This window comes from Martinezella sp. CNPSo 3732 (assembly GCF_057784515.1).
The window spans coordinates 1-114,106 of record NZ_JBXSOO010000006.1; the positions used below are offsets into that span (position 1 = coordinate 1).

Below are 114,106 nucleotides of genomic sequence, written 5' to 3' on the forward strand. Positions count from 1 at the left end.
TAGCGGCGACAAAGAATATATCTCGTTTTTTGCGAAACGCTACAGGACTTGCTCACGCTGCCAATTGCCAGGCGGTAATCAGGAGGAGACAGCTCGCGATACCCTCTGCGTAACGCCGATGGCGATCGCTGAAATCGGCCTATGAAAAACCCGCCGGCTGCGGTGCAGCGGCGGGTCTTGTTCATTCAATCGATCCGTATCAGTGCAGGATTTGGCTGAGGAACAGCTTCGTGCGCTCATGCTGGGGATTGTCGAAGAATTCCTTCGGCGAATTCTGTTCGACGATCTGGCCCTGGTCCATGAAGATGACACGGTTGGCGACCTGGCGGGCGAAGCCCATTTCGTGGGTCACGCACAGCATGGTCATGCCTTCTTCGGCAAGGCCGACCATGGTGTCGAGCACTTCCTTGATCATTTCCGGATCGAGTGCAGACGTCGGCTCGTCGAACAGCATGATCTTCGGGTTCATGCAGAGTGAGCGGGCGATCGCCACGCGCTGCTGCTGCCCGCCGGAAAGCTGGCCCGGATATTTCTTTGCCTGTTCGGGGATCTTGACGCGCTTGAGGAAGTGCATGGCGATCTCTTCTGCCTGCTTCTTCGGCATCTTGCGCACCCAGATCGGCGCCAGCGTGCAGTTTTCCAGAATGGTCAGGTGCGGGAAGAGATTGAAGTGCTGGAACACCATGCCGACCTCGCGGCGCACTTCGTCGATCTTCTTCAGGTCGTTCGTCAGCTCGACGCCGTCGACGATGATCTGGCCCTTCTGGTGCTCTTCCAGGCGGTTGATGCAGCGGATCATCGTCGATTTGCCCGAGCCGGACGGGCCGGCAATGACGATGCGCTCGCCGCGCATGACCTTCAGATTGATATCGCGCAGTACGTGGAAGTCGCCATACCACTTGTTCAAATTGATCATATCGACCGCGACCTCTGTCTCGGAGACGGTCATTTTCTTCGATTGGGCTTCAGCCATTTTCTATTTCCCTCAATTTTATCGCTTGTGGCCGGTGTCGAGATGGCGTTCCACAAAGCCTGAATAGCGCGACATGCCGAAGCAGAACAGCCAAAAAACGAATCCGGCGAATACAAGACCCGTCACCGGCGTCACCGCGCTTGCCCAAGCGGCATCCGCGAAGTTCTGACGAACGATGCCGAGCAGGTCGAACATGCCAATGATCGCCACGAGCGACGTGTCCTTGAACATGCCGATATAGGTGTTGACGATGCCAGGAATGACCAGCTTGATCGCCTGCGGCAGAATGATCAGCCGCATTTTCTGCCAGTAGCCAAGGCCGAGTGAGTCGGCTCCTTCGAATTGACCCTTCGGTATCGCCTGCAGACCGCCGCGGATGACTTCGGCCATATAGGCCGAGGTGAAGATCGAAACGCCGACCACGGCACGCAAAAGCTTATCGACAGTCCAGCCCTGCGGCATGAACAGCGGCAGCATATAGCTGGCCATAAACAGCACGGTGATCAATGGTACGCCGCGGATGATTTCAATGAAGCCCACGCACAGCATGCGGACGACCGGCATCCTGGAGCGGCGGCCGAGCGCAAGCAGGATACCGAACGGGAAGGAGACCGCGATCGCAACGAAGGCAATCACCAGCGTTACGAGCAGGCCGCCCCACCTTTCCGTTTCGACTATTTCAAGGCCAAAACCGCCATGAAGCAGGAAGAACGAAATAACCGGCAGCACGAAGAATGCCAGAATTGCGTTCAATCCCTTTCTGGGAACGGACGGCATCAGCAGCGGTGCGAAGCTGGCGACCATCAAGATGCAGACCAGTATCGGCCGCCAGCGCTCGTCCGGTGGATAGAGGCCGAACATAAAGACGACGAATTTCGCGCGGACGAAGGCCCAGCAGGCGGCGTTCCAGCCATCCGGCTGGGTTCCGCCTTGAACCGTAGTGGCGCAGAAAGTGCGGTCTGTGCCGCTCCAGACTGCATTTATGAACAGCCAGTTGACCAGATGCGGTATCGTCCAGGCAAGGAAGGCGACAGCAAGCAAGGTCAGAACAATGTCCTTTGGCGTGGCAAACAGGTTCTTTTTCAACCAGTGCCACGCGCCCCTTTCGCTGGCGGGTGCCGGCTGCGCAACAAGCAATGTCTTGCTGACGAAGTTTTGATCTACGCTCGACATCTTATCTCTCCACCAGAGCCATCTTGGCGTTGAACCAGTTCATGAACAGCGACGTTGCGATGCTCAGGATGAGATAGATGGCCATCCAGATGATGACGATTTCGACGGCTCGGCCGGACTGGTTGAGGATCACGCCGCCGACGGCGACGACATCGGCATAGCCGATGGCGATGGCAAGCGACGAGTTCTTGATCAGATTGAGATATTGGCTCGTCAGCGGCGGAATGATGATGCGCATTGCCTGCGGTATGATGACCAGCCGGTTGATGGCTGATGCCCGCAGACCAAGCGCGCCTGCGGCTTCCGACTGCCCCTTTGGTACGCCACGAATGCCGGCGCGCACGATCTCGGCAATATAGGACGCGGTGTAAAGGGAAAGGGCGAGGAGAAGCGCAAGGAACTCCGGACTTATCACCGTACCACCCGTCAGGTTGAATTTGCCGGCGATGGGATAATCGAAGGAAAGCGGCATGCCGGTCACCAGGAAGACCACCAATGGCAAGCCGATCAATATGCCGATCGACACCCAGATCGTGTGGAATTGCTGACCGGTTGCCGCCTGACGCTTGTGGGCCCAGCGCGCCACAAAGAACACGGCGGCAATGGCGACGAGGAAAGCAATGCCCACGGCCCACATGCCCGCGCCGAAGATCGGGCTGGGGAAGGCAAGGCCGCGATTGCTGAGATAGCTGGAGAATGGCAGGTGCACGGCATCGCGCGCCTGCGGCAGCAATACCAGAACGCCGCTGTACCAGAAGAAGATGACGAGCAGCGGCGGGATATTGCGGAAGATTTCGACATAGGCCTGGGAAAGCTTCGCGATCAGCCAATTGTGCGAAAGCCTGCCGATGCCGATGATGAAGCCGACGATCGTCGCGGCGATGATGCCCACGAACGATATCAGAAGCGTGTTGAGCAGGCCTACGAGCAGCGCATTGGTATTGGTGGAATCGCTCGAATAGGGGATTAGCGCCTGGCCGAGATTGAAACCGGCGCGGCCTTGGAGGAAGTCGAAGCCGAAAGATCTGTTCAAGGCGCGCAGATTGTCCATCGTATTCGTGACGATGAACCAGCAGAAAGCCGCGAGGATGATAATCGTGACGGCCTGGTAGAACACACCCCGAACTTTGGGATCGTACAGCGCTGCCGATAAGGCCGAACGCTCGCCTTCAGGCGAGTTTGCAGTAATTGCCATATAGAAATTTTCCCCAATATGCCTGTTCAGGCTTGTTTTCTTGAGGGGAGAGAGGCGAAGTCGCCTCTCTCTTAAAGTTAGGCTCTTTGCGAATTAGCGCACCGGAGGTGCATACTGAATGCCGCCCTTGTTCCACAGCGCGTTGAGGCCGCGGGCGATCTTCAGCGGGCTGTTTGCACCGATGTTACGCTCGAAGATCTCGCCGTAATTGCCGACGCCCTTGATGATGTTGTAGGACCAATCGTTGGTCAAGCCGAGGTCGGTGCCGATCGTGGAGCCCTGCTCTGCGCCCAGAAAGCGCTTGATATCCGGGTTGGCCGAATTCTTCATCTCGTCGACGTTCTTCTGCGTGATGCCGAATTCTTCGGCGTTTACGAGCGCATAGGCGGTCCAGCTGACGATGTTGAACCACTGGTCGTCACCCTGGCGAACGGCCGGGCCAAGTGGCTCCTTCGAGATGATCTCGGGCAGAACGATGTTATCGTCCGGGTTTTTCAACGTCAGGCGTACGGCATAAAGCTGTGACTGGTCTGTCGTGAAGACGTCGCAACGGCCGGAGTCATAGGCCGTCGTGATTTCTTCGAGCTTGTCGAAGACCACCGGATTATACTGAAGGTTGTTGGTCTTGAAATAATCGGCGAGATTGAGCTCGGTCGTCGTGCCGGACTGGACGCAGATAGCCGCGCCGGAAAGTTCGAGCGCCGACTTCACGTTCAGCTCCTTGTGAACCAGGAAGCCCTGACCGTCATAATAGGTGACGGGGCGGAACTTGAGGCCGAGCGCCGTGTCGCGGTTGATCGTCCAGGTAGTATTGCGCGACAGCAGGTCGATTTCGCCGGACTGCAGCGCCGTAAAACGGTCCTTGGCGCTGAGAGGGGTGTATTTCACCTTGGTCGGGTCGCCGAATACGGCCGAAGCCACAGCCTTGCAGAAGTCGATGTCGAAGCCGGCCCAGTTGCCGGACGCATCCGGCTGCGCGAAGCCGAGAAGAGCAGGATTCACGCCGCATTGCACGAAGCCCTTGGCCTTTACGTCGCTCAGCGTCGAGGCGGAGGCCCCGGACGCGGTGTAAGCCAAGGCTGCGACTCCGAGGAATGCGGAGAGAGCAATCTTTTTCATTTTCCCTACCTTTGTCTATTTGTTTTATAGTTAAACTGTATCGCTGCCCGACAGGTCCTTGGAGAACCACGTTCCTTCCCTTTTCGGGTGCGAGTGGCGCTATCACAGTCGCAAATGGTGTAGCGGTCAAGAGATCGCCCCAATTATTGCGGATTTATTCGGCATTTTCGCCAGGAGCGGCCGAAAACTGGGCATTTGGCGTCAAAATGAGCGGTGGTTTGCCAAAAATCTGCGCGAAAATGGGGTTTTGGTCGCCATTTTTGTTATTTTAGCCTTCTAATAATGTGCGGCGGTGGAATGATCGGGGTTGACCCCACTGGACTTGGTCGCCACAAATCCAGCTTCCAACAGCGCCAAAGGCATATCCTGACATGAAAGACAAAGACACAAACCTGCCGAACGCCGGCATCAATACGCGTTTGTCCCATATCGGCAATTCGCCGTTCGATTATCACGGCTTCGTTAATCCGCCTGTCGTACGTGCCTCGACGGTGCTGTTTCCCAATGCGCGCGTGATGGAGACGCATGACCAGAAATATACCTACGGAACCCGCGGTACGCCGACGACGGATGCCCTATGCGAAGCAATGAACGCGCTGGAAGGATCGGCGGGAACGATCATCGTGCCGTCCGGGCTTGCGGCGGTCACGGTGCCGCTTCTTGCCTACCTCTCCGCCGGAGATCATGCGCTGATCGTTGATTCGGTCTATGGTCCCACGCGCTTCTTCTGCGATACCATGCTGAAGCGCCTCGGCGTTGAGGTCGATTATTACGATCCGTCGGTTGGCGCCGATATCGAGCGGTTGATCAAGCCGAACACCAAGCTCGTCCATACGGAATCGCCGGGTTCCAACACCTTCGAAGTGCAGGATATCCCCGCAATCTCGGCGGCGGCTCATCGTCACGGCTGCGTCGTGACCATGGACAATACCTGGGCAACGCCGCTCTATTTCAAGCCGCTCGACCATGGCGTCGACGTTTCCATTCATGCCGTGACGAAATACCCCGCCGGCCATTCCGACATTTTGATGGGCACGGTTTCCGCCAACGAGACGCATTGGAAGCGGTTGCTGGACGCTCACGGTCAGCTCGGCCTTTGCGGTGCGCCTGACGACGCCTACCAGGTGCTGCGCGGCTTGCGCACCATGGGCGTGCGCCTGGATCGCCATCAGGAAAGCGCGCTTGCGATCGCCCAGTGGCTCGAGGGTAGGGAGGAGGTCGCGCGCGTCTTGAATCCGGCTTTGCCGAGCTTCCCCAGCCACGAACTCTGGAAGCGTGATTTCAAGGGTGCGAGCGGGATTTTCTCCTTCGTTCTGGCTGTCGACGAGCCACAGAAATTCAAGGCGAAGGCGCATGCCTTCCTCGATGCCTTGCGGATTTTCGCTCTCGGCTATTCCTGGGGTGGTTTCGAAAGCCTGGCCCTGCACGTCAATCTCAACGACCGGCGCGTCACCAAGGTCCCGACGGAAGGGCCGGTTATCCGCCTGCAGATTGGTCTCGAAGACGTGCCGGATCTCAAGGCGGATATCGAAAAGGGCTTTGCCGCCGCCAAAGAGGTTTGATCAACCGATGGCGCGGTAGCCGTAGATCCAGTCCATGTCCGCCGCGAGGCTTTGCGGCGGACGGAGGGAGAGAACGAGGTCACGCGCGATCCGAATCGGGCCGCGGGCATGATAGGCAAATTGATTGAAGGCGGCGCGCTGCCTCAGGCGCGCAATCCGTGGCGCCCGATGCTTTTCATAGAGTTCGAAGGCTTCTGTCGGCGAGCGCGCGGAAAGCAGCCCGCCAAGCTCGAAGGCATCCTCGATCGCCATGGCGGCGCCTTGCGCCGCAAACGGCATCATCGCATGCGCAGCGTCTCCGATCAGAATCGTATCGCTGCCATTATGCCACCGGCCGTCCTTCATCTCGTAGAGCGGCCAGAAGCTTGTCTGCTCCTGAGCCTCCAGCATTTGCAGAATCGCACTGTTCCAGCCGGAAAAGCCACGCAGCATCTGCTCACGCTGCGCCTTGCTGCCGGTCGCATCCCAATCGCGGCTGGTGCTGCTGCCAGAGACGATGGCGACGATATTGAAGGCGGCATTTTCCCGGATGGGATAGCAGACGAGGTGGCTGGAAGGACCGAGGAATGCCGTGACGTTGGCCTTGTCCAGCAGAGGCGGGGCCGCCGCCTGCGGGATGGAGAAGCGCCAGGCAATATTCCCGGAGAAGAGCGGCGAGGGCGCACCGGGCACCATCGTACGCGCTTTCGACCACACGCCGTCTGCGCCGATGACGAGATCGAATTCCCTTCCGGCGCTCTCTTCTAGTGTCTGTTTGTCCTTGATATCGATGTGCCGGCCGAGGTGCAGCCTGCATAAATCATTGGCCGTCACCGCATTGAGGAGCGCCTTTTGCAGGGTCGCGCGATGTGCGGCGCCATAGGGCGCACCCCACCGCTCTCGGGCAAATTTTCCACAGGGAATGGAGGCAACCGGCCGCAGCGACGAGCCGGATACGAGCCGGACCTCCTCCGGCTCCAGCCAAACCGGTCTGAGCGCATCGAGCACGCCGAGCGTATCGAGGATGCGGGAAGCATTCGGTGAAATCTGCAGGCCGGCGCCCACTTCGGTCAGTACCTCCGCCTGTTCGAAAATGTCGGAGGCAATCCCGTGTCTCGCCAGCGCCAGCGCCGCCGTCAATCCGGCTATTCCGGCGCCGATGATTGCGGCTGCTTTGATCGGCATTTCTTTATGTCCGATCGGACTCTAAGGCGTCACGCCGCCTTGAAGTGGAAGACGCAGCCGGCCGGGTTGGTCTGGTCCGCCTTCAGCGACGGATTGTAGCGGTACAGCGTCGAGCAGTAGGAGCAGACCTTTTCGCTCTCGTCGCCGAGGTCGATGAAGATGTGCGGATGATCATAGGGAACCGAAGCGCCGGTGCACATGAATTCCTTTACGCCGATTTCGATGACGCGGTGTCCGCCGTCGTTCTGGAAATGGGGAATATTATGGCCGGCCATGATGATCTCCGAATGCGTCTTGCCGTGAGCGGCATGAATGTTGCGCCAGACTTGGTAGCTCCTCTTTATAATCCTTCTTCCCGATTGTGTAGTGCGAAAGTCCGGCTTGAGACAGAGATTTTCGCAGGCATAGGGTTCATTTGATATCGCCGATAAAATATGGTCCGGCGCCAACAGGACCCAGTTTATGAAGACGACGCCATGAATCTCAATGCTCCCCCGATGTCCCATTTCATCAGAGACGGATTGAAGCTTGCCTTTTTCGATGATGGCGATCCGAGCGGCCCGCCAGTGCTGTTGATTCACGGCTTCGCTTCCACTGCGATTGCCAACTGGGTCAATCCGGGCTGGCTGAAGACGCTCGGCGAGGCGGGCTATCGCGTGATCGCCATCGACAACCGTGGCCACGGCTCGAGCGATAAGCTCTATGATGCCGATGTCTACCATCCATGGATCATGGCAGAGGATGCCGTCGCCCTTCTCGATCATCTGGGCATCCCCGAGGCGCATATTATGGGTTATTCCATGGGTGCCCGTGTTTCGACCTTCATGGCGATCGCTCATCCGGATCGCGTCCGCTCGCTGGTTCTCGGCGGTCTCGGCATCGGCATGGTCGAGGGCGTCGGCGATTGGGATCCGATTGCGGACGCGCTGGTGGCGCCGTCGCTCGATGATGTCACCCATGCACGCGGGCGCATGTTCCGCGCCTTTGCCGAACAGACGAAAAGCGATCGGCAGGCGCTGGCCGCCTGCATCCAAGGCTCACGCGATCTGGCGTCGAGGGAAGATGTGGCAAGGATCGAGGCGCCGACCCTGGTCGCCGTCGGCACCAAGGACGATATCGCCGGCTCGGGCCAGGAACTGGCCGCATTGATGCCGAACGCCGAGGCCATCGACATACCGAACCGCGATCACATGCTCGCCGTCGGCGACAAGATCTTCAAAGCGGCGGTTCTCGAATTTTATCAGCGTCTCGGCAAGCGCTAAGTCACTTGCCGGTGAAGTGTGGCTTCCGCCGCTCTGCAAAGGCAGCGCGGCCCTCGGCATAATCGGCGCTGTCGAACGTCTCGGCGCCGATCACTTCCGCTTCGCGCAGAAGGTCCCCATCCTGCTCGATGACGGCCCGGATCGCGAGTTTCGAAGCGTGCAGCGCGATTGGCGCATTGGCGGCGATGGCATGGGCGAGGGCGGATACTTCGCCATCGAACACCTCTGCGTCGATTTCCTCCAGAAGAAAGCCGGCTGCAACCATCTTCTCGCCAGACATGGGCGCGCCGGTGAAGAGCGTGACCTTGGTCATCTGCGCTCCGAGCGCGTTGACGATGTCCTGCACGGCGTCGGCGGGATAGGCGATGCCGAGGCGGGCGGCGGGCACGCAGAATCGCGCGCCCCGTTCGGCAATCCGCAGATCGCAGGCGGCGGCAAGCCCGAAGCCGCCGCCATAGCAGATGCCGCGGATTGCGGCGATCGTCGGCACGCGGCAGTGACGCATAGCCTCGAATGCCTGGCTGTTCAGCGCCTCATAGGCGACCGCGGTCTCGGAGTTCTTGCGTACGCTGTCGAATTCGCTGATATCGGCGCCGGCCGAAAAATCCGCGCCCATGCCGCGCAGAACAATCACATGTGCATGGGCTTCATCGGTCAGAATGCGCACGGCCTGCGGGATGGCGCGCCACATGGCAGCCGTCACCGCATTCTTTCTGTCGGGGTTGCTGATCACAATCGTCCCCATGGCGTCGCTGCATGTCGCTTGAATGAGACCGCCGGCAAAGTCATGCTCGAAATTCATCTGCGACCAACCCATTTGTGTTGCGTGGCTTTTATTCTATATAATGCAGCCCTGACAGAAAATCGGGAGACCGCCAATGGTCGCAGCAACGGATATTCGCCAGGTAGAAGGCTTGGGCGCAGTGAAGGTCATGGACCCGATCTGGGACAGCATGCGCGAGGAAGCGCGCACCGCTGCCGAAAGGGACCCTCTCCTTGCCGCTTTCCTCTATTCGACGATCATAAACCATCGTTCGCTGGAAGAATGCGTCATCTATCGCATCTGCGAGCGGCTCGACCATCCGGACCTGCAGGCCATCCTTTTGCGGCAGACATTTGAAGAAATGCTGGCCGACTGGCCGGAATGGGGATCTATCCTCCGTGTCGATATCCAGGCCGTCTATGATCGCGATCCCGCCTGCCTGCGGTTCTTGGAGCCTGTGCTCTATTTCAAGGGCTTTCATGCGCTGCAGACGCACCGGCTTGCGCATTGGCTCCATAATCGCGGCCGCCGCGATTTTGCGCTCTATCTGCAGAGCCGCTCCTCCAGCGTTTTCCAGACTGACATCAATCCGGCGGCGCGCATCGGCAAGGGTATCTTCCTTGATCACGCGACCGGCCTCGTCGTGGGCGAAACGGCAGTCATCGGCGACAACGTCTCGATCCTACACGGGGTCACGCTCGGCGGCACCGGCAAGGAGGGCAGCGACCGCCATCCGAAGATCGCCCATGGCGTTTTGATCGGGGCGGGCGCCAAGATCCTGGGCAATATCCAGATCGGCCATTGCTCGCGCATCGCCGCCGGCTCGGTGGTGCTGAAGGAAGTGCCCGCCAAGACGACCGTTGCAGGCGTGCCGGCCAAGGTGGTCGGAGAAGCAGGGTGTTCGGAACCGTCTCGCTCGATGGACCAGCTCCTGGCCGAGCAATTGATCGTAGATCAGATCATGGGTGCAGGAATCTAAAGCATGTCGCGCAAAAGTGTGCAGCGGTTTTGCGACAACGACATGCCCCAATCAAAGACCTAAAGCGCAAGAAGCGAATCCAAAAGATCGCGACACGCTTTAGGAAGTTCTAGTCCGATTTTCCGAGGCTTGCGCTGCCGTTGGATAGCTATGCGCGGTTCCGGTCTTTACACTGCCGCTTTTCCTATGCAAGAAGCGGCCAACCGAGATCCTCACGGAGAAGCATTGTGAAGCCTGAAGAAATCAAGAAACTCGACGCCTATTTCAAGCGCACGTTCAACCCGCAGGTCGTAGTGAAGGCCCGCCCGCGCAAGAACGATTCTGCGGAAGTCTATCTCGGCGAAGAATTTCTGGGTGTCGTCTATATCGATGACGAGGATGGCGACCGTTCCTATAATTTCTCGATGGCCATTCTGGACGTCGATCTCTGATTCCATCTATCTCGTATGGTGATCGAATATGCGGGCCGTATTTCATTGAAATGCGGCCTTTTTCTTTGGTGTTTGCCCATTTGATCATTCCACCGCCGTTCTGATCTCGGGCGGCTTCTTTCTGGCCAATTGCCGATATTTTAATCAAAGCCTGTGGTTGCAGGCGCGATGATATATATTAGGAAAAACAGAATGATGCGGCGCACCCATTATCTTCGACACCGCGCTGTCATTTAAAATGCAACCAAAGGAAGATATTGCGTCGCACAAGACTACTTGACTAATTGTGCGTCGCATTTAACCTTTATCCCTGTAAACCGGCCGCCGGCCGGCCAACAAGGGACGGAGAAGCATGTTCAATTTCGATGAAGCGAACAAGAAGGGCAAGGAAGCCATGGACACGGCGCTGAAGAGCTATTCCGATGTCACCAAGGGCTTTCAGGCAATTGCTGCCGAAGCCGCTGAATACTCCAAGAAGTCTTTCCAGGATGGTGTTGCACACTTCGAAACGCTCGCCGGCGTCAAGAGCTTCGAGGCTGCCTTCGAACTGCAGAGCAGCTATGTGAAGTCTTCCTACGAAAACTTCGTTGCCGAAGCCACCAAGCTTGGCGAAATGTATGCCGATCTCGCCAAGACTGCCTACAAGCCTTACGAAGCGCCGGTCGCGGCTGCGACGAAGGCTGCCAACAAGGCAACAGCAACGGCGACCGCCGCTTAAACTTTCGCCGAAAGGCAAAATTTCCGGAAAGACCGGCTGCGCGATGCGTGGCCGGTCTTTTGCGTTTTGACGCGCCCAACCGGATGTGGCGATATGCAGCGACTTTTTTGGCCGCAGCCCCCTTTGTCAGCGAATTGTGATTGCAGTGTCCCGCAAGGGGCTTAAAATCACGCCAATATGAACTAAGTTAGAGGTTCGGATATCCGGCCCGACCAAATGAAGAAACCAACCCAGTGCCAAGTCGGAATGCGATAGCTTCTGCCGGATGATTTGAGGAATGAATGAAATGATCGCTGAGCCGATCCGGATGCAAAACAACAGCGAAAGGAACGGGGACAACGGAAACCGTGGGACCTCGGTTATCACGCGGACCAAGCCCAAGACCAAAAAACCGAACCTGTACCGCGTGCTGCTTCTGAATGACGACTATACGCCCATGGACTTCGTGATCCATATCCTGGAGCGTTTCTTCCAAAAGGATCTAGAAGGTGCCACCCGCATTATGCTTCATGTCCACAACCACGGCGTGGGTGAGTGCGGGATATATACATATGAAGTAGCCGAAACGAAGGTGAGCCAGGTGATGGACTTTGCCCGGCAGCACCAGCATCCGCTGCAATGTGTTATGGAAAAGAAGTGAGGATCTGAACGTGCCAACATTTTCGCCTAGTCTTGAGAAGGCGCTGCATCAGGCACTGACCTACGCGAACGAGCGGCATCACGAGTATGCCACGCTGGAACATCTGCTTTTGGCGCTGGTAGACGACGCCGATGCCGCAGCTGTCATGGGCGCGTGCAATGTTGATCTCGACGCGCTCCGTAAGACTCTGACTGAATACGTCGATAATGAACTCTCCAACCTGGTCACGGGCTATGATGAGGACTCGAAGCCGACCTCAGGCTTCCAGCGCGTCATCCAGCGCGCCGTGATCCATGTGCAATCTTCCGGCCGCGAGGAAGTGACGGGCGCCAATGTTCTCGTCGCGATTTTCGCGGAACGGGAAAGCCATGCTGCCTTTTTCCTGCAGGAGCAGGAAATGACCCGCTATGACGCGGTCAACTATATCTCGCACGGCATCGGCAAGCGCCCGGGTTCCTCCCAGACCCGCACGCCGCGCGGCGCCGAGGAAAGCGAATCCGAAAGCAAGCCGACTTCCCGCGGCGAGCAGGAGGAGGGCAATGGCAAGAAGCAGCAGGACGCGCTGAAGGCCTATTGCGTCAACCTCAACGAGAAGGCCAAGAACGGCAAGATCGATCCGCTGATCGGCCGCAATTCCGAGGTCAACCGCACCATCCAGGTGCTGTGCCGCCGCTCGAAGAACAACCCGCTCTACGTCGGCGACCCCGGCGTGGGTAAGACGGCGATTGCCGAAGGTCTTGCCAAGCGGATCGTCGAGGGCAAGGTTCCCGAAGCTCTGGCCGATGCCACGATCTTTTCGCTCGATATGGGCACGCTGCTTGCCGGCACCCGTTATCGCGGCGATTTTGAAGAGCGCCTGAAGCAGGTCGTCAAGGAACTCGAAGAGTATCCGGGCGCTGTACTGTTCATCGACGAAATCCACACCGTCATCGGTGCAGGCGCCACCTCCGGCGGCGCGATGGATGCATCGAACCTGCTGAAGCCGGCCCTTTCCTCAGGAGCGATCCGTTGCATCGGTTCGACCACCTACAAGGAATATCGTCAGTTCTTCGAGAAGGACCGGGCGCTCGTCCGCCGCTTCCAGAAGATCGACGTCAATGAGCCGAGCATCGAGGATGCCATCGAAATCATGAAGGGCCTGAAGCCCTATTTCGAAGAGTACCATCACCTGCGCTACTCGAATGACGCCATCAAGACGGCTGTCGAGCTGTCGGCGCGCTATATCTCCGACCGCAAGCTACCGGATAAGGCGATCGACGTGATCGACGAGACTGGTGCGGCCCAAATGCTGCTGCCGCCGTCCAAGCGCCGCAAGCTGATCACCGAAAAGGAGATCGAAGCGACGATTGCGACCATGGCCCGCATTCCGCCGAAGACGGTTTCCAAGGATGACGAGATGGTGCTCGCCAATCTCGAGCAGGAACTGCGTTCGGTCGTCTACGGCCAGGATACGGCGATCGAAGCACTGTCGACCTCGATCAAGCTGGCACGTGCCGGCCTGCGCGAACCGAACAAGCCGATCGGCTGCTACGTCTTCTCCGGCCCGACAGGCGTCGGCAAGACGGAAGTCGCCAAGCAGCTTGCTTCGTCGCTCGGCGTCGAACTGCTACGCTTCGATATGTCGGAATACATGGAGCGCCATACGGTTTCTCGTCTGCTCGGTGCACCTCCCGGCTATGTCGGCTTCGACCAGGGCGGTCTGCTGACTGATGGCGTCGATCAGCATCCGCACAGCGTGGTTCTGCTCGACGAAATCGAGAAGGCGCATCCGGATATCTTCAATATCCTGCTGCAGGTCATGGACCATGGCGCGCTGACAGACCATAACGGCAAGAAGATCGACTTCCGCAACGTCATCCTGATCATGACGACCAATGCGGGCGCTTCGGAAATGGCCAAGGCCGCGATCGGCTTCGGTTCGTCCAAGCGTACGGGCGAGGATGAAGAGGCTCTCAACCGCCTGTTCACCCCGGAGTTCCGCAACCGTCTGGATGCTGTCATTCCCTTCGCGCCGCTGCCGACGACCGTTATCCACAAGGTCGTGCAGAAGTTCATCATGCAGCTGGAAGCGCAGCTTTCCGAACGGAACGTTACCTTTGACCTGCACGAGGACGCCATCGCATGGCTGTCCGAGAAGGGCTACGACGACAAGATGGGTGCCCGTCCGCTGGCGCGCGTCATCCAGGAAAGCATCAAGAAGCCGCTGGCCAATGAAATCCTCTTCGGCAAGCTGAAGAAGGGCGGCGTCGTCAACGTCACCGTCGGCAAGAAGGAAGACGGCTCGACCGGCATCCTGCTCGAAGCGATCGCCGACACCGCTCCGATCCGGCCGAAGCCGGAAGCCGAAGTGGGCGATGTGCCGACCGAGGTGGAAGAGGATGACGGCGACACCACCGTCAAGGCCAGAAGCCGCGTCGGCAAGGCTGCAACGGCAGCTGACAGCCGCCGCTCGGCCAAGGCTTCGACGTCGAGCGAAAGCGACGAGTCCGAAGGCAAGTCGCCGCGCAAGGGCGGCGGCACGGTTCCGAAGGTTCCGCGTAAGTAGTCGCCGCTCGGCGATTTGAGAAAAATGAAACGGCTGCATTAGAGATAATGCAGCCGTTTTTATATGGTTATGAGGAAAACCTCAGAGAAGACTTGAGGATCTCAGCGCATCACGCCAGCGCTTCGATGATCTTCCTTGCGTTTTCCGCCAGCACAGCGCCATCCTCCATCTTGCCCGAATGCGGCTTCAGCGCGACGCCCTCGATGCGTGGGATAACGTGGAAATGCAGATGGAAGACGGTTTGTCCCGCGGGGGGCTCGTTGAACTGCGCGATATAGACGCCGTCCGCGTCGAAGGCGTCCCGAACGGCCACGGCGATCTTTTGTACCACCGTGATAGCATGCTGCAGCGCGGCCGGATCGGCATCGAAAATATTGCGCGAGGGTGCCTTCGGCACGACAAGCGTATGGCCCGGCGACTGCGGCATCACGTCCATGAAGGCGACTGTGTGCTCATCCTCGTAGACGCGGTAGGAAGGGATCTCGCCTTTCAGGATCTTCGCGAAGATATTGTTGTCGTCATAGGCGGGGCTGGTCATCCAGTGTCTCCTCGTCTTGCGTTTGTGTTTATGCCGAACGGTTAGATATCCTGCCGCTCACCCTTGCGGAAGGGACTGTGCTCTGTAAGAATTTCGCTCATCTCCTCCACTTGTTCCCGCTCATGCTCTAGGTAGTCGGCGACGGCGCGCCGCAGACCCTGATGGCCGATATAATGCGCGGAATGCGTGATGACGGGAAGATAGCCGCGCGCCAGCTTGTGCTCGCCCTGTGCTCCGGCTTCCACGCGCTTCAAGCCTTTGCTCAGCGCAAAATCGATCGCCTGATGATAGCAGACTTCGAAATGCAGGAAGGGATGATCCTCGATGCATCCCCAATGGCGGCCGTAAAGCGTCTCGCCGCCGATGAAGTTGATGGCGCCGGCGATGTAACGTCCCTCACGCTTCGCCATGACGAGCAGGATATCGTCAGGCATACGCTCGCCGATCAGCGAATAGAATTTCCGCGTGAGGTAGGGGCGGCCCCATTTGCGGCTGCCTGTATCCATATAGAAGGCGAAGAACTGGTCCCATAGGCCTTCGGTCAGATCGCTGCCGGTCAGCCAGTCGATGGTGATGCCGTGCTCGACCGCCGCGCGCCGTTCCTTCTTTAGCGCCTTGCGCTTGCGCGATGCCAGCGTCTCCAGGAAAGCGTCGTGATCGGCGTAACCCTCGTTGATGAAGTGGAACTGCTGGTCGGTGCGATGCAGATAGCCGTCGGTTTCGAAAACCGAAACCTCGTCTTCCGGCAAGAAGGTGATGTGCGCCGAGGAAACGCCGAGCTGTCGGGTGACCTCTTTGAGGCTCTCGGCAAGCGCCGGCTGCAGCACGGTCCGATCCTGTCCCTCGGCGACGAGCAGTCGCGGTCCGGTGGCGGGCGTGAAGGGAATGGAGCACTGCAGCTTCGGATAATAACGGCCGCCGGCCCGTTCGAAGGCATCGGCCCAGCCGTGGTCGAAGACATATTCGCCCTGGCTATGGCTCTTCAGGTAGCCCGCGACGGCACCAAGCAATTCGCCGCCGTCGGTTTCGAGCAGCAGATGATTGCCGAGCCATCCCGTCTTGTCGGTTGCGGAGCCGGACTCCTCCAGCGATGAGAGGAAGGCGTGCGAGACAAAGGGATTGTAGGGCAGGACGGTGCCGGTTCTGGACGCTCCGGCGAGCTTGGACCAGCTCTCCGGGGCGATGTTCTTGAAGGATCGTTCGACTCGAATGGATAATTCGTCTGTCATCAAGGTCTTGCGCTTGGAAGGAAGAGAGGGGCTCTCACCGCTGCGCCTCCGCCCGATGGGCGTGCCGTCGGCGCAGCGGCAATTTGGGTATGCGCAAAGCCTCTCCTTCAATCGATGCCGATTTACGAGGCCAGGCGCGGATCAAAACCTTCGAAGGTCATCTGGTCTGCATTGGCAAATGTATGTTTGCGGGCCGCTTCGTCGCGCACGGTCCAGGTGATGACCGGAATACCGCGCTGGCGTTGCGCCGTAACAAAGGGGTTCGGCAGGTGGCCGTAGAAGTACGAAATGAAGTCTAACCCAAGATGCATGGCTTCGTCATGCTGAAAAAACGTCTCAGGCTTGTTTCCTTCAGCGGTCAGTCCCACAGGGTAGGGCGCTTCCAGGCTTTTAAGATCCTTCAGCAGCCAATGGTCGAAACTCATCAGCGCTACATGCCCCTTGTAGCCTTCCAGCACTTCGAGCACGGATTCCGCAAAGCCATCGTCATCGCCTTCGCGTCCCTTGAGCTCCAGCACCAGCGGCACCTTGCCGCCGCAAAGCTGCAGGAGCTGCTTCAGCGTCGGGATCTTGTCCTTGGTGCCGCCGACCGACAGCAGACCGAGCTCGGCGGAAGTGCGTTCGCGCACTTCGCCCGGCAGATTGCAGACGCGCTGGAGGTCGTCGTCATGGAAGACCACCGGAACGCCGTCCGAGGCGTAGTGCAGGTCGCATTCGATGGCAAAACCCGCCTCGATGGCGCGGCTGAAGGCCGAGAGCGTATTCTCCCAAACCTCCTTGTTCATGTCGTGATAGCCGCGGTGAGCGACGGGACGCTCGGTCAACCAGGCAAGCTTGCTCATTATGCAATTTCCAGAATGGCATCGATTTCAACCGCGGCATTGAGCGGCAGGGCGGCCATGCCGACGGCGGCGCGGGCATGCTTGCCGGCTTCGCCAAGCACGTTTGCCAGAAGATTGGATGCGCCGTTGATCACAAGGTGTTGTTCGACGAAATCGGGTGTCGAGGCGACGAAGCCGTTGAGCTTGATCAGCCGCTTGATCCGGCCGAGATCGCCGCCGAGGGCAGCTTTAGCCTGAGCGAGAATATTGATGGCGCAGAGCTCTGCCGCCCGCTGGCCGGCGGCCACGTCGACGTCCTTGCCGAGATGGCCCGTCACGCCGATCTTGCCGTTTTCCATCGGCAGCTGGCCCGACAGATACAGAAGATTGCCGCTGATGACATAGGGAACGTAATTGGCGGCCGGAGCTGCAGCTTGCGGCAGAACGATGCCGAGTTCCTTCAGGCGGCCCTCGATAGCGTCGGACATTATTCATCTCCCGTTTTGTTGTAAAAACTTCAAAAATCCGGCATCAAGACTAAATTCCGTCACTTAGGATCGGCAGCCTCGTTTCAGCCGAAAGCGTTCTTATAACATCGCGTGCGAGTCCAACAGGAGATAATGAATGTTCCGCTCGAGTCTTGCTGCTACCGTCGTTTCGGGCCTGAGCATTCTGTCACTGGGAACCTCGGCAGCCTATGCGGCCGGTCCGAGCGGGCTGATCGCGCATCGCGCCGTCTATGATCTCGAACTGAAGGATGCCTCTGACCGCTCCGGCATTTCCGGCATGGTCGGCCGCATGGTCTATGAGTTCGAAGGCTCCGATTGCACCGGATTCACCACCAATTTCCGTTTCGTGACGAAGATCGATACGGGTGACTCAACGCGCGTCAGCGACCAGCAGACGACGACTTTCGAGGATCTCGGCAAGCGCCTGTTCCGCTTCGAAACCAAATCCTATACCGACAGCCAGCTCGACAAGGATGTGCGTGGTGCGGCAAGCGACGACCAGAAGGGCATCAAGGTCGACCTCACGCAGCCGCATAACAAGCAGGTCCAGATCATCGAGAGCCGCTTCCCGACGGAGCACATGCTCGACATCATTCATAATGCGAAGCTCGGCAAGAATTTCTTTGAGGCACAGGTTTTCGATGGTTCGGATGACGGCGACAAGCCGCTGATCGCGACCACCGTCGTGGGTAAGGAGCAGACGCCGGCAACGGACGATCCCGATGCAGACAAGGCTGGCGCCTTCTCCAAGACACCTTTCTGGCCGGTGACCGTGGCTTATTTCAACGAAAAGTCCACGGGCGACGCTATACCCGTCTACCGCATGTCCTTTAAACTCTACGAGAACGGCATCACGCGCGACCTCACCATGGATTATGGCGACTTCGTGCTGACCGGCAAGCTCACCAAGCTTGAAGTTCTCGGTACGAAGGCGTGCCAATAGCTCGCTGCGGGATGGATTGAGATAAGAATCGGTTATTTTGAGCCTCAAGCCTTGCATTCCATGCGAATCGAATGTATGGGCACCCGCATTCCACACGTAAGGCATGGGATTGTCCGGGAGAAATCCGGATTTTTCCGCCCGGTGGCATTCTCGAAGAGGATGCTGTTCGCCTTGCGGAGGTTCAACCGGAAAAGGATACAAAGGCATGGCATTGCCCGATTTTTCTATGCGCCAGCTTCTCGAAGCAGGTGTTCACTTCGGCCACCAGACGCACCGCTGGAACCCGAAGATGAAGCCGTACATTTTCGGCGATCGTAACAACATCCACATCATCGACCTCGCCCAGACGGTTCCGTTGCTGAGCCGCGCTCTGCAGGTTGTCAGCGACACCGTTGCCCGCGGCGGCCGCGTTCTGTTCGTCGGCACCAAGCGTCAAGCGTCCGAACTGATCGCCGATAGCGCAAAGCGTTCGGCTCAGTATTACGTCAACGCCCGCTGGCTCGGCGGCATGATGACCAACTGGAAGACGATCTCCAACTCGATCCAGCGTCTGCGCAAGCTCGACGAAATCCTCTCCGGCGAAGCCCAGGGCTTCACCAAGAAGGAGCGTCTGAACCTTGAGCGCGAGCGCGAAAAGCTCGACAAGGCCCTCGGCGGTATCAAGGACATGGGCGGCACGCCGGACCTGATGTTCATCATCGACACCAACAAGGAAAAGATCGCGATCGACGAAGCCAAGCGCCTCGGCATCCCGGTCGTCGCCATCATCGACTCGAACTGCGATCCGGACCTGATCGACTACCCGATCCCGGGCAACGACGACGCATCGCGCGCCATCGCTCTTTACTGCGACCTGATCTCGCGCGCTGCCATCGACGGCATTGCTCGCCAGCAGAGCGCATCGGGCCGTGACCTCGGCGCTTCTGAAGAAGCGCCGGTCGAGCCGACCCTGGCGGACGGCACCGAAGCCTGATCGCGCCAAGAGGCGGACAATAAACTGTCCGCCCAAGCGCAATGACATCCGGGATAAGGCCGTTTGCGACTTCAACAAGTTCGAGCGGCCTTATTGCGTTTTTGGTAACTGCTTGCCCGCTGCATAATTCCTTAAATCCCAATCGATTTAAGGGTAAATTATGCAGCAGATTTAAAGTGCTACAGCGATCTTTACGCGCCATCTGTGACGCGCGGTGCTGTAGGCGGAAAATCCAGGCACGTTCCAATCAAGAATTCCACAGTATGACGCTGCTTCATAACGCTGTCATACTTACGGGTACATTTCGTCCCTCAAATCGGTGCCGCTTCGGCTTGACGCCCTTCGCCGCACCGTATGAACCGACAAGAGGAAGCTTATGACCGAGATTACGGCTGCACTGGTGAAAGAACTGCGCGAAAAGTCTGGCGCAGGCATGATGGACTGCAAGAAGGCGCTGACCGAGACGAACGGCGATATCGAAGCCGCGATCGATTGGCTGCGCGCCAAGGGCATCTCCAAGGCCGACAAGAAGTCCGGCCGCACCGCCGCTGAAGGCCTGATCGCCATTGCCGGCGCCGGTCACAAGGCCGTTGTCGTCGAGCTCAACTCCGAAACCGACTTCGTTGCCCGTAACGACGCCTTCCAGGACCTCGCTCGCGGCGTCGCCGAAGTTGCGCTGTCCACCAACGGTACGGTAGAAGCCATTTCGGCTGCGACCTATCCGGCATCCGGCAAGCCGGTCGCCGACGCCATCAAGGACGCGATCGCAACCATCGGCGAGAACATGACGCTCCGTCGTGCGGCCAAGCTGGAAGTCGAGCACGGCGTCGTGGCGACTTACATCCATAACGCTGCCGGCGACGGTATCGGCAAGCTCGGCGTTCTGGTCGCTCTGAAGTCGGTCGGTGACAAGGCCGTTCTGACGTCGATCGGCCGCCAGATCGCCATGCACATTGCTGCCACCAACCCGCTGGCTATCCGTGCTGAAGAAGTCGATGCCGCCGTCGCTGAGCGCGAACGCAACGTCTTCATCGAGCAGTCCCGCGAATCCGGCAAGCCGGAAGCCATCATCGAAAAGATGGTCGAAGGCCGCATGCGCAAATTCTTCGAGGAAGTCGCTCTTCTCTCGCAGGCTTTCGTGATCAACCCGGACCTGACGGTCGGTGCTGCCCTCAAGGAAGCCGAAAAAACCGCCGGCGCCCCGATCGAAATCACCGGCATGGCCCGTCTGCTGCTCGGCGAAGGCGTCGAGAAGGAAGAAAGCGACTTCGCTGCAGAAGTTGCGGCTGTCGCCAAGGGCTGATCTGAGCATTTCCAGGAAAAGTGCGTAGCGGTTTTCCGTTCGGAATGCGTAAGGAAACAAAACGATAGGGCTTTTCCGCAGTTTGAAGACGTGCGGAAAAGCCCGATCGAAAAGGGACATATCCCGGTTTGGTGAAACCATATCAGGGAAAACGTCAGGGCATCGCGTGACAACGCGGTGCCCTTCGTGTATCCGGCATTCACAATCATTCCCCCGGTGATCACTTCAAGGAGCTACGATGTCCCAGCCGATCTACAAGCGCGTGTTGCTCAAGGCCTCCGGTGAAGCTCTGATGGGCAGTCAGGGTTTTGGCATCGACGTGACCGTCGCAGACCGGATTGCCTCCGATATCGCCGAAGCGCGCGCCATGGGTGTCGAGGTCGGCGTCGTGGTCGGCGGCGGCAATATTTTTCGCGGTGTTGCGGTAGCCTCAAAGGGCGGGGATCGCGTGACCGGCGACCACATGGGGATGCTCGGTACGATCATCAACGCGCTGGCGCTCGCGACCTCGCTGCGCAAGCTGGATATCGACACCGTCGTGCTCTCGGCCATCTCCATGCCGGAAATCTGCGAGAGCTTCTCGCAGCGCGCCACGCTTTACCACCTCTCGCTCGGCCGCGTAGTGATCTTTGCCGGGGGCACCGGCAATCCGTTCTTCACCACCGATTCTGCAGCCGCGCTGCGTGCCGCCGAAATGGGCGCTGAAGCGATCTTCAAGGGAACCCAGGTCGACGGTATCTATTCCGCCGATCCGAAGAAGTTCCCCGATGCCGAGCGCTTCGACCATCTGACCCATAGTCAGGTGCTCGAAAAAGGGCTGGCCGTAATGGATGTGGCGGCCGTGGCGCTTGCACGCGAAAATTCCATTCCGATCGTCGTCTTCTCCATTCACGAGAAGGGCGGCTTCGCGGAAATCTTGACCGGCGGCGGCCGTAAGACCATCGTATCAGACAACTGACATTCCTGTGGCGCCGGGTCAGCCCCGGTGTCGCCTCATTACAGGGGAGCATAGACATGAGTGAAGCCAGTGATCTCAAGGAACTGAAGCGCCGCATGGATGGCGCCATTGCGGCATTCAAGAGCGACATCGCCTCGCTGCGCACCGGGCGCGCATCCGCCAACATTCTCGATCCGGTCGTGATCGAAGCCTACGGCTCGCGCATGCCGCTGAACCAGGTAGCCAACATCACGGTGCCGGAGCCGCGTATGCTGACCGTGTCGGTATGGGACAAGTCGATGGTCAGCGCTGTCGAGCGCGCCATCCGCGAATCCAATCTCGGCCTCAATCCGATCGTCGATGGCCAGAATCTGCGCATCCCGCTGCCGGAACTCAATGAAGAGCGTCGCCGCTCGCTGGTGAAGGTCGCGCATGAATATGCCGAAAAGGCGAAGGTGGCGATTCGACATGTGCGCCGCGATGGCATGGATGGCCTCAAAAAGGCCGAAAAGGATGGCGTAATCGGCCAGGACGAGAGCCGCTCTCTCTCTGAACGTGTGCAGAAGATGACGGATGAGACGATTTCGGAAATCGACCGCTTGCTAGCCGACAAAGAAAAGGAAATCATGCACGTCTGATCGTATGCTGGGGAGTGTCGCGCTTTCGATTTTCGCAAATATTGAAAGCGGCGGCTGCGCCCTAGATTATGAGGCCAGAGCATCTTTCCGCCGAACGAAACCGGACCCATATGTCAGCTCCTACGTTCTCTGTCGTACCTGAACACGTTGCCATCATCATGGATGGCAACGGTCGCTGGGCCAATGCGCGCGGTCTGCCGCGTACCATGGGCCACCGCAAGGGCGTGGAGGCGGTTCGGGAGACAGTGCGGGCGGCCGGTGATATCGGCATAAAATATCTGACGCTATTTGCCTTCTCCTCGGAGAATTGGCGCCGGCCCGAGGCGGAGGTGAGCGATCTCCTTGGCCTCCTCAAGGCCTTCATCCGGAGGGACCTTGCCGAGCTTCACCGCCAGAATGTGCGCATCCGCGTCATCGGCGATCGCACCGGCCTTCGCGGTGATATCCTGCCCTTGCTGATTGAGGCGGAGGAGACCACCAGGAACAATACCGCCCTGACGCTGGTCATTGCCTTCAACTATGGCTCGCGCGACGAAATCACGCGTGCCTTTGCCGGCCTTGCAAAGGATGTCGAGGCGGGGCGGCTGCGCCCGCAGGATATCACTCCGGAGCTGGTCGATGCCCGTCTGGACACCGCCGGCATTCCCGATCCGGATCTCATTATCCGCACGAGCGGCGAGGAGCGGCTCTCGAATTTCCTGCTCTGGCAGGCGGCCTATTCGGAATTCATGTTCGTGCCGGACTATTGGCCCGATTTCAGCCGCGATCTCTTCTTCGCCGCACTGGAGAAATATGCTGCGCGCGACCGGCGCTTTGGCGGGCTTTCCGCCAAGCAGGCGGCGGCCGTGGGGTCCTGATGAGCCGCGAACTCAGGCTGCGCATCATCTCCGGCATCATCCTCGCCGTTATCGTTCTTGCCGCTACATGGTATGGCGGCTCAGGCTTTCGTCTGCTCGCCGCCGTGATCGGTCTGCTCGTCTATTATGAGTGGTCGACGATATCGGATCTGCATGGCCGCGATCCTCAGGGAAACGCGCTTGGCTGGCTTGGGCTCGTATTGATAGCCGGTGCGACGGCATTGAGCGAATCCGTCTATTCCATCGAGGTTTTGGCTGCCTTCGTTGCCGTTACCGCGATCATGGTCGCCATACGTGGAAAGAGCTGGTGGCTGCCGGGCGGCATATTCTATTCCGGATTGACGGCAATTGCCCTTGCCGAGATCCGCGATGACGATTTTCGCGGCTTCGTGCTGATGCTATTCGTCTTTGCCACGGTATGGGCGACGGACATCTTTGCCTATTTCGTCGGCCGCGCTATCGGGGGGCCGAAGCTCGCGCCGAGCATATCGCCGGGCAAGACCTGGTCGGGCGCCATCGGCGGTGCTATCGCGGCCGTCATCGCGGGAACGGCGGTGGTCTGGAGCTTCTTTTCAGCCGAGGACCTGTGGATTCCTCTCCTTGCCCTGGTGCTTTCCGTCTGCAGTCAGATCGGCGACCTGTTCGAATCGTTCGTCAAGCGCAAGTTTGGCGTGAAAGACTCAAGCCACCTGATTCCCGGACATGGCGGCGTCATGGATCGGGTCGATGGACTAATTTTTGCTTGTTTTGCAGCGTTTTTGTTGGCTATCGTAATAACGCTGACAATGAGCGGCGAGACCTTTTCATTGGGCGGCGTTCTGCTCGGGGTCTGATACTAGAGCAATTCGAGGAAAAGTGCGCAGCGGTTCTCCGTCCGGAATTGCGAGAAAACAGAAAGATGGAACGGTTCGGAGCTTCCGTGGAAGCTGAACCGCTCTAATACGAACAGGATCGTTGCATGGGTAGCGCGGCTGGCTTCATCGGTTTCTTGACGAACAACGTCATCACATTTGTCTTTGTGCTGTCGTTGCTCGTTTTTGTGCACGAGATGGGCCATTATCTGGTCGGTCGTTGGTCCGGTATCCGCATCATGGCTTTTTCGATCGGTTTCGGGCCGGAGATTGCCGGATTTACCGACAGACACGGCACGCGCTGGAAGCTTTCCCTCATTCCGCTCGGTGGTTATGTGCGATTCTTCGGCGACGAGGACGCTTCCAGCAAGACCGATGTGGATCAGCTCTCCGCCATGACGGAGGAGGAGCGCGCCCAATCCTTCGCTGGAGCCAAGCTCTGGAAGCGGGCTGCAACCGTTGCGGCTGGACCGATCGCCAATTTCCTCCTCGCCATTGTGATCTTCGCAGTCCTTTTCAGCGTCTACGGCCGTACGGTCGCCGATCCCGTTGTTGCCATGGTGACGCGTGACGGCGCGGCCGCGGAGGCCGGCATCGAGCCAGGCGACCGCCTGATCGCCGTCGATGGCAACAAGGTGACGACTTTCGATGAAGTGCAGCGCTATGTTGGCCTGCGCCCGGGCCGCACTATCGTACTGACCGTCGACCGGGATGGCCAGAATCGCGATTTCCGGATCGTTCCGAAACTGGTCGAGGACACCGATCAGTTTGGCAACAAGATGGAAATGGGCCGTATCGGTATCGCGCTCGTCGATCCTGTGGTGACTGCGGTGGAACCGGCCGGGCCTGCGGCAAAGGCCGGTGTGCAAGCGGGAGACCGCCTGATTGCCGTCGATGGCAATAATGCCGCGACTTATTACGATATCGGCCGCTATATCGCCGAGCGCCCCGGCAAGAGCATCGTGCTGACCATCCAGCGCAATGGCGTGATCCGCGATTTGCCGATCGTGACAGCGACATTGGCGGATACGAACCCATCCGGAAACAAGAAGGATGTCGGCAGCATCGGCATTGCGCCGATCGATCCCCTGATTGCATCGATCGGTTCCGACAGTCCCGCGCAAACGGCGGGCTTGCAACTTGGTGACCGCATTCTTTCTGTGGATGGACGAGAGATCGGTTCCATCGGCGAAGTGCAGCGTTATGCGGCTGCTCATGCCGACAAGCCCATGGCGCTGTCGATCGAGCGTAATGGCCAGACCCGCGACATAACAGTGACGCCGAGAAAGTCGGAGGAGACCGATGTCTTCGGCGCACGGACTGAGATTGCCACGATCGGCATCAGCGATGGTCAGAAGCCAATTAGGCTGCGTTACGAGGCTTACGGGCCGTTGCAGGCGCTTACCGAAGGTGTGAAGCAGACCGGCAGCATCGTTTCCGGTACCTTCGAATATATTGGCAACGTCATCGGCGGATACATGAAAGCCGATCAGCTTGGCGGGCCGATTCGGGTTGCGCAACTCTCTGGACAGATGGCAACCCTGGGCTTTGCGGCGGTGCTCCAATTCGCCGCCATACTTTCTGTTTCAATAGGGTTATTAAATTTGATGCCCGTTCCGGTACTTGATGGCGGGCATCTGATGTTCTATGCGATTGAAGCCGTAAGGGGAAAACCTTTGGGTGCACGGGCGCAGGATATCGCTTTCCGGATTGGATTTGCGATGGTGCTCTCGCTCATGGTGTTTGCGACCTGGAACGATATTAGTTCCAGAATAGGCTAGTGGGGCGACGAGAGGAAAATTACGATTTATTTACGATGTTTCAAAGCCGTAGTGGCGAATGGGCCACGCTTTGAAATGAAGTAAACAGAAATTAACGTGCTCCCTTGCTTGTATGTCAAAAGCGGGTAAAACGACACACGTGGCCGGAATCGGGTTCGCTCGGGGCTGGGGACGATTGAAAAAAGGTAAGAAGTGAAATGAAGGCTGGTTCAAAATTTTTGAACGCAGTGTCGGCGGTAGCGCTGTCTGCAGGTGTTGTTGCGTCGGGCGCTGGTGTGATCACCCTTGCCTCTGCTTCTGTCGCTGAAGCAGCTGTTATTCAGCGGGTTGACGTTCGCGGTGCTGGGCGCGTCGGCGAGACGGCGGTCCGGGATAATATCACGATCAAGCCCGGCAAGAGCTTCTCCGCCAGTGACATTGATGCTTCGGTGAAGCAGCTCTATGCCACCGGATATTTCTCCGATGTCCACATTACCGTTTCGGGTAGCACGCTGGTTGTATCGGTCAGTGAAAACAAGCTCATCAACGCCGTAGTCTTCAACGGCAACCGCAAGATCAAGGACGACAAGCTTCAGGGCATCGTTCAGACGCACGCTGCTGGCCCGTATAACGAGGCGACCGTTCAGGCTGACGTGAAGACCATCAAGGATGCCTATGCATCTATCGGTCGTAACGATGTGCAGGTGACGACGCAGACCGCCGAGGTCGCGCCAGGCCGTCTGAACGTGGCCTTCGTCATCAACGAGGGCGAGCGCACCAAGATCGACAAGATCAATTTCTCGGGCAATCAGGCCTATGGCAGCGGTCGCCTTGCTTCGGTCATCGGCACGAAGAAGAGCAACTTCCTGTCGTTCCTGACGCGCAAGGACGTCTACAGCCCCGAGCGTCTGCAGGGCGACCAGGATCAGCTGCGTCAGTTCTACTATAATCACGGTTATGCCGACTTCCGCGTCGTCAGCGCCGATGCGACGCTGAACGAGCAGAGCAACGAATACACGCTGAACTTCAACGTCGACGAAGGTCCGCGCTACACCTACGGCGACATCAACGTCATCTCGACCGTTGACGGCATTAATGCCGACGAGTTGAAGGGTCTTGTCATCACCCACAAGGGTGATGTCTACAGCGCCAAGGATATTCAGACTTCGATCGAGAACATTTCCAAGCGCGTCGCGGCTGCCGGCTATCCGTTCGCCCGCATCACGCCGCGTGGCAACCGCGATCTGTCCGGTCATACGATCGGCATCGAATATTTGGTGGACCAGGGCGAGCGCGCCTATGTCGAGCGCATTGAAATCCGCGGCAACACCCGTACGCGCGACTATGTTATCCGCCGCGAGTTCGACCTGAACGAAGGTGATGCCTTCAACCAGGAAATGATCACGCGTGCGAAGCGCCGGCTCGATGCGCTCGGTTACTTCACCAAGGTCGATATCTCGACGGCTCAGGGCAGCGCTCCGGACCGTGTAGTCGTTATCGTCAATGTTGAAGATCAGCCGACCGGTTCCTTCGGTATCGGCGCCGGTTACGCCGTCGGCAACAATGGCGGTCTGCTTCTGGAAGCTTCGGTCGAAGAAAAGAACTTCCTCGGTCGCGGTCAGTACATCCGTCTCGCCGCAGGTGCTGGTACGGAAGGTAATCGTACCTACAACATCTCGTTCACCGAGCCTTATTTCCTCGGTTATCGTCTGGCTGCCGGTTTTGATATCTTCAAGAACCAGACGTCGAGCGACGATTACTATGATTATTCGGAAGAAGGCTTCTCGCTGCGCGTCACCGCGCCGATCACCGAGAACCTAGCGACGACCCTGCGCTACAACTACAAGCGTCTGACTTACGACGGCACGAACGATTGGCAGAACAATCTTTCGGCTCCGTATCTCAATCTTGTCGAGAACGGTCCGTGGGTGCAGTCGACGGTTTCGCAGACCTTCACCTACAACACGCTGGACGATCAAAACCTTCCGCGTGAGGGCATCATCGCCAAGTTCACGCATGAATTTGCAGGTCTCGGCGGCGACTCCGACTTCTATAAGCTGAGTGGTAAGGCTCGTTACTACCAGATGATCAGCGACGAAGCCGATATCATCGGCTCGCTGACGGTGGGCGCCGGCTACGTGATGCCGACGAATGGCAAGCTGAACGTCTTCGATCAGTTCACGCTCGGCGGCCGTGAAATCCGCGGCTTCGAGAATGCTGGTATCGGTCCGCGTTCGTCACATGGCGATCCGCTCGGTGGTACGACCTACTTCACCGCTTCGGCTGAAGCGAGCATGCCGATGCCTGGCGTTCCCCAGGATATCGGTCTGCGCATCGCAGCCTTCGCCGATGCGGGCACGCTCTACGGCAACAAGGCGAATCTCTTCGGCGATACGCTTCACAACGACAACTCGATCCGTGCATCGCTCGGTGCCGGTCTGATCTGGTCGTCGCCGTTCGGTGTCATCCGCGTTGACTACGCCGTGCCGGTCTTGAAGGAAGATTACGACAAGACTGAGAATTTCCGGTTTGGCATCGCCAACCAGTTCTGATATCGGCAGTCCAGAACTGCGGGCTTGAACACCGTTCTGGAGCTGTGCTTATGGAACATACTGGTTTTTTCCCGTCCCATGGTGGCGTCAGCTTGAAACAACTGGCTGAGCATCTTGGGGCGGAACTTGCTGATCCGGCCTCTTCGGAGGTCATCATCAGATCTATCGCTCCCGTCTATCGGGCAGGCGAAGGTGACGTTTGTTATATCCTTTCCCGAAAGAATCGCGCTGAGCTGGAGACCTGCAAGGCTTCGGCGATCATTTGCCTTCCGGCGCTGAAATCTTTCGTTCCCGATCATATCCCGGTACTTCTGTCGAAGAAGCCGCATACGGATTTCGCTATTGCCGGCGCGTTGCTGCATCCGCAAGCCATGCGCCCGGTTATGTTCACCGCGAATCCGGCGACGATTTCGCCCGCTGCGACGATCGATGCGACCGCTAAGCTGGAGGCCAATGTCGGCATCGAGCCGGGTGCAATTATTGGCCCGGGTGCAGAGATCGGCGAGGGGACCTATATCGGCCCTAACGCCCTCATCGGGCCGGGTGTTAAAATCGGGCGCAATTGCAGCATCGGAGGCGGGGCGAGCGTGCTCTGCGCCTATCTCGGCAACGGCGTCATCGTCCACAATGGCACGCGCATCGGTCAGGACGGTTTTGGTTATGCGCCGGGACCGCGCGGCATGGTCAAGATCGTGCAGATCGGCCGCGTCATCATCCAGGACAATGTCGAGATCGGCGCCAATACGACGATCGATCGCGGCACCATGGATGATACCGTGATCGGCGAAGGCACGAAGATCGACAACCAAGTTCAGATCGGACATAACGTCCGCATCGGTCGCCATTGTGCAATCGTCAGCCAGGTCGGCATTGCCGGCAGCACGGTGATTGGCGATGGCGTACAGATCGGCGGGCAGGCAGGCCTCAACGGGCATATTCACATCGGCGACGGCGTACAGATCGGTGCCAAGAGCGGCGTGATGAACAGCATCCCGGCGGGTGAGCGCTATGCGGGTCTTCCTGCGCGGCCGCTATGGGATTTTCTAAGGGAATCGGCGGAGATCGCGAAGCGGTCAGGAGCCAGAGACAAGAAAGACGGGAGTGCGGAGCATGACTGAGGAAGCCAAGGCGTCGTTGTCGTCGGCTGACGTTCTGGAAATTATGAAGCTTTTGCCGCATCGCTATCCCTTCTTGATGGTCGACAAGATCATTGAGATCGACAGCGATAATTCCGCGATCGGCATCAAGAATGTAACGGCCAACGAACCGCAATTCACTGGGCACTTTCCGGGATCGCCGATCATGCCGGGCGTATTGCTCATCGAAGGTATGGCGCAGACTGCCGGTGCGATCTGCGCCCGCAAGGACGGCATTGGCGGCAACCTCGTTTACTTCATGACGATCGACAACGCCCGCTTCCGCAGACCGGTTGTTCCGGGCGACCGTGTTGAATTCCACGTCGTCAAGCAGAAGCAGCGTGGAACCATCTGGAAGTTCCATTGCGATGCCAAGGTCGACGGTTCTCTCGTCGCCGAGGCCGATATCGGTGCGATGATCGTACGGAAGGATCAGGAACAGGCATGAGCAGCATCGCAAAGAGCGCCCGCATCCATAAGCTGGCGGTTGTCGAAGACGGCGCGGTCGTCGGCGAAAATGTTGTTGTCGGCCCGTTCTGCTATGTCGGTCCAAAGGTCGTGCTGCATGACGATATTCAGTTGCTCAACAATGCCGTCGTGACCGGTCGCACGACAATCGGCAAGGGAACGAAGATCTTTCCGATGGCTGTTGTCGGCGGCGATCCGCAGAGCGTTCATCATCATGGTGAGGAAACGACGCTTGACGTCGGCGAGAACTGCACGATTCGCGAAGGCGTGACGATCAATACCGGTACGGCCGATTACGGCGGCAGGACGATCGTCGGCAACAACAACCTTTTCCTTGCCAACTCGCATGTCGCTCACGACTGCCGCGTCGGCAACAATGTCATCATGTCGAATAACGTCATGCTGGCTGGACATGTTACCATCGAGGATCGCGCCATTCTCGGCGGCGGCTGCGCGGTGCACCAGTTCACCCGGATTGGCCGCCAGGCCTTCATCGGAGGTCTTACGGCCGCGAGCTACGATGTCATTCCTTATGGCATGCTGAACGGAAATCCGGGCGTGCTTTCCGGGCTGAATGTCGTCGGCATGACGCGCGCAGGCATAGATCGCGCTGTCATTCATCGGGTTCGACGCGCTTACAAGAGCATCTTCGAGGCCGAAGGTTCGGTTCGCGATAATGCAGCCGCCATCCGTGATGAATATGCCGACTGCAAGGAAGCGATGGAAATTCTCGATTTCATCGCTGCCGATAGCGATCGCGCGCTGTCGTCGCCCAATCGCGGCAAGGCCTGAGGTGGTTTCGACCGGCCAAAACGAAAAGGGCAGGCTGGCGATCATCGCAGGTAGCGGCCTTTTGCCGGTTTACGTCGCTGACGCCGCCCGGCAGGCCGGTGAAAACCCCGTCATCATCGCTTTGGCTGACGAGGCGGATCGTGATTGGTCCGCCTTCGATCATGCCAATCTTGGTGTCGGCAACTTTGCCGGTCTCGAAGCGATGTTCCGCCGACATGGCGTCGATCGCGTCGTTATGTCTGGCGGCGTGGCGCGGCGCCCCTCCTGGCGGCAGGTGCATCCGACCTGGCGCGTCATCAGGGAATTGCCCTCGACCATCCGAACCCTTCTTTCGGGCGGCGACAATGCCGTCCTGCAGATGGTCATTCGCCTGATCGAGGCCGGCGGCGTTCGCGTCGTGGGTGCGCATGAAATCGCGCCCGACCTCTTGGCGACGACGGGGCCGCTTGGAAAATTATCGCCGGCGGAAGAGGATCTGCGCGATATTGCGCAGGGTGCGAAGGCCGCCGATGCGCTGGGATTTCTGGATGTAGGGCAGGGCGCGGTCAGCGTCGGCGGCCGTGTCGTCGCGCTCGAAGGCGCCGAAGGCACAGACAAGATGATCGAACGGGTTGCCGAGCTGCGCGCCGCTGGGCGCATTTCCGCCCGTCGGCGTGGCGTGCTCGTCAAGCTCTGCAAGCCGCAGCAGGATGTCCGGGCCGACTTGCCGTCAATCGGCGTCTCCACGGTATTGAATGCCAAGAAGGCAGGGCTGGCTGGCGTCGCCGTCGAAGCTGGCCGGGCTTTGATCCTCGACCGTCAGGCTGTCATCGCCGCTGCCGACGAGGCCGGCATTTTTGTCTGCGGCATTGATCGTGGCCTCAGCGCGGAGGGCTTCATGTGAGCAGCGCGCCTTTGAAGCTTGCCGTCGTTGCCGGAGAAGTCTCCGGCGATCTGCTGGGTGGCGATCTGGTCGCAGCCTTGAAGCGCCATAATGGTCCGGTCGAGCTGATAGGTGTCGGCGGCGAGGCGTTGGAGGCACAAGGTCTGCGCTCGCTCTTCGATTACTCCGACCTCTCGATCATGGGCTTCATTCAGGTCATCAAGCGCCTGCCAAAGCTACTGGCCCGCATCCGGCAGACGGCAGATGCGATCATTGCTGCAAAGCCGGATGTGCTTGTGATCATCGATAGCCCCGATTTTACGCATCGCGTTGCCAAACGGGTGCGCAAGGTGCTGCCCGATCTGCCAATCATTGATTACGTCTGCCCCAGTGTCTGGGCATGGAAGGAATATCGCGCGCAGAAGATGCTCGCCTATGTCGACCATGTGTTGGCCGTATTGCCCTTCGAGCCTGCTGCTATGGAGCGCCTGGGCGGCCCGGCAACCACCTATGTCGGCCACCGCCTGACGGTCGATGCTAATCTGCTGGAAACTCGCCGTCAGCGCGCCTTGCGCGGTTTGGCAGTCCCCGATGCGCAAAAGAGGATCTTGCTTCTGCCCGGATCGCGTGCATCGGAGATTCGGCAGCTGCTCCCGGTTTTTGAGCAGGCTATCGAAGAACTTAGCCGGAGAAATAGCAATCTTCGTTTTCTGCTGCCGACAGTGCCGAAACAGGAGGCGCTGGTTCGCTCGCTGACGGAAAAATGGCAGGTCAAGCCGGATATATTTGTCGGGCAGGGTGCCAAGTGGAGCGCCTTTGCCGAGGCCGATGCTGCCATGGCAGCCTCCGGAACCGTGATCCTGGAATTGGGCCTAGCCGGCGTTCCCGTAGTTTCGACCTATAAGACCGAGTGGCTGGCGAAATTCGTGCTGTCGCGGATCAAGATCTGGACGGCCGCCTTGCCGAACCTCATCGCCGACTATGCTGTACTGCCGGAGCTCATCAATGATGTTCTGCGGCCGGGAATGTTGGCCCGCTATATGGAGCGGCTGGCGAGCGAGACGCCGGAGCGTGCGGCGATGTTGGCCGGTTACGATCTGGTCTGGGAGCGAATGCAGACCAAGGAGCCGCCCGGTGATAAGGCGGCGCACATTGTTCTGGACGTTCTAGCCCATAAAAAAACCGGTCATCTCTGACCGGTTTTTTTGTTTCAATACCGAAGCTTAGCGCTTGGAAACAGGCACATATTCGCGCAGCGGAGCGCCGGTGTAGAGCTGGCGCGGACGGCCGATGCGCTGATGCGGATCCTCGATCATTTCGTTCCACTGAGCGATCCAGCCGACGGTGCGGGCAAGAGCGAAGAGAACCGTAAACATGGTCGTGGGGAAGCCGAGAGCCTTCAGCGTGATGCCGGAATAGAAATCGACGTTCGGATACAGCTTCTTTTCGATGAAGTATTCATCGGTCAGAGCGATGCGCTCCAGTTCGATCGCGATGTCGAGCAGCGGATCGTCCTTGATGCCGAGTTCGCCGAGAACCTCGTGCGCCGTCTTCTGCATGATCTTGGCGCGCGGGTCGTAGTTCTTGTAGACGCGGTGGCCGAAGCCCATCAGGCGGAACGGATCGTTCTTGTCCTTGGCGCGAGCGATGAATTCCGGAATGCGGTCGACCGTGCCGATTTCGTTCAGCATGTTCAGAGCCGCTTCGTTGGCGCCGCCATGAGCCGGTCCCCAGAGGCAGGCGATGCCTGCGGCGATACAGGCGAACGGATTGGCACCGGAAGAGCCTGCCAGACGAACCGTCGATGTGGAAGCGTTCTGCTCGTGATCGGCATGCAGGATGAAGATGCGATCCATGGCGCGCGCAAGCACTGGGTTGACGACATAGTCTTCGCACGGAACGGCAAAGCACATACGCAGGAAGTTCGACGCATAGTCGAGGTCGTTCTTCGGGTAAACGAAGGGCTGGCCGATATGGTACTTGTAGGCCATGGCGGCCAGCGTCGGCATCTTGGCGATCATGCGCAGGCTTGCGACCATGCGCTGGTGCGGATCGGTGATGTCGGTCGAATCGTGATAGAAGGCGGAGAGCGCGCCGACACAGCCGCACATGACGGCCATCGGATGTGCGTCACGGCGGAAGCCGGTGAAAAAGCGCGACATCTGCTCATGCACCATCGTGTGGTGGGTCACGCGATAGTCGAAGTCCTTCTTCTGCGCTGCCGTCGGCAGTTCGCCGTAAAGAAGGAGGTAGCAGACTTCCAGGAAATCGCCGTGTTCGGCCAGCTGATCGATCGGATAGCCGCGGTGCAGCAGAACGCCTTCGTCGCCATCGATATAGGTGATGCTCGACTCGCACGATGCGGTAGAGGTGAAACCAGGATCGTAAGTGAAAGTGGAGGTGTTCTTATAAAGGGCACCAATATCAATGACACTCGGGCCGATGGTTCCGGTCTTGACCGGCAGGTCCACCGTCTTTTCACCCCAAGTTAGTTTCGCGCTTTGTTCCGTCATGCTGATCCTCCAAGATTTGGCGGGATTGACGCCATAAAAAGCGCCAAAAGGTTAAGCGACTACCGACTAGCTATATGATCCAGAGCCTAATGCCAAGTTATCCTAACGCTGAATTGTGCAATGCAGTATCAACTTTTGGGCACTGCAGAAGCGTCTTTCCTTATGCTGGGCCGGGAAACCGGTCCAATTGAGCTTTGTTCCCGCCGATTTCAGTTGAATTCACTGTGTGGTGACGGCACAAATCGCGCAGAAGCTGTAATTTGCGCGGGGGCAGTCAGCGAGTGCCTAATTTGGAGGCATCCGACCAGCAGGAAGAGAGTAGGGACGTTATCGCGTCCCCGCAACCTCGCGCCTTCTCCGCGACGATTACCCTTCACGGCAAAGCGCGACAACGGGAACGAACACAGGATCACGCGCCGCTGACGTCGCGTTTCCTGCGTGTTCCAAAGCGTCTTGGAACCGCTGTCCTCGGCTTGATTGCGGAGGAGGCGGCTCATGGCCGTGCTGTTCTTTTCGCGCCGATCTACATGGGTTTGGGCGCGATTATCTGGTTCGAGGCGCAAGCTGACCCACCCCCGCAGGCGGTTCTCGCAGGTCTCATTCTATTTGCTTTGGGTTTTTCGATAAAGCGCGATGCGGGCAGAGTGCTTCATCACACACTTTTCGCCGGCATGCTCATTTGCCTAGGCATGGCGCTCGCGCAGTGGGAAAGCTGGCGGGTTTCCACCGTCATGCTCGATTCGGCCGTGACGACCACCGTGACCGGGCAGATCGAGCGACGGGAATCCTATGACAATGGACGCTGGCGCTACGTCGTCCGCGTCGAGGCAACGGAAAAGCCTTCTATTCGCCGCACGCCGCAGCGGGTTACGATCTTCGTGCGTAAGCAGGCGGAGTCGTTCGATCTCGGTGATCGTATCCAGGGCAGGGCGCGATTGACGCCGCCGGCCGGGCCGGCCTTGCTTGGCCTCAATGATTTTGCCTTCAGCTCTTATTTCAACGGCATCGGTGCGAACGGCTTTGCCTACGGAACGCCGAAATTATTGTCTCCGGCCGGTGATAATGCTGCTGGCTCGTTATTGGACGCCGCCGATATCTGGCTCGCCAGCCTGCGCAACAGCATAGGCGACCGGATCAGGCAAACCTTGCCCGGAGATACCGGGGCCTTTGCAGCGGCGCTTGTCACCGATGAGAGACGCGCAATCTCGAAGGATACGACCGAAGCCCTAAGAATTGCCGGCCTGACCCACATCATCGCAATTTCCGGCCTCAACATGGCGCTGTCGGCCGGTATTTTCTATGTCGGTCTGCGTTATCTGTTCAGCTTGTTTCCCGGTGTCGCGCAGGCTTGGCCGACCAAGAAGTTCGCAGCCCTCGGCGCGCTTCTTACTGTAACGGCCTACTACCTCATCTCCGGCTTCGGCGTATCCGCCGAGCGTGCCTTCATCATGATGGCGATCATGCTGGTAGCCGTGCTTTTCGACAGACCGTCGCTCAGCCTGCGCAACGTCGCACTTTCAGCCATTGTCATTCTTGTACTGTCGCCGTCGCAAGTGCTCGGCCCGAGTTTCCAGATGTCCTATGCGGCGACACTGGCACTGGTATCAGGCTATTCGCTCTGGAAACGACGGCGGCATCGCGAAAACATCCTGGCGCGCATCCGTCTGTTAAGTCCGCTGCTGTTCGTCACGCGCTTCTTTGGAGGCGTGATGTCGACATCGTTCATCGGCGGTGCATCGACGGCCATTTTCTCGATCGAGCACTTTCACCGGTTGGCGACATATGGACTTGCTGCCAACCTAGCGGCCATGCCCGTCGTCTCTTTCATCGTCATGCCCTTCGGTATGATGGCGATGCTGCTGATGCCTTTCGGAATCGATGGACCGTTCTGGAAAGTCACCGGTGAGGGATTGGAGCTTGTGATCGTCATCGCGAAAACGGTGGCGGGGTGGGGAGGCGATATTACCTTCGGACGCCAGCCCGGCTGGCTGATGCCCACTTTCATCGCTGGCTTCCTGATCATGAGCATGCTGCGGACCCGGCTTCGCCATCTGGGCCTGTTGCTGCTGCTGTCATCTGTCGGCGTGGCCGCGTTCGGCTCCGGCGTACCGAAGCCGGATCTGATGATCTCGGAAGATGGCATTCTCGTTGCCCTGCGCCAGGACGATATCCTCGCCACCAATCGCGAGAGACCGCAGGCCTTCATCTTCGAGCAATGGCAGAAAGCGCTCGTCGCGGCCGAACATCAACCGCCGACCATGCTTGCGGCCGACAACCGGCTTCCGCAGATCAGCAAGACGGATCGGCATAGACGACTAAGTAACGAAGAGCAGAAGGCGGTCCGCACCGCAATGGCGGAAGCCCTGGATCGCACCATGCAGGGAAGCTTTGCCTGCCAGAAGGGAGCATGGTGCGTAGCCATGCTAGAAAACGGCTCGATATTGGTAACCATCGAAAATGCAGCTTACTTGTCCCCGGCTTGCGACACGGGGAATTTTGTCGTGACGCCAATCCGGCTGCGGCTGGACCATTGCCGTTCCGGAGCAATGCTCATAACCGGTGCGACATTGCGTAAAACCGGCTCCATCGAAATGATACTTACCGCAGACAAGCCCATTATCTCAGCCGCATTCGAGAACCCGCAACGTCCATGGACCAGGCATCGAATTTATAATTGGCGCACTGGCACATTCGACGCGCCAATTGCGCCAGCGTCACCCGTCGTCGACAATTCACCGGTCAGTGATAGCGACGAATAAGGCCCACGAGCTTGCCCTGAACTTTGACCCGGTCCGGCCCAAAGATGCGGGTTTCATAGGCCGGGTTTGCGGCTTCGAGCGCGATGGAGGCACCCTTGCGGCGGAAGCGCTTCAGTGTCGCTTCTTCATCGTCGACGAGTGCAACGACGATATCGCCGGGATTGGCCGTCGTCGAATTGCGGATAATGACCGTATCGCCGTCGAAAATTCCGGCGTCGATCATCGAATCCCCGCGAACTTCAAGCGCATAATGTTCGCCAGATCCGAGCATGTCGGCGGGAACGGTAATGTCGTGCGTATTGTTCTGGATGGCCGAGATCGGAACGCCGGCTGCGATGCGGCCCATCACGGGCACAGACGCCGAGCCGTTGTGATCGTCATTAGCCACTTTCGACGGAGCGGGCGGGGCAACGGGCTGCGGCTTGCCGAGGCTACCCTCGATGACGCTCGGTGAAAAGCCGCGACGCGGCTGAAGGCTGGGATTATAGGCATCCGGGAGCTTGATGACTTCAAGGGCCCTAGCCCGGTTCGGTAGCCGGCGGATAAAGCCGCGCTCCTCCAGCGCCGTGATCAGACGATGGATACCGGATTTGGATGCCAAATCCAGTGCATCCTTCATCTCGTCGAAAGATGGCGGCACACCGGATTCCTTCATGCGTTCGTGAATGAAGAGAAGCAGTTCCTGCTGCTTGCGCGTCAACATCGTCTTGGAACCCCAGAATCAAGAAAAGCTGTGAAACAAATCCAGAACGGACACTATATGTTCCATATGTGTTCCGCAAGTGCTTAAATTTCGGTAAAGCCTTGTGAGGTCAGTTAAATAATTACCATTTGCGAATGGATCGGCTCGGAACATCGGGGCGCCGTATCTGCGTTAATCCACAGAAAAATAAGGGAAATGCCGCTCTACTCGCTTCCGCGACTTTGTCGTTCAGCCCATGCGCCGAGCATTTGGACGAACGTGCCGCGCGACTGCATGAGCCGGCCATGGCAGAGAATCAGCAATCACGTTTGCGAGATTGCCTTCTATCCATGTCGTGTGCTCCGGGTGTTCCATGCTTCCATCTTGAATTGCGCGGGCGATGGGCGCAAATCTGCTTCCGCAAGCAAACAGGAGAAGCCATGATTTCGTCTCCGCATCCGCTGGATCATCTCGTGCTGCCGACCGTCAACATCGCTCTGGCACGCGAACGCCTCGGCAAGCTCGGTTTCACGGTAGCTCCGGATGCGCGCCATCCCTTTGGCACGCAGAATGCCTGCGTCTTCTTTGCCGATAAAACCTATCTCGAACCTCTGGGCGTCGCATCTCCGGAGCAATACGAGAAGAGCATCGTGGATGGCAATGTTTTCGTAGCGCGCGACCAGGCTTATCGTTTCCGGGTGGGGGAGGATGGCTTTTCAGCCGTGGTATTCGGTACGGATGATGCGGTGGCGGACGATAAGCGTTTCAAGGCAGCTGCGATTTCGGCGGGGCGGATGCTGGATTTCTCCCGTCCGATGAAGATGCCGGACGGCACGGAAACCACCGCCGGCTTTCGTTTAGCCTTCGGCGCCGATCTGCGTGCGCCGGATTTTCTCGCTTTCTGCTGTCAGCGCGTCAATCCGCTGCCGGCTGACCGCGGCGTGCTCGAGCGTCACGAGAACGGCGTGACTGGTATCGCGCGGGTAGCGCTTTGCACGCCGAAGCCGGGGGCCTATCGCGGCTTCTTCGAGGAGCTTGTCGGTGGCCCGCGCATTATGGAGCATTCCTTTGGCCTGACGATCAAGGCCGCCAACGCCGATCTGGAGATTTTGACGCCGGAAGGAATGGAGGCATTCTATGATCTACCTGTTTGCACGAATGATCAGGGGCTCAGGGCGAGGGCAATCCTTTTCAAAACGCGCGATCTTTCCGTGACATCGTCGCATTTCACTGCTAACGGCGTCACCTATACGCGTAAGAACAATCGTCTATTGGCGAGGTTGGCGCCCGGTCAGGGCGCATTGTTCGCCTTTGAGGAGATAATATGAGCACAAATTCCGAAGTGACCGTCGGCGAAGGAGCGTCCAAGGTCCTCTTTTCCAATACGGCAAAGCTGTCGCTGATTGCCGGCCCCTGCCAGATGGAAAGCCGCGACCATGCGTTCATGGTTGCCGGCGTCCTGAAGGAACTCTGCGGCAAGCTCGGCATCGGCCTCGTCTACAAGTCCTCCTTCGACAAGGCGAACCGCACATCATTGTCGGGCAAACGTGGCATCGGCCTGGAAAAGGCGCTGGAAGTCTTTGAAGACCTGAAGAAGGAATATGGCTTCCCGGTCCTGACCGACATCCACACGGAAGAGCAGTGCGCCATCGTTTCCAAGACGGTCGATATCCTGCAGATCCCTGCTTTCCTGTCGCGCCAGACTGATCTTTTGGTTGCTGCTGCCAAGACCGGCCGCGTGGTCAACGTCAAGAAAGGCCAGTTCTTGGCGCCGTGGGACATGAAGAACGTGCTTGCCAAGCTGAACGATAGCGGCAATCCGAATATTCTTCTCTGCGAGCGCGGTGCCTCCTTTGGCTACAACACGCTGGTCTCGGATATGCGCTCGCTGCCGATCATGGCGGCGATGGGCGCGCCCGTCATCTTCGATGCGACCCATTCCGTCCAGCAGCCTGGCGGGCAGGGCGGCTCGACCGGCGGCGACCGCCGTTTCGTCGAGACGCTGGCGCGTGCGGCCGTGGCCGTCGGCGTTGCCGGTCTCTTCGTCGAGACGCATGAGGATCCCGACAATGCACCGTCCGACGGCCCGAACATGGTCTATCTGAAGGATATGCCACGGCTTCTGGAGAAGCTGCTGGCCTTCGACGCCATCGCCAAGGCTTGAAACGTAGCCGGCATTCAACAGGCTGACATGAATTTGCGTTACGGGCCTGCAGGAGTGCCAAATCGCGGCGCGGATCGCCATTGTAATTTCCGCGCCTTCGATTAAGACGATTTAAATCGATTTATAAACCAGCGAGCAGGAAGCTATCATGACCGCAATCACCGACATTATCGCCCGCGAGATTCTCGACAGCCGTGGCAATCCGACTGTCGAAGTCGATGTCTACCTCGAAGATGGCAGCTTGGGCCGTGCGGCGGTTCCGTCGGGCGCGTCGACCGGAGCACATGAAGCAGTCGAGCTTCGCGATGGCGGCAAGCGCTACCATGGCAAGGGTGTCGAGAAGGCCGTCGAAGCCGTCAATTCGGAAATCTTCGACGCGATCGGCGGCATGGACGCTGAAAACCAGATCCAGCTCGACAACATCATGATCGAGCTTGACGGCACGCCGAACAAGTCGCGTCTCGGTGCAAACGCCATTCTCGGTGTCTCGCTCGCCGTCGCCAAGGCTGCTGCCCAGAGCGCCAACCTGCCGCTCTACCGTTATGTCGGTGGCGCTCACGCCCGTCTGCTGCCGGTTCCGATGATGAACATCATCAACGGCGGCGCCCATGCCGATAACCCGATCGACTTCCAGGAATTCATGATCCTGCCGATCGGCGCTGACTCGATTCGCGAAGCCGTCCGCATGGGTTCGGAAGTCTTCCACGTTCTGAAGAAAGAACTGGCATCGCAAGGTCACAACACCAACGTCGGCGACGAAGGCGGTTTCGCACCGGGCCTTTCCAGCGCTCCGGCAGCCCTCGACTTCATCATGAAGTCCATCGAGAAGGCCGGCTACAAGCCGGGTGACGAAATCGCTCTCGGCCTCGATTGCGCCTCGACCGAATTCTTCAAGGACGGCAAGTACGTTCTCGAAGGCGAAGGCCGCACGCTGGAATCCGGCGCCATGGCTGAATACCTTGCAGAACTCGCGGCCAAGTACCCGATCGTTTCGATCGAAGACGGCATGGCTGAAGACGACTGGGAAGGCTGGAAGACGCTGACCGACCTGATCGGTAAGAAGACCCAGCTCGTCGGCGACGACCTGTTCGTCACCAACTCCGCTCGCCTGCGCGACGGTATCCGCATGGGCGTTGCCAACTCGATCCTCGTCAAGGTCAACCAGATCGGCTCGCTGACCGAAACTCTCGACGCAGTCGAAACCGCGCACAAGGCCAACTACACCGCCGTCATGTCGCACCGCTCGGGCGAAACGGAAGATTCCACGATCGCCGATCTCGCCGTTGCCACCAATTGCGGCCAGATCAAGACCGGTTCGCTGTCGCGTTCCGACCGCCTTGCCAAGTACAACCAGCTCATCCGTATCGAGGAAGCACTCGGCCCGCAGGCAAAATATGCCGGCCGCTCCATCCTGCGTGGCTGATATCTGACCTGTCGGATCCATCCGGATCCGCGGCAAATTATCGCTTGGGTCGAACCGCGCCTTCGGGCGCGGTTTTTTGTTGGCCCCGACTGTTAGAGTCAACGGACGGTTAATCTCTGCAGGTTAAATTAGCTCTAGGTGTTTGATTTGATGTGATCTTGTTCGAAGCGCATTGGCTTTGGGGAGATTGCGTAAAGCCAGAGCGTGACGAGCGAGTATGTGGACAAAGTATCATAAGAAGAGAAGGTTCGGCCGCCTCATCCTTCCCGCCATCACCATCGCTTTCGTGAGCTACTTCGGTTATCATTGCATTCATGGCGATTACGGCCTGAAGGCGACCGAAGTTTTCGAGCGGCGCCGCATCGATCGCGCCAAGGAATTGGCTGAGCTTGTCGCCAAGCGGGAGCACCTTGAGAAGGAGGTTGCGCTGTTGAGCGACGGCTCCCTGGATAAGGATATGCTCGATCAATATGCGCGCTACCAGTTGACCTATTCCAAAGCCAACGAGATCGTCATCTTCAATAAGTAAACTCAATTAACCGAATTCTGGTTAATTGAGTTTTTGTGAGTTATATCAATAACTTACAATGAATATGAGCCATGCAATTATAGCATTGCTGTGGCGGGTAATCTTCCCTATGTTACGCCTCACCATAAAACGAGGCTACTCACACAGGGAGGGTTGAATGGCGCCGCGAAAAAACGCGACCGTTTCCAGCCGTAAGACAGCATCAAGGCCTGCCAAGGAAACCAATGGCGGCCCGATCGCGGATTTCGATCGTGATGCGGAGCTCAAGGCTTATCGTGAGATGCTCCTGATCCGCCGCTTCGAGGAGAAGGCGGGCCAGCTTTACGGTATGGGCTTCATCGGCGGCTTCTGTCACCTTTATATCGGCCAGGAAGCCGTCGTCGTCGGCATGCAGCTGGCGCTGAAAGATGGTGACCAGGTCATCACCGGCTATCGCGACCACGGCCACATGCTGGCAACCGGCATGAGCGCACGTGGCGTCATGGCCGAGCTCACCGGACGTCAGGGCGGCTATTCCCGAGGGAAAGGCGGCTCCATGCACATGTTCTCCAAGGAAAAGAATTTCTACGGCGGCCATGGCATCGTCGGCGCCCAGGTTTCGCTCGGCACCGGTCTCGGCTTTGCCAACTGGTACCGCGGCAATGACAATGTCAGCGTTGCCTATTTCGGTGATGGTGCTGCCAACCAGGGTCAGGTCTACGAAAGCTTCAACATGGCGCAGCTCTGGAAGCTGCCCGTGATCTTCGTGATCGAAAACAACCGCTACGCCATGGGTACGTCGACGGCTCGCGCCACCGCTCAGGCCGATTTTTCCAAGCGTGGCGCCTCCTTCGGCATTCCCGGTATTCAGGTCGACGGCATGGACGTCCGCGCCGTCAAGGCTGCGGCTGACGAAGCCGTTGCGCATTGCCGCTCCGGCAAGGGCCCGATCATCCTGGAAATGCTGACCTACCGCTACCGCGGTCACTCCATGTCCGACCCGGCGAAGTACCGTTCCAAGGACGAAGTGCAGAAGATGCGTTCCGAGCACGACCCGATCGAGCAGGTCCGTATTCGCCTGCTCGAAAAGGGTTGGGCGACCGAGGACGATCTGAAGGATATCGACAAGGATGTCCGCGATATCGTCGCAGACAGCGCCGATTTTGCCCAGAACGATCCGGAGCCGGATGCATCCGAGCTCTACACCGACATTCTGCTCTAAATCGGGGAGGGACATTATGCCCATCGATATTCTCATGCCCGCCCTTTCTCCGACGATGGAAGAGGGTACCCTTTCGAAATGGCTCAAGAAGGAAGGCGACAAGGTCGTTTCCGGTGACGTCATTGCCGAAATCGAAACCGACAAGGCCACCATGGAAGTGGAAGCCGTCGATGAAGGCACGATCGGCAAACTGCTGATCGACGCCGGCACCGAAGGCGTCAAGGTCAATACCAAGATCGCCATCCTCTTGCAGGACGGCGAATCCGCCGACGCCATTTCGTCCGCCAAGGCTGCCCCCGCTGCCGAGCCGGCAAAGACCGAAGCTCCTGCCGCCACTCCGGCGCCGGCTGCTGCACCGGTCCCGGCTCAGCCGAAGGCTGCCGCTCCTGCCGATCCGGAAATCCCGGCTGGCACGGAACTGGTGTCGATGACGGTACGCGAAGCACTGCGCGACGCCATGGCCGAAGAAATGCGCGCCAATCCGGACGTCTTCGTCATGGGTGAAGAAGTTGCCGAATATCAGGGTGCCTACAAGGTGACCCAGGGCCTGCTGCAGGAGTTCGGCGCACGTCGCGTCATCGACACACCGATCACCGAGCACGGCTTTGCCGGTATCGGCGTCGGCGCTGCAATGGCCGGCCTTCGCCCGATCGTCGAGTTCATGACCTTCAACTTCGCCATGCAGGCGATCGACCAGATCATCAACTCTGCTGCCAAGACTCTCTATATGTCCGGCGGCCAGATGGGCGCTCCAATCGTTTTCCGCGGCCCGAACGGTGCCGCGGCTCGCGTCGGTGCCCAGCACAGCCAGGACTACGCAGCCTGGTACAGCCACATTCCGGGCCTCAAGGTCGTCATGCCTTACACGGCAGCTGACGCCAAGGGTCTGCTCAAGGCTGCGATCCGCGATCCGAATCCGGTCATCTTCCTCGAAAACGAAATCCTCTACGGTCAGCACTTCGATGTGCCGAAGCTCGATAACTTCGTCCTGCCGATCGGCAAGGCCCGCATTCACCGTCCGGGCAAGGACGTCACGGTCGTCTCCTTCGGCATCGGCATGACCTATGCCACGAAGGCCGTCGCCGAGCTGGAATCCCAGGGCATCGATGTCGAACTCATCGACCTGCGCACCATCCGTCCGATGGATCTGCCGACGATCATCGAATCGGTCAAGAAGACCGGCCGCCTGGTCACTGTCGAGGAAGGCTATCCGCAGTCCTCCGTCGGCACGGAAATCGCCACCCGCGTTATGCAGCAGGCCTTCGATTATCTCGATGCGCCGATCCTGACGATCGCTGGCAAGGACGTACCCATGCCATACGCCGCCAACCTCGAAAAGCTGGCGCTTCCGAGCGTCGCTGAAGTGGTCGATGCGGTGAAGGCCGTTTGCTACAAGTAAGGGGAGGGCTCATCGATGCCTATCAACATCACCATGCCTGCCCTCTCGCCGACCATGGAAGAGGGCAACCTCGCCAAGTGGCTGGTCAAGGAAGGCGACAAGATCAAGTCCGGCGATGTCATCGCCGAGATCGAGACTGACAAGGCAACGATGGAAGTCGAGGCTGTGGATGAGGGCACGGTCGCCAAGATCGTCGTTCCCGCCGGCACCGAAGGCGTAAAGGTCAATGCCCTGATCGCCGTGATTGCGGCCGATGGCGAGGATATCGCTGCTGCAGCTTCCGGCGCTGGCGCCGCTGCTGCTCCTGCTGCAAAAGAAGCACCGAAAGCTGAAGCGGCTCCGGCTGCAGCACCTGCGGCAGCCCAGGCTCCGGCAAGCGTTTCGGCTCCTGCCGCAAACGCTCCGGCTCCCGCTGCATCGGCACCGGCGGTAAACGACGGTCAGCGTACCTTCGCTTCGCCGCTCGCACGGCGTCTTGCCAAGGAAGCTGGCATCGATGTGACTGCGGTTTCCGGTTCTGGCCCGCATGGCCGCGTGGTCAAGAAGGATATCGAAGCTGCAGTTTCCGGCGGCACCGCCAAGGCTGCCCCTGCAGCCGCACCGGCTGCACAGCCGGCTGCCGCTGCTGCTCCGGCCGCTGCGAAGGGCATGTCCGACGACGCCGTCCTCAAGCTGTTCGAGCAGGGTTCCTACGAGCTCGTGCCGCATGACGGCATGCGCAAGACGATCGCCAAGCGCCTGCAGGAATCCAAGCAGACGATCCCGCATTTCTATGTCTCGGTCGATTGCGAACTCGATGCGTTGCTGGCACTCCGCGCGCAGCTCAACGATTCCGCGCCGAAGTCGAAGGATGGCGTGCCGGCCTACAAGCTCTCGGTCAACGACATGGTCATCAAGGCCCTGGCGCTGGCATTGCGCGATGTTCCGGATGCCAATGTCTCCTGGACCGACAGCAATATGGTCAAGCACAAGCATGCCGATGTCGGCGTTGCCGTCTCCATTCCGGGCGGCCTGATCACGCCGATCATCCGCAGCGCCGAGCAGAAGACTCTCTCCACCATCTCCAACGAGATGAAGGACTACGGCAAGCGCGCCAAGGAGCGCAAGCTGAAGCCCGAGGAGTATCAGGGCGGTACGACTGCCGTGTCGAACATGGGCATGATGGGCGTCAAGAACTTCGCAGCCGTCGTCAATCCGCCGCATGCGACCATTCTGGCCGTCGGCGCTGGCGAACAGCGCGTCATCGTCAAGAAGGGCGAAATGGTGATTGCCAACGTGATGACCGTCACGCTGTCGACTGACCATCGTGCCGTCGACGGTGCGCTCGGTGCCGAGCTCCTGGCAGCCTTCAAGGGCTACATCGAAAATCCGATGGGGATGCTCGTCTGAGCCTTGTAGCGACACGGAGGCATGAATGACCAAGACTGTTCTGTGTTACGGCGACTCGCTGACGTGGGGCTACAGTGCCGAGACGGTCGGCCGTCATGCCTATGAAGATCGGTGGCCGAGCGTGTTGCAAAAGGCGCTCGGCGATCAGGTGCGCGTGATCCCGGAAGGATTGAACGGCCGCACGACCGCTTTCGACGATCATCTCGCCGATTGCGACCGCAACGGCGCGAGGATCCTGCCGACGATCCTGCAGTCTCACAATCCGCTTGATCTCGTCATCATCATGCTCGGCACCAACGACATGAAGCCCGTCGTTGCCGGTTCGGCCTTTGCCGCTCTGCAGGGCATCAGCCGCTTGGTCCAGCTGGTGCGCAACCATGCCTGGGGGTTCGACTACGAGGTGCCCGATATCCTTATCGTCGCCCCGCCGGCGATCACCGAGACGGCCAATGCCGCCTTTGCGGCCAGCTTTCTTGGTGCAGTCATGGAATCGAGCAAGCTGCCGACGCTCTACAGCGATCTGGCCGACGAGCTGGGCTGCGGCTTCTTCGATGCCAATACCGTCGCCGTCACCACGCCGCTCGATGGCGTTCATCTCGATGCGGAAAATACCCGGGCGCTCGGTCGCGGCCTCGAGCCGATCGTGCGGATGATGCTCGGTCTCTAATAGATTCAAGGCGCCGGCTTCGATCCGCCGTCAGCAATAAGGCAGGAAACACATGGCTGAGAATTACGACGTCATTATCATCGGCTCCGGCCCCGGCGGTTATGTCGCCGCCGTGCGTGCCGGCCAGCTTGGCCTGAAGACCGCGATCGTCGAACGCGAGCACCTGGGCGGTATCTGCCTCAACTGGGGCTGCATCCCCACCAAGGCGCTGCTCCGTTCAGCCGAAATCCTCGATCATTCCAACCATCTGAAGGATTACGGCCTCGTTCTAGAGGGCAAGGTGAGCGCGGACGTGAAGGCGGTTGTCGCCCGTTCGCGCGGTGTCTCCGCCCGCCTCAACCAAGGCGTCGGTTTCCTGATGAAGAAGAACAAGGTCGACGTGATTTGGGGCGAAGCCAAGATCACGAAGCCTGGCGAGATCGTCGTCGGCAAGTCGACAAAGCCTGTCGTCGAGCCGCAGCATCCGCTGCCGAAGAACGTCAAGGGCGAGGGCACCTATACCGCCAAGCACATCATCGTCGCGACCGGCGCCCGTCCGCGCGCTCTGCCCGGCATCGAGCCGGATGGCAAGCTGATCTGGACCTATTTCGAAGCGCTGAAGCCGGACTTCCTGCCGAAGTCGCTGCTCGTCATGGGCTCGGGCGCCATCGGTATCGAATTCGCAAGCTTTTATCGGTCGATGGGTGTCGATGTCACCGTCGTCGAAGTCATGCCGACGATCATGCCGGTCGAAGACGCCGAAATCTCCGGTATTGCCCGCAAGCAGCTGGAAAAGCGCGGCCTGAAGATCTTCACCAAGGCGAAGGTCACGAAGGTCGATAAGGCTGCCAACTCGATCACGGCCCACGTCGAAACCGAAGACGGCAAGGTGCAGCAGATCGTTGCCGATCGCATGATCTCGGCCGTCGGCGTGCAGGGCAATATCGAAAACCTCGGCCTCGAGGCGCTCGGCGTGAAGACCGACCGCGGCTGTGTCGTCATCGACGGCTACGGCAAGACCAATGTCCCCGGCATCTACGCCATCGGCGACGTCGCCGGCCCGCCGATGCTGGCGCACAAGGCCGAGCACGAAGGCGTAGTCTGCATCGAGAAGATTGCCGGCCTGCCGAACGTTCATCCGACCGACAAGAGCAAGGTGCCGGGCTGCACCTATTGCCAGCCGCAGGTTGCCTCCGTCGGCCTGACCGAAGCCAAGGCCAAGGAACTCGGCCGCGATATCCGCGTCGGCCGTTTCTCCTTCGTTGCCAACGGCAAGGCGATTGCGCTTGGCGAAGACCAGGGTCTCTGCAAGGTCATTTTTGACAAGAAGACGGGCGAGTTGCTCGGCGCGCACATGGTCGGCGCTGAAGTCACCGAACTCATCCAGGGCTTTGTCGTCGCCATGAACCTGGAGACGACGGAAGAAGAGCTGATGCATACGATCTTCCCGCATCCGACCGTTTCGGAAACGATGAAGGAAGCCGTGCTGGATGCCTATGGCCGGGTGCTGAACGCTTGATAATTTCCTGTCATGCCCTTTATCCAGGGGGTGGAAAACAGGAAAGGAAATCAACATGTCTATCACTGCGGAAGGTTGGATCGTCTTTCTTCTCATCGGGCTGGTCGCTGGTTTCCTTGCGAGCTTGATCGTTGGAGGCGGCGGGCTCATCGGTTGCCTGGTGAGTGGCGTGATCGGGGCCTTCGTGGGCGGTTTCCTGTTCCGTTATTTCGGGATATCGCTTGGCATTGAAAATGCGCTTGTCGTGGAGATCATTCATGCCACGGTCGGTGCGATCATTGTGGTGCTGTTGGCGAGATTGATCGTCTAGAGCATCATCGTTAAGACGCAACGCGACGCCCGGCAGAACTGTCCTGAAGGGCGTCCGAAACGAGGGTTTGATGGAAAGCGTAGGTTGGCTGGGTCTGATCATCATCGGCGGTCTTGCGGGCTGGCTCGCGGGGAAGCTGATGGACGCACGCTATGGGGTTATCCTGAACATCATCCTCGGCATTGCCGGCTCGGTCGTGGCTGCGGCGCTGATGGTGGCCCTGCATGTCGGCGTACCCGGCGGCCGGCTTGGCTTTTTCATCACCGGTTTCATCGGTGCATGCATTCTGATATTCCTCGCCAAATTCGCTCGGCGATGAAGGGCCGCATTTCAAGCGGCGGAAAGTAGACGTTCCATGGTCACCATTCTCGACACGATCAACCCGGACGCAAAGCGCGTGCGACATCCGGAAAAGGCGCATCGGCCGGATACGGAAGTTATGCGCAAGCCGGACTGGATCCGCGTGAAGGCGCCGACATCGAAAGGCTATGCCGAGACGCGCTCGATCGTGAAGGAGCACAAGCTTGTCACGGTCTGCGAGGAAGCCGGCTGCCCGAATATCGGCGAGTGCTGGGACAAGAAGCACGCCACCTTCATGATCATGGGCGAGATCTGCACGCGCGCCTGCGCCTTCTGTAACGTCGCGACCGGCAAGCCGAACGCTCTTGACATGGCCGAGCCCGAAAACGTCGCCAAAGCCGTCAAGCAGATGGGCCTCAGCCACGTCGTCATCACCTCGGTCGACCGCGACGACCTGGAGGATGGCGGCGCCGAGCATTTCGAGAAGGTGATCTGGGCGATCCGCGCCGCTTCGCCCTCGACCACGATCGAAATCCTGACGCCGGACTTCCTGAAGAAGCCGGGCGCCCTGGAGCGCGTCGTCGCCGCCAAGCCCGATGTCTTCAATCACAATCTGGAAACCGTGCCCGGCAATTATCTGACGGTTCGTCCCGGTGCCCGTTACTTCCACTCCGTCCGCCTGCTGCAGCGGGTCAAGGAACTGGACCCCACCATGTTCACCAAGTCGGGCATCATGGTCGGCCTCGGCGAGGAGCGCAACGAAGTGCTGCAGCTGATGGACGACCTGCGCACCGCCGATGTCGACTTTCTGACCATCGGCCAGTACCTGCAGCCGACGCGCAAGCATCACCAGGTGATGAGCTTCGTCACGCCGGAAGAGTTCAAGTCCTACGAAACCGTGGCTTACACCAAGGGCTTCCTGATGGTCGCCTCGAGCCCGCTGACGCGCTCGTCGCATCACGCCGGGGACGATTTCGAGCGTTTGCGCGCTGCTCGCGAAAAGAAGCTGCTGCTGGCCGCCGAATAAGCCAGCCGGACTGCATCTGCTTTCGAAAAAAAACCGCGGCGAATGCGTCGCGGTTTCTTCGTTCTGTCATTCATTTGTCATCGATGCGGCCTAGGGAACACGCCGCCGTTTGTCACCGGTATCGGCGTTTTCGATTCGACTATGGAGCTGGACCGTGGAGCAGATCGTCGCGCCGCAGGCGCTTTTCCATGCTGTCGGTATCGAAGAGGCAGCTGCGCTTATCGAAAAGGCCAACCGCATCCTCGTCATAGGCTGCTCCGGCGGCGGCAAATCGACCCTGTCGCAGCGGATAGCAGCCCGCTTTGGCCTTGCGTATGTCTCGATCGACCGCGACGTTTTATGGCTGCCGGGCTGGGTTCAGCGCGACAAAGCCGAGCAGTGCGCCATCATCGTCGCCAAGGTACAGGGTGAGCGATGGATCATGGATGGCACCAACCCTTCGACATTCGATGTGCGTCTGCCGCGCACGGATTTCGTCATATGGGTGCGGATGCCGCGCCTGCTGTGCATTTGGGGCGCCGTTTCTCGCTGGATCAGGTGGATGGGCCGCACGCGCCCGGAAATGGCGCCGGGCTGTATCGAGAAGGTCGATTGGGAATTCCTGCGGTTCATCTGGACATTCGAGGAGAAGTTTGCGCCGCGCGTCATGGCTGGCCTGGCTCAACACGGTCCCGATGTTCCCGTTCTGCAATTGACCAGCCGGCGGCAAATGCGCGACTTGCTCGATTTGCTCGCAAAACCTGCATAGGCGCTGCCAGACATTCAAATTATTGTGCTCATTCGGTTGCCGGAGATGACATATGCAGGAATTGAGCAGCATAGCTGAGGGTGCGGCCCATCTTAGGGCGGCCAATCGTATCCTTATCATGGGCTGTTCCGGCGGCGGCAAGTCGACATTGGCCCAGAAGATCGTTGCTTTTCTGGATTTGCCCTACGTCTCCATGGACCGGGAGTTTTTCTGGCTGCCGGGCTGGGTGAAGCGAGACAAGGTGGAGGAACGCGCGCTTATTGCGGCGAAGGTTGCCGAGGATCGCTGGCTGATAGATGGAACGGGACCATCCACCTTCGATCTCAGATTGCCGCGCACCGAGCTTGTGCTTTGGGTGCGCATGCCGCGCTGGGTTTGCATGTGGGGCGCTCTGTCGAGGGCGCTGCGATGGCTGGGGCGGTCGCGCCCCGATATGGCACCGGGGTGCCCCGAACGCATCGATTGGGAGTTTCTACGCTACATATGGGATTGGGAGCAGAAATTTGCGCCGAAAGTTCTGGCTGGGCTTGCTCAGCATGGTCCGGATGTCCCCGTTTTGCAGCTGAAATCCCGCGGCGAAATGCGTCAGCTCCTTGATCTTCTTGGCCGTCCTGCTTAATTGCGGCTCATGCCTCAGTTCGAAACTCATCGCCCCGTTCCGCATTCGCCCGACCAGATGTTCGACCTCGTCGCCGACGTGGAGCGCTATCCGGAATTCCTGCCGCTCTGCGACGCGCTTACGGTCCGCAGCCGCAAGGAGCGGGACGGTAAGACCTTGCTCGTTGCCGATATGACGGTCGGGTATAAGGCCATCCGCGAGACTTTCACGACACAGGTTCTGCTGAACAAGGCGGAGCGCGCGATCGACGTGAAATATATCGACGGACCGTTCAAGTATCTCGACAATCGCTGGCGTTTTGCGCCGCTGGAGAATGGTGGCTGCAGCATCGATTTCTTTATCGATTACGAATTCAAGAGCCGCATTCTCGGCGCTTTGATGGGATCGATGTTCGATCGGGCCTTCCGCATGTTCACCGATGCCTTCGAGACGCGCGCGAACAAAATCTATGCTTGAAGCCGTGCCCGGTCATTGAGCGAGCGCGACTAGCATCTCCAGCGCCGTATGCACCGTGGCGAGCCGAACCTTGTCGCGGCCGATGTCGCCATAGCGCATTTCACGATGGATGATCCCGCCGCTGCGGGCCCTGGCGGCGAGGTGGACGAGCCCGACCGGCTTTTTCGCTGAACCGCCGCCGGGGCCGGCAATGCCTGTAACCGCCACGGCGAAATCAGCCCGGGAGCGGAAGAGGGCGCCATGGACCATCTGCAGCGCCGTTTCCTTTGATACAGCGCCGAACTGCGCCAGCGTCTGCTCCTGAACGCCGAGCATCTCCATCTTGGCAGTGTTGGTGTAGGTGACGAAGCCGCGATCGACGACGGCGGATGAGTCGGGGATCTCCGTCAGCGCGCCGGCGATCAGCCCGCCGGTGCAGGATTCGGCCGTCGCGACCATCCAACCTCTAGCCGTAAAGTCGGTGACGATCTTTTGCGCAAGCGCGATAATCTCATCAGGAAAATGCATTATGCCTTGCCTCCGCGGTAGACGACGGTTGCCGTTGCGATGGCTGCAATGCCTTCGCGGCGGCCGACGAAGCCGATTTTCTCGTTCGTCGTCGCCTTAACCGAACAGCGGTCGATGCTGATGCCCAGGAATTCGGAAAGCCTGGCGCGCATGGTGTCGCGATGCGGCCCGACCTTCGGCGCCTCGGCGATCAGCGAGACATCGGCATTCATGATGGTGCCGCCGCGCTCGCGCACGATCTTTGCCGCATGCTCGATGAAGATGCGCGACGGCGCACCCTTCCATTGCGGATCGGAGGGCGGGAAATGGTCGCCGATATCACCGGCGCCACAAGTGGCGAGCAGCGCGTCCGTCAGGGCATGCAGGGCGACATCGGCGTCCGAATGCCCCTTCAGCTTCTGGTCGTGGGGAATGAAAACGCCGCAAAGGGTGACGCCATCGCCCGGCTCCAGCTGGTGGACGTCATAGCCGTTGCCGGTGCGCACATCAGGCAGCAGGCCGGCGCTGAGCTTTTCATCGGCCATGGCAATATCCCTTTTGATTGTCAGTTTTACGTTGTCGGCGCTGCCGATCACCAATGTCACCGGCAGGTTACACCATTCCGCAATCGCTGCATCGTCGGTGAAATCAATCTTGCCATCGGCTTCGGCCTTCTCATGCGCGGCGATAATATCAGCGAAGCGGAAGGATTGCGGTGTCTGCGCGGCGTGAAGGCCAGCACGGGATACGGTATCGACAACCCGGCCGTTTGCGTCTCCGCGTTTCAGCGTGTCTGTGACGGGTATAGCGGGCAGCACCGCTGGCGCGCCGTCTGTAAGCGCTGCGGCGACACGATCCAGCAGATCATGGTCGAAGAAGGGTCGGACAGCATCATGGATCATCACATGCGTGACGCCACTGTCTTTCAACGCGCGCAGTCCGGCAAGCACGGATTGCTGACGGGTTGCGCCACCGAAAGCGATCTCGACATCAGGCAGGCCGGCGATCTGTTGCAGTGCCGCACGCAGCAGCTTCTCATCATCGCGGTGGATAACGACGACGATTTTCGATGCCTGCGGCCATGTCACGAATTTTTCAAGCGTATGCGCAATAACCGCTCTGCCGCCGATCGCGCGATATTGCTTGGGGCCTTCCTCGGGAGAGCCCGCCCGTTCGCCGCGCCCGGCGGCAACGATCATGATTCCCACCGACAACGGTTGCTTTGGATGCATTTGCGTCATAAATCCCCGAAGATGAAAGGCTCCGTCTGCGGCATGGCTTTGAAAAGCGTAGAGCTTTCTTTTGAACAAGCACATGCTAAATAGATCGCCAAAACGGGATCCTGCTCAAGCAGGGTCTATCGCCTGAACTGAGTATTTTCCAGCATCTGCCCAAAAAATATCGGGATTCTTCGAAACCCCTTGGCAAACTTTCAAAGCGTGTCTAAAAATAGTGCAGATGTATGGTGTGCCCGAAAGATAATCATTTGCTTTCTTCCAAGCTTGCAGCTCCCTTTTCCATAGGTTCCGTATCCGTCCGAAATCGCGTGATCCTTGCGCCGATGTCGGGCGTGACCGATCTGCCTTTCCGGCAGCTCGCTCTACGCTATGGGGCCGGCTTGGTCGTCACAGAGATGGTCGCAAGCCGCGAGCTTGTTCAGGATACGACCGAATCGTGGGCGCGTCTGAGAAGCGCAGGGCTTAAGCCGCATATGGTGCAGCTCGCCGGCCGCGAGGCGCATTGGATGGCCGAAGCGGCAAAAATCGCCGCGGACAACGGTGCTGATATCATCGATATCAACATGGGATGTCCCGCCAAGAAGGTGATCGGCGGTTATTCCGGCTCGGCACTGATGCGCGATCCGGATCATGCGCTGACGTTGATCGAAGCGACGGTCGGCGCAGTGAACATTCCCGTCACGCTGAAGATGCGGCTGGGCTGGGACGAGAATTCCATCAATGCGCCTCATATCGCGCGCCGGGCTGAAGAGGCCGGCATCCAGCTCGTCACCATTCACGGTCGTACGCGCATGCAATTCTATGAGGGCAGGGCGGATTGGGATGCTATCCGCGCCGTGCGTGATGTCGTCTCCATTCCGCTTGTGGCGAATGGCGATGTCGAAACGGCTGAGGACGCCGAGGAAATCTTGCGTCGCTCCGGTGCTGATGCAGTCATGATCGGTCGGGGCTGCCAGGGCCGTCCCTGGCATGCGGGCGTACTGGCCGGTCATTGCGAGCCCAGCCGCCAGGAGATCGTCGATATCGCGCTTGAACACTATCGCATGATGCTGGAGTTCTATGGCGAAGCGGTCGGCATTCGCCACGCCCGCAAGCATCTCGCCTGGTATCTCGACCGCTACGCGTCGGCAACGACAGGTGCTGACAAGGCGAAAATCATGACGTCGAAAGAGAGCGGTGAGGTGGTTGTATCCTTCCGTGCCGCGCTGCAGGCAGGTTTTGATCTCGCCCACTGCGTCCAGGAGGCTGCATGACTTCGAAATCCAGCTCCGGCGCCGGTGATAACCCGGCTAACTCCGTCGCCATGGCCGTTCTCAACGCGATCCAGAACCCCGTCGTCATGGTCGATGAGGCCGGCCTTATCGCTTTCGCCAATTGGGAGGCGGAAGCCTTCTTCGGCGCCAGCGCATCGCACCTGTCGCGCTACAAGATCTCTACCTTCATACCGTTCGGTAGCCCATTGCTGGCACTGATCGACCAGGTGCGCGAACGCCGTGCGCCCGTCAACGAATACCGTGTCGATCTCAGCTCGCCGCGCCTGGGACAGGACAAGCTGGTGGATATCTATGTCGCGCCGGTTTCCAGCACGCCCGGTTCGGTCGTGGTGGTGTTCCAGGAGCGCTCCATGGCCGACAAGATCGACCGGCAGCTGACGCATCGCGCTGCTGCCCGTTCAGTCACCGGCCTTGCCTCCATGCTGGCGCATGAGATCAAGAACCCGCTGTCGGGCATTCGTGGTGCCGCACAGCTGCTGGAGCAATCCGTTGAGGACGACGATCGCGCACTGACGCGCCTCATCTGTGACGAGACCGACCGCATCGTCTCGCTGGTCGACCGCATGGAGGTTTTCTCCGACGAGCGGCCCGTCGATCGTGTTCCCGTCAACATCCATTCCGTGCTCGATCATGTGAAGGCGGTCGCCAAGGCCGGCTTTGCGCGAAACATTAAGATCTCAGAGAATTACGACCCCTCGCTGCCGGCGGTTTTCGCAAACCGGGATCAGCTCGTGCAGGTTTTCCTCAATCTGGTGAAGAACGCCGCTGAAGCGGTCGGCGACCGTCAGGACGGCGAAATCATGCTGACGACGGCCTATCGTCCCGGCATTAGGCTTTCCGTAGCCGGCACGCGCGAAAAGATCTCCTTGCCGCTGGAATTCTGCGTCATCGACAATGGCCCGGGTGTCCCGGCCGATCTCGTGCCGCATCTCTTCGATCCGTTCATCACGACCAAGACGAACGGAACCGGCCTCGGCCTTGCGCTGGTCGCCAAGATCATCGGTGACCACGGCGGCATCGTCGAATGCGACAGCCAGAACCATCGCACCACTTTCCGTGTTTTGATGCCTGCCTCCAAGGGCATCACCTCAGAAGATGCCCCACTTCCGAACTCTACAGGGACTACTCGATGACAGCCACGATCCTTGTCGCCGATGACGACGCGGCCATCCGCACCGTGCTCAACCAGGCTTTGAGCCGCGCCGGTTACGACGTGCGTATCACGTCAAACGCCGCTACGCTCTGGCGTTGGGTCTCCGCCGGCGAAGGCGACCTCGTTGTAACCGACGTCGTCATGCCGGATGAAAACGCATTCGATCTGTTGCCGCGCATCAAAAAGGCGAGGCCGGATCTGCCTGTTCTGGTCATGAGTGCGCAGAACACTTTCATGACGGCGATCAAGGCATCGGAGAAGGGCGCCTATGACTATCTTCCGAAACCCTTCGACCTGACCGAGCTGATCGCGATCGTCGGCCGCGCGCTGTCGGAGCCGAAGCGTAAGCCGGCAAAAATCGATGACGACATGCAGGACGGTATGCCGCTCGTCGGCCGATCCGCCGCGATGCAGGAAATCTACCGCGTGCTTGCGCGTCTGATGCAGACGGACTTGACGCTGATGATCACCGGTGAATCCGGTACCGGCAAGGAGCTGGTGGCCCGCGCTCTGCATGATTACGGTAAGCGCCGCAACGGTCCCTTCGTGGCCATCAACATGGCGGCCATCCCGCGCGACCTGATCGAATCCGAACTGTTCGGCCATGAGAAGGGCGCCTTCACCGGCGCGCAGACCCGCTCGACCGGACGTTTCGAGCAGGCCGAAGGCGGCACGCTGTTCCTCGACGAAATTGGCGATATGCCGATGGATGCGCAGACGCGCCTGCTGCGCGTGCTGCAGCAGGGCGAATACACCACCGTCGGCGGTCGCACCCCGATCCGCACCGATGTCCGCATCGTCGCCGCCACCAACAAGGATCTGAAGCAGGCCATCAATCAGGGCCTGTTCCGCGAGGATCTCTATTACCGCCTCAACGTCGTGCCGCTCCGCCTGCCACCGCTGCGCGATCGCGCCGAGGATATTCCCGATCTGGTGCGTCATTTCATCCAGCAGGCTGAAAAAGAGGGGCTGGGTTCCAAGCGTTTCGACCAGGAAGCGCTCGAGCTGATGAAGGCCTATCCATGGCCAGGTAACGTCCGCGAGCTCGAAAATCTCATCCGCCGCCTTATGGCGCTCTATCCGCAGGATGTCATTACCAAGGAGATCATCGACGCGGAATTGCGCGCCGATGTGCCTGACAGCCCGATCGAGAAAGGCCCGGTTCGCACCGGTACGATGACCATCGCCCAGGCGGTGGAAGAGAATATGCGGACCTATTTTGCCGGTTTCGGCGAAAATCTGCCGCCGCCAGGCCTCTACGATCGCGTGTTGACCGAAATGGAATACCCGTTGATTCTCGCCGCACTGACTGCCACACGCGGCAATCAGATCAAGGCGGCCGATCTTTTGGGCCTAAATCGTAATACGCTGCGCAAAAAGATCAGAGAACTGGGTGTTTCGGTTTACAGAAGCTCCCGTACGGCTTGACAATGTAATCCGATGCGTTGCATTTTCGCCACAATGCGTTGCTTAAAGGTCACGCAGCAGATTCGTCGTTTTTGCGGTGGCGATTCATCTGGCCCACTCTCTTCAGAACGAGAGTTCGTCTGATTTTTCAAGCTGTTGCAAAAGTGACGTAAAGTAAAGGTTTCGCTTCTATGCGAAACCGGACGACAGTTCCCGCCTCTGCCTGTCGCTCGCACCGATGCCCATAGTGGCCGTGCGATTCGACCAGGGCGCCGACCGTCGCTCGGGCGTGGAGATTGATGGGAATGATGCAGGACGCGGTGTCGCCGGCGGCGAGCGACGAGACGGTTGTCAAGGTGACGGACCGTCGTGCTTCCTTTGCCCTACCTGGTCTGATCCTGGCCGGCGGCGCTCTGCTGTGCGCCATCGCGACCCTGCTGATGCTTCTCGGGCTGACGCCAGTCGCCCCGACATCCTCGGTCGTTTTCACCTCGGTCGTTATCAATGGACTTTTCGTCCTGGGGCTGATTGCTCTTATTGCCCGTGAGGTGGCGCGGCTGATGAAGGCGCGCAGCCGTGGCCGCGCGGCAGCCCGCCTGCATATCCGCATTGTCGTTCTATTCTCGATCGTCGCGATCACGCCAGCCATTCTCGTCGCCATCGTTGCCAGCCTGACGCTCAATGTTGGCCTGGATCGCTGGTTCGGCGTGCGAACGCAGCAGATCATCAGCTCCTCGCAGAACGTCGCGCAAGCCTATCTGATGGAGAATGCGAGCTATCTGCAGGGTCAGACCGTGTCGATGGCCAACGATCTGGAGCGCAACCGTTCGCTCTTCAATCTCGATCGCACCGGCTTTGCCGACTTGATGACCCGTCAGGCACGCGGGCGCGGCTTGCTGGGTGCATTTCTCGTGCGCCGCGACGGCAGCGCCATTGTCCAAGCCGAGATCAAGACCGAACGCCCGCTGCCGGCCATTCCAAAAGACGCGCTTGATTCTTCGGCCAACGGGCAACCGACTCTCATTCCGCCTGGCGTAACCAATCTTGTCGGCGCGGTCATCAAGCTCGATGAAATACCCGGCGCGTTCCTCTACACCGTTCGCGCGGTCGATCCGCGCGTCATGAATGCTATGCGGATGGTGGAGGACAACACCGTCGAGTACAAGGCGATGGAGGAAGGGCGCATGTCGCTTCAGATCGCCTTTGCCGTTCTCTATATCGGCTTTGCTCTGATCGTGCTTTTGGCGGCAATCTGGACCGCTATCGCGATCGCTGATCGCATCGTCAGGCCCATCCGTCTCCTCATCAGTGCTGCGGATAACGTTGCTTCGGGGAACATGAACGTGCTGGTGCCGGTACGCTCGGCTGACGGCGACGTCGGCAGCCTGTCGCGCACCTTCAACAAGATGATCTCGGAAATTCGCACGCAGCGCGATGAAATCCTTGAAGCGAAGGACGAGGTCGATGACCGCCGCCGCTTCATCGAAGCCGTGCTTTCGGGTGTGACGGCGGCCGTGATCGGTGTCGAGCACGATCGGCGCATCACCATCGTCAACACCTCGGCCGAAGACCTGCTGACGCTCAAGAGTGACGAGCTCATCGGCAAGAATCTGTCCGATATTTCGCCAGAGGTCGACCAAGTCGTGACGGAAGCGACGACGCGCCATCGCAGCGATTTCCGCAAACAGATCAGCCTTGTTCGCGGCGGAACGGTACGCACGCTCAGCGTTCAGGTAACGCGCGAGGAATCGCGCGACGCCAATGAATCCTATGTGATCACGCTAGACGATATCACCGATCTGGTCATTGCGCAGCGCTCGACCGCCTGGGCCGACGTTGCACGCCGTATCGCGCATGAGATCAAGAACCCACTGACGCCGATCCAGCTTTCCGCTGAGCGCATCCGCCGCCGTTTCGGCAAGAATATCGCCGATGCCGACCGTCCTGTCTTCGACCAGTGCACGGATACGATCATCCGGCAGGTAGGCGATATCGGCCGCATGGTCGACGAGTTCTCCTCCTTCGCCCGCATGCCTAAGCCGACCATGGAGCCAACCGATCTGCGCGATATTCTGCGCGACGCCGTGTTCCTGCGCGAAATGGGCAATACACATGTCCAGTTCGAACGTGAACTGGGCGACGAGCGGCTCGAGGGCATGTTCGATGCGCGAATGCTCGGCCAGGCCTTCGGCAATCTCATCAAGAATGCCGTCGAGGCAATCGAAGGCGTACCGAGCGACCAAGCTCGCGAACAGCCAAAGATCCTCGTCCGCTCGTCGCTCGATCCGGATCGCGATCGCTTCACTGTCGACGTCATTGACAATGGCCGCGGTCTGCCAGTCGAGAACCGGCACAGCATTCTCGAACCGTACATGACGATGCGCGAGAAGGGCACGGGCCTTGGCCTCGCCATCGTCAAGAAGATCATTGAAGACCATGGCGGGCAGATCGAACTCCACGACGCGCCCGCCGATTTCGACCAGGGCAGGGGGGCCATGATCCGCGTGCATCTGCCGCGCCGTGAGCAAGCCGCCGTCGCCCATACGGAAAATGACAAGGAAAGCGTCTATGGCATCTGATATTCTCGTAGTCGACGACGAGGAAGACATTCGCGAAATCGTTTCGGGAATTCTTTCGGATGAGGGGCACGAAACCCGCACCGCGCATGACAGCGACAGCGCGCTCGCCGCGATTTCCGATCGTGCGCCGCGGCTGATCTTTCTCGATATCTGGATGCAGGGCAGCAAGCTCGACGGTCTTGCGCTGCTTGACGAGATCAAGGCGCGCCATCCGGAGCTGCCCGTGGTTATGATTTCGGGTCATGGCAATATCGAAACGGCTGTCTCCGCCATCAAGCGTGGTGCTTTCGATTTCATCGAAAAGCCGTTCAAGGCCGATCGCCTCATCCTGATCGCCGAGCGCGCATTGGAAAATTCCAAGCTGAAGCGCGAAGTCTCGGAGCTGAAGCGCCGCACCGGCGACGCCGTGGAATTGATCGGCACGTCGGTTGCCGTTTCGCAGCTGCGCCAGACGATCGACAAGGTATCGCCGACCAACAGCCGTATCATGATCTTCGGTCCGTCGGGCTCCGGCAAGGAGCTCGTGGCCCGGATGATCCACAAGAAGTCGACCCGCGCCAATGGCCCCTTCGTGGCGCTGAACGCCGCCACAATCACGCCGGAGCGCATGGAAATCGCCCTGTTCGGCACCGAAGGCTCGCCGGGGCAGGCGCGCAAGATCGGTGCCCTGGAAGAGGCCCATCGCGGCATCCTCTATCTCGACGAAGTCGGTGAAATGCCGCGCGAGACGCAGAACAAGATCCTGCGCGTGCTCGTCGATCAGCAGTTCGAGCGCGTCGGCGGTTCCAAGCGCGTCAAGGTGGATGTGCGTATCATCTCGTCCACGGCCTATAATCTCGAGAGCCGCATTGCAGAGGGCCTTTTCCGCGAGGATCTCTATCACCGTCTCGCTGTCGTGCCTGTACGCGTCCCGGCTCTTGCCGAGCGCCGGGAGGATATTCCCTTTCTCGTGGATCAGCTGATGCGCCAGATTTCGGAGCAGGCGGGCATCCGGCCGCGCCGCATCGGTGACGACGCCATGGCGGTGCTGCAGGCGCATGACTGGCCCGGCAATATCCGCCAGCTGCGCAACAATATCGAGCGGTTGATGATCCTGGCACGCTCTGACGGCGCAGAAACGCCGATCACGGCGGAAATGCTGCCGACCGACCTCGGCGATATGCTGCCAAAGGTCTCCGCCAAGAACGATTATCACATCATGACATTGCCGCTGCGCGAAGCGCGCGAAATGTTCGAGCGCGATTATCTCATCGCTCAGATCAACCGTTTCGGCGGCAATATCTCGCGCACGGCGGAATTTGTAGGCATGGAGCGTTCGGCGCTGCACCGCAAGCTGAAGTCGTTGGGCGTCTGACCGGCCGCCCGACATTTCGAACATCTCAGAATTCGGATCAGGGGCTTTCATGCCGAGAATAGCTTACGTCAACGGCCGCTACGTCAAGCACAGCGACGCCATGGTGCATATCGAGGATCGCGGCTATCAATTCGCCGATGGCGTCTACGAGGTGTGCGAGGTTCGCCATGGCGTGATCGTCGACCTGACGCGCCATCTCGATCGACTCAACCGTTCGCTGGGCGAGCTGCGCATCGCCTGGCCGATGACGCGCCAGGCATTGGTGCTGGTGATTCGCGAGACCTTGCGCCGCAATCACGTCCGCAACGGTCTGTTCTACCTGCAGGTTACTCGCGGCGTCGCCCGGCGCGATCACGTCTTTCCGCCTGATGGCACGCCGTCCTCGATCGTCGTCACCGCCAAGAGCACCGATCAGTCCGTGATTGCCAAGAAGAATGCCAATGGCATCAAGGCGATCACCGTCCGCGACAATCGCTGGGATCGGGTGGATATCAAGTCGGTCGGCCTGCTTCCGAACGCCATGGCCCGCCAGCAGGCCAAGGAAGCCGGCGCGCAGGAGGCGATCTATATCGATCACAACGGCATGGTGAAGGAAGGCGCGGCGACCAACGTCTGGATCGTCGATCACGACGGGAATCTCGTCACCCGCCCGGCCGAACACGGCATCCTGCGCGGCATCACCCGCACGACGCTGATGGACGTTGCAGCCAAGCTCGATGTGACGATCGTCGAGCGATTCTTCTCGGTCGAAGAGATGATGAAGGCCCGCGAAGTCTTCATCACGGCGGCGACAAGTATCTGTTTTCCGGTCGTTTCTATCGATGGATTGACGATAGCGAACGGTCATCCAGGCAGCATGTCACAGAAAATTCGTGAAGCCTTTTTCGACGTTGCGGAAAAGACTGCGATTTGATACCAACATTCGCTGGGGGGAGAGAATGAGGGTATCTCCCGTCCGGGACCTCTGTATACCATGACATTCAACCGGCTCAGGCCGGCAAAAAAGAAAGAAGCGGCGCGATGGCGGAACGTTCTCAGAACTTGCAGGACTTGTTTCTCAATACTGTTCGCAAGCAAAAGATTTCACTCACAATTTTCTTGATTAACGGCGTGAAGCTCACAGGTGTCGTAACCTCATTCGACAATTTCTGCGTCCTGCTCCGCCGCGATGGCCATTCGCAGCTCGTCTACAAGCATGCGATCTCGACGATCATGCCGGGTCAGCCGATGCAGATGTTCGAGAGCGAAGAAGCCGCATCCTAACCGGGACTTGCCGTTATCACGACACGCGATACCAAAAATGCTTCCCTCATCCCGGAGACCGTAAAACACCGGGATGACATGCGCGCCGTTGTCGTCGTGCCTGTACTGAAACAGGCGCGCGCCGCGCGTTCCGCTCAAGCCGACAGTGCCATCTCCGTTTCACGCCCGCCCGAAAGCCGGCTGGAAGAGGCCAAGGGTCTCGCGCTCGCCATCGACCTCGATGTCGTCAACGGCTCCATCGTTCCGATCAACGACCCGCGGCCGGCAACCCTGCTCGGAACCGGCAAGATCGAGGAAATCCTCGCGCTGCTCGATGAATTCAACGCCGGGCTCGTCATCGTCGATCATCCCCTGACGCCCGTTCAGCAGCGCAATCTCGAGAAGGCATGGAACGCCAAGGTCATCGACCGTACCGGCCTCATTCTCGAAATCTTCGGCCGCCGCGCTTCCACCAAGGAAGGCACGCTGCAGGTCGAGCTTGCACATCTGAATTATCAGAAGGGCCGGTTGGTTCGAAGCTGGACCCACCTTGAACGCCAGCGCGGCGGCGCCGGCTTCATGGGCGGCCCGGGTGAAACTCAGATCGAAGCCGACCGTCGCATGCTGCAGGAACGGATCATCCGGCTGGAGCGCGAGCTGGAGCAGGTCGTTCGCACCCGGCAGCTTCATCGCGCCAAGCGAAAGAAGGTGCCGCATCCAATCGTGGCTCTTGTCGGCTACACCAATGCCGGCAAGTCGACGCTGTTCAACCGCATTACCGGCGCCGGCGTTCTTGCCGAAGACATGCTGTTTGCGACGCTCGACCCGACGCTGCGCCGCATGAAGCTGCCGCATGGCCGAACCGTCATCCTCTCAGATACCGTCGGCTTCATCTCCGACCTGCCGACTCACTTGGTGGCCGCGTTTCGCGCAACGCTGGAAGAGGTGCTGGAAGCCGACCTAATCCTGCATGTCCGCGATCTCTCGGATGACGATAATCAGGCGCAAAGCGCCGACGTCATGCGCATTCTCGGCGATCTCGGCATTGGCGAGGCGGAAGGTGCGGAGCGCATCCTCGAGGTCTGGAACAAGATCGACCGCCTGGAACCGGAAGTTCACGATGCCATCGTCCAGAAGGCGTCGACAACAGAAAACGTCATTGCCGTCTCGGCGATATCAGGCGAGGGCGTCGATCGTCTGATGGATGAAATCAGCCGGCGTCTCTCCGGCGTGCTGACGGAAACGACGATTACACTGCCTGTCGAAAAGCTGGCACTCCTGCCCTGGCTTTACAATCATGCTGTCGTCGACAACCGCGAGGACAATGAGGACGGAACGGTGACGCTCGACGTCCGCCTGACCGAGGCTGAAGCGGCTGAATTGGAGCGGCGCATGGGCAATGGCCCGAAGCCGCAACGCGACGACTGGGAATAGGCGGGTTTACGCCGACTTGACGCCCGTCAGCTGCCGCTCGATGGCTTTAGCCGACTGCCAGATCTCCTCCATCCGCTCCAGCGAGGCACCTTCCAGCGTCTCGCCTTCAGCTTCAAGCGTCGTTTCGATGTGATGGAAGCGGCGGCGGAACTTGGTGTTCGTTCCGCGCAAAGCCTGCTCCGGATCGGCCTTCACATGCCGGCCGATATTGACGACGGCGAAGATCAGGTCGCCGAGTTCGTCGCTGACCTTGGCCTTGTCGCCGCTTGCAAGTGCTGCCCGCAATTCGCCGATCTCCTCTTCGATCTTGTCGAGGATCGGTTCGGGCGCCGACCAGTCGAAACCGACCTTGGCGGCGCGCTCCTGCAATTTCAAGGCTTCCGTCAGGGCAGGGAAGGTCCGCTGCACCGAGCCCAGGAAACCGGCCTTGAAATCTTCCGTAATGCCGTTCTTCGCCCGCCGTTCGGCCCGTTCGCGCTTCTCCTCGGCTTTGATCCGATCCCATTGCAGCGTCACCGCATCCTCGGTCTTGGCATCGGAGACGGCAAAGACATGCGGATGGCGGCGGATCATCTTGCGGGTGATGGCGTGCACGACATCACCGAAGGAAAATGCGCCGGCCTCCTCTGCGATCCGCGCGTGGAAGACAACCTGCAGCAGGAGATCGCCGAGCTCGTCGCAAAGATCGTCGTTATCCTTGCGCTCGATCGCATCGGCCACTTCATAGGCTTCCTCGATCGTGTAGGGCTTGATGGTTTCGAAGGTCTGGACGATGTCCCAAGGGCAGCCGCTTTCTGGGTTCCGCAGCGCCGCCATGATATCGATCAGGCCGGAAATGTCTCGCGATGCTTCCATCGTTGCCTCAAATTTTGTTCTGTCAGTTCAAAGGAATGTCGTTGCTGCTCTTCGACGCCTGGTAGTTTTCGGAGAGATCGGCATAGGCCTGCTTGATGCGCGCTGTCTGTTCCTTCAGCTCGCCTTTGCGTAGGTCCGCTTCCATCTCTACCAGGTCGGAAATGGCAAAGCTGTTCCAGAATGCGTTTCGACGGCGATAGCCACCCGGCTCCAGGCCGAAGACTTCTTTCAGGATCTTGAGATCATGCGGGATCGCAAAGGCATCCCGGGAATCTTCATGGCTGAAGAAATAGTAGAAATTGTCGAAACCGGCCCAGGTGATCGCCGACATGCACATGGTGCAGGGCTCATGAGTCGACAGAAAGATCAAGTCCTTGGTCGCGGGCTTCTCGCCGAGTTCGTAGAAGCGCTTCAGGGTGTGAACCTCGCCATGCCAGAGCGGGTTTTTCAGTTCATTGTTAGTTTCCGCGACGACGAGCGAGAGATCGGACTTGCGCAGAATGGCAGCCCCGAAGATCTTGTTGCCGGCCGTCACGCCCTGGCGTGTCAGGGGTAAGATGTCGTGCTCGACGACGTTGAGGAGGCGTGCAGCGATGCTGTTGTCAGACAAGGGTTTTCTCCAACGATTTTCGCTGCAGTCTATCGGGGTTGCAAATGTCGCGGTATGCGTAAATAACTTAAAGACTGTGTTTGCCACAAGCAATAAAGCAGCTCGGCAACGGGGCCGAGTCACAAAAATCTATAGATTTTATAGGCTTATTGCGATCTGCTCGCCTGGTGAGTTTTGCTCAAATCCTTGACATGTCGAGCAAAAGAATACGCGCATGCATGGGCATTAGAATTTCTGTTTCTTCAATCTCTTGGCCGCAGGGGCGATATTCGCCAAATCTCGAAGTGGAACCATGATGCCTCCCAGGACTGAACAGCTTTCGGTGTTTCCCGCTTTCTTCCGCGTGGAAGGAAGGGTGGCGGCTGTCTTCGGCAATGGCGACGAGGCTTTTGCCAAGGTACGGCTGCTTTTGAACACGCAGGCCCGGATCGTCGCCTACGCGTCGGCGCCGGAGGCGGATTATCATGCCTTTCTCATCGCCAACCGCATCGAAATCGTACGCGGCGATTTTTCACCCGATCAGGTCAAGGGCGCGACGCTCGTCTTTGCTGCTACTGGTGACGCCGAAGCAGATCGCGCCATCGTCGACGCGGCTCGCGCCGAGCGAATTCCGGCAAACGCCGTCGATCAGCCCGACTATTGCGATTTCTACACGCCGGCTCTGGTCAATCGTGCGCCTGTTGCCGTCGCAATCGGCACCGAGGGTGCCGGACCTGTGCTGGCGCAGATGATCCGCGCGCAGATCGACCAGATGTTGTCGCCGTCGCTCGGCAAACTGGCGGAGCTGGCCACGCGCTATCGCAAGCCAGTCGAGCGTTTCGTGGCGCGGGGCGCTGCGCGTCGCGTTTTCTGGCGGCAGTTCTTTTCCGGACCGGTGGCCGATGCCATCAATGCCGGTCATGCCGCACAGGCGGAGCAGGTGGCCGATGAGCTGCTGCAGTCGCCGCGCGATGTCGAGGGTCGCGTCTGGCTGGTCGGCGCCGGCCCCGGCGCTGAAGATCTGCTGACATTGCGCGCGCAGCGCGTGATGATGGAAGCAGATGTCATCGTCTATGACGCGCTGGTGCCGCAGGCGATCGTCGATATGGGCCGTCGCGACGCCGAGCGCCTGTCCGTCGGCAAGCGCAAGGGATGCCATAGCAAGTCGCAGGAAGAGATCAACGATCTGCTGGTGCAGCTTGGCCGCGAAGGCAAGCGTGTCGTGCGGCTGAAGTCGGGCGATCCTCTGGTTTACGGCCGTGCCGGCGAGGAAATGGCGGCTCTGCGCGCCGCCGGTATCGGCTATGAGATCGTTCCGGGCATCACCTCGGCTTTCGCTGCCGCCGCGGATTTCGAACTGCCGCTGACGCTGCGTGGCGTCGCCTCTTCGCTGGTCTTCACAACGGGTCACGATCTCACGGGCGATGTGCTGCCCGATTGGGCGAGTTTGGCCGTATCCGGCGCCACGATTGCCGTGTATATGGGACGCACGGTTGCCGCTTCCGTTGCCGGCCGCCTGATGCAAGCCGGCTTGCCGCCCGAGACGACCGTTGCCATCATCGAGAATGCCAGCCGGCGCGATCGCCGCTTGATGCACGGCATCCTGCGGGATCTGCCCGATCTCGAGCACCGCGATGAGCTGGGCGGGCCGGTTATGGTCATTATCGGCGATGCCGTCGCCGGTGCGAATTTTGAACAATCCGAGCCGCTGGTCCATCGCGAGGCCGCTGCTCAAGACTATGCAAGGAACTGATTGATGGTCGACAAGGTTCTGACCGCAAACCGGCTCACCGATGGCGTCGCCGTCTGGCTGAACGCAAATGGTGAGTGGGTGACATCGCTGCAGGAAGCGCTGGTCGCTCGGCATGCCGAAGCGGAAGCCGCCCTAGAAGCGATCGGCAAGCAGGCCTATGCTGACAACAAAGTCGTCGACGTCAATCTGATCGATGTGCAGGAAACCGGCGGCAAGCTTTGGCCGCTGCGCCTGCGCGAGCGCATCCGCGCCGAAGGCCCCACCATGGAATACGCGCGGGGCTATGCCCCGGCCGATCCCGATTTCATTGCAGTCTGAGAAGTCCCGAGGAAGTCATGTATCGTTACGATGAATTCGACCACGCCTTTGTTGCGGAACGGGTCGCCCAGTTTCGCGATCAGGTGGAGCGGCGCCTCTCGGGTGAGCTTTCGGAAGATGCCTTCAAGCCGCTGCGCCTGATGAACGGCGTTTATCTGCAGCTGCATGCCTATATGCTGCGCATCGCCATTCCCTATGGCACGCTGAGCTCGCGCCAGATGCGCATGCTCGCCCATGTCGCGCGCACCTATGACCGCGGCTATGGCCACTTCACCACGCGTCAGAACCTGCAGTTCAACTGGCCGAAGCTTTCCGAAATGCCGGATGCACTGGCCGATCTTGCTTCTGTCGAGATGCATGCGATCCAGACCTCCGGCAATTGCATTCGCAACGTAACGGCCGATCATTTCGCCGGTGCTGCAGCTGACGAAGTCGCCGATCCCAGGCCCTATGCCGAAATCCTGCGCCAATGGTCGTCGGTTCATCCGGAATTTTCCTTCCTGCCGCGCAAGTTCAAGATCGCCGTCACCGGCGCCGAGCGCGACCGTGCCGCCATTCAGGTGCATGATGTCGGCCTGCATCTGAAGAAGAACGACAAGGGCGAGATCGGTTTTGCTGTCTATGTCGGCGGCGGGCAGGGGCGTACACCGCTGGTTGCCAAGCTGATCCGCGACTATTTGCCGGAAGCGGATCTTCTCTCCTACATCACCGCCATCATGCGTGTTTACAATCTGCATGGCCGCCGCGACAACAAGTACAAGGCGCGCATCAAGATCCTCGTGCATGAAACGGGCGCCGAGGAACTGGCACGTCAGGTCGAAGTCGAGTTCGACAAGCTGCGAGACACCGAACTGAAGCTGCCGGAAGCCGATGTCCAGGCCATCTCGGCCTATTTCGCACCGCCGGCGCTGCCTGAACGCCCCGAAGGTTGGGAAAGCCTGGCGCGCTGGAAGAAGGCCGATCCGGCTTTTGCGCGCTGGGTGCAGCAGAACGTCCAGCCGCACAAGAACCCCGATTACGGCATGGTGACAATCTCGCTGAAGCCGATCGGCGGCATTCCTGGCGATGCGACGGATGTCCAGATGGAAGCCGTCGCCGATATTGCCGAGGAATATGCCTTCGACGAAATTCGCGTCAGCCACGAGCAGAACCTCATCCTGCCGCATGTGGCGCTGGCCGATCTCGAAGCCGTCTATCGCGGTCTGGTGGCCAACGGTCTCGAAACGGCAAATGCGGGCCTGATCACTGATATCATCGCCTGTCCCGGTCTCGATTATTGCGCGCTTGCCAACGCGCGTTCCATTCCGGTTGCGCAGGAAATCTCCACACGTTTCGGTTCGCCCGAGCGGCAGGCGGAGATCGGCGAGCTGAAGATCAAGATTTCCGGCTGCATCAATGCCTGCGGCCATCACCATGTCGGTCATATCGGCCTGCTTGGGGTCGAGAAGAAGGGTGCGGAACTCTATCAGATCACGCTCGGCGGCTCTGGCGACGAGAATACGTCGATCGGCGAGATCATCGGCCGCGGCTTCGAGCCCGATAAGGTGACCGACGCCATCGAGACCATCGTCGATACCTATCTCGGCCTTCGTCTGGATCCTTCCGAAACCTTTCTGACCGCCTACCGTCGAGTCGGGCCGCAGCCGTTCAAGACCGCGCTTTACGGCGCGTCCTCGTCCGCAGCCGAAGCGGCGTAAGGAGATTGATTATGACCAAGATCTGGCGGGAAACCGGCTTCGTGGAAAACGATCCGTGGGTCATCGAGACCGACGAGATTAAGGCGACCGAGCCGCAGAAGCCTCTGCTCGGCCTCGATGCGTTGATCGCAAAGGCGGAAGAGAGCAATGAGGCCGGCCTTGGCGTCGTCATCAAGCCAGCCGATGACGTGACCCGGCTGCAGCCTTATCTCGACCGTCTCGATATCGTCGCGGTCGCCTTTCCGGCATTCAGCGATGGCCGTGCCTTCAGCCATGCGTCGCTGCTGCGCCAACGCCTCGGCTATGCCAATGAGCTGCGTGCTGTCGGCGACGTGCTGATCGACCAGATTCCGTTGATGCTGCGCGTCGGTATCGATAGTTTCGCCGTCACCAACGCAACAGCGCTGAAGCGCCTGTCGGAAAATCGCCTTCCGGGCATTCCGCACTATTATCAGCCGACCGCTCGGCGTGCCGAAGGCGGACAGGCCTATAGCTGGCGGCGATTGCCGGCAAAGTCGGCCTGATGTCGAAAGGCGGCTGTGCGGCAGTTTGACAGTGTCGGATTGCCGTATTCAAGCCTTTCGAATTATGTACGTTCAGTGATATGGAAACTTGACTGGAATAGGCATATTTCAGTCCTATCCAGTCGGTTGGAATGGAATGCCTTTCAAAACCGGCTATATTGTTATATCAGCGTCGCGAAATGAGCCTGCCAGGGAATACGTGCCCAGGAAAAACGCGTAAGACTAATACGGGATTCGAGACAGAATGAACGCCCCCGCAAAGACAGATGAATTTGCCTCAGCAGTACCCGCCGGCGTTTTCGCCGAGAAGGTGCTGAGCGTCACACATTATACCGACCGGCTCTTTCGCTTCACCATGACCCGGCCGCAGGGCTTCCGTTTCCGCTCGGGCGAGTTCGCCATGATTGGCCTCATGGTCGATGGCAAACCGCTTTATCGCGCTTATTCGATCGCAAGCCCCGCCTGGGCCGATGAACTCGAGTTCTTTTCCATCAAGGTGCCGGATGGTCCGCTGACCTCGCACCTGCAAAATATCAAGCCCGGCGACGAAGTGCTGATGCGCAAGAAGCCGACCGGCACGCTGGTTCTAGACGCGCTGACCCCCGGCCGTCGGCTCTATATGTTCTCGACCGGTACCGGGGTTGCGCCGTTTGCGAGCCTCATCCGCGATCCCGAAACCTATGAAAAGTTCGAGGAAGTGATCCTCACCCACACGACGCGCGATGTTGCCGAGCTAAAATACGGTTTCGATCTCGTCGAGGAAATCCGCAATGACGAGATCCTCAGCGAAGTCGTCGGCGATAAGCTGCGCCACTACGCGACCGTCACCCGCGAAGAATTCCCCTTCAAGGGCCGCATCACCGATCTCATCGAAAACGGCAAGCTTTTCAGTGATCTCGGCGTACCGTCGTTGGATCCAGCAATCGATCGCGGTATGATCTGCGGCTCCTCCGCCATGCTGAAGGACACCAAGAGCCTGCTCGAAAAGGCCGGCCTGAACGAGGGTGCCAACAACAAGCCGGCCGAGTTCGTCATCGAACGCGCTTTCGTCGGTTAAGCGAATTATTCCAATGCTAAATGAAAGGCGGTTTCCGCAACGAAGCCGCCTTTTTCATGCATTGTTGAGATAATCGATGAGTGCGGCCATGGCGATGCGTGCCTTGTCGGCATCGCCGCCGCGGATGGCGTCTATCGCCTGAATATGCATGGCAATCGCGCCGTCCATGCGGTCGTGCGTTCCAGTCGAATACCACAGCCGGCGCGCATGTGTTTGAACCGGGGCGAGCGCCGCTGTGATGAAATTGTTGGGGCAGGCCGTTTCCAATACCTCGTCGAAGGCCTTGTCGGCGGCGAAAAAAGCTGGCAAGTCGCCGGTACCGGCGCATTCCGCCATCCGTCGGGCGCATTCCCGCAATCGCTCCCTCTGCTGCGGATCGGCACAGGTGGCGGCGAGCGCGGCGGCAATCGGTTCCAGTTCGCGCCGCACCTGCATGACATATTGATGATCTTCCGGACGAATTTCCGCGATTTGCAGGCCGACGCGCGGGCGCACATGGATCAATCCCTGCCAGGCAAGCTTCTGAATGGCCTCGCGCACCGGCGTCCGTCCGTGCCCCGCCATCTCGATCAGCTGTTTTTCGGTCACAAGGCCGCCTGGCTTCAACTCAAGCGACACAATCGCATATTCCAGCGCGAGATAGGCAAGATGGCTGAGTGAATTCTGCATCCGAAATTATGTCCGGCTTATGCGTGAGGGCACACAGTGTCATCTGGCCTCGTCGAAGGCAACGGTCGTGATACGTCAACAAGGCCGGCTTGGCGGCCCGTTCAAATCGCCTTACCGGAAATCGTCGTCCCTCAGGGCCGACGATTTCGGGATATTTCGCAAGTGGAGCAAAGGAGCCGCGTCGTTATTGGCCGATTGCGGTGGCAAGGGTAGGCGGTCTTCGTTTGGCGGCCATGAGCAGGTCCAGCTCGGTGGACGACGGGCCGAACTTGTAGAAGAGGCGTTTTGCCTCCGCATCGTCGAGACGGTATTTCCGTGTAAACTCGGCAATGCTGTATGGGCGGCCGCGGATGACTTTGCGGGTGGTTGTCCGATTGGCGTTTTCCGTCATGTTTCCAACCTCCTTTCGGTTCCATTTTGGTAGATAGCGCCGAGGTCGCGCTTGGGAAGGCCTCAAAAGCCGCGGCTTATTTTCGCGGTCTTGCGTCCCACCGGGCGAGCGTAACAAAAAAGGGAAGGCGGTTTGGCCCGCCTTCCCTTTTTTCCTCTTCCCGATTTGGGCTTGCGCAGCCCGATGCGCTGCTAACGTCTGATCAGTCGACCGACGAAAATCAGAATGCAGGCGCCGATGAAACCTGTGATCAGGTAGTTCAGCCATACATGGAACGGCAGGACGATGCCGAGCGTACGGAAAAGCCAGCTGGCGACAAGCGCACCGACAATGCCGAGGATGATGTTCATGATTATGCCCGTGTTGCTTTTCATGATCATCTCGGCGAACCAGCCAGCTAGGCCGCCGATGATAATTGCTGCAATCCAACCGACGTTTGCGTCTTCCATAAAGAACCTCCTGAGGGCCCGACAGGTTGTTAACAATAGCTGATATACACCAAAAACGATTCGCACCCCAACTGTTGCGGATGGCGAGTCGATCGATCCGTTCATTGCAACCCTGATTATTAAGGGAAATTGTTACGGTTGTTTGGGTCTTTGAGAACCGTTTGCCTTGTTGGAGCTCATCCGCCTATGGCGTCGGATTTCCGATTTTCTTTAATAATAGGCGATTTCTTCAGTTCGATGCCGTCATTTCGCGGTAGCGAGGTGAGGAAAAGCATCTTTGATCGCTCGCAGCCACAATTTTATGGGTTGACCACAATAGGGCGTCTGCATATGTTCCGCGCACTTCCAACCGGGGCAGCCTCTGCCTGCGGAGAGGGAGAGCGTAGCTCAGCCGGTAGAGCAACTGACTTTTAATCAGTAGGTCATGGGTTCGAACCCCATCGCTCTCACCATCAGCTTCCTCAATTCTGCAGTTTTTCGGGACTTGGTTCCGCACCCTCTGCCGGGTGCGAGAATGAGGTTTGCTTTTTCTCCGGACAATTCGGAATCCGAAAAAAGACCCGGTATTCGCCTGCTGCAAGGGAGATGCGCGAATCGGGATATTCATTAGGGACCACTGATCGACTAAATGAATGCCCTTCAATACTAAAGGATCATGATGTCTGAACATCTGCGTTCACTAGAGTCGACAAGGCATTGCGTATCGGATCGAAAGCCTAAAGGTGTCATTATTTACATAATGGTCGCCGTCGTTGCGGTTATTATCGGGTCGACTTCTGGGCGGCACGAGAGCGCGGTGCAAGCTGTCTCACCCGTTGCAAAGCTGGTTCATTGAATGGACTGATCGGCTGAGCCAAGGAGCGGTCCAACCGGGCATAACGCAGCAATCTTCGTTTTCGTGTTTGACGTAGATCAGAAGGCTGGATTACGCGATATCGCCGCCTCTTGTTCGTGATATGGGAACAATAGTCTATGAGCGATGATCGATCTTTAGGATTGCGCTGCCGGCAGCTTTCGCAATAGGTCATCCCGACGTCGAGGAGGGTTTGAAATCGAGCCCGCCAAACGCCAGTTCATCAATCAATAACAACGTGCTGCCCCTTGATGGGGCAATGGCTTTGCACGCTTCGACGTCGGCAGATTCAAGGTCTAAATAAATATTTCGAATCTAAGACGGTTGCGTTGTCGTCGACTGCCCAGCGCGCGCCGAGTTTTGTGGCTTGCGATAACGCACAGGTTGTTGATGACATTTGGTCCAAATTGACTGGTGAAGAATACCGACTTGATAGTACCATAACTCCATCAAAGAGATGGTTGGTGAAGACGACGGGCGAATGATGGAATTCGTGGCAGAGCTGTCCCTATGGGAAATTTATGCAATCGTTTGCGGGTTGTTGGGTTCTCTGGGGCTTTTGTTTGGGTTTATAGCAGGCAAGAAGTTTTCGATAGCCTTACGCGTTCTGCCACTGATGGGTATTGCGATCACGACACCGGCAACGGAGCGAATTGTGATCCCTTACCTTACGGAGCGCTATCCCGTGATCTTTGCCAATAAGGATTTGCCTAGGAAGATCGATCAGAAAACCACGCTGACGAAGATAGACCTCACCGACCATATCTATAGCTACTTCTATGATCTTGACGACGATGATGACGATTTTGATCCGCCTCTCGTCAAATCCGCGCAGCTCACGGACCTCTGCGACTTCCTGCTGCCGAAGTTCAGTTCCGGCGAAGCATCTCTGGCCAATTACATCTATCAGCTGAAGGGCAGGGACTATTCGTTTTCGGTCGACAGCACCGACTGCTCCTGACATTTGGACAGGCAAAACATTAAGAAGGCCCTGAGATCGGCGATCGCTTGTGGACGGGTGTCTTCGACGCAGGTCTGCGGCCAGCGCCTATGCAATTATCGGCCTATGCGATTGTGGAAAGCGCGACGACCGCAACCGCAGTCAGGCCACCGAAGATCGGTAGCAGCTTCAGCATAACAAGCCGCGCGAGCTTTTTCCTTTCGACCGACGTCATGATCAGCTTCCTCACATGGCAGCGAAGCTTAAACGCATGAATTTCATGATTCGTTTCACGTCTATCGTCGCATTATAATATTATGTGTCGCTAAAAGTACAGTGAGGGGACGCTTTGTCGCTTCCAGAGACGGAATCCTGCGAAATGCGCTCGGCAGTTGGACGAGAGATTGCCGAGTATGATGGTGTTGTTAGTTCCATCGGAACCTAATCCTGTCACGTGAGTTCCCTTTTCAAAAGACAGGAGGCGCATTTGGCACAGGATCGACAAAGTGAATCGCAGGGCGGACGCGAGAAGAAGCAAGCCCTGGCGAAGATACAGCACAGCAAGGTGCGTAAGGACGACCGGTCGAATAAAGAAAAGGACGAGGCTTCCCTCGTTGCCGATCCCCGCAACAGGCTTGCCGAGGGTAAAGTCGATCCGCTGACAAAAGAGCGCAAGCCTCGGGACGCATGAGTCCCAGGGACGTCTGAGCGATGCACCGATGTCGGATCGTTGCTCGTGCGCGCATGGGCGGTTTCTCATGGAGAGATAATCGCGCAGTCCGACAAAAGTTGCGCAGCGACGATCGCGGGGCGATAATCGTTTCGGTAGCGGCGTTGCTGTTTGCGTCACCGACTTCATTCTCCATCATTTATGAATGCAATGACTTAGGTGACGATCGGTTTATACTGCCGTCGTTCAGCGCGATGGCCATGATGGCAAGAAGAACATATTCGCGCTTCCAGCCTGATTTTATCGCCGCAGCAACGAGGCCCTCGAGCGATGGTTCCAGGGCGAAAAGACAGGCTGTCAGATAGTTAGTCTGTGATGCTGCTTCCGAAGGGGGAGGGTTTATGGCCGGTCTCAACTTCCTACTCCGTCTATAGATTTGAGCGGATAGGGATGGACTGTAATTTCAGCCGGTTTCCCGGGTTTGTCTCGTTTATTGCAGAACATTGCTATGGCCGCGAGAAAGCCGAAGCCTTAATCAATGTCGATAGTGAGCGGGTGGCGATATCCAGATAACGCGCACGTGCTCTTGCCGGCATCAATGGCGCCAGCCTGCAGGGTCATTCCAGAAAAAGTGGCAGCGGTTTTCTGTCGGCATTCCGCAGGAACATATGTCCGACAGAAGGATCGCGGAACAAACGATCATCGCAAGCAAACAGCATCCAGATGCCGCCGCTCGGTCTTTCCGTCAGGGTTATTTGATGAGAGCGCCTGAAGGTCAACTCTACAGCCAGCTGGACGGTAGAGTTGACCACGATTCGAAAATGAAACGAGTTTTAGACCTTGCCGCCGTTCTTCTTGCAATCGCTTCGGAATTTGGCGCGTGCCTTTCCATGCAGACCCTTGGCGTCAGCCTGAGTCGAACATGCCTTGGAGACGGCAGTCTGCGCCGGCTTCGTTGCCTTCGGCTTGGTCGTTGTCGTCGTCGAGGGGGTTGATGTCGTTGCGCTCGGGGTTGTTGTGGTGGTGCTGGGGGTGGTCGCCGTTTGTGCCATGGCACTTACGCTGAAGAGTGCGACAAAGGCTGCAGTCGTGAACATAGTAGCAATACGCATGGGGGCTTTTCCTCCGCTGAGTAGCTGGGGTGGAATGTACGTTGTTCGACGAACATCAACAGCTTGAACCAATATTTTTACAAAAGCAATTCGTTCATCGGGCGGCTTAGCGACCCCTGGTCGAGCCCGGAAAACCGGGGAAAATCGGGGTTTTGCAACAGGCTGCTGGTTTTCCAATTCCGTCAACTTTAAGGCAAGACACCCGCCCGCTCGAAAAGGTGATTGGCTTTCCGGCACTCGCGTCGCTAGGAAAGGAATCGGAATGACATAGCCGGAGCCCATCGTGTCGCTTGCCGATATCTCGCTTCTGAGTGCCTTGCTCGCAGGAGCGCTTTCGTTTCTTTCACCTTGCGTGCTGCCGCTTGTGCCGCCTTATCTCTGCTACATGGCGGGAATCTCGGTCGAGCAGTTTCGCGGAGGTGGTGCAGCCGTAGCGGGAGGCCCGATTGTTCCCAGCCCGGGCGTCCGTGGCAATGTGCTGATGTCGGCGCTGTTCTTCACGTTGGGATTTGCCACCGTATTCATCGCGCTCGGCGCCGGCGCGTCCTCGATCGGCATGCTTTTGCGCCAGCACCTCGATATTCTCGCCAAGATCGGTGGTTTGATCATCGTCATCATGGGGCTGAACTTCCTCGACGTCTTCCGCATCGGCCTTCTGGCCCGGGAGGCACGCTTTCAGAGCGGCGGCAAGCCGGCGACGCTGACGGGCGCCTATATCATGGGTCTTGCCTTCGCTTTCGGCTGGACGCCCTGCATCGGCCCGGTGCTGGGCGCCATCCTCGGCATTGCCGCCTCGCGTGAAACGGTCGGCGCTGGCGCCGGTCTGCTCGCCGTCTATTCGCTCGGCCTTGCCATTCCCTTCTGGATCGCTGCCGGTTTTTCCGGTGCCTTCATGCGCTTTCTCTCCCGTTTCCGCCGCCATCTCGGGACGGTCGAAAAGGTCATGGGCGGGCTTCTGGTGCTGACGGGCCTTGCTTTCATCTTCGGCTATGTCAGCGATATGGCAATCTGGTTTCAGCAGACCTTTCCAATCCTGATGAAAATCGGCTAAGTCGGGCGATACCTTTCGCCCGCATTTCCCTCGGTAAAATGGAACATGCCTGATGGCTCACCCCCATGGCTGATATCATCGGTCTGCTGCTGCCATTCTTCGGCCTGATCCTGACCGGTTACGTTGCCGCACGCGTTACGAAGCAGCCGGCAGAAGCGCTCGGCTGGCTGAATACGTTCATCATCTACGCGGCATTGCCGGCGCTGTTCTTCAAGCTCGTTTCGCAGACGCCGATCGAGCAGCTGACTCGGATAGACTTCATCGCCACCGATATCGCTGCGACCTATTCGATTTTCCTGCTCCTGTTCCTGATCGGCCGTTTCCTGCGCCGCAATTCGCTTGCCGACAGCACCATCCAGGCCTTTGCTGGCACCTACGGCAATATCGGCTATATGGGACCGGGCCTTGCGCTGCTGGCGCTTGGCGAAAAGGCGGCTGTTCCGGTAGCGCTGATCGTATGCTTTGAAAACGCACTGCATTTCATCGTCGCGCCCGCCCTGATGGCGCTGGAAGGCGGCGATAAGCGCTCGCCATGGCGCGTTGCCGCCGATATCGCCCGGAAGGTGCTGCTGCACCCTTTCATCCTGTCGACAGCGCTGGGTTTTGTCGTAGCTGCGTTGTCGCTGCATCAACCGATCGCCTTCGAGCGATTTGTCAATTATCTTGCGCAAGCGGCTGCACCTTGTGCACTATTCGCCATGGGGGTAACACTCGCGCTGCGTCCGCTGAAGCGGATTCCAGTCGAGATCGGCTATATCGTGCCGGCAAAGCTCATCCTGCATCCGTTGATCGTCTATGCCGTTCTGCAAGCTGTCGGCGGCTTCGATCCGATCTGGATCGAGGCGGCGGTCCTTTTGGCGGCGCTGCCGACCGCAACGAACGTCTTCGTCATCGGTCAGCAATATGGTGTCTGGCAGGAGCGGGCCTCCGCAACCATCCTGATCACCACGGCCTGTTCCGTGGTGACGGTTTCCCTCATTCTCTATCTGATAAAGTCGGGCGTCTTACCGGCGCAGCTTTTCCCGTAATGCCGACGAAAAATTGCGCAGGCCGCCACCGGGTTCGATGCCCTCGCGCATGACGATGTTGCGCAGCGGCGCAATGGCGGAAAGCACATGCAGGCCCGCCGCGCGCAGCATCTGTACGGGCAGGAAATCCGATAGCAGCGAACGGTTGAGGAGATCGACGCTCGCCGTACGGCTGACGATGTCAGCACGTCTCTTGCGGTCGAAACTGTCGCCCGCGGTGGCTGGGATCGGCTGGTCGGCGCGCGAGCAAAGAATGTCCGACAGGGCTAAGATGTCGCGAAGGCTGAGATTGAGGCCCTGCGCGCCGATCGGCGGGAAGACGTGGGCTGCCTCGCCGATCAGCGCGGCGCGACCCTTGCCGAAGCGATAGGCCGTCATGCCGGAAAGCGGCCAGACCTGCACGCTGTCCTCGATCGTGACCTGGCCGAGCATCGACTGCATCCGCTCCTCGACCAGCCGGCCGAGTTCTTCGAGCGACTTCTCCGCATTGGCAGCGGCTTCGGCCGGCTTCTGCACCCAGACGAGACTGGAGCGTCTGCCGGGCAGAGGTACCTGCGTGAACGGGCCACTTTCGGTGTGAAATTCCGTGGAGATGTTCTGATGCGGCAGGCTATGCGTGAAATTCAGAACCATCGCCGATTGCGGATAAGACCAGCCCTTGGTCCTGATCCCGAGCGTCTCTCGCACCATCGAATTGCGGCCGTCCGCGCCGACGACGAATGCAGCTTCGATGGAATCGCCATTGTCGAGGGAGATCGAGACACCATCGTGGCGGAAGGCGATTTCGGAAGCCGTGGCTTCGATGGGGCTGACATTGCCTTCCGCTTCAATGGCTTGGCTGAGATTGTCGAGCAACACAGCATTCGGAATATTGTAGCCAAAGGCATCCAGCCCGATTTCGGAAGACCGGAACGAGACGGTCGGCGCCCGCAGCAGCCGCGATGTGCCATCGATGATGCGCATCGTGATCAGTGGCGCGGCCGAAGGTACGATCCTGTCCCATAGCGTCAGGCGCTCCAGAAAGCGGATCGATTGGTCCATCAGAGCCGTCGTCCGCTTGTCGGCTTTATTGTGTGGTGCTGCGACAAGAGCGACGGATCTGCCGCCCCGCGCGAGCGCGAAAGCCGTGATCATGCCGGCGAGCCCACCGCCGATAACGGCCACTTCAATCTGCTTCATATCGATGCCTCAATTGCCTTTGGTTCTGAAAATAAGCGCTTAGCCTGTTGAAATCCATGGGATGAAACATCGCAACGGGTGAAAATGACAACAAGTCGCGCTAGCGTGCCGCGATAAACGCTTTTGCGCTGGCGATGCCGACCAAAGGATGCATATTAGCAAGAAAAACCGCCTGCCGGGGCAGGTGAATAAGCTGACGAGTCGTGGGGCGGATGAAAATCTTCAATTACAAGCGGGTGCCTTATGCGGAGATGCGTGCCTTCTCCGTTCATATACTGACGGCATCCGGATCGTTTCTCGCCTTTCTCGGCGTCGTCGCGGCATCGGAACATCGCTTTGTCGATATGTTCTGGTGGCTTGGCCTGGCGCTGCTGGTCGATGGCATCGACGGGCCGATCGCGCGCAAGGTTCGCGTCAAGGAGGTGCTGCCCAACTGGTCCGGCGATACGCTCGACAATATCATCGATTACGTGACCTATGTGCTGCTGCCGGCATTCGCGCTCTATGAGAGCGGCATGATTGGCGAGCCGTGGTCGTTTGTCGCTGCCGGCATGATCGTCGTTTCCAGTGCCATCTATTACGCCGATACCGGCATGAAGACCGACGAATATTTCTTCTCCGGTTTCCCAGTCGTCTGGAACATGGTGATCTTCACGCTTTTCGTCATCGGCGCCAGCGCTACGACGGCCATGATCCTCGTCGGCGTTTCCGTCGTCCTGACCTTTCTGCCGATCAATTTTCTGCATCCCGTGCGCGTCAAGCGCTTGCGGCCGCTGAACCTTGGCATATTTCTCTTCTGGTCGGCACTCGGCATCTATTCGCTGCTGATGCATTTCGTCATGCCACAATGGGCCGTTGTCCTCTTCATCATCAGCGGTATCTATCTCTACTGCATCGGTGCCGTGCTGCAGTTTTTCCCGTCGCTCGGACGTCAGTAAGGCCCGACCCCAGGGACGTCAGTAAGGATTTTGCATCATGAAGAAGACCAAAGTCATCCGTATCCATGAGAATGGCGGTCCGGAGGTCATGAAGCTGGAGGAGGTGGATCTGCCGCCTCCCGCCGCGGGTGAGGTGCAGCTTCGCCACGCCGCGATCGGCCTCAACTTCATCGATGTCTATTTTCGGTCCGGCCTCTACAAGGCAACACAATTTCCTCTAGCGCTCGGCAAGGAGGCTGCGGGCACGATCATCGAAGTCGGGCCTGGCGTGACCGATTTTGCCGTCGGCGATCGCGTTGCCTATGCCGGCAGCGACGGCGCCTACAGCCTTGAACGCAACGTCGAGACCCGCCATCTGGTCAAAGTACCCGATGATATCACGCTTGAAACTGCGGCATCGATGATGCTGAAGGGCATGACGGCCGAATATCTGCTGAACCGCACCTTCAGAGTCGGACCTGGAACGGCGCTTTTGTTCCACGCGGCCGCCGGCGGTGTCGGCCTGATTGCCGGCCAATGGGCCAAGGCACTGGGAGCTGGTACCGTCATCGGCACTGCCGGTTCCGCCGAGAAGGTCGAACTGGCGCTGGCGCACGGCTACGACCACGTCATCGACTACAGCAAGGAGAATTTTGCCGAGCGCGTCCGCGAGATTACCGGCGGCAAGGGTGTCGACGTCGTCTACGACTCGGTTGGGAAGGATACTTTCCCGCAGTCGCTCGATTGCCTGAAGCCGCGCGGCATGTGGGTCACCTTTGGCCAGTCTTCCGGTCCGATCGAGAATTTCAATCTCGCCATCCTCAATCAGAAAGGCTCGCTCTTTGCCACGCGGCCGAGCCTTTTTGCCTATGTCGGCACACCTGAAGAGTTGAGAGCCAGTGCAAAGGCGTTATTTGCTGTTGTGCAAAGCAGCAAAGTGCGTATCAATATTCATCAAACTTATCCGCTTGCTGATGCAGGGCGCGCGCACGCGGATTTGGAAGCCAGGAAAACGAGTGGAACTACACTACTGATCCCATAGATCCGTAAAGGGCAGGACGGTGGGAAGGAAATGAGGGGAACGTGTCGTCATCCGATGCGCCGGCAACCGGTGCACTATTGTCGGTTCGCAAACTGACGAAACTGTTCGGCAGTTTTACTGCTTGCAACGAAATCGATCTTGAAATCCAGCCGGGAGAAATTCACGCTCTCCTCGGAGAAAACGGCGCAGGTAAATCCACGCTCGTCAAGATGCTGTTCGGCGTGCTCGAACCGTCGCATGGGCAGATCGTTTGGCAGGGGCAACCTGTGTCGATCGACGCCCCGGGCACTGCGCGCAAGCTCGGCATCGGCATGGTGTTTCAGCATTTTTCTTTGTTCGAAGCGCTGACTGTCGCCGAAAATATAGCGCTGTCGCTCGACAGCAACATCCCGCTCGCAAAAATTTCCGAGGAAGCCGCAAAACTTTCGCATGCCTATGGGCTGCCACTCGATCCGAATGCGCATGTCGCCGATCTCTCGGTCGGCGAACGTCAGCGTATCGAGATCGTCCGCGCGCTCCTTCAAAACCCTAGGCTGATCATTCTCGACGAGCCGACTTCCGTTTTGACACCACAGGAAGCCGATCGTCTCTTCGAGACCCTGTTTAAGTTGAGAGACGAGGGGCGCTCGGTGCTCTACATCAGCCATCGGCTTGAGGAAGTGCAGCGCATCTGTTCGCGCGCCACCGTCCTGCGTCACGGCAAGGTCACTGGCGCCTGCGATCCCAGGCAGGAAACGACCGGTTCTCTCGCCCGCATGATGGTCGGAAACGATGTCGCCAGCGTGCAGCACGAGGGCCTCGGTGCGAAGGGAGATATTCTCCTGGAGATTGCCGGCCTTTCGGCACCGGCACGAACCCCCTTTGCCATGGCACTCAAGGAAGTTTCCCTGCGCGTGCGCGCCGGCGAGATCCTGGCGATTGCCGGGGTCGCCGGTAACGGCCAGGGCGAATTGTTCGATGTCATTTCTGGCGAATACACGGTCGCGGCGGATGATCTCGTCCAATTGCGCGGCAAGTCCATCGGTACCAAGGGCATTAATGCGCGCCGACTGATCGGCGCTGGTTTCGTGCCCGAGGAACGCCACGGCCATGCTGCGGTATCCGCATTGAAGCTGTCGGATAACCTCGTGCTCGCCAGGCATCAATCGGACCGCAAATCGTTCCTGGGTGGCGGTTTCTTCAATGTCATCAGGCGTGGCGCGGTCAAGCAGGCGACGAAGCGCATCTGCGAGGCGATGGATGTGCGCAAGAGCGGCGAGGATCCGGCTGCTGGCGCGCTGTCCGGCGGCAATCTGCAGAAGTTCATCGTTGGCCGTGAGCTGGATCGCCAGCCGAGCGTACTCGTCGTCAACCAACCGACCTGGGGCGTCGATGCCGGAGCTGCGAGCCGTATTCGCCAAGCACTGGTCGATCTTGCCCGCGACGGCTCTGCCGTGCTCGTCATCAGCCAGGACCTGGATGAGATTTTCGAAGTCGCGACCGATATCGCCGTCATCTCGGAAGGACGGCTGTCGCCGTCCTATCCGGCCGGTGAGCTGACGCGCGAGAAGATCGGCCTGCTGATGGGCGGTCTGCATGACTCTAAGACGCATTCGGAGCCTGTACATGCGCATTGAGCTTGAAAAGCGCCCGCAGGTCTCCAAGCTGTTCGGCTTGCTATCGCCCCTGCTTGCTCTCGCATTGGCGCTGATCGCCGGCACCATCATGTTCGTCATCATGGGCAAGGATCCCGTCGAAGCGCTCGACGCCTTCTTTGTCGAGCCTCTGCTGGAGGTCTGGTCGCTGCATGAACTGGCGATCAAGGCCGGCCCGCTGATCCTGATCGCCGTCGGCCTTTGCCTCTGCTATCGCTCCAACAATTGGAATATCGGTGCCGAAGGTCAGTTCACGATGGGCGCGATCGCCGGCTCCTTCATCCCGATCGTCTTCACCGATTGGCATTCGCCGATGGTTCTGCCTTTAATGCTGATCGCCGGCGCCATCGGCGGGGCGCTCTATGCCGCTATTCCGGCGCTCCTGAAGGCCCATTTCAATACCAACGAGATCCTGACGAGCCTGATGCTTGTCTATATCGCGCAGCTCTTCCTCGATTGGCTGTCGCGCGGGCCATGGCGCGATCCGCAGGGCCATAACTTCCCGCAGAGCATCGACTTTCCGCCAGAAGCGGTTCTGCCGGCGATCTGGGAGGATTCCGGGCGTGCGCATTGGGGCATCGTCTTTGCCGTAATCGCGGCGGTCCTTGCCTGGTTCGTTATGAAATATACGCTGAAAGGCTTTGAGATAAGCGTGCTCGGCCAGTCGGCGCGGGCAGGGCGCTTTGCCGGTTTTTCCTCGCGGAAAATGGTCTGGTTCGCCTTCCTCGTCTCTGGCGCACTCTCGGGACTGGCTGGCATATCCGAGGTCTCTGGCTCGATTGGCCATCTGCAGCCGGCGATTTCGCCGGGTTACGGTTTCACCGCGATCATCGTCGCCTTTCTTGCGCGCCTTAATCCGCTCGGAACCATTCTCTCCGGTCTCGTATTGGCGCTGACCTATCTCGGCGGTGAAGCCGCACAATTGTCGCCGGGTATTTCCGCCAAGGCAGCCAGCGTCTTCCAGGGCTTGCTTTTGTTCTTCGTGCTCTCCTGCGACACACTGATCTATTACAAAATCCGTGTGGTTTGGTCGCGGGTCCGTGGAGGTGCGGCATGAGTGTGTTTGAAGCCATCCTGCTCACCATCATCACCGCGTCGACGCCGCTCGTCATTGCCGGCTTGGGTGAACTGGTGGTGGAACGCTCCGGAGTCCTCAACCTCGGTGTCGAAGGCATGATGATCATCGGTGCGGTCGCTGCTTTCGTCGGGGCGCAGATGAGCGGATCGCCCTATGTCGGCCTGCTGACCGGCATCATCGGGGGCGCGCTCTTTTCGCTGCTGTTCGGTTTCCTCACGCTGACGCTGGTGACGAACCAGGTCGCGACCGGCCTGGCGCTGACCATCCTTGGGCTCGGCCTTTCCGGCATGATCGGCGAAGGCTATGTCAGTGTGCCGGGCGTGCAGCTGCACGAAATCGTATTTCCGTTGCTGTCGGATATACCGTTCCTCGGTCCGGTGCTGTTCAAGCAGGACCTGACCTTCTATCTGTCGATCGCGCTGCTCATCGGCGTCAACTGGTTCCTTTTCCGCAGCCGTGCCGGCCTGAAGCTGCGCGCCGTCGGCGATAGCCATGGCTCGGCCCATGCACTCGGCATCGACGTCATCCGCACCCGCTATCTCGCGGTCATGTTCGGGGGTGCCTGCGCGGGGCTTGCAGGCGCTCAGCTGTCGCTCGTCTACACACCGCAATGGGTCGAGAACATGTCGGCCGGCCGCGGCTGGGTGACGCTGGCATTGGTCGTCTTCGCATCCTGGCGGCCGATGCGCGTTCTGGCTGGCGGCTATCTCTTTGGCGCCGTGACGATCCTGCAATTCCATGCGCAGGGCTTCGGCGTCGGCATTCCCTCGCAATTCCTGTCGATGCTGCCCTATGCATCGACTATTGTGGTTCTCGTCATCATCTCTCAAAATCGCCGCGCGACCTTGATCAACACGCCAGCGTCGCTCGGCAAAGCCTTCGTTCCGGAGCGCTGATTGCAACAGCCGGACCGATTTCTGCAAAACATGTCAAACCAGTAGGGGTAACCATGAAAAAACTAGCACTCGCCCTCACAACGACAGCCGCTGCCATCGTTGGTTTCGCTGCCGCCGCTGAAGCGGCACCGACCAAGGTCTGCTTCGTCTATGTCGGTTCGCACACGGACGGCGGCTATTCGCAGGCGCACGATCTCGGCCGTCAGCAGATCCAGAAGGAATTCGGCAACAAGATCGAGACGCCTTATCTCGAAAACGTGCCGGAAGGCCCGGATGCCGAGCGCGCCATCGAGCGTCTTGCCCGTTCTGGCTGCTCGCTGATCTTCTCGACTTCGTTCGGCTTCATGGACGCGACCGTCAAGGTTGCCGCCAAGTTCCCGAAGGTGAAGTTCGAGCACGCGACCGGCTTCAAGAGCGGCCCGAATCTCGCGACCTACAACTCGCGCTTCTATGAAGGCCGCTATATCCTCGGCCAGATCGCCGCCAAGACGTCGAAGAATCATGGTGCCGCCTACATCGCGTCCTTCCCGATTCCGGAAGTGGTGATGGGCATCAACTCCTTCGAGCAGGGCGCCCGCTCCATCGATCCGAGCTTCAAGCTGAAGGTCGTATGGGTCAACACCTGGTTCGACCCGGGCAAGGAAGCCGATGCTGCCAAGGCCATGGTCGACCAGGGCGTCGATATTCTGACGCAGCACACCGATACGACGGCGCCGATGCAGGTGGCTGAAGAGCGCGGCATTCACGCGTTCGGGCAGGCTTCCGACATGATCAAGGCTGGCCCGAAGGCGCAGCTGACGGCGATCGTCGACACCTGGGGCAACTACTACTCCAAGCGCGTTCATGCGTTGCTCGACGGCACGTGGAAGTCCGAACAGAGCTGGGACGGCCTGAAGGACGGCATCCTGAAGATGGCCGACTATACGAACATGCCTGACGACGTGAAGAAGATGGCCCAGGAAACCGAAGCCAAGATCAAGTCCGGCGAGCTGGCTCCCTTCACCGGTCCGATCAACAAGCAGGACGGCACGCCCTGGCTCAAGGCTGGCGAAAAGGCTGATGACGGCACGCTGCTCGGGATGAACTTCTACATCGAAGGCGTGGACGACAAGCTGCCGGCTTCGAAGTAATTCCGACCACATAGGTAAAGTTGAAAAAGGGCGTCTCGATCGCCCTTTTTTGTTGCACTGCATCATCGAATGTCGATTTACAAAAGTATTACTATATGATTTTTTGACGGCGGGCCTGAGGAGATGGCCTTTGGGAGATAATCATGAAATTTAAGACCGCACTCGTTAGTGCTACGATTCTCGCTGCCTGCATGTTCACATCGGCATCGGCTAAAGACCTGGTCGTCGGATTCTCGCAAATCGGTTCGGAGTCTGGTTGGCGTGCGGCCGAAACGACGCTGACGAAGCAGGAAGCCAAGAAGCGCGGCATCGATCTGAAGTTCGCCGATGCGCAGCAGAAGCAGGAAAACCAGATCAAGGCAATCCGGTCGTTCATCGCGCAGGGCGTTGATGCGATCCTGCTGGCCCCGGTCGTCGAGACCGGCTGGGATGCTGTCCTGAAGGAAGCCAAGGAAGCCAAGATCCCGGTCATTCTGCTTGATCGCACGGTCGCCGCGCCGAAGGACCTTTATCTGACGGCTGTCACGTCCGACTTGGTTCATGAAGGCAAGGTTGCCGGCGACTGGCTCGTGAAGACGGTCGGCGACAAGAAGTGCAACATCGTCGAGCTGCAGGGGACGACCGGCTCCTCGCCGGCCATCGCCCGCAAGAAGGGCTTCGAGGAAGCCATCAAGGGTCACGACAACCTGAAGATCGTTCGCAGCCAGACCGGCGATTTCACCCGCGCCAAGGGCAAGGAAGTCATGGAAAGCTTCCTGAAGGCTGAAAACGGCGGCAAGGATATCTGCGCGCTCTACGCCCATAACGACGATATGGCCGTCGGCGCCATTCAGGCGATCAAGGAAGCTGGCCTGAAGCCGGGCAAGGACATCCTGACCGTGTCGATTGATTCGGTTCCGGATCTCTTCAAGGCAATGGCTGCGGGTGAGGCGAACGCAACCGTTGAGCTGACGCCGAACATGGCTGGTCCGGCCTTCGATGCGCTCGATGCCTACCTGAAGACCAAGAAAGAGCCGCCGAAGTGGATCCAGACGGAATCCAAGCTCTATACCCAGGCCGATGATCCGCAGAAGGTCTACGAGCAGAAGAAGGACCTCGGCTACTAAGACGAAAGCTCATCGCACCGGATCGGCAATGCCGCGCCGGTGCGATATCTTGTGCAAGATGCCGGCGCACCCACGGAATGCGCCGGCTATCGCTTTCGCAATTTGATTCATTCCAAGGAAATTCGCGCTTCATGGCTCACGACGTAGAGCGACTTCTGACGGCGACAGGTTTTTGTAAATATTTCCCCGGTTCGACCGCTCTCGATCATGTCGACTTCACATTGATGCGCGGCGAGGTTCATGCGCTTCTCGGCGAGAACGGTGCTGGAAAGTCGACCCTGATCAAATGCATGACCGGCGCCTACCGGCGCGATGCAGGCACGCTCGTTCTCGATGGGGCCGAGATTGATCCGCATGACACGCTTGCTGCTCAAAAGCTTGGTATTGGAACCGTCTACCAGGAAGTGAACCTGCTGCCCAATCTAAGCGTTGCGGAAAACTTGTTTCTGGGCCGCCAGCCGCGGCGGTTCGGGATGGTCAGCAGCCGCGTCATGAATAAGATGGCCAGAGATCTGCTGTCACAATATGGCCTGGATATCGATGTCAGCCGCCAGCTCGATCGCTTTTCGGTCGCCATTCAGCAGGTGATCGCCATCGCCCGCGCCGTCGATCTTTCCGGCAAGGTCCTCATTCTCGATGAGCCCACTGCGAGCCTGGATACGCATGAAGTCGAGATGCTGTTCGGCATCGTCAGGCGATTGAAACAGCGCGGGCTGGGAATTGTCTTCATCACGCATTTCCTGGAGCAGGTTTACGAAATCTGCGATCGCATTACCGTTCTCCGCAACGGCCGGCTGGTCGGCACGCGCGATGCGAACGGTCTTCCGCGGCAGACCCTGATCGCCATGATGCTCGGCCGCGAACTCGCCGAGACGGAAAATACGATAAAGCAGAGCGAGACGGAAAGCGGCCCGGTCAGATATCACTTCACGAATTTCGGCAAGCGCGGCAAGATCAAGCCTTTCGACATGGAGGTGCGCGTCGGCGAAGTTGTGGGCATTGCGGGCCTGCTTGGCTCAGGGCGGACGGAGACCGCCGAAGTGCTCTTCGGCGTCGAGCGCGCCGACAGTGGCGAGGCGAAGATCGAAGGCAAGCCCATTACGCTTTCCAGTCCGCGTGCCGCGATCAAGAGCGGCTTCGGCTTTTGCCCGGAAGACCGCAAGACCGATGGGATCATCGGTGATCTCTCCATTCGCGAAAATATCGTCATGGCGCTGCAGGCAAGGCGCGGCTGGGCAAGGCCCTTGCCGCGCAGCGAGCAGAACGCCATCGCCGATCGCTACATCAAGGCGTTGGATATCCGCACGACCGATCGGGAAAAGCCTATCAGGCTCCTTTCAGGCGGTAACCAGCAGAAGGCGATCCTTGCGCGATGGCTGGCGACCAATCCGAGCTTCCTCATCCTGGATGAGCCGACGCGCGGTATCGATGTCGGTGCCCATGCGGAAATCATCCGCTTGATCGAGGATCTTTGCCGGCAGGGAATGTCCCTGGTAGTTATTTCATCCGAACTCGAGGAGCTTGTCGCCTATAGTTCGCGCGTCATCGTCCTGCGTGACCGCGAACATATTGCCGAGTTGGCCGGAACTGAGATCACGGCCGGAAATATCGTTGAAGCCATCGCCACGACTCAAAAGACGCGGGAGGACGCATGAGCTCGCCAATCAAAACCTCCTTGCTTCGGCTGACGCCTCAGCTCATTGCGCTCGCGGTTATTCTTCTGTTGAATTTCATTATGTTCCCACATTTCTTTCATCTGGAAGTTCAAAATGGAAGGCTGTACGGGAGCTTGATAGACGTGCTCAACCGTGGTGCGCCGGTGGCGTTACTGGCCATCGGCATGACGCTGGTCATCGCCACGAAGGGGATCGATCTATCCGTCGGCGCGGTCATCGCGATCTGTGGTGCTGTTGCGGCGTCCTCGATCGTTGCCGGCTATTCGCTTTCCTATACGCTGCTGTTGACGATCGGCGTCGGGCTGGCATGTGGGCTCTGGAACGGATTCCTCGTCGCCGTACTCGATATCCAGCCCATCATCGCGACGCTGGTGCTGATGGTGGCGGGCCGCGGCATTGCGCAATTGATCACCGAGGGCGCGATTCTCACCTTCAACAATGACGGACTGATCTTCCTTGGCAGCGGCTCGTTCGCCGCCCTGCCGATGCCGGTGGCGATCTGGCTTGTCGCTGCGCTTCTGGTGATCGCTTTGGTGCGGCGCACGGCCCTCGGAATGTTGGTCGAAGCCATCGGCATCAATCGCCGGGCAAGCACCTTGTCCGGTATTCGGACCCCGGTCCTGCTCATCGCGGTTTATGCGTTAAGCGGTCTCTGTGCCTCCGTTGCCGGCATCATCGTTACGGCCGACATCAAGGGTGCGGACGCCAACAATGCCGGTCTGTGGCTTGAGCTGGATGCGATTCTTGCGGTCGTGGTCGGCGGCAATTCGTTGCTTGGCGGCCGTTTCAGCATCGTCGGTTCGCTGATCGGCGCAATGATCATTCAGTCGGTCAATACGGGCATCCTGCTCTCCGGCTTTCCGCCGGAGTTCAATCTGGTGATCAAGGCGATCATCGTCATCGTCATTCTGGTCATCCAGTCGCCGGCAATGCAATCCGCCACGTCATTCTTCTGGCGTCGCCGAGACGAGGGGCAGATGGTGCAAAAGGAGCAGGCAAAGTGAATTCGAAATATCTTCCGCTGCTTGCGACGATCCTTATCTTCATCCTGGCCTATGTCGCCTGCGTGACGCAATATCCGAATATGCTATCGACACGGGTGGTAGGCAACCTATTGACTGATAACGCGTTTTTGGGAATTGCCGCCGTAGGCATGACCTTCGTCATCATCTCGGGCGGCATCGACCTGTCCATCGGCTCGATCATTGCCTTTACCGGTGTTTTTCTGGCCGTCATTCTGCGCGATACGGCGATCCATCCGTTGATCGCATTCATTCTTGCTCTTATCATCACCACGATTTTTGGCGCCGGCATGGGTGCCATCATTCACTATCTCAGCATGCCGCCTTTCATCGTGACGCTGGCCGGCATGTTCCTGGCGCGGGGCATCGCCTTTGTGCTGTCGATCGACAGCATTCCGATCGAGCATGATTTCTACTCTCAGCTTAACGATCTCTATTGGCTGATGCCCGGCGGCGGCCGGCTGACTTTGATCGGCGGTCTCATGCTGCTCGTCTTTGCCGGCGGCATCGTGCTGGCGCATCGCACCCGTTTCGGTGCCAATGTCTACGCGCTGGGCGGGGGAGCGCAGACCGCGGAGCTGATGGGCGTGCCCCTGGGAAGAACGACGATCCAGATCTACGCTCTGTCCGGCTTTCTTGCCGGTCTATCCGGAATCGTTTTTTCCATTTATACCTCAGCGGGATATTCGCTTGCCACGGTCGGCGTCGAACTCGATGCGATCGCTGCCGTGGTTATAGGCGGAACACTGCTGACGGGAGGAGCGGGGTTCGTCGGAGGAACACTCATCGGAATTCTCATACAGGGCTTGATTCAGACCTACATCACCTTCGATGGAACGCTTTCCAGCTGGTGGACGAAGATATTGATCGGCTTGTTGCTGTTTGTCTTTATTCTGATGCAGAAGGGACTTCTGCTGCTTTCCCGCGTGAATCGACGATATGTCTGAGGGAAGGACAGAGCGCTTGCGAGACCGATTGCTTGAGACCGGAAAATCAGAGGGAAAATCGCGCACGAGCCACGCTCAAGTGGTCGATGAGTTGGGCAAGGCGATCGTCTCGGGTTCATTTCCGATCGGAAGCATTCTTCCCGGTGACAGCGAGCTTCTGCAACGGTTCAAGGTATCCCGCACGGTCCTGCGTGAGAGTATGAAGACTTTGGCCGCGAAGGGGCTGGTGGTGCCGCGTGCGCGCGTCGGCACGCGCGTCACCGAGAAGATCCATTGGAACATGTTCGACAACGAAGTGCTCAACTGGCATTTCGAAAGCGGCGTCAACAAGGAGTTCCTTCTCCATCTCTACGATATACGCATGGCATTCGAGCCTTTTGCCGCGAGTCTGGTGGCGAAAAGGGCCAGTCGGGAGGACATCGAACTGCTTCGCAGTCTTGCCGCTGCCATGGCAGCGCCGCATCATACCTCCGATAGCCTCGCGGTCGCCGATCTGCATTTCCACCTGGCAATTACGGAGGCTTCGCAGAACCCATTCATGCGATCGTTGGGTGGGCTTATCAAAGCCGCCCTCGTCGGTATGTTTCGCATGAGCGCACCGCCTTCAACCAATGGCTTCGCCAATATTGCGGATACGCATATGGCCATAGTGGACGCGATAGCGGCGCGTGACGGCCTTTCGGCCCATAAGGCGATGGAATTTGTGATCATCGATGGGCGTCAGCATGTCCTCGAAGCTTTCGAGGCTCTCGTCGAGGCTTGAAGGTCGCCTTGAATTTCGCCGTAGTTCATCGCTCGACTTGTTGATATGAGGGGAGTCGCCCGGCCGCCGGGCGCCCCTTGACCGTATATCTCGGAGCTCGAAATGGAACGCAGCTGCCTCGCCATCATCCTCGCCGCCGGCGACAGTACCCGCATGAAGTCATCGATGTCGAAGGTCCTGCATCCGATTGCCGGGCGCCCGATGATCGCCCATGTCATGGATGCGATCTCCAGGACCGGGATTTCGGCGGCGGCTCTGGTTGTGGGGCGTGATGCGGATGAGGTCAGCGCCGCAGCGTCGATCGGCGGCATCACCGTCGAATCCTATCTTCAGAAGGAGCGGCTCGGCACGGGCCATGCCGTGCTGGCGGCGCGCGAGGCGATTGCCCGTGGATATGACGACATTATCGTTGCTTACGGGGACGTCCCTCTGCTGACCGATGTGCCGCTTCGTGCCGCCCGCCAGGGACTGGCCGATGGTAACGACATCGTCGTCATCGGGTTTCATACGGAACATCCCAACGCCTATGGCCGGTTGCTGGTCAAGGATGGCGAGCTGATCGCCATTCGAGAAGCCAAGGACGCGACCGATGCCGAGCTGGCGATAAAGTGGTGCAATAGCGGGCTGATGGCGATCAACGGCCGCAAGGCGCTGGATCTCCTTGATCGCATCGGCAACAACAATGCCAAGGGCGAATATTATCTCACCGATCTCGTCGAGATCGCCCGCTCGTTGGGTGGTCGTGCCGTTGCGGTCGATGCGCCCGAGGTCGAAATGACCGGCTGCAACAACCGCGCCGAGCTTGCCTTCATCGAGCGCCTCTGGCAGGAGCGCCGCCGGCATGAGCTGATGCTGTCGGGCGTGACCATGATAGCGCCGGAAACCGTTTTCCTCGCCTATGATACCGTGATCGGCCAGGATGCGCTGATCGAACCGAACGTCGTCTTCGGTCCCGGTGCCGTGATCGAGGGCGGCGCGGTCATTCATGCCTTCTCGCACATCGAGGGCGCCCATGTCAGTGCGGGTGCCACGGTCGGCCCCTTTGCGAGGCTGCGCCCGGGCGCTGATCTCGCCGGTGGCGCCAAGGTCGGCAATTTCTGCGAGGTCAAGAACGGCAAGATCGGCGAGGGCGCCAAGGTCAATCATCTGACCTATATCGGCGATGCGACGATCGGAGCCGGCAGCAATATCGGCGCGGGCACGATTACCTGCAACTATGATGGCGTCAACAAGCATGAGACGCATATCGGCGCCAATGCTTTCGTCGGTTCCAACTCATCGCTGGTTGCGCCCATCCGCATCGGCGACGGCGCATATATTGCTTCCGGCAGTGTCATCACCGATGATGTACCGGCCGATGCGCTAGCCTTCGGCCGTGCTCGCCAGGAAGTAAAGCCGGAGCGGGCCAAGGTGATCCGCGAACGAGCCCTCGCCATCAAGGCGGCGAAGAAGGGCGGCCACTAAACCCTTGCGGTTGACGTAACGGTCGGAAATCGAAAGTGACCGTTGTGGCAATTGAGAAAATTGCAGGAATGATTAGGACTTGCCCTCATATCTGAGGCCAGACGGAGAGTTGTATGTGCGGCATTGTTGGGATCGTCGGAACGAAGCCGGTGGCGGACCGCTTGGTGGATGCGCTGCGGCGCCTCGAATACCGCGGCTATGATTCGGCCGGTGTCGCGACGATCCATGACGGCGTGATGGATCGCCGCCGCGCGGAAGGAAAGCTCTTCAATCTGGAGAAACGGCTGGAGACGGATCCTCTGCCCGGCACGACAGGGATTGCCCATACGCGCTGGGCCACGCACGGCGTTCCGAACGAGACCAATGCCCACCCGCATTTCGTGGAAGGCGTTGCCGTCGTCCATAATGGCATCATCGAAAACTTCTCCGAATTGCGCGAAGAGTTAAAGGCAGAAGGCAAGGTATTTACTTCGCAGACGGACACGGAAGTCGTCGCGCACCTGCTCGCAAACCATATCCGCGAAGGTCTCGAGCCTCGCGCCGCAATGCTGAAGATGTTGAACCGCGTAACCGGTGCTTATGCATTGGCCGTGATGTTTGAGAGCGATCCCGACACGTTGATGGCGGCGCGTTCTGGCCCGCCGCTTGCCGTGGGTTACGGCAAGGGCGAGATGTTCCTCGGTTCGGATGCGATCGCCCTTGCGCCCTTCACCAACGAGATCAGCTATCTCGTCGATGGCGACTGCGCGATCGTCACCCATGCCGGCGCAACCATTCTCGATTTCAACGGCAATGAAGTAACGAGGCCGCGGCAGATTTCCCAGGCAACCGCCTATGTGGTCGATAAGGGCAACCATCGCCACTTCATGGAAAAGGAAATCTACGAACAGCCGGAGGTCATCTCCCATGCACTGAGCCATTACGTCGATTTCGCCACCCATCGCGTGCGCCAGGATGTCTCGACGATCGATTTCGGCGGCGTGTCCGGCCTCGCGATATCAGCCTGCGGCACTGCTTATCTCGCGGGCATGGTGGGCAAATATTGGTTCGAGCGCTACGCGCGACTGCCGGTCGAAATCGATGTTGCCTCCGAGTTTCGTTATCGCGAAATGCCGTTGTCGCCGTCGCAGGCGGCGCTGTTCATTTCCCAATCCGGTGAAACCGCGGATACCTTGGCTTCGCTGCGCTACTGCCGGGACAACGGCCTGAAGATCGGTGCCGTGGTCAACGTCAGGGAATCGACTATCGCTCGTGAGTCCGATGCGGTGTTCCCAATCCTGGCCGGTCCCGAGATCGGCGTTGCTTCGACGAAGGCTTTCACCTGCCAGCTTGCGGTTCTCGCATCGCTCGCGATCGGAGCAGGCGTTGCTCGCGGCACGGTCAGCGCCAAGGATGAAGAAGAGATGGTGCGCCATCTCGTCGAGATGCCGCGTATCATGGCGAATGTCCTGAACATCATCCAGCCGCAGATGGAAAGCCTGTCGCGCGAGATCTCGAAGTTCAAGGATGTGCTCTATCTCGGCCGCGGCACCAGCTTCCCGCTCGCCATGGAAGGCGCGTTGAAGCTGAAGGAAATCTCCTATATCCATGCCGAAGGCTATGCAGCCGGCGAATTGAAGCATGGGCCGATTGCACTGATCGACGAGAATATGCCCGTCATCGTCATTGCGCCGCATGACCGCTTCTTCGACAAGACCGTTTCCAACATGCAGGAAGTGGCGGCGCGCGGCGGCCGAATCATCTTCATCACGGACGAGCTTGGCGCGGCGGCCTCGACATTGCCGACCATGGCAACCATCACCTTGCCCATCGTCGACGAGATCATCGCGCCGATCATATTCTCGCTGCCGATTCAATTGCTTGCCTATCATACGGCCGTCTTCATGGGCACGGACGTCGATCAGCCGCGCAATCTCGCCAAATCGGTCACCGTGGAATAGCGCAACTTCCGTCCCACATTTGCTGTCACGTCGTCGTGAGCCGGGCGTTTGTTCGGCCTGCAGACGCGGCTGGCGGGTTGTATGCCGCGTTGATTTCTGGCACGATTCTTCCAATGAGATGGTGGGGAGGATTTGCCTGAAAGCGGTAGGCGGCGGAACGGAGTTTTCGAGCGGCGAATGACTGAAAAACTCATCAAAATGTCCGTGACCACGCGGATCAGAAACAATTTCCTGGCCGGCCTGATCATTTGCGCTCCGATCGCCATCACGCTCTGGCTGACCTGGTCCGTCGTTCATTGGGCCGATAGCTGGGTTCGCCCCTATATTCCCGCGCGCTATGATCCGGAAAGCTATCTGAATTTCGCCGTTCCCGGCACCGGGCTGCTGATCGCAATGATCTTCATCACGATCGTCGGCTTCCTCGCCAAGAATCTCATCGGGCAAAGCATCGTCCGTTTCGGCGAGTCGATCGTCAATCGCGTGCCGCTGGTGCGCACGATCTACAAGAGCGTCAAGCAGATCTTCGAAACGGTGCTGAAAGAGCAGGGCACCTCGTTCAAGAAGGTTGGTCTGATCGAGTATCCGAGCCCCGGCCTCTGGTCCATGGTCTTCATATCGACGGATGTCAAAGGGGAGATCGCCTCGAAATTCAACGCCATGGGGCACGACATGGTGGCGGTCTTCCTGCCGCCGACGCCCGTGCCGACGGCTGGCTTCCTTGTCTTCGTTCCGCGCGAAAAGATCACCGTGCTCGATATGAGCCCGGAGGATGGCGCCAAGCTGCTGATCTCGGGCGGCCTTGTATCGCCCGAATTCAAGGAAGAGCTGGTGGCAACGAAGAGCTTGCGTCCGCCGGTTCCGATGAAATCTTTGAGCTAAATTGCTCATCTTCCAATGGTTGGATCGATAGCTTCGCGTTTTGCGCGAACTGTCATGCCTCTATCATATTGACACCTTAGATCGTCAGTCGGGGCAGATAATCGCATGTATCTCAGCATCCAATGTTCGGGGCACGGGCACCGAGCTGCGGTTCTTCAACGCGGTCCGCAAACAGGCGGGAGATGGATGTCGTTGCCTCCACAAAGGTTTTTATCAGGAGGATATTGTCTTGAGATATATGCGTTCGAAGAGCTTGCCACTGCTGTCGGTGGCGCTTGCCACATTTGTTTTCACGGCACCGATGCTGGCGCTGGCGGATAATTCCGTGACGGTTGAAGGTGTGACGCTGGTCAACAAGGGCCGCGTCGCCGTCGGCCGTATCCCGGCCAACCTGCGCGACAAGTTCGGTGAAACCTTCGGCTCCGGTTCGGGCATGTCGATCGATGCCAAGAGCTGGGTTCGCAACGCCGACGGCACCTATAATGGCTCGCTGTGGCTGCTGCCGGACCGCGGCTATAATGTCGCCGGCACCACTGATTACCGCGGGCGTCTCAACACCATCGATATCAAGCTGACGCCGCTTGCTCCCGGTGCAACGCCTCCAGCCGGTAAGGAACAGTCAGGCGTCGAAGCCAAGCTCGCGGATACGCTGCTGTTGAAGGACAACAAGGGCAACGAAACCACTGGCCTTGACCCAGCCAACGGGGTTCGCCAGGCGGAAGGCGGCATGCCACTTTTGCCGCAAGCACCGAACGGCAAGATCTCGCTCGATAACGAAGCCATTGCCCGGCTGCCGGATGGTTCGATGTTCATCAGCGATGAATACGGTCCCTATATTTACCGCTTCTCGGCGGATGGGCGTATGATCTCGGCCACGGCACCGCCGGCCGCGTTTCTGCCGATCCGCCACGGTGCAGTGAATTTCTCCTCGAACAATCCAGGCCCGGGCGAAGCCGCTCCGGACCCAAAGGATCCGACGAGCGGGCGCCAAAATAATCAGGGCTTCGAAGGCATGTCCCTGACCCCGGACGGCAAGTTTCTGATCGTCGTGCTCCAGTCCGCAACCCGCCAGGATGGCGGCGATTCCAGCTCAACCAGGCAAAATACGCGCGCCCTGGTCTATGATGCCGCCGATCCTGCAAATCTGAAACTGGTGCACGAATATGTCGTGCCTCTGCCGGTCTTTACCAATGACAAGGGCAAGACGGCCGTCGCCGCCCAAAGCGAAATCGTGGCGCTCTCACCGACAAGCTTCCTGATGCTGGCGCGCGACAGCAACAATGGCTATGGCCAGAAGGGCGACAAGTCGCTCTATCGCAGCGTTGTGGCCGTCGATGTTTCCGCTGCCACCGATATTGTCGGCGGCAAGTTCGACGGCGATACGGCGGTCGCACCGAAGGGCGTTCTTGATCCTTCAGTCAAGCCGGCGGCAGTCAGCAATTTCATCGATATCAACGACAGCGCCGATCTTGCGCGCTTCGGCCTGCACAATGGGGCACCGAACGACCGCAATAACCTCTCGGAAAAATGGGAGGCCATGTCGTTCGTCAGCGTTCAGGATCCGAAGCTGCCTGACGATTACTTTCTGTTCGTTGCCAATGACAACGACTTCATCACCCAGGATGGTTTCCAGGTCGGCGCTGCCTACAAGGATGATAGCGGCGCCGATGTCGATACGATGTTCCAGGTATTCCAGGTCACCATTCCGGGCCTTGCTGCCAAATAATGTCTTGAAACAGGGGTGGGCGCCGTCGCTGCGCCCATCCACTCAGCCTGCCCGCAAAAAGCGGATCGCTTCGTCGCGACGGAAGAGATAGAGCAGGGTGCGTACCGCGGTGCCGCGCGCGCTCATAAGCTCTGGATCGCGCTCGATCAGATAGGCGGCATCCTTGCGGGCGATTTCCAGAAGATCGGCATGGGCTTCTAGGCTGGCGATGCGGAAGCCTGGCGTGCCGGACTGGCGCGTTCCCAGAAGCTCACCTTCGCCACGCAGCTTCAAATCCTCCTCGGCAATACGGAATCCGTCTTCTGTCTCGCGCATGATGGACAGCCGCGCATGCCCGGTTTCGCCGAGAGGCCCTTTGTAGAGCAGGATGCAGGTGGAGGCTTCGTCGCCACGTCCGACGCGGCCGCGTAGCTGATGCAGTTGCGCCAGGCCGAAGCGCTCGGCATGTTCGATGACCATGATCGTCGCATCCGGCACGTCGACACCGACTTCGACGACCGTCGTGGCCACCAGCAGGCGGATCTCGCCATTCTTGAAGGCCATCATCACAGCGTCTTTTTCCGGGCCACTCATGCGGCCATGAATAAGGCCGATGCCGGGGCCGAGCGCCTTGGCCAATGTCTCATGGCGCTCCTCGACCGACATTAAATCGGATTCTTCGGACTCCTCCACAAGTGGACATATCCAATAGGCTTTTTTACCTTCGGACAGTGCACTTTTCAGGCGGCCGACTATGTCGCCGGTCCGTTCATTCGGAATGGTGATCGTCTGGATCGGCTTTCGGCCCGCCGGCTTCTCGGTGAGCTTAGAAACATCCATATCGCCGAAGGCGGCCAGCACCAGCGTTCGGGGAATGGGCGTGGCGGTCATGACGAGCATATGGGGCGAAATGCCCTTTGCGGTCAGGCGCAGGCGCTGGTGCACGCCGAAGCGGTGTTGCTCATCGACGACAGCCAGCATCAGATTGGCATAGGCGACGCTATCCTGAAACAAAGCGTGCGTGCCGATGATGATCTGTGCCTCGCCGGAAGCGATGCGCTCCAGGATCGCATCGCGTTCGCGACCCTTCGTGCGGCCTGTGAGAACTTCGACGGAAAGGTTTGCGCTTGCTGCAAATTTTGAAATCGTAGCAAAGTGTTGTCGGGCAAGGATTTCGGTCGGCGCCATGAGCACGGCCTGGCCACCGCTTTCGATCACGGCAGCGATTGCCATCAGCGCCACCAGCGTCTTGCCCGCGCCGACATCGCCCTGTAGGAGCCGAAGCATGCGCTCGGTGCCGGCCATATCTTTGAGAATATCGGCAATCGCATCACGTTGGCTATTCGTCATCGAGAAAGGAAGAGATTCCAGTATCTTGTTGCTGATTTCTCCAGTAGCGTGCACCGGCTGCCCCGCAACCTTGCGCAGCCTTTGGCGCACCAGCGAAAGCGATAATTGCCCCGCCAGGAATTCGTCATAGGCCAGCCGGCGGCGCGCGGGAGATTGCGGATCGATATCGGCCGCATCTCTCGGCGCATGCAGCATGTGGAAGGCATCGGAGATCGAGGGAAAGCCCTGCTTCTGCGTCAGGGCGATATCATCCCACTCGGGCAGCTGCGGAATGCGCGGCAGCGCCGCCTCGATCGTCTTGCGCAGGAACTTCGGCGTAAGCCCGGCGGTTAGCGGATAGACGGGTTCGACCAGCGGCAGGTTTTCCGCCTCGCTCTCGCGCATGATATAATCCGGATGCACCATGGACGGTCGGCCGTTGAACCAGTCGACCTTGCCGCTGACGGTAACGGTCTCGTCGATCGGCAGCTGCTTTTCGAGCCATTGCGCCTTGCCACGAAAAAAGACCAGCGCTAGTTCGCCTGTTTCGTCGTGCAGATAGACGCGATAGGGCACGTTGCTGCGCGGGTTGGGCGGCGGCTGGTGGCGATCGACGCGGCCGGTGATGGTGACGATGGCGCCCTGCGGCGCTCGGGCGATGCCCGGCTGTTCGCGCCGGTCTATGATCGAATGCGGCGCGTGGAAAATCAGGTCAATGACGCGGCAATCGTCGATGGTTTCGCGATCCAGCAGCTTCACCAGTAGCTCGGATACCTTCGGCCCGACGCCTGATAGCGAGGAGATGGAGGCAAACAGCGGGTCGAGGATAGCGGGACGCATGGCCGGCAAAATGCGACGGGCAGGGCGCATTTGGCAAGGGGCAGCGAAGAACTCGATCTCTTTGAGGTCAACACTCCCCGGAAAATTGCATCACAGGTGCTTTTTTCTGAAAAACCGGTTCCCACCTTTGAGCGCTGGTTTTATAGAGACGCATCAACATAAAGGTGTTTTTGATGACTGGGCTGACCCTCAGCAGTGCCGATCTCGATCCTCGCCGTCGGCGCATCCTTTTCCGTTGCTGGCATCGCGGCATCCGCGAGATGGATCTGGTTTTCGGCCAGTTTGCCGATAACGAGTTGCCGGGCCTCGCTGAAGCCGATCTTGATGAGCTCGAGCGCATCATGGCCGAAGAGGACAACGATCTTCTTAAATGGATCCTCGGTAGTGAGCCGACGCCGCAGCATCTGCGCACACCGCTCTTTGAGCGGCTGGCATCCTACAAGCCCGATTTCGAAGAGATCGCCGAAAGGTTCGGATTAACGAAATGATCCCCGGTTTCGACGCGAAGAAGCTGCTCGCCGCAAGTGAGCCGATGACGATCGGTCATGTTCCGGCTGGTCTGGAGCCGTTCCTGATCGCCGAGATGGCAAAGGCCGGTCAGCCGGTCGCCTATGTCATGTCCGACGGGCAGCACATGGCCGATGTCGAACAGATGCTTGGCTTCATCGCGCCCGAAATTCCGGTTCTCACTCTGCCGGCCTGGGATTGCCTTCCATACGACCGTGTTTCCCCGAGCTCCGACACCTCGGCCCGGCGCTTGGCGGCTTTGTCCGGCCTGATCGCGCATCATCGCAAGCCACATGCGGCGATCGTGCTGGTGACCGTCAACGCCATGCTGCAGAAGGTGGCACCGCAGGACATCATCGAAAGCCTGGCTTTTTCTGCCCGACCGGGTAACCAGGTCCGGATGGACGATATCGCGGCCCGTCTGGAACGCAACGGTTTCGATCGTGTCGCAACCGTGCGTGAGGTCGGCGAATACGCCGTTCGCGGCGGCATTCTCGACGTTTTCGTTCCAGGCACGGAAGAGCCGGTGCGCCTGGATTTTTTCGGCGATACGCTGGAGAGCATCCGCAGCTTCGATCCGGCAAGCCAGCGCACGACAGGGCAGGTGCGTTTGCTTGATCTCAATCCGATGAGCGAAGTGACGCTGACGCCGGATACGATCAGCCGTTTCCGCAAGAATTATCTCTCCGCCTTCGGCGCTGCTACGCGTGACGATGCGCTTTATGTCGCCGTGTCCGAAGGTCGCCGCTATGCCGGCATGGAACATTGGCTTCCGCTCTTCTATGAGAAGCTCGAGACGGTCTTCGATTATCTTAAAGGCTTCCGGCTGGTGACGGATCACACCGTGCGCGAGGCGGCAGAGGAGCGCTCCAAGCTCGTCTTCGATTATTACGACGCACGCCTTCAATCCGGCCAGCAGGCCAAGGGGCAAATGGCACAGGGCACGCCCTATAAGCCGGTCACGCCCGGCCAGCTCTATCTTGATGGCAAGGCTTTCGGCAACGCGCTCGATGCCTTCGGCGCCATTCGTATCTCGCCCTTCAACGAGCACGAGGGCGAGGCGCGTCGCGTCATCGAGCTTGATGCCCGTCAGGGCCCGCGCTGGGCGCGGTCAGCGACCGACACAACCGATAGCGAGCGCGTCAACGTCTTCGATGCGGTTGTCAAGCATATTGCCGACAAGCGGGCGGCGGGCGGTAAGGTGCTGATTTCCGCCTGGACCGAAGGATCGCTCGATCGTCTCCTACAGGTGCTCTCCGAGCACGGGCTGGCGCGCGTCAAGACGATCGAGGCCTTCAAGGACCTTGGCGGCCTGGCGAAGGGTGAGGCGGCTGCCGCCGTGCTCAGCCTCGAAGCCGGTTTCGAGGCCGGCGATCTCATCGTCATCGGTGAGCAGGATATTCTCGGCGACCGCATGGTGCGCCGCTCTAAGCGTCGCAAGCGCGCTGCCGATTTCATCTCGGAAGTGGCGGGCCTGGACGAAGGTTCGATCGTCGTTCATGCCGAGCACGGTATCGGCCGTTTCGTTGGCCTCAGGACCATCGAAGCAGCCGGCGCGCCACACGCCTGTCTTGAACTGCAATATGCCGACGATGCCAAGCTGTTCCTGCCGGTCGAAAACATCGATCTGCTCTCGCGCTTTGGCGGCGAGGGTACCGAGGCGCAGCTCGACAAGCTCGGCGGCGGCGCATGGCAGATGCGCAAGGCGAAGCTCAAGAAGCGCCTTTTGGATATCGCTGGTGACTTGATCCGCGTCGCGGCCGAACGCCTGACGCGCCACGCGCCGGTGCTCAGCACGCCGGATGGTCTCTATGACGAGTTTGCCGCGCGCTTCCCTTATGACGAGACCGACGACCAGATGAACGCCATCGAGGCGGTGCGCGAGGATCTCGGCGCCGGCCGGCCGATGGATCGCCTCGTCTGCGGCGACGTCGGCTTCGGCAAGACCGAAGTGGCGCTGCGTGCAGCCTTTGTCGCTGCCATGAACGGCGTGCAGGTCGCCGTCGTCGTGCCGACGACGCTGCTTTCGCGCCAGCATTTCAAGACCTTTTCCGAGCGCTTCCGCGGTCTGCCGATCCGCATTCAGCAGGCATCTCGTCTGGTCGGTTCCAAGGAACTGGCGCTCACTAAGAAGGAAGTCGCCGAAGGCAAGACCGATATCGTTGTCGGTACCCACGCGCTGCTTGGCGCCGGCATCAAGTTCGCCAATCTCGGCCTGCTCGTCATCGATGAGGAGCAGCATTTTGGCGTCAAGCACAAGGAGCGCCTTAAGGAACTGAAAAGCGACGTGCATGTGCTGACGCTGTCGGCGACGCCGATCCCGCGCACCTTGCAGCTTGCGATGACCGGTGTACGCGAACTGTCGCTCATCACCACGCCGCCGGTCGACCGCATGGCGGTGCGCACCTTCATTTCCCCTTTCGATTCCCTTGTGATTCGCGAAACGCTGATGCGCGAGCATTATCGCGGTGGGCAAAGCTTCTATGTCTGTCCGCGTCTGGCCGATCTCGCCGATATCCACGCCTTCCTGCAGTCGGATGTGCCGGAGCTGAAAGTGGCCGTCGCCCATGGCCAGATGCCGGCCGGCGAGCTGGAAGACATCATGAACGCCTTCTATGAAGGCCGCTATGATGTGCTGCTGTCGACGACCATCGTCGAATCCGGCCTCGACGTGCCGACGGCCAATACGTTGATTGTCCATCGCGCTGATATGTTCGGCTTGGCCCAGCTCTACCAGCTGCGTGGCCGCGTCGGTCGGTCGAAAGTGCGCGCCTTCGCGTTGTTCACTCTGCCGGTCAACAAGGTGCTGACCACGACCGCAGAACGCCGGCTCAAGGTGCTGCAGTCGCTGGATACGCTCGGCGCAGGCTTCCAGCTGGCAAGCCACGATCTCGATATCCGCGGCGCCGGCAATCTGCTGGGCGAGGAGCAATCCGGTCACATCAAGGAAGTCGGCTTCGAGCTCTACCAGCAGATGCTCGAGGAGGCGGTCGCCGAGGTCAAGGGCGTCGACGAAATCCAGGATACCGGCTGGTCGCCGCAGATCTCCGTCGGTACGCCTGTCATGATCCCCGACGACTACGTGCCCGACCTGCATCTGCGCATGGCGCTCTATCGCCGCCTCGGCGAGATTACCGAGCTGAAGGAAATCGATAGTTTCGGTGCCGAGATGATCGACCGGTTCGGCCCGTTGCCGATAGAGGTGCAACACCTCCTCAAGATCGTTTACATCAAGTCGCTCTGCCGCATCGCCAATGTCGAGAAGCTGGATGCCGGCCCGAAGGGCGTGGTCGTGCAGTTCCGCAATAAGGAATTCCCGAACCCTGCCAACCTCGTCGGCTATATCGCCAAGCAGGGCACGATGGCCAAAATCCGCCCAGACCAAAGCGTGTTCCTGACGCGCGATCTGCCGACACCAGAAAAGCGGCTGCAAGGGGCGGCTGTGGTCATGACGCAACTGGCGGAATTGGCGAAATAGAAGGTGGGCTCTGAGCTGAAAATCCGGATCTCTTCCTTTTGGCGCGGCTTACAGAGTTCCGGCAAAGGCCGCTGCGGCCAGCAACATACCCGTTAGAATGTTCGCTAAAAACAGTCGGTAATTGATCTCGGGGCGTGAGAGATCGAGGCGCCAGGTCTGCCAGCCGAGATGCACGGCGATGACGAACATTCCGACGACATAGGGCAATGACATGCCCGTCAGCCACCCGCCGGCGGACCATGCCACGATGGCAATGGCATAGAACAGGCCGATACATGCTTTGCCGCGGTTGCCGAATAGGATGGCGGTCGATTTCAAGCCCAGTCGCGCATCGTCGCGAACGTCGACATAAGCATAGACGGTATCGTATCCGATCTGCCAGGCGATAGCTCCAAGCCACATCAGAACCGCACCGAGGGGAATCGCGCCTGTGACTTCCGACCAGGCCATCAGCATTCCCCAATTGAATGCCGCACCAAGAATGGCCTGGGGCCAATATGTGAAACGCTTGCAGAGCGGATAAACAAACACGAGCGGCAAGACACTAATCGCGACGAGGCGCGTCCAAGGCGTCAGAAAGAATAACAGCGAGGCGGCCAGTGCCAGTTCCGCGGCAAGAAACAGCACGGCCTGCCGCACGCCGATCTCTCCGCTGGCCAAGGGGCGGAAGCGGGTTCGCTCGACATGGCCGTCGAATTTCCGATCTGCAATGTCGTTGACGGTCGAGCCTGCGCTTCTCATCAGCAATGCGCCCAGCGAGAAGATGGCCAGCTGTCTGAGATCTGGAAAGCCATGTGAGGCTTGGATGAGCGCTGCCCAGCAGGGAAAAAGCGTGAGCCAAATGCCAACGGGCCGATCCAGCCGCGCAAGTCGCGTGTAGGGTCTCAACGCCGCAGGCAAGCGGCGATCCACCCAGTCTCCCAGTGTTATATCGCTCAGATCGGGGCGGGTGGAAACGTTCATCATCGAAATCCGCAGTTTCATCGACAAAGAAAATTAGCGACTTCCGCACATCTCGCAACGGCTTGAAGCGCGGCCGCGTAAATTTAGCTTTGAGGGCCACGCCCAGCCCGCGACGGTCATTTTCCGCTGCGGGCTGAAATCTGATCATACCCTCAAGCCGCCTGCGGCTCGCGCATCTCCCCAACATCCGGAATGCGCGCGATGACTTTGATTTCGAAATCGAAGCCCGCCAGCCAGTTGACGCCGATCGCCGTCCAGTTCGGGTAGGGCTTTTCGGTGAAGATCTGGTTCTTGACGGTCATGATAGCGCCGAACTGCCGCTCCGGATCGGTGTGGAAGGTGGTGACATCGATGATGTCATCGAAGGTGCAGCCTGCGGCTTCCAGGGTTGTTTTCAGATTGTCGAAGGCAAGTTGAACCTGCTTCTCGAAATCAGGCTCCGGGCTTCCGTCGGCGCGGCTGCCGACCTGGCCGGAGACAAACAGCAGATCGCCGGAGCGGATTGCTGCGGAATAGCCATGCTCCTCATAAAGCGCATGCCTGTTCTTCGGGAAGATTGCGTTACGTGTCGTCATGGTATCGGCTCTCATTCGTGTTGACGTGAAAAGATGGGAAGGATGCAAGCTGGCGCGAGGCTTCCAATCCGCCGTCTGATTTGATATACGGCGTGTATGTGAAATATTCATATGCGCGGCGTATGTCAATATTTCAAATACGAAACGTATGTGAAATTGAGGCTAATATGGCAAAACGCCTGGAAACGATGGAAGAAAATCGTAACAAGCTGATTGTCGCCGCGCGGAAAGCCTTCGCGGAGAAAGGATTTGCGGCGGCTTCGATGGATGAATTGACGGCGGATGTCGGCCTGACGAGGGGCGCCCTCTATCATAATTTCGGCGACAAGCGCGGATTGCTCGCCGCCGTCGTCGATCAGATCGACAACGAACTGGCGCTACGGGCGAGGGAGATCGGCGTACAGGCGGGTGATGACTGGCAAGGCCTGCTTGCGGAAGGTGAAGCCTATATCAAGATGGCGCTTGAGCCCGAGGTCCAGCGCATCGTCCTGCTCGACGGGCCGGCTGTTTTGGGCGATCCGTCGAAATGGCCAAGTCAGAATAGCTGCCTCGCCGGCACCCGGCAGACAGTCTCAAAACTTCTGGAACAAGAGGTGGTCAAGCCGGTCGATCCCGAGGCGGCTGCCCGGCTCATTTCCGGCGCAGCGCTGAATGCTGCCCTTTGGGTTGCTGCCAGCGATGACCCGGCGGAAGTGCTGCCCAAAGCGATAGAGGCCTTCCGGGCGATGGCTTCGGGATTACTGGCAAAAACCTGATGCCGGTATGACGCGGCTACTTCCGCGAATCGCAGATCGCGGAAGCTCTTGCTATGATCGAAAAGGCGGAATCCCGCTTAGTTCATCCCCGCCCGTGCTTCCGTTTTCATCTTGGCGATGTCGCGCAAGGCTTCGGCGAGCACATCGGGCGTCTGCGCGCCGCTGACCGCATATTGCTGGTCGAAGATGAAGAAGGGCACTCCGTTGACGCCGATCTTCTGGGCGGCGTCAATTTCGCCGATGATCAGATCGCGATCCGCCTCCGAGGCCAGCAGCGTTGATATGACCGAGCGGTCGAGCCCCGCTTCTTCGGCAATGTCGAGCAGCACGGCATGATCGCCGACATTGCGGCCTTGTTCGAAATTCGCCTTGAAGAGGGCATCCACCACCTTGTCCTGTTTTTCGCGGCTTTCGGTGACGGACCAATGGATGAGGCGATGGGCGTCTAGCGTGTTCGGACCGATCTTGATGGCGTCGAAATCGAACTTGATGCCCACTTCACGGCCGAGCTCGGTGAGCATCTTGTGGCCCTGCGCCACACGTTCCGCGCCGCCGAGCTTCTGCTCGAGCGCCTTTTTCTGGTCGACGCCTTCGGGCGGATAGTCGGGATTGAGCCGATAGGGCCGCCAGTTGAGGTCGACGCCTACTTCGTCCTGTACCTCGGCAATCGCCAGCTCCAGGCGGGCCTTGCCGAGATAGCACCATGGGCAGACGACGTCCGAGACGATGTCGATCGTGATGCGTTCCATGGTTTCATCCTTTCGGTTTTCGGGCTGTTCTCCTCCATCTAGGCCTTTGCACCGATGGCTTCAACCGGTTACCAAAAGGGAACCATTGCGATGCTATTGCGCCGAGGCGTCCCACCACGCGGGTAAATAGTAGCCATAGAGCGGCAAAGCCGCGGGATGATCGATGCGGCTGCGCCGCGCAGCCCATTGCTGATCGACATGATAGAGCGGCACAAGATAATAGCCGGAGATCAGCATCCGATCGAACGAACGCACGGCGTCGCGGAAATCCTCGGCTGAGTGTGCCGTCAGAAAATGCGATATCAACGTATCTACGTCGGGATCTTCGACGAGGGCAAAGTTGAAGCTGCCCGGCATTTTCGCGGCGGCGGAACCCCATCGCGCCACCTGTTCGATTCCCGGCGACAACGACGAGGGGTAGGATTTGATGATCATGTCGTAGTCGTAGTTGATCGTCCGGAGCTGATACTGCGAATCGTCGACCGTACGAATCGTCACCGCGATGCCAAGCAGTTCCAGAGACCGTCGGTAAGGGATCGCGATGCGCTCCTGGTCTGCATTCTGCGTCAATATCTCGAAGCTGAGTTGCCGACCGCTCTTATCGACCATCTTCTCGCCGCGGATCGTATAGCCACCCTCCTTCAGCAGCGCTACCGCCCTGCGCAAGATCTTGCGGTCGCGTCCGGAACCATCGCTGACGGGTAGCTTATAGGTGCCGTCGAGCACGTCTGGATCGATGCGGTCCTTGATCGGACCCAACATCGCGAGTTCATGTGCATCCGCAGGAACACCGAAGGATGAAAGATCAGAATTCTGCCAATAGCTCTGCGTGCGCTGGTAGGCGCCCGAGTAGAGATTGCGGTTCATCCATTCGAAATCGAAGGCAAGCGTCAGTCCCTTGCGCACATTCTTGTCGGCAAACATCGACCGCCGCGTATTGAAGACGAAACCGAGCATGCCGCTTGGCGTTTTCGGCCTGAAGGTCTCCTTGACGATGACGCCGGAGGTTACTGCTGGGAAATTATAAGCCTGCTGCCAATGACTGGGGCTACCGTCCGGATAAATATCGACATCGCCTTTCTTGAAGGCTTCGAACAGAGTGGTGTCCTGCAGGAAATAATTGACGGCGATCTCATCATAATTGTCGATGCCGATTTTTGACGGGAGATTCTTGCCCCAATAGTCGTTACGGCGCTCGAAGACGATGCGCTGGCCGGGATCGATACTTTTGATCCTGTAGGGGCCGGAACCGACGGGAATACGAAGCGAAGTCTGGTCGAAACCATCGGGATCGACGGCGTGCTTCGGCAGAATCGGCAGCGACGAGGCGATGATTAGCGGCGTTTCGCGATTGGCCTTCGCGTTGAAGCGGATCAATACGCTGCGCTCGCCGACTTTTTCCATGCCGTCGATGGTCTCAAGCCAGGATGAAAATGGCACGCGACCTTTGTCGCGCAGCAACTGGAATGTGAAGATCACATCTTCCGACGTTACGGGCTGCCCGTCCGACCATTTGGCATCGGGATTGAGGTTGAATCGGATGAAACTCCTGCTTTCGTCCCATTCGACCGTCTGCGCCAGCAAACCGTAAAGGGTGAAGGGCTCGTCGCGCGAACGCACCATCAGCGACTCGTAGAGGAGATTGCCGTATTCCGGGTCCCACATACCGCGTGCGGTCGTGCGCATGCTTTTCAGGATGAAGGGATTGAGATTGTCGAAAGTGCCGACGACGCCATAGCTGACGCGGCCGCCCTTTTTGACATCCGGATTGACGTAAGGGAAATGCTTGTAGTCTGCCGGCAACGCCGGATCTCCGTGCATGGCGATGCCGTAAAGCGGCTGAGCCGCCGCGGCGTTGCACAAGGTTGCGAAGAACAGGAAGGCAGCGATCCGGAGCGCTTGCATGGCATCCTTTCCGGGAAGGGTACGATTCGGCCGAACATTATCACGAGCGTGCCGAATTCAACACGCGACTGCGGAAATCTTAGGACTTGGCGGAAAAGGCCAAAGAAAAGCTGGATATCCGTGCCAGTGCGATGTAACAGGGGTGCCGGGTTTCTCGGGTCATGTATTTGCCTTATTCATTCGACAGGTGGACGACGGTTTGACCCGAATTGCATGGGACGGCGCGCTGTCGTCCCGAAGCGGATTTCAGGAGGCGGTTTCGCTATGATGTTCAAGACTGACAACAAAATGCGGGCAGGTCTCTCTGCTCTGGCTCTCATGATTGGCGCGGCCATGCCGGCTGCCGCTTTCGCGCAGGATGCGTCCAACGCAGCTCCGGCCGATGGCGGTGGTGACCCCAACCAGCCGCGTCTGGGCTGGTACAAGACCTGCACCAAGCAGGACGATGCCGATATCTGCATCGTGCAGAACCTGATCATGGCCAACAACGGCCAGCTCGTGACGGCTGTCGGCCTCATCTCCGTCGATGGCAAGGTCAACCGCAAGATCCTGCAGATCTCCGTTCCGACGGCTCGCCTCATTCCGCCGGGCATCACCATGCAGGTCGATGGCGGCAAGGGCCAGAAGCTCGATTACGCCGTCTGCCTTCCGGACAAGTGCACCGCGGAAGTCCCCGTCACGGACGCGATGATCGCCTCGCTGAAGAAGGGCACCGACGTCACCTTCACCTCGGTGAACTTCCGTCGCGCTCCGAACCCGATCAAGATCTCGCTGACCGGCTTCGGCGCCGCTTTCGACGGCCCGGCGATCTCCGACAGCAAACTTGCCGAAAGCCAGAAGAGCCTGCAGGACAGCATGCAGAAAAAGGCCGAGGAAGCTCGCAAGAAGCTCGAAGACGCGCAGAAGGCTGCCAAGCAGCAGTAAGCTGACGATAGTCTCCTTTCATGAGAAAAAGCCCGGAGCGCTCCGGGCTTTTTCTTTGCGTAGAGGACGGCATGCGATGCTCGGAAGCCAAATAAAAAGGGAAGGCGTTGGGAGCGCCTTCCCTTTGGAATAGGATATATTTTACCCGCGTTTAATGGGCAAAGCTCATCTTGGGCTTGAGCTGCCCGGTCGGGGCCTGGTCGAAGATCTGAGCGACCTGCGGATTGCGCAGGGGAACGCCGCTCTCATCGTTGATGAGGTTCTGCTCCGATACGTATGCGACATATTCCGTCTCGTCGTTTTCGGCGAGAAGGTGATAGAAGGGCTGGTCCTTATCGGGACGCACTTCCGCAGGAATGGAATTCCACCATTCCTCTGTATTTGCGAATTCCGGATCGACATCGAAGATGACACCGCGGAAGGGGAACATCCGGTGTCGAACCACGTCGCCAATATTGAATTTTGCGTTTCGTTGTTTCATGGCACGACTTCCTTTCAAGCAATCATGTGGTGACTTTCACCACTGATATCAAGGATTTTGCCCCCATTCCTTCATTGAACTGTCACATTCGGCTCAGTTCTGCGCCGAGCAACAGCTCAATGTGAAAACGATATTTGGAGGGACGCCTGCCACCGGCTTCCTCATTATGAAGAAAGCCCCGGCAAGGCCGGGGCTTTCGTAACTTGTATCAGACCGAATAGTACATGTCGTATTCGACCGGATGCGGGGTCATTTCGAAGCGCATGACTTCCTGCATCTTCAGTTCGATGAAGGCATCGATCTGATCGTCGTCGAAAACGCCGCCAGCGGTCAGGAACTTGCGGTCCTTGTCCAGGCTTTCCAGCGCTTCGCGCAGCGAGCCGCACACAGTCGGGATCTTCTTCAGCTCCTTCGGCGGCAGATCGTAGAGATCCTTGTCCATGGCCTTGCCGGGATGGATCTTGTTCTTGATGCCATCGAGGCCAGCCATCAGCATGGCGGCGAAACCGAGGTAGGGGTTGGCGGTCGGGTCAGGGAAGCGGACTTCGACGCGCTTTGCCTTCGGGTTCGAGCCGAACGGAATGCGGCAGGAGGCGGAACGGTTGCGAGCCGAATAGGCAAGCAGAACCGGAGCTTCATAGCCCGGGACGAGACGCTTGTAAGAGTTCGTCGACGGGTTGGTGAAGGCATTGATCGCCTTGGCATGCTTGATGATGCCGCCGATGTAATAGAGGCAGCTCTCGGACAGACCTGCATATTCGTCGCCGGCGAAGGTCGGCTTGCCGCCCTTCCAGATCGACTGGTGAACGTGCATGCCCGAGCCGTTGTCGCCGAAGATCGGCTTCGGCATGAAGGTTGCCGTCTTGCCGTAGGCATTGGCGACCTGATGCACCACATACTTATAGATCTGCATCTTATCGGCGTTGCGCACCAGCGTGTCGAACTTGATGCCGAGCTCGTGCTGGGCGGCGGCGACTTCATGGTGATGCTTTTCGACGACGACGCCCATTTCGGTGAGAACCGTCAGCATTTCGGAGCGCATGTCTTGGCAGCTGTCGATCGGCGGGACCGGGAAGTAGCCGCCCTTGATGCGCGGACGGTGGCCGAGGTTGCCGGTCTCATAGTCGGTGTCGTCGTTGGACGGCAGTTCGCTGGAGTCGAGCTTGAAGCCGGTGTTGTAGGGATCGGCCTTGTACTTCACGTCATCGAAGACGAAGAATTCGGCTTCCGGGCCGAAGAAGGCGGTGTCGCCGATGCCGGAGGCCTTCAGATAGGCTTCGGCCTTTTTGGCGGTGCCGCGCGGATCGCGGTTATAGGCTTCGCCGGAGACCGGATCGAGGATGTCGCAGAGGATGACCATGGTGGACTGCGCGAAGAACGGGTCCATGTGAACCGTATCCGGGTCGGGCATCAGCACCATGTCGGATTCGTTGATGGCCTTCCAACCGGCAATCGAGGAGCCGTCGAACATGACGCCATCGGCGAACATGTCCTCGTCCACACAGACGATATCCATCGTCAGGTGCTGCAGCTTGCCCTTGGGATCCGTAAAGCGCAGGTCAACGAACTTGACGTCGTTATCCTTGATTTGTTTCAAAATTTCGCTTGCGGTCGTCATTAAATTACTTCCCTTGACTTAGATGACGATTAAACGAGCCGCGGCCGAGAATGGGCCGGGCAGATTAAATGGCGTCGATACCCGTCTCACCGGTGCGGATTCGAATGACTTCTTCCACGTTGGAAACGAAAATCTTTCCGTCGCCGATACGGCCTGTTTGCGCAGCCTTGCGGATGGCCTCGATCACCGCTTCCGCATTTTCGTCCGCCAATACAACTTCGACCTTCACCTTCGGCAGGAAGTCGACGACGTATTCGGCGCCACGGTAAAGCTCCGTATGGCCCTTCTGACGACCGAAGCCCTTCGCTTCCGTGACGGTGATGCCCTGCAGGCCGACTTCCTGAAGGGCTTCCTTCACTTCGTCGAGCTTGAAGGGCTTAATGATCGCTTCGATCTTTTTCATGAGAAAATGTCTCTCCGCTTCTCCTGATACAGCAGGACTACTCCCCGCTCGGCCAACGTAATGCACGTACCATGCCAATTGAGGACGAACCGCCGTAAAAAATCTCGGCGAATTCGCACCGAGACGATGAATTGATGAGGATTTTTCGGAAAAATGGAAGCGATTTCGCGCGGAAATGCGTGGGATAAGCAAAATTTCGCAAAAAAGAGCCATGCGCGGCAGGTTTGTGCTTCGGCAAGGCCTTGAATGTTATTGTTTAATTATTATGCAAATGCATATTTATCGACCAAAATGGCCGCTGTAATAGCGGTTGTTTTTGAGGCAGATTTCGCATCTATAATATCCGCCATGATGTTGCCGCTCGCCGATCTGCTCCTCACCCCTGATGCCATGTCTGCCGTCGATCGCGCTGCGGCCGCATCCGGCATTGATTCCTATGGGCTTATGGAGAAGGCAGGGCAGGCGGTTGCTGCCGTCGCGCTCCGGCACTTTCCCGGAGCCGTCCGATATGCCGTTCTCTGCGGGCCGGGAAACAATGGTGGCGACGGTTATGTGGCAGCGCGCGCGCTGAAAAGGGCCGGGGCCCAAGTGCGGCTTTTCCATCTTGGCGATCCCCAGCGGCTCAAGGGCGATGCGGCCCACGCCTTTGCTGATTGCCCGGTCGAGGGCAAGACGATCGAGGGCTTTATTCCACTGGCTGGCGACGTCGTGATCGATGCGATCTTCGGCGCGGGTCTCTCACGACCGGTTCCGGATGACGTTGCTGCCACTATCGCGCGCGTCGCGGCTGCGGATATTCCCGTGATTTCAGTCGATCTCCCGTCTGGTCTCGATGGTCGCAGCGGCCAGATTCTCGGTGCAGCCTTCCATGCCGCGCGCACGGTGACCTTCATGACGCGCAAGCCGGGCCACCTTCTCTTGCCCGGTCGCGACCTGTGCGGAGAGCTGGAGGTCTTCGATATCGGCATTCCCGACCGCATCGTTCGCGCCCATGCCGACCGCTCGCTCGCCGAAAACGAGCCGGCACAGTGGCAGGCGGCCATACCCTCGGCAGGCGTCGAGACGCACAAATACAAGCGAGGCCATCTCGTCGTTTTCTCTGGCGGGCCGAATGCGACAGGTGCCGCCCGCATGTCCGCCATGGCCGGGCTAAAGGCTGGGGCAGGGCTCGTCACCATCGCCTCGCCGCCCGAGGCGCTTGATGTCAATGCCGGCCTGCTGACGGCAGTCATGCTGCATGCCATCGCGGATGAAGCATCATTGCGCGAATGGCTTACTGATAAACGCCTTTCGACCTTCGTTCTTGGGCCTGGCTTCGGCGCCGGTGAAAAGGCGCGGCAATTCTGCCTCGCGCTCGCGGATCGCCATTTGGTAGTCGATGCGGACGGCATCACCTCGTTTCGCGACGAGCCGAAGCGATTGTTCGATGCCTTTGCCGAGGGACCGACACGTTTGGTACTGACGCCGCATGAGGGGGAATTCGCGCGGCTTTTTCCCGATATTGCTGCGGACGAACGCCTGAGCAAGATCGACAAGGCGAGGGCGGCGGCGGCCAGAGCCCATGCCGCCATCATCTACAAGGGTGCCGATAGCGTGATCGCCGCTCCGGACGGGCGCGCGCTGATCAATGCCAATGCGCCTCCCTGGCTTGCCACGGCCGGCTCCGGCGATGTGCTCGCCGGCATTGTCGGCGGCCTGATGGCGCAGGGAGCGCCGGCATTCGAGGCGGCCGCCGCCGGCGTCTGGCTGCATGGCCTTGCCGGCCAACGTGCCGGCAAGGGGCTGACCGCCGAAGACCTCGTGGCAGCCGTCAAACCCCTATAGTGCTATTTCGCCACTTCCTGCTGCAAGGCGATCGCACCGGGCGGCGCATTTACCTTGCCCTCATGGATCATGAAGGCGAAGACATCGCGCGGTTCCGCCTTGACCTTACGCTTTGCATCGATCAGCGGCAGATCATCAGGCACATTGCCTTTCGCCCATGTTTTCAGGCGATCCGCCCAGGCTTTCAGATCCTTCGGCGGATAGCAGGTCTCGATATCATCCGATCCCTTCTGCAGGCGGGCATAGACGAAGTCGGCCGTGACATCCGCAATCATCGGATATTCGAAATGCTCAGCGCAAACGGGCGCGACATTGTATTTTTCGAGCAGCGTGACGAACTCCGGCACCTTGAAGGAATCGTGCCGGACTTCTACGACGTGTTTCAGTGCAAGACCATCCTGCTTCGCCGGCAGCAGCTTCAGGAAAGCCTCGAAATCATCCGGATCGAATTTCTTCGTCGGCGCAAACTGCCAAAGCAGGGGGCCGAGATGATCACCGAGTTCGCTGATACCTGACTCCAGAAACTTCTGCATGGACTCACCCGCTTCGGCCAGGACGCGGCGGTTGGTGACGAAACGCGTCGCCTTCAGGGAGAAAATAAAGCCGTTGGGGACATCGGCGGCCCATTTGGCAAACACTTCAGGCTTCTGCGTGCTGTAATAGGTGCCGTTGACCTCGATCACCCTAAGCTGGCGGCTGGCATAATTCAGCTCGTCCTTCTGTTTCAGCGTGTCGGGATAGAAAGTCCCGCGCCACGGCTCGAAGGTCCATCCGCCGATACCTGTGCGGATTTCGCCCGCTTTGGTCATTCTCTCCTCCTTGGCCATTCGGCCGGGTCAATCTCACTCCGCCGCCGCAACCTTCTTCAGCGGCCGCC

At 58.9% G+C, this 114,106-nt stretch carries 106 protein-coding genes and 1 tRNA gene (1 of these 107 cut by a window edge); 75 read left to right on the top strand and 32 right to left on the bottom strand.

The annotated features are described in order from the left end of the window. Positions 1-199: 199 nt before the first annotated feature. The 4 genes from AC13RM_RS13565 to AC13RM_RS13580 all read right to left on the bottom strand — a co-directional run bounded on the left by AC13RM_RS13565 (position 200) and on the right by AC13RM_RS13580 (position 4,460). The gene (locus tag AC13RM_RS13565) at positions 200-973 is read right to left on the bottom strand and encodes an amino acid ABC transporter ATP-binding protein (RefSeq protein ID WP_113233389.1); all 774 of its coding nucleotides are present in this window, start codon (positions 971-973) and stop codon (positions 200-202) included. 18 nt (positions 974-991) lie between these two features. Further along, positions 992-2,146 (bottom strand): amino acid ABC transporter permease, encoded by a 1,155-nt coding sequence (locus tag AC13RM_RS13570; protein WP_285172749.1) that lies wholly within the window; start codon positions 2,144-2,146, stop codon positions 992-994. Position 2,147: 1 nt separating this feature from the next. Further along, positions 2,148-3,341: an amino acid ABC transporter permease gene (locus AC13RM_RS13575; RefSeq protein WP_374821765.1), complete on the bottom strand. Its 1,194-nt coding sequence runs from the start codon at positions 3,339-3,341 to the stop codon at positions 2,148-2,150. Between the two features lie 93 nt (positions 3,342-3,434). Continuing rightward, positions 3,435-4,460, bottom strand: a complete 1,026-nt coding sequence (locus AC13RM_RS13580) for an amino acid ABC transporter substrate-binding protein (RefSeq protein WP_113233392.1) — start codon at positions 4,458-4,460, stop codon at positions 3,435-3,437. A 371-nt stretch (positions 4,461-4,831) separates the two neighbouring features. Here AC13RM_RS13580 and AC13RM_RS13585 point away from each other — a divergent pair, with 371 nt between their 5' ends. Beyond that, the gene (locus AC13RM_RS13585; protein WP_374821762.1) at positions 4,832-6,022 is read left to right on the top strand and encodes a cystathionine beta-lyase; all 1,191 of its coding nucleotides are present in this window, start codon (positions 4,832-4,834) and stop codon (positions 6,020-6,022) included. Here the strand turns inward: AC13RM_RS13585 and AC13RM_RS13590 are convergent, their stop codons facing one another. Continuing rightward, complete coding sequence (locus AC13RM_RS13590) at positions 6,023-7,186, bottom strand: FAD-dependent monooxygenase (RefSeq protein ID WP_488555184.1); 1,164 nt, start codon at positions 7,184-7,186, stop codon at positions 6,023-6,025. Between the two features lie 29 nt (positions 7,187-7,215). Beyond that, positions 7,216-7,461, bottom strand: a complete 246-nt coding sequence (locus AC13RM_RS13595) for a zinc-finger domain-containing protein (protein WP_047454665.1) — start codon at positions 7,459-7,461, stop codon at positions 7,216-7,218. Positions 7,462-7,662: 201 nt separating this feature from the next. On the opposite strand from AC13RM_RS13595, the gene AC13RM_RS13600 reads away from it, so the two are divergent. Further along, complete coding sequence (locus tag AC13RM_RS13600) at positions 7,663-8,448, top strand: alpha/beta fold hydrolase (RefSeq protein WP_374821755.1); 786 nt, start codon at positions 7,663-7,665, stop codon at positions 8,446-8,448. 1 nt (position 8,449) lies between these two features. Here AC13RM_RS13600 and AC13RM_RS13605 read toward each other — a convergent pair whose 3' ends face one another. Continuing rightward, positions 8,450-9,250, bottom strand: coding sequence for an enoyl-CoA hydratase-related protein (locus tag AC13RM_RS13605; protein ID WP_374821752.1), 801 nt, complete (start codon positions 9,248-9,250; stop codon positions 8,450-8,452). 76 nt (positions 9,251-9,326) lie between these two features. Here AC13RM_RS13605 and cysE point away from each other — a divergent pair, with 76 nt between their 5' ends. From cysE to clpA, 5 genes are all read left to right on the top strand, one after another. Further along, positions 9,327-10,190 (top strand): serine O-acetyltransferase, encoded by an 864-nt coding sequence (cysE, locus tag AC13RM_RS13610; RefSeq protein WP_113233396.1) that lies wholly within the window; start codon positions 9,327-9,329, stop codon positions 10,188-10,190. A 227-nt stretch (positions 10,191-10,417) separates the two neighbouring features. Then, a complete protein-coding gene (locus tag AC13RM_RS13615; RefSeq protein ID WP_015339784.1) occupies positions 10,418-10,621 on the top strand; it encodes a DUF3126 family protein in 204 nt (67 codons plus the stop codon). Positions 10,622-10,973: 352 nt separating this feature from the next. Further along, complete coding sequence (locus AC13RM_RS13620; RefSeq protein ID WP_285172745.1) at positions 10,974-11,339, top strand: phasin family protein; 366 nt, start codon at positions 10,974-10,976, stop codon at positions 11,337-11,339. A gap of 286 nt (positions 11,340-11,625) precedes the next feature. Then, entirely contained in the window at positions 11,626-11,979 is a 354-nt protein-coding gene (gene clpS, locus AC13RM_RS13625) for an ATP-dependent Clp protease adapter ClpS (RefSeq protein WP_041677877.1), read from the top strand. A 10-nt stretch (positions 11,980-11,989) separates the two neighbouring features. Further along, complete coding sequence (gene clpA / locus AC13RM_RS13630; RefSeq protein WP_285172744.1) at positions 11,990-14,524, top strand: ATP-dependent Clp protease ATP-binding subunit ClpA; 2,535 nt, start codon at positions 11,990-11,992, stop codon at positions 14,522-14,524. 109 nt (positions 14,525-14,633) lie between these two features. On the opposite strand, the gene AC13RM_RS13635 is transcribed toward clpA, so the two are convergent. From AC13RM_RS13635 to AC13RM_RS13650, 4 genes are all read right to left on the bottom strand, one after another. After that, positions 14,634-15,062 carry an HIT family protein gene (locus AC13RM_RS13635; protein WP_374821747.1) on the bottom strand — a complete coding sequence of 143 codons (429 nt, stop codon included), beginning with the start codon at positions 15,060-15,062 and terminating at the stop codon, positions 14,634-14,636. A 41-nt stretch (positions 15,063-15,103) separates the two neighbouring features. Further along, a complete protein-coding gene (locus tag AC13RM_RS13640) occupies positions 15,104-16,291 on the bottom strand; it encodes a GNAT family N-acetyltransferase (RefSeq protein ID WP_113233400.1) in 1,188 nt (395 codons plus the stop codon). A gap of 122 nt (positions 16,292-16,413) precedes the next feature. Continuing rightward, positions 16,414-17,133 carry a glycerophosphodiester phosphodiesterase gene (locus tag AC13RM_RS13645; RefSeq protein WP_113233401.1) on the bottom strand — a complete coding sequence of 240 codons (720 nt, stop codon included), beginning with the start codon at positions 17,131-17,133 and terminating at the stop codon, positions 16,414-16,416. Beyond that, positions 17,133-17,600, bottom strand: a complete 468-nt coding sequence (locus tag AC13RM_RS13650; RefSeq protein ID WP_113233402.1) for a RidA family protein — start codon at positions 17,598-17,600, stop codon at positions 17,133-17,135. The genes AC13RM_RS13645 and AC13RM_RS13650 overlap by 1 nt, the downstream gene beginning before the upstream one ends. A gap of 136 nt (positions 17,601-17,736) precedes the next feature. Between AC13RM_RS13650 and AC13RM_RS13655 the strand changes: the two genes are divergently transcribed. The 14 genes from AC13RM_RS13655 to lpxB all read left to right on the top strand — a co-directional run bounded on the left by AC13RM_RS13655 (position 17,737) and on the right by lpxB (position 32,889). Further along, positions 17,737-18,564: a cell envelope integrity EipB family protein gene (locus AC13RM_RS13655; protein WP_374821742.1), complete on the top strand. Its 828-nt coding sequence runs from the start codon at positions 17,737-17,739 to the stop codon at positions 18,562-18,564. A gap of 205 nt (positions 18,565-18,769) precedes the next feature. After that, a complete protein-coding gene (gene rpsB / locus AC13RM_RS13660) occupies positions 18,770-19,537 on the top strand; it encodes a 30S ribosomal protein S2 (protein ID WP_069612086.1) in 768 nt (255 codons plus the stop codon). A 376-nt stretch (positions 19,538-19,913) separates the two neighbouring features. Further along, entirely contained in the window at positions 19,914-20,840 is a 927-nt protein-coding gene (tsf, locus tag AC13RM_RS13665; RefSeq protein ID WP_374821739.1) for a translation elongation factor Ts, read from the top strand. A gap of 238 nt (positions 20,841-21,078) precedes the next feature. Continuing rightward, on the top strand, positions 21,079-21,798 hold the full coding sequence (gene pyrH, locus AC13RM_RS13670; protein ID WP_112507274.1) for a UMP kinase: 720 nt from the start codon (positions 21,079-21,081) through the stop codon (positions 21,796-21,798). 56 nt (positions 21,799-21,854) lie between these two features. After that, entirely contained in the window at positions 21,855-22,415 is a 561-nt protein-coding gene (gene frr, locus AC13RM_RS13675) for a ribosome recycling factor (RefSeq protein ID WP_113233405.1), read from the top strand. 68 nt (positions 22,416-22,483) lie between these two features. After that, on the top strand, positions 22,484-23,272 hold the full coding sequence (locus tag AC13RM_RS13680) for an isoprenyl transferase (RefSeq protein ID WP_285172740.1): 789 nt from the start codon (positions 22,484-22,486) through the stop codon (positions 23,270-23,272). Then, the gene (locus AC13RM_RS13685; RefSeq protein WP_095434806.1) at positions 23,272-24,105 is read left to right on the top strand and encodes a phosphatidate cytidylyltransferase; all 834 of its coding nucleotides are present in this window, start codon (positions 23,272-23,274) and stop codon (positions 24,103-24,105) included. Before AC13RM_RS13680 ends, AC13RM_RS13685 begins: the two co-directional genes overlap by 1 nt. Positions 24,106-24,230: 125 nt before the next feature. Beyond that, entirely contained in the window at positions 24,231-25,904 is a 1,674-nt protein-coding gene (gene rseP, locus AC13RM_RS13690; protein WP_374821734.1) for an RIP metalloprotease RseP, read from the top strand. A 197-nt stretch (positions 25,905-26,101) separates the two neighbouring features. Then, a complete protein-coding gene (gene bamA, locus AC13RM_RS13695) occupies positions 26,102-28,435 on the top strand; it encodes an outer membrane protein assembly factor BamA (protein ID WP_113233408.1) in 2,334 nt (777 codons plus the stop codon). Positions 28,436-28,485: 50 nt separating this feature from the next. Continuing rightward, positions 28,486-29,553 carry a UDP-3-O-(3-hydroxymyristoyl)glucosamine N-acyltransferase gene (lpxD, locus tag AC13RM_RS13700; RefSeq protein ID WP_285172737.1) on the top strand — a complete coding sequence of 356 codons (1,068 nt, stop codon included), beginning with the start codon at positions 28,486-28,488 and terminating at the stop codon, positions 29,551-29,553. Beyond that, positions 29,546-30,019, top strand: a complete 474-nt coding sequence (gene fabZ / locus AC13RM_RS13705; protein ID WP_112610215.1) for a 3-hydroxyacyl-ACP dehydratase FabZ — start codon at positions 29,546-29,548, stop codon at positions 30,017-30,019. The genes lpxD and fabZ overlap by 8 nt, the downstream gene beginning before the upstream one ends. Beyond that, positions 30,016-30,831: an acyl-ACP--UDP-N-acetylglucosamine O-acyltransferase gene (lpxA, locus tag AC13RM_RS13710; RefSeq protein ID WP_285172736.1), complete on the top strand. Its 816-nt coding sequence runs from the start codon at positions 30,016-30,018 to the stop codon at positions 30,829-30,831. The genes fabZ and lpxA overlap by 4 nt, the downstream gene beginning before the upstream one ends. Before the next feature lies 1 nt (position 30,832). Beyond that, positions 30,833-31,714, top strand: coding sequence for an LpxI family protein (locus tag AC13RM_RS13715; protein ID WP_374821729.1), 882 nt, complete (start codon positions 30,833-30,835; stop codon positions 31,712-31,714). Further along, positions 31,711-32,889: a lipid-A-disaccharide synthase gene (gene lpxB / locus AC13RM_RS13720; RefSeq protein ID WP_488555185.1), complete on the top strand. Its 1,179-nt coding sequence runs from the start codon at positions 31,711-31,713 to the stop codon at positions 32,887-32,889. The genes AC13RM_RS13715 and lpxB overlap by 4 nt, the downstream gene beginning before the upstream one ends. A 27-nt stretch (positions 32,890-32,916) precedes the next feature. Here the strand turns inward: lpxB and gltA are convergent, their stop codons facing one another. Beyond that, complete coding sequence (gene gltA, locus AC13RM_RS13725) at positions 32,917-34,206, bottom strand: citrate synthase (protein ID WP_113233413.1); 1,290 nt, start codon at positions 34,204-34,206, stop codon at positions 32,917-32,919. A gap of 290 nt (positions 34,207-34,496) precedes the next feature. Between gltA and AC13RM_RS13730 the strand changes: the two genes are divergently transcribed. Then, complete coding sequence (locus AC13RM_RS13730; RefSeq protein ID WP_488555219.1) at positions 34,497-36,965, top strand: ComEC/Rec2 family competence protein; 2,469 nt, start codon at positions 34,497-34,499, stop codon at positions 36,963-36,965. Here AC13RM_RS13730 and lexA read toward each other — a convergent pair. Next, positions 36,946-37,668 carry a transcriptional repressor LexA gene (gene lexA, locus AC13RM_RS13735; RefSeq protein ID WP_015339808.1) on the bottom strand — a complete coding sequence of 241 codons (723 nt, stop codon included), beginning with the start codon at positions 37,666-37,668 and terminating at the stop codon, positions 36,946-36,948. The genes AC13RM_RS13730 and lexA overlap by 20 nt on opposite strands. A 419-nt stretch (positions 37,669-38,087) precedes the next feature. Here lexA and AC13RM_RS13740 point away from each other — a divergent pair, with 419 nt between their 5' ends. From AC13RM_RS13740 to AC13RM_RS13810, 15 genes are all read left to right on the top strand, one after another. Beyond that, on the top strand, positions 38,088-38,975 hold the full coding sequence (locus AC13RM_RS13740; RefSeq protein WP_488555186.1) for a VOC family protein: 888 nt from the start codon (positions 38,088-38,090) through the stop codon (positions 38,973-38,975). Continuing rightward, positions 38,972-39,811: a 3-deoxy-8-phosphooctulonate synthase gene (gene kdsA / locus AC13RM_RS13745; RefSeq protein WP_113352583.1), complete on the top strand. Its 840-nt coding sequence runs from the start codon at positions 38,972-38,974 to the stop codon at positions 39,809-39,811. Before AC13RM_RS13740 ends, kdsA begins: the two co-directional genes overlap by 4 nt. A 148-nt stretch (positions 39,812-39,959) precedes the next feature. Beyond that, complete coding sequence (gene eno / locus AC13RM_RS13750; RefSeq protein ID WP_095434816.1) at positions 39,960-41,234, top strand: phosphopyruvate hydratase; 1,275 nt, start codon at positions 39,960-39,962, stop codon at positions 41,232-41,234. Positions 41,235-41,451: 217 nt separating this feature from the next. Next, entirely contained in the window at positions 41,452-41,763 is a 312-nt protein-coding gene (locus AC13RM_RS13755; RefSeq protein ID WP_095434817.1) for an FtsB family cell division protein, read from the top strand. Positions 41,764-41,920: 157 nt separating this feature from the next. Continuing rightward, positions 41,921-42,964: a pyruvate dehydrogenase (acetyl-transferring) E1 component subunit alpha gene (gene pdhA, locus AC13RM_RS13760; protein ID WP_015339813.1), complete on the top strand. Its 1,044-nt coding sequence runs from the start codon at positions 41,921-41,923 to the stop codon at positions 42,962-42,964. A 16-nt stretch (positions 42,965-42,980) separates the two neighbouring features. Further along, positions 42,981-44,363 carry a pyruvate dehydrogenase complex E1 component subunit beta gene (locus AC13RM_RS13765; protein WP_488555187.1) on the top strand — a complete coding sequence of 461 codons (1,383 nt, stop codon included), beginning with the start codon at positions 42,981-42,983 and terminating at the stop codon, positions 44,361-44,363. Positions 44,364-44,378: 15 nt separating this feature from the next. Continuing rightward, positions 44,379-45,752 (top strand): pyruvate dehydrogenase complex dihydrolipoamide acetyltransferase, encoded by a 1,374-nt coding sequence (locus tag AC13RM_RS13770; protein ID WP_488555188.1) that lies wholly within the window; start codon positions 44,379-44,381, stop codon positions 45,750-45,752. Between the two features lie 25 nt (positions 45,753-45,777). Next, positions 45,778-46,419 (top strand): SGNH/GDSL hydrolase family protein, encoded by a 642-nt coding sequence (locus tag AC13RM_RS13775; protein WP_285172727.1) that lies wholly within the window; start codon positions 45,778-45,780, stop codon positions 46,417-46,419. Positions 46,420-46,471: 52 nt separating this feature from the next. Beyond that, positions 46,472-47,917 carry a dihydrolipoyl dehydrogenase gene (gene lpdA / locus AC13RM_RS13780; protein WP_075852526.1) on the top strand — a complete coding sequence of 482 codons (1,446 nt, stop codon included), beginning with the start codon at positions 46,472-46,474 and terminating at the stop codon, positions 47,915-47,917. 55 nt (positions 47,918-47,972) lie between these two features. Beyond that, positions 47,973-48,227 (top strand): GlsB/YeaQ/YmgE family stress response membrane protein, encoded by a 255-nt coding sequence (locus AC13RM_RS13785; RefSeq protein ID WP_015339818.1) that lies wholly within the window; start codon positions 47,973-47,975, stop codon positions 48,225-48,227. 70 nt (positions 48,228-48,297) lie between these two features. Continuing rightward, complete coding sequence (locus AC13RM_RS13790) at positions 48,298-48,546, top strand: GlsB/YeaQ/YmgE family stress response membrane protein (protein WP_015339819.1); 249 nt, start codon at positions 48,298-48,300, stop codon at positions 48,544-48,546. 36 nt (positions 48,547-48,582) lie between these two features. Then, positions 48,583-49,554 carry a lipoyl synthase gene (lipA, locus tag AC13RM_RS13795; RefSeq protein WP_095434823.1) on the top strand — a complete coding sequence of 324 codons (972 nt, stop codon included), beginning with the start codon at positions 48,583-48,585 and terminating at the stop codon, positions 49,552-49,554. Between the two features lie 154 nt (positions 49,555-49,708). Further along, positions 49,709-50,302, top strand: a complete 594-nt coding sequence (locus tag AC13RM_RS13800) for a P-loop NTPase family protein (RefSeq protein ID WP_440478231.1) — start codon at positions 49,709-49,711, stop codon at positions 50,300-50,302. Positions 50,303-50,354: 52 nt separating this feature from the next. Continuing rightward, a complete protein-coding gene (locus AC13RM_RS13805) occupies positions 50,355-50,921 on the top strand; it encodes a P-loop NTPase family protein (protein ID WP_374821696.1) in 567 nt (188 codons plus the stop codon). Between the two features lie 9 nt (positions 50,922-50,930). After that, entirely contained in the window at positions 50,931-51,377 is a 447-nt protein-coding gene (locus AC13RM_RS13810; protein ID WP_488555189.1) for a type II toxin-antitoxin system RatA family toxin, read from the top strand. Positions 51,378-51,389: 12 nt separating this feature from the next. Here the strand turns inward: AC13RM_RS13810 and AC13RM_RS13815 are convergent, their stop codons facing one another. Both AC13RM_RS13815 and AC13RM_RS13820 read right to left on the bottom strand, forming a co-directional pair. After that, entirely contained in the window at positions 51,390-51,884 is a 495-nt protein-coding gene (locus AC13RM_RS13815; protein ID WP_488555190.1) for a CinA family protein, read from the bottom strand. After that, a complete protein-coding gene (locus AC13RM_RS13820) occupies positions 51,884-53,104 on the bottom strand; it encodes a bifunctional 2-C-methyl-D-erythritol 4-phosphate cytidylyltransferase/2-C-methyl-D-erythritol 2,4-cyclodiphosphate synthase (protein ID WP_488555191.1) in 1,221 nt (406 codons plus the stop codon). The genes AC13RM_RS13815 and AC13RM_RS13820 overlap by 1 nt, the downstream gene beginning before the upstream one ends. Before the next feature lie 221 nt (positions 53,105-53,325). Here AC13RM_RS13820 and dusB point away from each other — a divergent pair, with 221 nt between their 5' ends. The 8 genes from dusB to hflX all read left to right on the top strand — a co-directional run bounded on the left by dusB (position 53,326) and on the right by hflX (position 63,544). Next, positions 53,326-54,354: a tRNA dihydrouridine synthase DusB gene (gene dusB, locus AC13RM_RS13825; RefSeq protein WP_488555192.1), complete on the top strand. Its 1,029-nt coding sequence runs from the start codon at positions 53,326-53,328 to the stop codon at positions 54,352-54,354. Then, positions 54,351-55,508, top strand: a complete 1,158-nt coding sequence (locus AC13RM_RS13830) for a two-component system sensor histidine kinase NtrB (RefSeq protein ID WP_488555193.1) — start codon at positions 54,351-54,353, stop codon at positions 55,506-55,508. Before dusB ends, AC13RM_RS13830 begins: the two co-directional genes overlap by 4 nt. Next, positions 55,505-56,956: a nitrogen regulation protein NR(I) gene (gene ntrC, locus AC13RM_RS13835; protein ID WP_092715497.1), complete on the top strand. Its 1,452-nt coding sequence runs from the start codon at positions 55,505-55,507 to the stop codon at positions 56,954-56,956. The genes AC13RM_RS13830 and ntrC overlap by 4 nt, the downstream gene beginning before the upstream one ends. 284 nt (positions 56,957-57,240) lie before the next feature. Continuing rightward, positions 57,241-59,514 (top strand): sensor histidine kinase NtrY-like, encoded by a 2,274-nt coding sequence (locus tag AC13RM_RS13840; protein WP_488555194.1) that lies wholly within the window; start codon positions 57,241-57,243, stop codon positions 59,512-59,514. After that, positions 59,504-60,868, top strand: a complete 1,365-nt coding sequence (ntrX, locus tag AC13RM_RS13845; protein WP_015339830.1) for a nitrogen assimilation response regulator NtrX — start codon at positions 59,504-59,506, stop codon at positions 60,866-60,868. Before AC13RM_RS13840 ends, ntrX begins: the two co-directional genes overlap by 11 nt. Before the next feature lie 49 nt (positions 60,869-60,917). Beyond that, a complete protein-coding gene (locus AC13RM_RS13850; protein ID WP_440478236.1) occupies positions 60,918-61,781 on the top strand; it encodes a D-amino-acid transaminase in 864 nt (287 codons plus the stop codon). Positions 61,782-61,888: 107 nt separating this feature from the next. After that, positions 61,889-62,131, top strand: a complete 243-nt coding sequence (gene hfq, locus AC13RM_RS13855; protein WP_003539403.1) for an RNA chaperone Hfq — start codon at positions 61,889-61,891, stop codon at positions 62,129-62,131. A gap of 78 nt (positions 62,132-62,209) precedes the next feature. Further along, the gene (gene hflX / locus AC13RM_RS13860; protein ID WP_488555195.1) at positions 62,210-63,544 is read left to right on the top strand and encodes a GTPase HflX; all 1,335 of its coding nucleotides are present in this window, start codon (positions 62,210-62,212) and stop codon (positions 63,542-63,544) included. A gap of 6 nt (positions 63,545-63,550) precedes the next feature. Here the strand turns inward: hflX and mazG are convergent, their stop codons facing one another. Beyond that, positions 63,551-64,399, bottom strand: coding sequence for a nucleoside triphosphate pyrophosphohydrolase (gene mazG / locus AC13RM_RS13865; RefSeq protein WP_440478238.1), 849 nt, complete (start codon positions 64,397-64,399; stop codon positions 63,551-63,553). Positions 64,400-64,421: 22 nt separating this feature from the next. Further along, positions 64,422-65,009 (bottom strand): deaminase, encoded by a 588-nt coding sequence (locus tag AC13RM_RS13870; RefSeq protein WP_374821657.1) that lies wholly within the window; start codon positions 65,007-65,009, stop codon positions 64,422-64,424. A gap of 295 nt (positions 65,010-65,304) precedes the next feature. Here AC13RM_RS13870 and cysG point away from each other — a divergent pair, with 295 nt between their 5' ends. From cysG to AC13RM_RS13895, 5 genes are all read left to right on the top strand, one after another. Further along, entirely contained in the window at positions 65,305-66,741 is a 1,437-nt protein-coding gene (cysG, locus tag AC13RM_RS13875) for a siroheme synthase CysG (RefSeq protein ID WP_374821778.1), read from the top strand. A 3-nt stretch (positions 66,742-66,744) separates the two neighbouring features. Beyond that, a complete protein-coding gene (locus AC13RM_RS13880) occupies positions 66,745-67,059 on the top strand; it encodes a DUF2849 domain-containing protein (RefSeq protein WP_374821654.1) in 315 nt (104 codons plus the stop codon). A gap of 17 nt (positions 67,060-67,076) precedes the next feature. After that, complete coding sequence (locus AC13RM_RS13885; RefSeq protein WP_440478239.1) at positions 67,077-68,756, top strand: nitrite/sulfite reductase; 1,680 nt, start codon at positions 67,077-67,079, stop codon at positions 68,754-68,756. Positions 68,757-68,767: 11 nt separating this feature from the next. Further along, complete coding sequence (locus AC13RM_RS13890; protein WP_113233436.1) at positions 68,768-69,280, top strand: DUF934 domain-containing protein; 513 nt, start codon at positions 68,768-68,770, stop codon at positions 69,278-69,280. 244 nt (positions 69,281-69,524) lie between these two features. Next, positions 69,525-70,337: a ferredoxin--NADP reductase gene (locus AC13RM_RS13895; protein ID WP_440478240.1), complete on the top strand. Its 813-nt coding sequence runs from the start codon at positions 69,525-69,527 to the stop codon at positions 70,335-70,337. Between the two features lie 54 nt (positions 70,338-70,391). Here AC13RM_RS13895 and AC13RM_RS13900 read toward each other — a convergent pair whose 3' ends face one another. The 3 genes from AC13RM_RS13900 to AC13RM_RS13910 form a co-directional block, all read right to left on the bottom strand. Next, positions 70,392-71,006: a GntR family transcriptional regulator gene (locus tag AC13RM_RS13900; RefSeq protein ID WP_440478241.1), complete on the bottom strand. Its 615-nt coding sequence runs from the start codon at positions 71,004-71,006 to the stop codon at positions 70,392-70,394. Positions 71,007-71,190: 184 nt separating this feature from the next. Next, positions 71,191-71,397: a hypothetical protein gene (locus AC13RM_RS13905; protein ID WP_113233439.1), complete on the bottom strand. Its 207-nt coding sequence runs from the start codon at positions 71,395-71,397 to the stop codon at positions 71,191-71,193. Between the two features lie 191 nt (positions 71,398-71,588). Beyond that, positions 71,589-71,846 (bottom strand): GlsB/YeaQ/YmgE family stress response membrane protein, encoded by a 258-nt coding sequence (locus tag AC13RM_RS13910; RefSeq protein ID WP_095434844.1) that lies wholly within the window; start codon positions 71,844-71,846, stop codon positions 71,589-71,591. Positions 71,847-72,222: 376 nt separating this feature from the next. Here AC13RM_RS13910 and AC13RM_RS13915 point away from each other — a divergent pair. The 3 genes from AC13RM_RS13915 (at position 72,223) to AC13RM_RS13925 (ending at position 74,330) form a co-directional block, all read left to right on the top strand. Further along, positions 72,223-72,298 (top strand) — tRNA-Lys (locus AC13RM_RS13915). Between the two features lie 882 nt (positions 72,299-73,180). Beyond that, positions 73,181-73,660, top strand: a complete 480-nt coding sequence (locus AC13RM_RS13920; RefSeq protein ID WP_113233440.1) for a hypothetical protein — start codon at positions 73,181-73,183, stop codon at positions 73,658-73,660. A 466-nt stretch (positions 73,661-74,126) separates the two neighbouring features. Further along, positions 74,127-74,330 (top strand): hypothetical protein, encoded by a 204-nt coding sequence (locus AC13RM_RS13925; protein WP_113233441.1) that lies wholly within the window; start codon positions 74,127-74,129, stop codon positions 74,328-74,330. A gap of 812 nt (positions 74,331-75,142) precedes the next feature. Here AC13RM_RS13925 and AC13RM_RS13930 read toward each other — a convergent pair. Then, a complete protein-coding gene (locus AC13RM_RS13930) occupies positions 75,143-75,421 on the bottom strand; it encodes a PsiF family protein (RefSeq protein ID WP_113233442.1) in 279 nt (92 codons plus the stop codon). Between the two features lie 283 nt (positions 75,422-75,704). Between AC13RM_RS13930 and AC13RM_RS13935 the strand changes: the two genes are divergently transcribed. Together AC13RM_RS13935 and AC13RM_RS13940 are read left to right on the top strand one after the other, a co-directional pair. Beyond that, positions 75,705-76,472 carry a cytochrome c biogenesis CcdA family protein gene (locus AC13RM_RS13935; protein ID WP_440478242.1) on the top strand — a complete coding sequence of 256 codons (768 nt, stop codon included), beginning with the start codon at positions 75,705-75,707 and terminating at the stop codon, positions 76,470-76,472. Positions 76,473-76,537: 65 nt separating this feature from the next. Continuing rightward, positions 76,538-77,500: an AEC family transporter gene (locus tag AC13RM_RS13940; protein ID WP_440478243.1), complete on the top strand. Its 963-nt coding sequence runs from the start codon at positions 76,538-76,540 to the stop codon at positions 77,498-77,500. Here the strand turns inward: AC13RM_RS13940 and AC13RM_RS13945 are convergent. Beyond that, entirely contained in the window at positions 77,477-78,679 is a 1,203-nt protein-coding gene (locus tag AC13RM_RS13945; RefSeq protein WP_113233445.1) for a UbiH/UbiF family hydroxylase, read from the bottom strand. The genes AC13RM_RS13940 and AC13RM_RS13945 overlap by 24 nt on opposite strands. 212 nt (positions 78,680-78,891) lie before the next feature. Here AC13RM_RS13945 and pcsA point away from each other — a divergent pair, with 212 nt between their 5' ends. The 15 genes from pcsA (at position 78,892) to AC13RM_RS14020 (ending at position 96,899) form a co-directional block, all read left to right on the top strand. Continuing rightward, positions 78,892-79,617: a phosphatidylcholine synthase gene (gene pcsA / locus AC13RM_RS13950; RefSeq protein ID WP_015339851.1), complete on the top strand. Its 726-nt coding sequence runs from the start codon at positions 78,892-78,894 to the stop codon at positions 79,615-79,617. A 37-nt stretch (positions 79,618-79,654) separates the two neighbouring features. After that, positions 79,655-80,638: a quinone oxidoreductase family protein gene (locus tag AC13RM_RS13955; RefSeq protein WP_440478244.1), complete on the top strand. Its 984-nt coding sequence runs from the start codon at positions 79,655-79,657 to the stop codon at positions 80,636-80,638. Positions 80,639-80,679: 41 nt separating this feature from the next. Beyond that, positions 80,680-82,254, top strand: coding sequence for an ABC transporter ATP-binding protein (locus AC13RM_RS13960; protein WP_488555196.1), 1,575 nt, complete (start codon positions 80,680-80,682; stop codon positions 82,252-82,254). Next, positions 82,244-83,329, top strand: coding sequence for an ABC transporter permease (locus AC13RM_RS13965; RefSeq protein WP_374821625.1), 1,086 nt, complete (start codon positions 82,244-82,246; stop codon positions 83,327-83,329). Before AC13RM_RS13960 ends, AC13RM_RS13965 begins: the two co-directional genes overlap by 11 nt. Further along, positions 83,326-84,246: an ABC transporter permease gene (locus AC13RM_RS13970; protein ID WP_374821622.1), complete on the top strand. Its 921-nt coding sequence runs from the start codon at positions 83,326-83,328 to the stop codon at positions 84,244-84,246. Before AC13RM_RS13965 ends, AC13RM_RS13970 begins: the two co-directional genes overlap by 4 nt. A gap of 53 nt (positions 84,247-84,299) precedes the next feature. Beyond that, positions 84,300-85,376 (top strand): BMP family ABC transporter substrate-binding protein, encoded by a 1,077-nt coding sequence (locus AC13RM_RS13975; RefSeq protein ID WP_113233450.1) that lies wholly within the window; start codon positions 84,300-84,302, stop codon positions 85,374-85,376. Between the two features lie 143 nt (positions 85,377-85,519). Further along, positions 85,520-86,482, top strand: coding sequence for a galactofuranose ABC transporter, galactofuranose-binding protein YtfQ (gene ytfQ / locus AC13RM_RS13980; protein WP_069612140.1), 963 nt, complete (start codon positions 85,520-85,522; stop codon positions 86,480-86,482). A 131-nt stretch (positions 86,483-86,613) separates the two neighbouring features. Further along, positions 86,614-88,137: a galactofuranose ABC transporter, ATP-binding protein YtfR gene (ytfR, locus tag AC13RM_RS13985; protein ID WP_113233451.1), complete on the top strand. Its 1,524-nt coding sequence runs from the start codon at positions 86,614-86,616 to the stop codon at positions 88,135-88,137. Further along, a complete protein-coding gene (locus tag AC13RM_RS13990; RefSeq protein WP_113233452.1) occupies positions 88,134-89,162 on the top strand; it encodes an ABC transporter permease in 1,029 nt (342 codons plus the stop codon). The genes ytfR and AC13RM_RS13990 overlap by 4 nt, the downstream gene beginning before the upstream one ends. Beyond that, positions 89,159-90,127 carry a galactofuranose ABC transporter, permease protein YjfF gene (yjfF, locus tag AC13RM_RS13995; protein ID WP_440479995.1) on the top strand — a complete coding sequence of 323 codons (969 nt, stop codon included), beginning with the start codon at positions 89,159-89,161 and terminating at the stop codon, positions 90,125-90,127. The genes AC13RM_RS13990 and yjfF overlap by 4 nt, the downstream gene beginning before the upstream one ends. Before the next feature lie 16 nt (positions 90,128-90,143). After that, positions 90,144-90,890 (top strand): FadR/GntR family transcriptional regulator, encoded by a 747-nt coding sequence (locus AC13RM_RS14000; protein WP_440479996.1) that lies wholly within the window; start codon positions 90,144-90,146, stop codon positions 90,888-90,890. A 102-nt stretch (positions 90,891-90,992) separates the two neighbouring features. Further along, on the top strand, positions 90,993-92,354 hold the full coding sequence (gene glmU, locus AC13RM_RS14005) for a bifunctional UDP-N-acetylglucosamine diphosphorylase/glucosamine-1-phosphate N-acetyltransferase GlmU (protein ID WP_488555197.1): 1,362 nt from the start codon (positions 90,993-90,995) through the stop codon (positions 92,352-92,354). Between the two features lie 113 nt (positions 92,355-92,467). After that, positions 92,468-94,294: a glutamine--fructose-6-phosphate transaminase (isomerizing) gene (glmS, locus tag AC13RM_RS14010; protein ID WP_440479998.1), complete on the top strand. Its 1,827-nt coding sequence runs from the start codon at positions 92,468-92,470 to the stop codon at positions 94,292-94,294. A 177-nt stretch (positions 94,295-94,471) separates the two neighbouring features. Beyond that, on the top strand, positions 94,472-95,173 hold the full coding sequence (locus AC13RM_RS14015; RefSeq protein ID WP_488555198.1) for a DUF502 domain-containing protein: 702 nt from the start codon (positions 94,472-94,474) through the stop codon (positions 95,171-95,173). A 238-nt stretch (positions 95,174-95,411) separates the two neighbouring features. Then, positions 95,412-96,899 carry an esterase-like activity of phytase family protein gene (locus AC13RM_RS14020; RefSeq protein ID WP_440480006.1) on the top strand — a complete coding sequence of 496 codons (1,488 nt, stop codon included), beginning with the start codon at positions 95,412-95,414 and terminating at the stop codon, positions 96,897-96,899. A 42-nt stretch (positions 96,900-96,941) separates the two neighbouring features. On the opposite strand, the gene recG is transcribed toward AC13RM_RS14020, so the two are convergent. Further along, the gene (gene recG / locus AC13RM_RS14025) at positions 96,942-99,047 is read right to left on the bottom strand and encodes an ATP-dependent DNA helicase RecG (protein ID WP_374821606.1); all 2,106 of its coding nucleotides are present in this window, start codon (positions 99,045-99,047) and stop codon (positions 96,942-96,944) included. Positions 99,048-99,220: 173 nt separating this feature from the next. Between recG and AC13RM_RS14030 the strand changes: the two genes are divergently transcribed. After that, positions 99,221-99,535: an FAD assembly factor SdhE gene (locus AC13RM_RS14030; protein ID WP_183871162.1), complete on the top strand. Its 315-nt coding sequence runs from the start codon at positions 99,221-99,223 to the stop codon at positions 99,533-99,535. Then, the gene (mfd, locus tag AC13RM_RS14035; protein ID WP_374821602.1) at positions 99,532-103,032 is read left to right on the top strand and encodes a transcription-repair coupling factor; all 3,501 of its coding nucleotides are present in this window, start codon (positions 99,532-99,534) and stop codon (positions 103,030-103,032) included. Before AC13RM_RS14030 ends, mfd begins: the two co-directional genes overlap by 4 nt. A 48-nt stretch (positions 103,033-103,080) precedes the next feature. Here mfd and ubiA read toward each other — a convergent pair whose 3' ends face one another. Next, positions 103,081-103,995, bottom strand: coding sequence for a 4-hydroxybenzoate octaprenyltransferase (gene ubiA, locus AC13RM_RS14040; RefSeq protein ID WP_374821599.1), 915 nt, complete (start codon positions 103,993-103,995; stop codon positions 103,081-103,083). A gap of 152 nt (positions 103,996-104,147) precedes the next feature. Then, positions 104,148-104,570 carry a RidA family protein gene (locus AC13RM_RS14045; RefSeq protein ID WP_113233459.1) on the bottom strand — a complete coding sequence of 141 codons (423 nt, stop codon included), beginning with the start codon at positions 104,568-104,570 and terminating at the stop codon, positions 104,148-104,150. 167 nt (positions 104,571-104,737) lie between these two features. On the opposite strand from AC13RM_RS14045, the gene AC13RM_RS14050 reads away from it, so the two are divergent. Further along, the gene (locus AC13RM_RS14050; protein ID WP_374821596.1) at positions 104,738-105,325 is read left to right on the top strand and encodes a TetR/AcrR family transcriptional regulator; all 588 of its coding nucleotides are present in this window, start codon (positions 104,738-104,740) and stop codon (positions 105,323-105,325) included. 77 nt (positions 105,326-105,402) lie between these two features. Here the strand turns inward: AC13RM_RS14050 and AC13RM_RS14055 are convergent, their stop codons facing one another. Both AC13RM_RS14055 and AC13RM_RS14060 read right to left on the bottom strand, forming a co-directional pair. After that, entirely contained in the window at positions 105,403-106,074 is a 672-nt protein-coding gene (locus tag AC13RM_RS14055) for a DsbA family oxidoreductase (RefSeq protein WP_374821593.1), read from the bottom strand. 93 nt (positions 106,075-106,167) lie between these two features. Next, the gene (locus tag AC13RM_RS14060; protein WP_488555199.1) at positions 106,168-107,979 is read right to left on the bottom strand and encodes an extracellular solute-binding protein; all 1,812 of its coding nucleotides are present in this window, start codon (positions 107,977-107,979) and stop codon (positions 106,168-106,170) included. A gap of 264 nt (positions 107,980-108,243) precedes the next feature. Between AC13RM_RS14060 and AC13RM_RS14065 the strand changes: the two genes are divergently transcribed. Next, entirely contained in the window at positions 108,244-108,903 is a 660-nt protein-coding gene (locus tag AC13RM_RS14065) for an invasion associated locus B family protein (RefSeq protein ID WP_047633354.1), read from the top strand. A gap of 151 nt (positions 108,904-109,054) precedes the next feature. Here the strand turns inward: AC13RM_RS14065 and hspQ are convergent, their stop codons facing one another. The 3 genes from hspQ to AC13RM_RS14080 all read right to left on the bottom strand — a co-directional run bounded on the left by hspQ (position 109,055) and on the right by AC13RM_RS14080 (position 111,405). Further along, positions 109,055-109,384: a heat shock protein HspQ gene (gene hspQ / locus AC13RM_RS14070; RefSeq protein ID WP_069612159.1), complete on the bottom strand. Its 330-nt coding sequence runs from the start codon at positions 109,382-109,384 to the stop codon at positions 109,055-109,057. 208 nt (positions 109,385-109,592) lie between these two features. After that, the gene (glnA, locus tag AC13RM_RS14075; RefSeq protein ID WP_113229899.1) at positions 109,593-111,002 is read right to left on the bottom strand and encodes a type I glutamate--ammonia ligase; all 1,410 of its coding nucleotides are present in this window, start codon (positions 111,000-111,002) and stop codon (positions 109,593-109,595) included. A 64-nt stretch (positions 111,003-111,066) separates the two neighbouring features. Beyond that, positions 111,067-111,405, bottom strand: coding sequence for a P-II family nitrogen regulator (locus AC13RM_RS14080; protein ID WP_015339877.1), 339 nt, complete (start codon positions 111,403-111,405; stop codon positions 111,067-111,069). A 348-nt stretch (positions 111,406-111,753) separates the two neighbouring features. Here AC13RM_RS14080 and AC13RM_RS14085 point away from each other — a divergent pair, with 348 nt between their 5' ends. Then, on the top strand, positions 111,754-113,229 hold the full coding sequence (locus AC13RM_RS14085; RefSeq protein ID WP_488555200.1) for an NAD(P)H-hydrate dehydratase: 1,476 nt from the start codon (positions 111,754-111,756) through the stop codon (positions 113,227-113,229). A gap of 2 nt (positions 113,230-113,231) precedes the next feature. On the opposite strand, the gene AC13RM_RS14090 is transcribed toward AC13RM_RS14085, so the two are convergent. Then, entirely contained in the window at positions 113,232-114,038 is an 807-nt protein-coding gene (locus tag AC13RM_RS14090; RefSeq protein ID WP_488555201.1) for a DUF72 domain-containing protein, read from the bottom strand. 33 nt (positions 114,039-114,071) lie between these two features. Then, positions 114,072-114,106, bottom strand: partial view of an excinuclease ABC subunit UvrA gene (gene uvrA, locus AC13RM_RS14095; protein ID WP_488555202.1) — the end only. 2,887 nt of this gene lie beyond the right edge of the window; only the last 35 of its 2,922 coding nucleotides appear in the window; its start codon lies off the right edge, out of view; it ends in the stop codon at positions 114,072-114,074.

Excerpts from the sequence above, each read along its gene's own strand:
- AC13RM_RS13565 (WP_113233389.1), bottom strand. The coding sequence starts at position 973 with ATGGCTGAAGCCCAATCGAAGAAAATGACCGTCTCCGAGACAGAGGTC.
- AC13RM_RS13570 (WP_285172749.1), bottom strand. The coding sequence starts at position 2,146 with ATGTCGAGCGTAGATCAAAACTTCGTCAGCAAGACATTGCTTGTTGCG.
- AC13RM_RS13575 (WP_374821765.1), bottom strand. The coding sequence starts at position 3,341 with ATGGCAATTACTGCAAACTCGCCTGAAGGCGAGCGTTCGGCCTTATCG.
- AC13RM_RS13580 (WP_113233392.1), bottom strand. The coding sequence starts at position 4,460 with ATGAAAAAGATTGCTCTCTCCGCATTCCTCGGAGTCGCAGCCTTGGCT.
- AC13RM_RS13585 (WP_374821762.1), top strand. The coding sequence starts at position 4,832 with ATGAAAGACAAAGACACAAACCTGCCGAACGCCGGCATCAATACGCGT.
- AC13RM_RS13590 (WP_488555184.1), bottom strand. The coding sequence starts at position 7,186 with ATGCCGATCAAAGCAGCCGCAATCATCGGCGCCGGAATAGCCGGATTG.
- AC13RM_RS13595 (WP_047454665.1), bottom strand. The coding sequence starts at position 7,461 with ATGGCCGGCCATAATATTCCCCATTTCCAGAACGACGGCGGACACCGC.
- AC13RM_RS13600 (WP_374821755.1), top strand. The coding sequence starts at position 7,663 with ATGAATCTCAATGCTCCCCCGATGTCCCATTTCATCAGAGACGGATTG.
- AC13RM_RS13605 (WP_374821752.1), bottom strand. The coding sequence starts at position 9,250 with ATGAATTTCGAGCATGACTTTGCCGGCGGTCTCATTCAAGCGACATGC.
- cysE (WP_113233396.1), top strand. The coding sequence starts at position 9,327 with ATGGTCGCAGCAACGGATATTCGCCAGGTAGAAGGCTTGGGCGCAGTG.
- AC13RM_RS13620 (WP_285172745.1), top strand. The coding sequence starts at position 10,974 with ATGTTCAATTTCGATGAAGCGAACAAGAAGGGCAAGGAAGCCATGGAC.
- clpS (WP_041677877.1), top strand. The coding sequence starts at position 11,626 with ATGATCGCTGAGCCGATCCGGATGCAAAACAACAGCGAAAGGAACGGG.
- AC13RM_RS13635 (WP_374821747.1), bottom strand. The coding sequence starts at position 15,062 with ATGACCAGCCCCGCCTATGACGACAACAATATCTTCGCGAAGATCCTG.
- AC13RM_RS13640 (WP_113233400.1), bottom strand. The coding sequence starts at position 16,291 with ATGACAGACGAATTATCCATTCGAGTCGAACGATCCTTCAAGAACATC.
- AC13RM_RS13645 (WP_113233401.1), bottom strand. The coding sequence starts at position 17,133 with ATGAGCAAGCTTGCCTGGTTGACCGAGCGTCCCGTCGCTCACCGCGGC.
- AC13RM_RS13650 (WP_113233402.1), bottom strand. The coding sequence starts at position 17,600 with ATGTCCGACGCTATCGAGGGCCGCCTGAAGGAACTCGGCATCGTTCTG.
- AC13RM_RS13655 (WP_374821742.1), top strand. The coding sequence starts at position 17,737 with ATGTTCCGCTCGAGTCTTGCTGCTACCGTCGTTTCGGGCCTGAGCATT.
- rpsB (WP_069612086.1), top strand. The coding sequence starts at position 18,770 with ATGGCATTGCCCGATTTTTCTATGCGCCAGCTTCTCGAAGCAGGTGTT.
- tsf (WP_374821739.1), top strand. The coding sequence starts at position 19,914 with ATGACCGAGATTACGGCTGCACTGGTGAAAGAACTGCGCGAAAAGTCT.
- pyrH (WP_112507274.1), top strand. The coding sequence starts at position 21,079 with ATGTCCCAGCCGATCTACAAGCGCGTGTTGCTCAAGGCCTCCGGTGAA.
- frr (WP_113233405.1), top strand. The coding sequence starts at position 21,855 with ATGAGTGAAGCCAGTGATCTCAAGGAACTGAAGCGCCGCATGGATGGC.
- AC13RM_RS13680 (WP_285172740.1), top strand. The coding sequence starts at position 22,484 with ATGAGGCCAGAGCATCTTTCCGCCGAACGAAACCGGACCCATATGTCA.
- AC13RM_RS13685 (WP_095434806.1), top strand. The coding sequence starts at position 23,272 with ATGAGCCGCGAACTCAGGCTGCGCATCATCTCCGGCATCATCCTCGCC.
- rseP (WP_374821734.1), top strand. The coding sequence starts at position 24,231 with ATGGGTAGCGCGGCTGGCTTCATCGGTTTCTTGACGAACAACGTCATC.
- bamA (WP_113233408.1), top strand. The coding sequence starts at position 26,102 with ATGAAGGCTGGTTCAAAATTTTTGAACGCAGTGTCGGCGGTAGCGCTG.
- lpxD (WP_285172737.1), top strand. The coding sequence starts at position 28,486 with ATGGAACATACTGGTTTTTTCCCGTCCCATGGTGGCGTCAGCTTGAAA.
- fabZ (WP_112610215.1), top strand. The coding sequence starts at position 29,546 with ATGACTGAGGAAGCCAAGGCGTCGTTGTCGTCGGCTGACGTTCTGGAA.
- lpxA (WP_285172736.1), top strand. The coding sequence starts at position 30,016 with ATGAGCAGCATCGCAAAGAGCGCCCGCATCCATAAGCTGGCGGTTGTC.
- gltA (WP_113233413.1), bottom strand. The coding sequence starts at position 34,206 with ATGACGGAACAAAGCGCGAAACTAACTTGGGGTGAAAAGACGGTGGAC.
- lexA (WP_015339808.1), bottom strand. The coding sequence starts at position 37,668 with ATGTTGACGCGCAAGCAGCAGGAACTGCTTCTCTTCATTCACGAACGC.
- AC13RM_RS13740 (WP_488555186.1), top strand. The coding sequence starts at position 38,088 with ATGATTTCGTCTCCGCATCCGCTGGATCATCTCGTGCTGCCGACCGTC.
- kdsA (WP_113352583.1), top strand. The coding sequence starts at position 38,972 with ATGAGCACAAATTCCGAAGTGACCGTCGGCGAAGGAGCGTCCAAGGTC.
- eno (WP_095434816.1), top strand. The coding sequence starts at position 39,960 with ATGACCGCAATCACCGACATTATCGCCCGCGAGATTCTCGACAGCCGT.
- AC13RM_RS13755 (WP_095434817.1), top strand. The coding sequence starts at position 41,452 with ATGTGGACAAAGTATCATAAGAAGAGAAGGTTCGGCCGCCTCATCCTT.
- pdhA (WP_015339813.1), top strand. The coding sequence starts at position 41,921 with ATGGCGCCGCGAAAAAACGCGACCGTTTCCAGCCGTAAGACAGCATCA.
- AC13RM_RS13765 (WP_488555187.1), top strand. The coding sequence starts at position 42,981 with ATGCCCATCGATATTCTCATGCCCGCCCTTTCTCCGACGATGGAAGAG.
- AC13RM_RS13770 (WP_488555188.1), top strand. The coding sequence starts at position 44,379 with ATGCCTATCAACATCACCATGCCTGCCCTCTCGCCGACCATGGAAGAG.
- AC13RM_RS13775 (WP_285172727.1), top strand. The coding sequence starts at position 45,778 with ATGACCAAGACTGTTCTGTGTTACGGCGACTCGCTGACGTGGGGCTAC.
- lpdA (WP_075852526.1), top strand. The coding sequence starts at position 46,472 with ATGGCTGAGAATTACGACGTCATTATCATCGGCTCCGGCCCCGGCGGT.
- AC13RM_RS13785 (WP_015339818.1), top strand. The coding sequence starts at position 47,973 with ATGTCTATCACTGCGGAAGGTTGGATCGTCTTTCTTCTCATCGGGCTG.
- AC13RM_RS13790 (WP_015339819.1), top strand. The coding sequence starts at position 48,298 with ATGGAAAGCGTAGGTTGGCTGGGTCTGATCATCATCGGCGGTCTTGCG.
- lipA (WP_095434823.1), top strand. The coding sequence starts at position 48,583 with ATGGTCACCATTCTCGACACGATCAACCCGGACGCAAAGCGCGTGCGA.
- AC13RM_RS13805 (WP_374821696.1), top strand. The coding sequence starts at position 50,355 with ATGCAGGAATTGAGCAGCATAGCTGAGGGTGCGGCCCATCTTAGGGCG.
- AC13RM_RS13810 (WP_488555189.1), top strand. The coding sequence starts at position 50,931 with ATGCCTCAGTTCGAAACTCATCGCCCCGTTCCGCATTCGCCCGACCAG.
- AC13RM_RS13815 (WP_488555190.1), bottom strand. The coding sequence starts at position 51,884 with ATGCATTTTCCTGATGAGATTATCGCGCTTGCGCAAAAGATCGTCACC.
- AC13RM_RS13820 (WP_488555191.1), bottom strand. The coding sequence starts at position 53,104 with ATGACGCAAATGCATCCAAAGCAACCGTTGTCGGTGGGAATCATGATC.
- dusB (WP_488555192.1), top strand. The coding sequence starts at position 53,326 with ATGGTGTGCCCGAAAGATAATCATTTGCTTTCTTCCAAGCTTGCAGCT.
- AC13RM_RS13830 (WP_488555193.1), top strand. The coding sequence starts at position 54,351 with ATGACTTCGAAATCCAGCTCCGGCGCCGGTGATAACCCGGCTAACTCC.
- ntrC (WP_092715497.1), top strand. The coding sequence starts at position 55,505 with ATGACAGCCACGATCCTTGTCGCCGATGACGACGCGGCCATCCGCACC.
- AC13RM_RS13840 (WP_488555194.1), top strand. The coding sequence starts at position 57,241 with ATGATGCAGGACGCGGTGTCGCCGGCGGCGAGCGACGAGACGGTTGTC.
- ntrX (WP_015339830.1), top strand. The coding sequence starts at position 59,504 with ATGGCATCTGATATTCTCGTAGTCGACGACGAGGAAGACATTCGCGAA.
- AC13RM_RS13850 (WP_440478236.1), top strand. The coding sequence starts at position 60,918 with ATGCCGAGAATAGCTTACGTCAACGGCCGCTACGTCAAGCACAGCGAC.
- hfq (WP_003539403.1), top strand. The coding sequence starts at position 61,889 with ATGGCGGAACGTTCTCAGAACTTGCAGGACTTGTTTCTCAATACTGTT.
- hflX (WP_488555195.1), top strand. The coding sequence starts at position 62,210 with ATGCGCGCCGTTGTCGTCGTGCCTGTACTGAAACAGGCGCGCGCCGCG.
- mazG (WP_440478238.1), bottom strand. The coding sequence starts at position 64,399 with ATGGAAGCATCGCGAGACATTTCCGGCCTGATCGATATCATGGCGGCG.
- cysG (WP_374821778.1), top strand. The coding sequence starts at position 65,305 with ATGCCTCCCAGGACTGAACAGCTTTCGGTGTTTCCCGCTTTCTTCCGC.
- AC13RM_RS13880 (WP_374821654.1), top strand. The coding sequence starts at position 66,745 with ATGGTCGACAAGGTTCTGACCGCAAACCGGCTCACCGATGGCGTCGCC.
- AC13RM_RS13885 (WP_440478239.1), top strand. The coding sequence starts at position 67,077 with ATGTATCGTTACGATGAATTCGACCACGCCTTTGTTGCGGAACGGGTC.
- AC13RM_RS13890 (WP_113233436.1), top strand. The coding sequence starts at position 68,768 with ATGACCAAGATCTGGCGGGAAACCGGCTTCGTGGAAAACGATCCGTGG.
- AC13RM_RS13895 (WP_440478240.1), top strand. The coding sequence starts at position 69,525 with ATGAACGCCCCCGCAAAGACAGATGAATTTGCCTCAGCAGTACCCGCC.
- AC13RM_RS13900 (WP_440478241.1), bottom strand. The coding sequence starts at position 71,006 with ATGCAGAATTCACTCAGCCATCTTGCCTATCTCGCGCTGGAATATGCG.
- AC13RM_RS13905 (WP_113233439.1), bottom strand. The coding sequence starts at position 71,397 with ATGACGGAAAACGCCAATCGGACAACCACCCGCAAAGTCATCCGCGGC.
- AC13RM_RS13910 (WP_095434844.1), bottom strand. The coding sequence starts at position 71,846 with ATGGAAGACGCAAACGTCGGTTGGATTGCAGCAATTATCATCGGCGGC.
- AC13RM_RS13920 (WP_113233440.1), top strand. The coding sequence starts at position 73,181 with ATGATGGAATTCGTGGCAGAGCTGTCCCTATGGGAAATTTATGCAATC.
- AC13RM_RS13930 (WP_113233442.1), bottom strand. The coding sequence starts at position 75,421 with ATGCGTATTGCTACTATGTTCACGACTGCAGCCTTTGTCGCACTCTTC.
- AC13RM_RS13940 (WP_440478243.1), top strand. The coding sequence starts at position 76,538 with ATGGCTGATATCATCGGTCTGCTGCTGCCATTCTTCGGCCTGATCCTG.
- AC13RM_RS13945 (WP_113233445.1), bottom strand. The coding sequence starts at position 78,679 with ATGAAGCAGATTGAAGTGGCCGTTATCGGCGGTGGGCTCGCCGGCATG.
- pcsA (WP_015339851.1), top strand. The coding sequence starts at position 78,892 with ATGAAAATCTTCAATTACAAGCGGGTGCCTTATGCGGAGATGCGTGCC.
- AC13RM_RS13955 (WP_440478244.1), top strand. The coding sequence starts at position 79,655 with ATGAAGAAGACCAAAGTCATCCGTATCCATGAGAATGGCGGTCCGGAG.
- AC13RM_RS13965 (WP_374821625.1), top strand. The coding sequence starts at position 82,244 with ATGCGCATTGAGCTTGAAAAGCGCCCGCAGGTCTCCAAGCTGTTCGGC.
- AC13RM_RS13970 (WP_374821622.1), top strand. The coding sequence starts at position 83,326 with ATGAGTGTGTTTGAAGCCATCCTGCTCACCATCATCACCGCGTCGACG.
- AC13RM_RS13975 (WP_113233450.1), top strand. The coding sequence starts at position 84,300 with ATGAAAAAACTAGCACTCGCCCTCACAACGACAGCCGCTGCCATCGTT.
- ytfQ (WP_069612140.1), top strand. The coding sequence starts at position 85,520 with ATGAAATTTAAGACCGCACTCGTTAGTGCTACGATTCTCGCTGCCTGC.
- ytfR (WP_113233451.1), top strand. The coding sequence starts at position 86,614 with ATGGCTCACGACGTAGAGCGACTTCTGACGGCGACAGGTTTTTGTAAA.
- AC13RM_RS13990 (WP_113233452.1), top strand. The coding sequence starts at position 88,134 with ATGAGCTCGCCAATCAAAACCTCCTTGCTTCGGCTGACGCCTCAGCTC.
- glmU (WP_488555197.1), top strand. The coding sequence starts at position 90,993 with ATGGAACGCAGCTGCCTCGCCATCATCCTCGCCGCCGGCGACAGTACC.
- glmS (WP_440479998.1), top strand. The coding sequence starts at position 92,468 with ATGTGCGGCATTGTTGGGATCGTCGGAACGAAGCCGGTGGCGGACCGC.
- AC13RM_RS14015 (WP_488555198.1), top strand. The coding sequence starts at position 94,472 with ATGACTGAAAAACTCATCAAAATGTCCGTGACCACGCGGATCAGAAAC.
- AC13RM_RS14020 (WP_440480006.1), top strand. The coding sequence starts at position 95,412 with ATGCGTTCGAAGAGCTTGCCACTGCTGTCGGTGGCGCTTGCCACATTT.
- recG (WP_374821606.1), bottom strand. The coding sequence starts at position 99,047 with ATGCGTCCCGCTATCCTCGACCCGCTGTTTGCCTCCATCTCCTCGCTA.
- AC13RM_RS14030 (WP_183871162.1), top strand. The coding sequence starts at position 99,221 with ATGACTGGGCTGACCCTCAGCAGTGCCGATCTCGATCCTCGCCGTCGG.
- mfd (WP_374821602.1), top strand. The coding sequence starts at position 99,532 with ATGATCCCCGGTTTCGACGCGAAGAAGCTGCTCGCCGCAAGTGAGCCG.
- ubiA (WP_374821599.1), bottom strand. The coding sequence starts at position 103,995 with ATGAACGTTTCCACCCGCCCCGATCTGAGCGATATAACACTGGGAGAC.
- AC13RM_RS14045 (WP_113233459.1), bottom strand. The coding sequence starts at position 104,570 with ATGACGACACGTAACGCAATCTTCCCGAAGAACAGGCATGCGCTTTAT.
- AC13RM_RS14050 (WP_374821596.1), top strand. The coding sequence starts at position 104,738 with ATGGCAAAACGCCTGGAAACGATGGAAGAAAATCGTAACAAGCTGATT.
- AC13RM_RS14055 (WP_374821593.1), bottom strand. The coding sequence starts at position 106,074 with ATGGAACGCATCACGATCGACATCGTCTCGGACGTCGTCTGCCCATGG.
- AC13RM_RS14060 (WP_488555199.1), bottom strand. The coding sequence starts at position 107,979 with ATGCAAGCGCTCCGGATCGCTGCCTTCCTGTTCTTCGCAACCTTGTGC.
- AC13RM_RS14065 (WP_047633354.1), top strand. The coding sequence starts at position 108,244 with ATGATGTTCAAGACTGACAACAAAATGCGGGCAGGTCTCTCTGCTCTG.
- hspQ (WP_069612159.1), bottom strand. The coding sequence starts at position 109,384 with ATGAAACAACGAAACGCAAAATTCAATATTGGCGACGTGGTTCGACAC.
- glnA (WP_113229899.1), bottom strand. The coding sequence starts at position 111,002 with ATGACGACCGCAAGCGAAATTTTGAAACAAATCAAGGATAACGACGTC.
- AC13RM_RS14080 (WP_015339877.1), bottom strand. The coding sequence starts at position 111,405 with ATGAAAAAGATCGAAGCGATCATTAAGCCCTTCAAGCTCGACGAAGTG.
- AC13RM_RS14085 (WP_488555200.1), top strand. The coding sequence starts at position 111,754 with ATGATGTTGCCGCTCGCCGATCTGCTCCTCACCCCTGATGCCATGTCT.
- AC13RM_RS14090 (WP_488555201.1), bottom strand. The coding sequence starts at position 114,038 with ATGACCAAAGCGGGCGAAATCCGCACAGGTATCGGCGGATGGACCTTC.